Below are 105463 nucleotides of genomic sequence, written 5' to 3'. Positions count from 1 at the left end.
CCCATAGATTAGCTTTCAGCGTGTAGACAAACCCTCGCATTCGGTGTCAGTCCTGCGTGCTGGTACTCACGAATGTCAAATTCGCTCCACGCCAGTACTCGTCCTTCCTAGACTGCAAAGGTTTTCATGTCACGCTGAAAAGAAGACAAAGGGCTAAAATCAACAACATTTTAGCCCTTTGTCAACAATTTGAAAGCCCCATATAGGGGCTTTCCTTTAAAGAAATCTGCGTTTGACTTTTTCCCAGTAGGAGTTGTCTTTTAATTTGACCGTTTTAATTACTTTGCCTGAAAGTCCAATGTCAATTTGTTTGACGTGTTTTGTACCGAGCGCTTCGTTATCAAGTCCGATAATCGGATGGTCGTTTCCATCTTGGACCACCTTCAGCGTCAGCTTGCGGTCACTGCTTAAAATAAATGGGGCGCCAAGTGTCCGGTACGAGTTGTTATTCAGAGATGCAAGCTCTGTCACTTGCATACAAGGAAGCATCGGGTCAACCACGGCGCCGTTTACGGATTTGTTGTATGCCGTTGAGCCGGTCGGAGTGGAAATAATCATCCCGTCACCTCTAAAGGTTTCAAAATGAAAATCATCTATATACACATCGATGACAAATGTTTTAATGATGCTAGAGCGGATCGACAGTTCGTTTAAGCAATGGAATTGATTTGTACTGTCGATGCTTACATCAATGATTGGATATTTTCTTACTTCAATTTTTTCGGTGTTCATGGCATCAATCATTTTATCAAAATGCTCTAATGAAAAATCACAGTATAAATGTGAATTCTCTGTTTTTGATACCCCTACATACAAGCAGTCATCACGGAATTTCGTTTTACGAACTGCTTGAAGAAATGTACCATCTCCGCCAATTGAAGCAATAATATGGGCATCTTCTGCACGCTTGACGACTTGAAAGCCTTGATCGGTAGCGAGCTTCTCCAGAGAAGAAATATGTCCATCCAATTCATGATCTTTTTTGTAAAAGAAAAATACATTGCGGCGATTGTCTGTCATTGACGTTCTCCCCTTTGTTGTCAAAAATAGATTTCCATTATTAAAGGGCTTACATATAAAACCCTTGGTCACATTTTACACTTTTTTCATATGAAAGTAAAAATATTAGAAAGACGCAGATGATACTAGGTTCTTCTTTTAGAAATGAGTCGATGTAAGTGATTCGAACTCGCTGACTTTGAGCATAATTTAATAGCTGTTTTTTGATGCAGGAGAGGTTTGGGTGTTTCGTTGTGGTGAGTATCTATGCTATTAGGTGTGGGGAGAGGATAAAATAGCCAATTTCTCGTGGTGAGATTCTCATGATAAAAGATGTAAAGTTGATCGTCATTTAAGATCGGTGCTATCATATGTTGAAATGAAATGTAAAAAAACCACAGTTCTTGTGAAACATTTCATGTGTGTATTCGTATGAATGAAGTGAGACAAAAAAGGAGGAGAAAGAGATGAATGCGAAAAGATGGGTAGCGTTAATCATTGCACTTGGTGTTTTCGGATTTTCGATTCTGATTAGTATCACGATGGCCGTGTTCGAAAACTTCAATGACAATAAAATGAGCTATCAATTTGGGGATGAAATCGAAGAAAAGGTACTAGAGGAAGGGAGCGGAGCGAATAAAATTGCCGTTCTTGAGATTAATGGAACGATTCAAGATAACGGCGGTGCATCAAGCCTTTTAGGCGGAGAAGCGTATGACCATCGTGCGTTCTTAAAAGAAATAGATAAAGCAAAAGATGATATTTCTGTAAAAGGTATACTGCTTCGCGTTAACTCTCCTGGCGGCGGTGTCTATGAAAGTGCTGAAATACATAAAAAATTAGAAGAAGTGAAAAAAGCGAACAAGCCAATTTACGTATCTATGGGATCAATGGCGGCTTCTGGCGGCTATTACGTGTCGACACCAGCGAACAAAATCTTTGCTTCACCTGAAACATTAACCGGTTCTCTAGGTGTCATCATGCAAAGCTTGAATTATTCAAAGCTTGCGGATAATTTAGGCATTAAATATGAAACCATTAAGAGTGGAAAATATAAAGACATCATGTCTCCAAATCGTGATATGACAAAGGATGAACGCAGCATCATGCAAAGCATGGTCGACAACTCTTATGAAGGGTTTGTCAAAGTCATCTCGGAAGGACGCGGCATGTCTAAAAAAGACGTGAAGAAAATTGCCGATGGCCGAGTATATGACGGAACACAGGCGAAGGCCAACGGGTTAGTGGATGAGCTTGGATACTATGAAGATGCGCTAAAAGCGATGAAGAAAAATGAAAAAGGCTTAAAAGGAGCAAAGGTTATCAGCTATTCTCAAAGCTTTGGCTGGAACTCTCTCCTTAATATGAGTGCAACCAAGCTCTTTAAAAGTGAAATTGATTTTCTGAATTTAAAAGAAACACTGGCTGGCTCAAATGGGTCTAAACCGATGTATCTCTATTCAAAATAAAGGAGGGATCATAGATGGATTCTACATTCGATGAAGTAAAGGGAAGCCGCAGCCAAGAGGAAGACTCGAAGCCGGTCCTTGCGAAGCGCGCTTCAATTGAGACACAGGCCTTTGCCGGTTTTTGGATTAGATTTTGGGCATTTATCCTTGATTGGCTCGTCGTCTGGGGTGTTAACCATTTGACGGTTTCTCCAATCTTTAGTCTGTTTGGCTGGTCAAAAGGCGGCGGCTGGTTTTCGCCATTTTCCGTCACGACGACGATTGTCTTTCTGCTTTATTTTGCGATCATGACGAAAATGTTTCAACAAACCCTTGGGAAGATGGTATTTGGAATCAAAGTTGTCTCACTTCAGCCTGAGAAGCAGCTGTCATGGGATGTCATTGTCTTTAGAGAAATTGTTGGCCGATATATTAACACGCTTTTTGTTCTCTATGCTGTTGTTGGGTTCTCACCGAAAAAGCAAGGGGTTCATGACTACTTTGCGGATACAGTGGTCGTCCATGAGCATTTATATGAAAAAACAGAATCAAACGTGTAACCTACAGGGAGTTTGACCGGTGCCGGTCAAACTCTTTTTTGATGATTGGGTATAAAATCTGGAATCAAAGCCATAATCGTAGAGGAAGCAAGATTTGTTATGGAGGAAGTGAGCGCAGTGCTGTACGTTTGGATCGCAGCTTTTTTGTTTCTGGTGATCTTATTGATCTTCATGAAAGTGACCCTTTCACTGGACTATTCACATGCAAATGACAATGACCACATTGCGGTGAAGGTCATCACCTTATACGGAATCGTTAGACTGAAGAAAGACATTCCGATGGTGAAATTGAACACGGAAGATCAAACCATTGATATTCGTGAAAAGAAAATGGCCAGCTCCAAAACGCCTAATCACGAAAAAGAAACCATCCATAAAAAAGTCGGCAAGCGTGATGTGAAGGAAATCCTTCAGCAAATGGAGCGCATCACAAAAGAGATTGTCGATCTAAACAGGATCATGCGTAAGTTCTTCATTCATATAAAAATTGTCTCGTTTCACTGGTCAACATGGATTGGTTTTCATGACGCAGCTTTAACAGGTGTGGCAGCCGGCGGCGTTTGGTCAGTCAAAGGAGCGCTCCTTGCCTTTATGCAGGAGCATCTCACCTTTAAGCGTAAACCTGTCTATGAAGTGATTCCCGCTTTTCAGCACAATGTGTCACAGACACACTTTACATGTATAGCTTATTTTCGTATTGGACATGCTATGCTTGCAGCCATTCGATTACTTGTCCATTGGTTAAAAGGGAGAAAGGCGAGGAAAAATGCCTCTCTTCAAGCAACGAAGAATGAATCATCTGTTTAAGGAGGAACCCGAAAATGGCAGATCATCCAATCCAAGGTCTCATGAAGACAGCGATGGAAAACTTAAAAGAAATGATTGATGTGAATACGATCATCGGCGATCCAGTCGAAACCCCTGACGGCAGTGTCATTCTCACTGTGTCAAAGGTCGGTTTTGGATTTGCAGCCGGCGGCAGTGAATTCAACGGTAACCAAAAGAAAGAAAAACGTTCTGATGAACAAGAACGAAAAGAACCGAAACTCCCATTTGGCGGCGGAAGCGGCGGCGGGGTATCCATTACACCAATCGCCTTTTTAATTGTGGGAACAAATGGTGTTCGAATGCTTCATTTGGATGAACACACACATCTGCTCGATAAAATATTGGATTCTGCTCCTCAAGCAATTGAACGTCTTCAGCACATGTTTAAGAAGGATGAACGGGAGCACCGTCACAAAGAACGAAAACTAGATGACATAGACCTTTAAAAAGTTAGCTGCGATGCAGTTAACTTTTTTTTCAAAATGGACGATTAGGCTTTGCAGTTTTTGGCGTTCTCTACTATGATAGAACCATACATTTGATAAGGGAGGAATTGTTTTGGCATCGATCACATTTAAAGGGAGCCCAGTAACGCTTGTAGGGAATGAAGTGAAAGTAGGCGAGCAGGCTCCTGATTTTACGGTATTAACGAACTCACTAGGGGAAGTTTCACTTTCTGATTTAACAGGAAAAGTGACGATCATCTCAGTGATTCCTTCTATTGATACAGGTGTGTGTGACGCACAAACAAGACGTTTCAATGAAGAGGCAGCTGGTTTAGGTCCAGTCAATATTTATACGATTAGTGCAGACCTTCCATTTGCACAAGCACGCTGGTGCGGAGCAAACGGAATTGAAAATGTCGAAACATTATCTGATCATAGAGATATGTCTTTTGGTGAAGCATTTGGTGTTTATATGAAAGAATTGCGTTTATTGGCGCGTGCAGTCTTCGTATTAGACCCGAGCGGAAAAGTGGTTTACACTGAATACGTAAGCGAAGCAACGAATCATCCAAATTATGAAAAGGCCATTGAAGCTGCAAAAGCACTGTTATAAAAGCAGCATCGACAAGAGCTCCGGCTTCATACTGGGGCTCTTTTCAATGAGAATATATAGCTTTTAGCAAAGCGAGGAGAGAAAAGCATTGCAGAAAGATCAAGTGAGTACGATTTTTGAGCTGCTCGATACAGCGTCCATTCGTTTAAAAAAGGAACAGGACATTTCCTATATTGAAGCATTGGCAGAAGCAGGAGAAGCCTTTTTCCAGGCAAATGATCGAAACGGTTTACTAAAAGATTTAATAGAGAAAGCAGATTTCGCCTCTTATGATCATGAGCAGATTCGTAAAGCGTTTCAGCTCGCCGTATTAAAAGGACAAAAGGATATTTCACATCCAAACCGGCAGATGACACCTGATACAATTGGTCTGTTTGTCAGCTATTTGGTCAATAAATTTTTAGAAGAACAAAAAGAGCTGATTGTCTTTGATCCAGCAGCAGGAACAGGGAATTTACTGCTAGCAGTCTTAAACAATCTCACTGCAGAAACAAAACGTGGTTTTGCCTCTGAAATTGATGATGTGCTCATTAAAATTGCTTGGGCACAGGCGAATTTAGAAGAGAAAGAAGTAGAGCTTTTCCATCAGGACAGCCTTGAGCCGCTTCTCATCTCACCGGCAGATGTGACCGTGTGCAGTCTTCCAGTCGGCTATTATCCAAATGATGAGCGTGCGGCAGACTATGAATTAAAGGCAAAAGAAGGTCATTCCTTTGCCCATTATTTATTCATTGAACAAAGTCTTCGTTACACGAAAGAAGGCGGCTTCTTATTCTTCATCATTCCAAACGATTTGTTTGAAGGAAAAGAAAGCGTGCAATTGAAGGATTTCATCAAAGATCACGCGTATATGAATGCTTTAATTCAGCTGCCAGTCTCCATGTTCAAAGACAAAAAGCACGCCAAAAGCCTATTTGTGATGCAAAAGAAAAAAGAAGGACTAAAAGCGCCGAAACGGATGCTGTTTGCGAACCTTCCATCTTTCTCACAGAAGGAAGCGATGGTGAGTGTCATGAGAAAATTAGACCAGTGGTTTATTGAAGAAAAAGAAACGAAAGAATAGCCAGAGTGATGTCTGGCTATTTTATTATTCAGAAAATAACGACTTATCGATGTAAGCGGTAACAGTTCGAAGGTGTACTTGAAATGCAAAGTTTTCAATGTTTAAATGAAAAAGTCAGATATTTTTCGGACTTATCGTTAAACTATAAAAGACCCGTTCAACAGGTTGAATATAGCACCGGAAAAAACGTGAAACCTTATATAACAACAGAGTAAAAGGAGCGACAAGAATGTCCAAAATTATTGCAATCAACGCAGGAAGCTCATCTCTTAAATTTCAATTGTTCAATATGCCAGAAGAAACCGTTTTAACGAAAGGTCTTGTTGAAAGAATTGGAATGGACAACAGTATCTTTACGATTTCTGTAGATGGAGAAAAGAAAACAGAAGTCACTGATATCCCAGATCACGCAGTAGCGGTAAAAATGCTGCTTGAAAAGCTCATTGAATTCAACATCATCAAAGACTTTAACGAAATTGATGGTGTAGGACACCGCGTCGTTCACGGTGGAGAAAAGTTCAGCGATTCTGTTCTATTAACAGACGAAGTCATCAATGAAATTGATCAGCTTTCTGAGCTTGCACCACTTCACAACCCTGCAAACGTTGTAGGAATCAAAGCATTCAAACAAATTCTGCCTGACGTTCCAGCGGTGGCTGTGTTCGATACAGCCTTCCACCAAACGATGCCAGAGCAGTCTTACCTATACAGCCTTCCATACGACTACTACAAAAAATATGGTATTCGTAAATACGGATTCCACGGGACAAGCCACAAATTCGTCACAGAGCGTGCAGCAGAGCTATTAGGCCGTCCTCTTGAAGAGCTTCGTTTGATTTCTTGTCACTTAGGAAACGGTGCAAGTATTGCCGCAGTTGAAGGCGGAAAATCAATCGATACATCAATGGGCTTCACACCACTTGCGGGTGTTGCGATGGGTACACGTTCAGGTAACATTGACCCTGCCCTTATTCCATTTATTATGGAGAAAACAGGACATACTGCTGAAGAAGTTCTTTCTACTTTAAATAAGAAGAGTGGTCTTTTAGGGGTGTCTGGTCTTTCAAGTGATCTTCGTGATATCGAAGAAGCAACAGAAGAAGGAAACGACCGTGCAGAAGTAGCGCTTGATATTTTTGCAAGCCGTATTCATAAATACATCGGTTCTTATGCAGCGAGAATGAATGGCGTAGATGCAATCATTTTCACAGCTGGTATCGGTGAAAACAGTTCAGAAGTGAGAGCACGTGTACTTCGTGGTCTAGAATTCATGGGCGTATACTGGGATCCTTCTCTTAACAACATGAGAGGCGAAGAAGCATTCATCAGCTACCCGCACTCTCCTGTAAAAGTGATTGTCATTCCAACGAACGAAGAAGTCATGATTGCAAGAGACGTTATGCGTTTAGCGTAATAAGTTGTGCAGCTCTTTCCCTATAAGGGAAAGAGCTTTTTTCTATTCAAAGCAGCATGCTATAATGTGGTGCAATACGAAGTGAAAGGGACGGTGTGAGCAATGAGCGTTGAAGAACATAAACGAGAAGCGAAAAAGAGGCTGAACATAAAAGTCATTACAGTCAGTGATACAAGGACAAAAGAAACAGATAAAAGCGGCCGCCTGATGATTGATTTGCTTAAAGAACAGGGGCATCTCATTTTGGCATACGATATTGTAAAGGATGACATTGGAGCGATTCAAGACGCTGTATTAGAAGGAACGAGTGAAGCGAAGATTGATGCCGTCTTGTTAAACGGGGGAACTGGTATTGCAGCAAGGGATGTCACCATTGAATCCATTACACCTCTTTTCTCAAAAGAACTGCCTGGCTTTGGCGAAATCTTTCGCATGCTAAGCTATACAGAAGATATTGGATCAGCCGCTATCTTATCTAGAGCGACGGCAGGGGTGATGAACAAAAAAGCCGTCTTTGCCACACCGGGATCTACCGGAGCGGTACGTTTAGCCATGACAAAACTCATCATTCCAGAGCTCCCACACGTCATACGTGAGCTTGAAAAAGATCAAATATAACCCAAAATGACTCTGCCCAAAAAATTTGGCAGAGTTTTTTTCATAAAGGGGTTGAAAAAACAATTTTTCCTTGTTACAGTGTATACATACTAAATGCATGTTTATAAATTAAAACTTATTTTTATGCAAAAAAACATTCACAGAATCAAAACAAGCGAGAGGAGCTTTTCAAACATGTCACAAAATAAAAAAGTCGTATTAGCATATTCCGGAGGTCTTGATACCTCTGTTGCAGTTAAATGGTTACAAGAGCAAGGATACGAGGTTGTCGCTTGCTGCCTGGATGTAGGTGAAGGAAAAGACTTAGCATTCGTTCAGCAAAAAGCACTTCAAGTCGGAGCCGTTCAATCATACATGATCGACGCAAAAGAAGAATTTGCTGAAGAATTTGCACTTGCTGCACTGCAAGCACACACGATGTATGAAGGGAAATACCCGCTTGTGTCTGCACTATCTCGTCCGCTTATTGCAAAGAAATTAGTGGAAGTAGCAGAGAAAGAAAATGCAGTAGCCGTTGCACACGGATGTACTGGAAAAGGAAACGACCAAGTTCGTTTCGAAGTATCCATTAAAGCATTGAATCCAGACCTAGAAGTTCTTGCACCAGTGCGTGAATGGAAATGGTCTCGTGATGAAGAAATCGAATATGCACAAAAACACGGCATTCCAATTCCGATTAACTTAGACAGCCCGTATTCAATTGACCAAAACCTTTGGGGCAGAAGTAACGAATGCGGCATCTTAGAAGATCCTTGGGCTGCGCCGCCAGAAGGTGCATATGACCTGACAAACCCACTTGAAAAAACACCTGACACACCTGAGATCATTGAAATCACGTTTGAAAAAGGAAAACCAACAGCCATTGACGGTATCCAGTATTCATTATCTGATCTCATCCTTCATTTAAATGAAGTCGCTGGTCAGCATGGTGTTGGCAGAATCGATCACGTGGAAAACCGTCTTGTTGGAATCAAATCTCGTGAAGTGTACGAGTGCCCAGGCGCAGTTACACTATTAAAAGCACATAAAGAGCTTGAAGACTTAACACTTGTCAAAGAAGTGGCGCATTTTAAGCCAATCGTTGAACAAAAAATGGCTGAATTAATATACAACGGCCTATGGTTCTCACCACTAAAAGCAGCACTAGATGCATTCTTACAAGAAACACAAAAGAACGTAACAGGTGTTGTACGTGTGAAACTATTTAAAGGCCATGCCATTGTAGAAGGACGTAAATCACCATATTCACTTTATGATGAAAATCTAGCGACTTACACAAAAGCAGATGAATTCGATCATGATGCAGCTGTAGGATTTATTAACCTTTGGGGTTTACCAACAAAAGTAAACAGCATCGTGAATAAAAAGGAGCAGGTTAAAGCATGAAAAAGCTTTGGGGAGGCCGATTTCAAAAAACACCAGAAAAATGGGTCGATGAGTTTGGCGCGTCCATTCATTTCGACAAACAATTAGTCAAAGAAGATCTGACCGGCTCCCTTGCCCATGCAAGTATGCTGAATAAATGCGGTATCCTCGGCGATGAGGAGGCCGCTGTCATCAAAGACGGATTGAATACCCTGATGAAAAAGGCAGAGGCGGATGAACTCGATTTCTCAGTAGACTATGAGGATATTCATCTAAACCTTGAAAAAATGCTCATTGATGAGATTGGTCCGCTTGGAGGCAAATTGCACACAGCGAGAAGCCGGAATGATCAGGTCGCAACCGATATGCATTTATATTTGAATAACCAAGTAGAGCATATCATTGAGCTGATCTCTTCCTTTCAAACGGTGCTTGTAGAAAAGGCAGAACAGCACGTTGAAACGATCTTTCCAGGATATACGCACCTGCAGCGTGCACAGCCTATTTCCTTTGCCCATCATATGCTTGCGTATTTTTGGATGCTTGAGCGTGACAAAGCGCGCTTTCAAGATTCTTTGAAGCGGATTAACGTCTCCCCGCTTGGGTGCGGGGCGTTAGCAGGAACGACATTCCCAATTGATCGTGAATATACAGCAGAGCTGCTTGGCTTTGATCATATTTACGAGAACAGCCTTGATGGCGTAAGTGATCGGGACTTCATTTTAGAATTCTTGTCTAATAGTAGCCTTGTGATGATGCATCTCTCACGTCTTTGTGAAGAAATCATTTTATGGTGCTCTCAAGAATTCAAATTCATTGAACTTGATGACACGTACGCAACAGGCAGCAGCATGATGCCGCAAAAGAAAAACCCGGATATGGCAGAATTGATCCGCGGGAAAACAGGTCGTGTATATGGCAACCTGATGGGGCTTCTCACCATTATGAAAGGCTTGCCGCTTACGTATAACAAAGACCTGCAAGAGGACAAAGAAGGCATGTTTGATACAGTGAAAACCATCGCTGGCAGTCTGCAAATCTTCACAGGCATGATTCAAACGATGACAGTGAACGAGGATGTCATGAAAAAGGCAACAAAAGAAGATTTCTCAAATGCGACAGAAGTGGCAGACTATCTTGCGAAAAAAGGCATGCCATTCCGTGAAGCACACGAAATCGTTGGAAAACTTGTGTATACGTGCATTCAAAAAGGCATCTACTTAAGTGATCTTTCTTTCGAAACATTCACAGAAGCAAGCGGCCTCTTTGAACAAGACATTTACACCGTTCTTGATCCATATGTTGCGGTTGAAAAAAGAACAAGTGCAGGTGGAACTGGATTCAAACAAATTCAGCTTGCTTTAGAAAAAGCAAAAGCCTGCCTAGCGTAACTCACCAAAACCATTCGTTGATACGGATGGTTTTTTGTAATGAAAAAAGGAGATTGATCATCAGTGGAGAAAATGAAAGCGTACCAGAGTCAAGCTGAGGAAGGAGTGACAGCAGATCATGAAGAAAACGCTGGAGGCTTTGTTTCATCAACCGATCGTATCAGTTAAAACGTTAGGAGAACAATATGCCGGACGGGCTAATGATGTGTGGCTTGTCTCCTTACAAGATCAAACGGAATACGTGATTAAATCTCCTAAAATGGCAAGAGAAGAAAGTGAATTTGTCTTTGGGATCAACATGATCTATGGAGTAGATGCCCATACTGTACAAGAGCATATCGATCAAATCAATCAAAAGCTGTCTCATACGAATTCCTTTCATATTCCAGAAGTTGTTCGTAAAGTGAAGAAGGCAGGGAGATATTTTTATATCATGGAAAAAGTAGAAGGAACACCTTTAACATCTTTTGAGGGTCGTTCATCAAACTTCTATCAAGATTATGGGAGGAAACTAGCACGTCTTCATTCAGATCGAATCCACTCTTTCGGTGCAGTATACGGAGCTGAAAAGCGGCATTTGAGAGAATTTCATGCTCTGTTAAAAAAGGCCGTGTCCAAACTGATCAGCTGCTATTACGCTGATCAGACTGAACTTCAGTGTTATGCAGAAATTGTGCAGCAAAAGCTTGGCAAGCTGAGGCCTCCTGATTCAGCCAGTCTCATTTTAATTGATTTAGATCCGTCGCAATATATTGAAAAAAATGATCAAGTGACGAGTCTAGTTGATACGGAATATGTCGTATATGGACCAGCTGCGTTTGATTTTATTGCACTGGAATACCTTTTGACGAAAGAAGCTGCACAGGATGTTCAAGCGGGCTATGAAGAGATTTGTCCGCTTCCTCGCCAGCTTCATGAGGTGAGAGAATGCTATCGTTTTGTTTCGCTCCTTCTCGATATCCATGGCTCATGGGATATGAAAAAGTGGATGAATCACCCTGTACGGTTTACGAGCAAAAATGAAGGGTTCAAAAGTGCGAAGGGAGCCGGTTTATAGTAAAGTAAAGATAGTATGAGAAACACATGAACTTGCAACCTTTGCTTTAGGAGGAGATTGTGTGCGACACGCATTAATAACAGCGGGTTCTAAAGGGCTTGGCCGGAAAGTCACCGAGTCTTTACTGAATATGGGGTATTCTGTGACAGTGAATTATCGAAGTGATGATGAAGCTGTGCGGCAGATGAAAGAAGAATTGCAGGAATATGAAGATAAGCTTCAATTTGTCCAAGGTGATGTGACAAACAAAGAAGATTTAAAAAACATGGTCGAGCTGGCAATAGAGCGGTTTGGGCGGATTGACGCTCTAATCAATAATGCCGGGCCTTATATTTTTGAACGAAAGAAACTCGCAGATTACTCTGAAGATGAATGGTATCAAATGATGGAAGGCAACCTATCTGCGGTGTTCCATTTGTTCCGAATGGTCATCCCCATGATGAGAAAGCAAGGCTTTGGCCGCATCATTACGTATGGCTTCCAAGGGGCAGATCATGCACCAGGCTGGATGCACAGATCAGCCTTTGGAGCGGCAAAAGTGGGACTGGCGTCATTGACGAAAACCATTGCGATAGAGGAAGCTGAAAATGGCATCACGGCCAATATGGTTTGTCCAGGCAAAATCGTTGGAGATATGAAAGAATCGACAATAGAAGCAGCCCGTCAGATGAAAGACGATGAAACACCAATTGGCAGGTCTGGTACTGGAGAAGATATCGGACGAATTATCTCCTTTTTATGCGATGACCGCTCTGACCTGATTACAGGAACCGTTATTGAAGCGACAGGTGGTCTTAACGTGATTCACAGACACTAAGTTTTTCAGCTTTTTATAGAGGGAATAGATGAAATGAGATCAAATTCGAAAGGTGGATATACTCACATGAAAGCTACATATCACGGACATTCAGTCGTACACATTGAAACAAACGGATACCATATTTGGATTGATCCATTTTTAAATGGAAATAAGCACACAGATATCAAGCCGCAAGATGTCAAAGCGGATGTCATTTTACTCACGCACGGGCATGGAGATCACGTCGGTGACACCATTGAAATCGCTAAAAACAATGATGCGCTCGTTATTGCGCCATTCGAACTTGCCACTTATTTAAGCTGGCAAGGGGTGAAAACGCACCCGCTTTCTATTGGAGGCGGACGTGAGTTTGAATTTGGTAAAGTTAAGCTCACACAAGCGTTCCATGGTTCTGCTATCATTGATGAAGAGGCAAAAACGATTACGTATACCGGCATGCCATCAGGAATTTTATTTACAGCTGAAGGCAAAACGATTTATCACGCTGGGGACACGGCCCTCTTTTCAGATATGAAGCTGATTGGGGAGCTGAATCATATTGACCTAGCCTTCCTTCCAATTGGTGATAACTTCACCATGGGACCAGAGGATGCAAGAATTGCAGCAGAATGGCTTCGTGCTAAGCAGGTCGTTCCGATTCATTACAGTACATTCCCGCCGATTGAGCAAGATCCTCATGCATTTGCAGACAGCCTGCATGGCGGTGTGGGTCACGTGTTAAACAGCGGAGAATCCATCAATATTTGATCTTCATTAAGTAAAGCCGGTACACAAATGCCGGTTTTTTTGTTTGCCTGTCTCGTGCTGGCGTAAAAGACAAATTGCTATTAAAAGCCTCCTGCCCTTATAATGAAACATAGATGAAAACGCTGAAAACAAAAAGGGTGAACGGGATTGGCGACAAAGCATGAGCAAATTTTATCGTATATTGATTCATTAGACGTCGGGGAGAAAATTTCTGTCCGGCGTATAGCGAAAGAAATGAAAGTAAGTGAAGGCACCGCTTACCGGGCTATTAAGGATGCTGAAAATAAAGGGTTCGTGAGCACCATTGAACGAGTCGGCACCATTCGAATTGAACAGAAGAAAAAAGAAAATATTGAAAAGCTGACCTATGCGGAAGTGGTCAATGTCATTGATGGGCAGGTGCTTGGAGGACGAGCCGGCTTACATAAAACTTTAAACAAATTTGTCATCGGAGCGATGGAGCTGGATGCAATGATGCGCTATACGGCAGCTGGCAACCTGCTGATCGTCGGAAACCGAATCAATGCTCATAGGCAGGCATTAGAGGCAGGGGCGGCTGTGCTGGTCACAGGCGGATTCTCAACAGATGATGAAATCATTCAGCTTGCAGATGAGCTAGAGCTGCCGATTTTATCGACAAGCTACGATACATTTACCGTAGCGGCCCTCATAAACAGAGCCATTTATGACCAATTAATTAAAAAAGAGATTGTACTGGTGGAAGATATTTTAACACCGATAGAACGGACGGTGTATTTATCACCAGAGGATAAGCTTGAAAAATGGTATGAAAAGAATTATGAAACTGGTCACGGCCGTTTCCCGGTCGCAGATGATCAAATGAAGATTCATGGAATTCTCACCTCAAAGGATATTGCGGGGCATGACCGCTCCACACCGATTGAAAAGGTGATGACGAAAAATCCGCTGACGGTCATTGGCAAGACATCAGTCGCCTCAGCAGCCCAAATGATGGTATGGGAAGGCATTGAAGTGCTACCAGTTGTAGATGATCATGCGAAGCTGATTGGGATGATCAGCCGGCAAGATGTGCTGAAGGCGCTGCAAATGATTCAGAAGCAGCCGCAGGTTGGTGAAAAGCTGGATGATGTCGTTTCAAGAGGATTTAAAGAGACCGATACGGAAAAGCCAAAAACAGATGCGGTGTATCAATATGAGGTCACACCACAAATGACAAATCAGCTTGGCAATATTTCATATGGTGTGTTTACGCAAATTTTAATTGAATCAGCCAATCGCTTCTTAAAATCTCATAAAAAAGGCGAACTGATTGTGGAAAGTCTCTCTGTCTACTTCTTAAAACCGGTTCAAATGGAATCAACGATTCAAATCAAGCCAAATATTTTAGAAGTAGGACGCAAGTTTGGAAAGCTGGAAGTGGAGGTTTACCACCAATCAAATATCGTAGGGAAAGCGATGCTGATGGTGCAGCTGATGGAGAGAGGATAAATGACAAAAAAGGGCGACATACACTCGCCCTTTCCTCTATTATGCGTGATCTTTTTCGCCTTCCTTTAAAAAAAGCGGAAGGTAGTGCTTGTAGGCTTTATACCCAGCCCACGTACTGCCGATACCGACTGCAACAAAAATAAATCCAATGACAAATGCGAGTGACGAGCGGTTTAAAAATAATTGATTCACACCGAAGAGCAGGACAAAGCAGCCGAGTGCCATACTTGATTTTGCAGACCAGAATTTTTTCTCGACCGGCCGGTTCGTACGGACGTTTTTTGCTTTGTAGTATAAATAAAACATGGCAGAACAAATAATAAACACAATCAAAACAAGCATGTGCCAAGCCTCCATTGTAAGTGATTACAACCCTATTTTAAACGTAAATAGGCTTGCTTACTAGAATAAATTGTCTATTCCTCACTTTTCCGTCAGGATAGATTATGATTTAATAATAAAAAGAGTATCGCATGAGAAGGAGTTTTTATGAAAAAAGAACTGATTAAAACCATATCATTATATGACACCATCATCATTCATAGACATGTAAGACCTGATCCTGACGCGTATGGATCGCAGTGCGGCCTTACAGAAATCCTGCGTGCCACCTATCCAGAAAAAAATATTTATGCGACAGGAACCCCTGAGCCATCCCTTTCATTTTTATATGAATTAGATGAGGTGCCGGATGAAGTGTATAAAGGCGCCCTTGTCATTGTCTGTGACACGGCGAATCAAGCAAGAATTGATGATCAGCGCTATTCTATGGGTGATAAGCTGATGAAAATTGATCATCATCCAAATGAAGATCCGTATGGTGACTTGCTTTGGGTTGATACAGAGGCAAGCTCTGTGAGTGAAATGATTTATGAGCTGTATTTAGAGGGGAAAGAAGAAGGATATCAGCTGAATACAAAGGCGGCTGAACTCATTTATGCCGGCATTGTAGGAGATACAGGCCGTTTCCTTTTCCCAAATACGACGAAAAAGACACTCAAATATGCAGGGGAACTTATCGAATATCCGTTTTCATCATCAGACCTTTTCAATCAATTGTATGAAACGGATTTGAATGTCGTGAAATTAAATGGCTATATTTTTCAGCATATCTCTTTGTCAGAAAATGGGGTAGCCTCTGTTTTTATTAAGCGTGACATTTTGGAATCGTTCCAAACAACGGCGCAGCAAGCCTCACAGCTTGTTGGGACACTTGGAAATATTGCAGGGATTAAGGCTTGGGTCTTTTTTGTGGAAGAGAACGATCAGATTCGTGTCAGGTTCCGCTCAAAAGGCGTTGTGATTAACACCATTGCTAAAAAATATCATGGCGGCGGTCACCCGCTTGCAGCCGGTGCGTCCATATATGATTGGGCCGTGGCAGATGAGATTTTGCGTGATTTAGAAGAAGTATGTAAATCATCGTGAGAGAGGGGCTTCAAGTCCCCCTCTCTTTTTTTGAGCTTTGAGAAAAGGGTTACTTGGATACAGGAATAAACCAGCAGCCGATGTCAGTTGAATCTTCATAGGCTTGGAGATTTTGATGCTTTAATTCTTTTTTAATTAAATGGGCCATCATTTCTGTCTCAGCATAAGCGCACATGCCGTCTTTAATTCGGCTTGCTTTGTCTCGTGCCATTTGACGATAGCTGTAAACCTCCATTGTTCTCACCTCTTTCTTGTGAAGATCTCGTTCTTCTTTTAGTGTATAAAAATGAAGAGTGAAAAGCGACCATTGAGAGCAGAAATTCATAAAAATTCCACATCATCATTTATTCAGCAAATGAAATCCGTACTTCAAGTGAAAGCTTCGTATAAATCGTTAGCTCTGTGACTTTGGCGCGGTATGCCTTTTCCCTAATCGTATATTCTTTATTTTCCACTGTCCGCTTTAACAGCTCTTTTGTTTTATAGACACTTTCAATATCCTTTGTAATGACCTCTGAGATATCCTCTTTGACCTGTTCTTCAAACTTTAGCGTATCTGGCTCAGGGATTTTATACTGCTCACGATTGACGAGATGAACGTCTATGCTTTGGATCAGCAGCCGCTGCTTATTGTCTTCATTTAATTTATGCAGATCTTCCCGATAGAGTGTGATTTGTTCTTTCAGACTGTCCATATGGTGCTGCTGGCTTCTGAGGAGCGTCACCTGCTTTTCCTGAAAGATTCCATACGTAAAAAGGAAAATCAGCCAGCTGATAATCGCGCCGAACATCATTCCAGCAAAAAAACGCTGCCAGCCTGGACGTTTATACAGCTCCGGCACCCTCATGATGACACATGCTCCTGGGTGAGCCATGTAATAATGAGATAGCCCGTTTGTGCCCCGCCCATAGCAGAGACAATCAATAAAATCTGCTTGAAAATATCACGCGTGTTCCCTTCAAAAATACCTCTTTCAAAGCTATAGACGGCATCAAATGTTCCGCCGATTGCGGCGACAAGCGCCCAAATTTTTAAGCGATTGGCCAGACTTGAAATGATTGATAGTGGCGGCTGACCAGATAAATATGCACCTACACCGCCTATAATGGCACCGCCCAAAATGACCCCCAGTGCGATAAAGTAACAACTAATAAAATTCGGAATAAAGGCTTCCTTCACATCCATTTTTTCCACCTCACTCTATTCAATATATGGCGTTTGCTGGACAAGTATGAACGGGCGAAAAAGAAAGAACATTTGTTTCTCACCGCATCGCGTTTTATAATGAAAGAATGAATTTAGACGAAAGGAGTGGATTAAGCATGTCTTATGTTCATCTTCAGGTCCACAGTGGATACAGCTTGTTGAGCAGTGCTGCTAAGGTCAAGGAGCTCGTACTGAAAGCGAAAGAACTTGGCTATAAAGCGCTCGCTCTTACCGATGACCATGTGATGTATGGAACGGTTGAATTTTATAAGGAATGTAAAAAACATGGCATCAAGCCGGTAATCGGTTTAACAGCTTCTGTCTTCATAGATGAACAAGAGACAGAGGCTTATCCTTTGGTGCTCCTTGCAAAAAACAATGAAGGCTATCAAAATTTGATCAAAATTAGCAGTGTGCTGAAATCAAAGTCAAAAGCCGGCTTAAAAGAGAACTGGCTGAAAGCCTATCATCATGGACTTATTGCTATCACACCAGGTGCGAACGGCTATATTGAAACGCTGCTGCAAAATGATCAGCTAGAAGAGGCGCAGGATGCGGCCAGCCATTTAAAAAGTATTTTTGGTGAGGAGCATGTGTATTTAGCGGTTCAGCCATTTCAGCAAGACGAAGAGCTGTCTAATCAGCTGCGGGAGGTCTCAACAAGGGTGAATATTCCTCTTGTAGCGACGGGTGACGTCCACTACATCAATCGAGAGGACAAAACCGCATACACATGTTTGAAGGCCATTAAAGCCGGACAGCAGCTATCAGAAATAGAGGAAGACCGAGGGGAAAAGCATTTCAGATCAATAGAAGAAATGATGGAATGGTATGCGGATGATCCAGAACTGCTGACAAGAACGGTCGAGATCGCAGACCGCTGTGAAGTCGATTTAAATCTTGGACAGACAAAACTGCCAACCTATCCGACTCCTGATCAATCAACAGCCGATCAGTTTTTACGCAAAGTGTGTGCAGAAGGCATGGAGCGAAGAAAAATTGCTTCAAATGAAACGTATATCAAAAGGCTTGAGTATGAGCTGAGCATTATCCAAAAAATGAATTTCAGTGATTATTTTCTCATTGTGTGGGATTTTATGAAGTATGCTCATGACCAAGGCATTGTGACAGGTCCAGGACGGGGATCAGCAGCAGGCTCTCTTGTTGCTTATGTTCTGTCGATTACCGATGTTGATCCGATCCGTCACGGACTTTTATTTGAACGGTTTTTGAATCCGGAACGAATCAGCATGCCGGATATTGATATCGATTTCCCTGACACGAGAAGAGATGAAATCATTGCTTATGTCAAAAACAAATACGGGGACATGCATGTAGCGCAGATTATCACGTTTGGGACGCTTGCCGCAAAAGCAGCCTTAAGGGATGTCGGACGTGTGATGGGAATTGATTCAAAGGCAGCAGACCGCCTTGCAAAGCTTATCCCATCCAAGCCAGGGACGACGCTGAAAGAAGCGGTGGCCACCTCTCCTGAATTAAAAACGCTGCTCCAGCAATCCGAAGAGCTTCGAAAGGTCTTCCAAACCGCGTTAAAGGTAGAAGGTTTGCCTAGACATACGTCGACACATGCAGCCGGCGTTGTACTAAGCGAGGAGCCGCTCACACAAGTCGTGCCTATTCAAGAAGGCCATGATGGGGTGTATTTGACGCAATATGCAATGAATTACTTAGAAGATCTCGGACTTTTAAAAATGGATTTCTTAGGATTAAGGAACTTAACCTTAATTGAATCCATTAAAAACCAGATTGAAAGACAGGAAAACGTCCACATTCATTTTAGTGATATATCGTATCAGGACCAAAAAACGTTTGAATTGTTATCGGCGGGAGATACGACAGGGATTTTCCAGCTTGAATCACAAGGAATGCGTCAGGTGCTAAGACGGCTGAAACCATCCAGTCTAGAAGACATCGTGGCAGTCAATGCCCTATACCGCCCAGGTCCGATGGAGAATATCCCGCTTTTTATCGACCGAAAGCATGGCAGAGTCGAAGTCTCTTACCCTCATCCAGATTTGTATGACATTTTAAAGGACACATACGGAGTCATTGTCTATCAGGAGCAAATCATGCTGATTGCAGCCAAGATGGCAGGCTTTCAGCTGGGAGAAGCCGATCTTTTAAGAAGAGCCGTTTCAAAGAAGGATAAAAAGGTGCTTGATGAACAGCGAAGCCGTTTTGTTGAAGGATGCCTAAAAAAGGAGTATCCTGTTAACATTGCAAATGACGTTTATGACCTAATCGTCAAATTTGCAAACTATGGTTTTAATAGAAGCCATGCTGTCGCATATAGCATGATCGGCTTTCAGCTTGCTTATTTAAAAGCGCATTATCCGTTATATTTTATGTGCGGACTTTTAACGAGTGTGATTGGAAATGAAGACAAAGTGGCTCAATATTTCTATGAGGCAAAGGAAAAAGGGATCTCTGTGTTGAAGCCTTCTATTAATAAGAGCGAATTTCCATTCACGGTTGAAAAAGGGGAGATCCGCTACAGCTTAAGAGCGATCAAAAATGTCGGAGTGTCAGCTGTAAAGGATATATACAGAGCAAGACAGGAAAAGCCGTTTGCAGATTTATTTGATTTTTGCGCAAGGGTATCACCAAAGAGTGTTAACCGAAAAACGATCGAAGCGCTCATTTTTTCAGGGGCAATGGATGAGCTTCATCCAAATCGTGCTTCGTTATTAGCATCGATAGATATTGCGTTAGACCACGTGTCATTTTTAACACCTGAGGATCAGCTGGACTTTCTTGGGGATACCACCTTCTCCATTAAGCCAAAATATGCTGAGATAGACGAGTTGCCGCTTGTCGACCTCTTGCAATTTGAAAAAGAGGCACTCGGGTTATATTTATCAAATCACCCAGTACAAGCGTATCGAGATCGTTTGAGAGAGAATGGTGCAGTGGAAATCATCAGACTTTCTTCTTATATGAAGCGAAAAATCTCAATGGGTGGTCTTTTGACAAAGGTGAAATCGATTCGGACAAAAAATGGACAATCGATGGCATTTGTCACATTTGGGGATGAAACAGGAGAAATGGAAGGCGTCGTCTTTCCAGAGCAATTTAGAAAGCTGTCCCCCTTACTTGAGGAGGGCGCAATGCTGTATGTCGAAGGCAGAGTAGAGGCCAGAAACGACAGCAGTCAAATCATCGTGCAGGAGGCTGTTCTGCTTGAAGAGATGGGCACAAAAAGAAAAGAGTCTGTCTACATTCGAGTCAAAGAGGAGAACCATACGCAGGAGCTGCTTGAGCAAGTAAAACGAGTGATCTCCATGCACAGCGGAGAAGCAGATGTCTATTTGTATTATGAAAAGCAAAAAAAGACGATGAGACTTCCAGATGCATACAAAGTTCATGCAGATCATGCCGTGATCTTCCAGTTAAAAGAGCTGCTCGGTGAACAAAATGTTGTAATTAAATGATGACAAATCGTCTGAATACGTTTTACAATTTCGCCTATTGTGTTATCATTTTAAAGATTCTGTGTATTTAAAACTGCCAGTATGTGCTTATCAACTTAGCAATTCATTAAATCAATTTCCAGTTGAAGGAGTGTTCATTACATGTCATTAAGAGAAGAAGCATTACATATGCACAAAGAGAATCAAGGCAAACTCGAATCAAAATCAAAAGTACAAGTGAAAAACGCGAAAGACTTAAGCTTGGCTTACTCACCGGGTGTTGCTGAACCATGTAAAGATATTTATGACGACACAAGCAAAGTGTATGATTATACAATGAAAGGCAATATGGTCGCTGTTGTGACAGACGGAAGCGCTGTTTTAGGGCTTGGAAACATTGGTGCAGAAGCATCTCTTCCAGTGATGGAAGGGAAAGCTGTATTATTCAAAAGCTTTGCAGGCGTTGATGCATTCCCAATCGCGCTTTCCACAAACGATGTAGACAAAATCGTTGAAACAGTGAAGCTTCTTGAGCCAACGTTTGGCGGTGTGAACCTTGAAGATATTGCAGCTCCTAACTGCTTCATCATTGAAGAGCGTTTGAAAAAAGAGACAAACATTCCTGTTTTCCACGATGATCAGCACGGAACAGCGATTGTGACAGTGGCAGGACTTGTGAATGCCCTTAAACTGTCTGGAAAATCAATGTCTTCAATTAAAGTGGTTGCAAACGGCGCTGGAGCAGCAGGTATTGCGATTATCAAACTTCTTTATCATTTCGGTGTACGTGATATCATCATGTGTGATACAAAAGGCGCTATTTATGAAGGCCGCCCAAATGGTATGAATGCAGTGAAAAACGAAGTAGCTAAATTCACGAACCAAGACCGTAAAGAAGGTTCTTTAGAAGAAGTCATTGAAGGCGCAGATGTCTTCATCGGCGTTTCAGTAGCAGGTGCTTTAACAAAAGAAATGGTAGGAAAAATGGCAAAAGATCCTGTGATCTTCGCAATGGCTAATCCAAATCCAGAGATCATGCCAGAAGATGCACATGCAGCAGGTGCAAGTGTTGTAGGAACTGGTCGTTCTGACTTCCCAAACCAAGTGAACAACGTACTTGCATTCCCAGGTATTTTCCGCGGAGCGCTCGATGTACGGGCAACACATATTAACGAAGAAATGAAAATTGCAGCTGTTGAAGCGATTGCTTCTCTTGTATCAGATGAAGAATTGACAGCAGAATATGTCATTCCTGCACCATTTGATGCACGCGTAGCACCAGCGGTAGCAAAAGCAGTAGCAAAAGCAGCAATGGAAACGGGTGTTGCAAGAATCAAAGTAGACCCAGAAGCTGTTGCAGAAAAAACAAGAAAATTAACGATTATCGGCGAGTAATCGAACTGGAAAAGTGTGCACGTTCTTTCTGAATTTGGATGAAAAACGTGCACCATTTCCTCTCTTATGTGAAATTTTTTTCATCCGGAATGAGATTTTTTTGTAGACGTTCACAATTCAAATATATCAACTGCTCAGCGCCCCAAACCTATACTCATTTCTCATCAATTCCCCCCTGAAAAAATTGAATGAAGGATGACAGCGTTTGACAAAAAAAGTACAATAGTTTCGGTACAGTTATGACATGTCCTATAATAGTGGATGTGCGTGTAAAGAAAAAACCCTTCAAAAAGGGAGGTAGTCATTTGTCAATCAAGAACATTTTCAGTAAAAAGAAAAAGTATGCATCTGTACCCTCTGAACAGGCAAGTCAAGATGTGCCTGAAGGCATCATGACCAAATGTCCGCAATGTAAAAAAATAATGCTCACCAAAGAACTAGATAAAAATTTACGTGTTTGTATGAATTGCGGCAGACATTTGCAAATGAATGCAAAACAGCGTATTGAAAGCCTTGTAGACGAAGGCACATTTGAAGAATTTAACGGACACCTCATTTCTGAGAACCCGCTCGGTTTCCCAGGCTACGAAGAAAAGCTTGAGAAAGACAGAGAAAAAACTTCTTTGAATGAAGCCATTGTGACAGGTAAAGGTGAAATTGAAGGCCAAAGTGTTGTGATCGCTGTCATGGATGCCACATTCCGTATGGGCAGCATGGGCTCGGTTGTGGGTGAAAAGATCACACTGGCGATCGAGAAAGCAAAAGCGGACAAGGTGCCATTTATTATCTTTACTGCATCTGGAGGAGCAAGAATGCAAGAGGGTATTCTTAGTCTGATGCAGATGGCCAAAACAAGCTCAGCATTAAAGCTGTTCAGCGAGGATCAAGGTTTGATTATCTCAGTGATGACGAACCCTACAACTGGCGGTGTATCAGCTAGTTTTGCGTCTCTCGGTGATTACAACTTTGCAGAGCCGGGAGCATTGATTGGTTTTGCTGGCCGCAGAATCATTGAACAAACCATTCGTGAAGACCTGCCAGAGGACTTCCAAACGGCTGAATTTTTATTGAAGCATGGTCAGCTCGATGCTGTGATCCACCGTGCCGACATGAAAGAAACATTAGGCCGAATCTTAGCATTACACAGCACAGGAGGTGAACGAGAGTGGCTGGAGAACTAGAATTTGAAAAACCTGTCATTGAACTTCGAGCAAAAATTGATGAATTGAAAAAGCTCACACAAAATTCAGAGATGGATTTAAGTGCGGAAATTGAGCGCCTTGAAACACGTCTGAGTAAGCTTGAAGCGGACATTTATACAAATTTAAAGCCGTGGGACAGAGTACAAATTGCTCGTCATGCGATGCGCCCAACAACTCTCGATTACATTCAAGAGCTGTTTGACAACTTTTTCGAATGTCATGGTGACCGTTTCTATGGCGATGATGAAGCCATCGTTGGAGGAATTGCTACGTTTAAAGGGCTTCCTGTCACAGTTATTGGCCATCAGCGCGGAAAAGACACAAAAGAAAACTTGCGCCGTAATTTCGGGATGCCTCATCCAGAAGGTTACCGTAAAGCATTGCGCTTGATGAAACAGGCAGATAAATTTAATCGCCCTATCATTTGCTTTATTGATACAAAAGGAGCTTATCCTGGTAAAGCAGCTGAAGAACGCGGACAAAGTGAAGCAATTGCGAAAAACTTATTCGAAATGGCAGGACTTCGTGTACCGGTTGTCTGTATTGTCATTGGAGAAGGCGGAAGTGGCGGGGCACTGGGCTTAGGCGTAGGAAACCACCTATTCATGCTAGAGAACTCAACGTATTCAGTGATTTCACCTGAAGGTGCAGCAGCACTGCTCTGGAAGGACTCGTCACTTGCTAAAAAAGCTGCAGAAACAATGAAAATTACCGCTCCAGACCTAAAAGAATTAGATATTATAGATGATGTTATTAAAGAAGTGCAAGGTGGAGCACATCGAGACGTGAAACAACAAGCAGCCTACATGGAAAAAACATTGAAACAATCACTTTCATCTTTGCTCAAACTTTCGCCTGAAGAATTAGTCGAACAAAGATATCAAAAATACAAAGCAATCGGGAAAGTCTCGATTGAAAATCAATATATTGGGGTAAACTAAATAAACGTACAGCCTTTTGGCTGGCGTTTATTTTTTTCGTCTTTTTCATGAAACACCCCCTTATGTAAGCGCTATTTGAAAATAATTTTCTTTTGTTTTCATAAAATTTGAAACGTCTAAAAACCTTGATATAATAAGGTTTAGAGCACTTGAACTGACTAGTTGCTCAAAGATTTGCTTTCATATCTTTCTTAACTTTTGTTTAAAAACAGTTTATTTAATTGTATAATAAGGACGGTTTTAGAAATTCATATTGAAAACATCTGGTTTGGCTCATGATTGTTTTCAAGCAATGGAAATGGTATGTTTAATTCATATATGGTCTCTGAGGTGAAAAAGATGAAGCGTATAGGAGTTTTAACGAGCGGTGGGGATTCCCCAGGAATGAATGCAGCTGTGCGCGCAGTTGTAAGAAAAGCAATTTATCATAATGTTGAAGTTTATGGTATTTATAATGGATATTCAGGTCTAATTAACGGTAAAATTGAGAAACTCGAAATAGGTTCGGTAGGCGATATCATTCATCGTGGAGGAACAAAACTTTACACGGCAAGATGTCCTGAATTCAAGACAGTTGAAGGCCGTGAAAAAGGGATTGAAAACTTAAAAAAATTCGGTATCGAAGGACTTGTTGTCATCGGTGGAGATGGCTCATTCATGGGAGCGAAGAAATTAACAGAGCTCGGTTTTCCATGTGTAGGTGTCCCGGGCACGATTGATAACGATATTCCAGGTACTGATTTCACTATTGGCTTTGATACGGCACTTAATACAGTGATTGATGCCATTGATAAAATTCGTGATACAGCCACATCTCATGAACGTACATACGTAGTTGAAGTAATGGGAAGACATGCTGGAGATATTGCCCTTTGGTCAGGTCTTGCGGGCGGAGCCGAATCCATTTTGATTCCTGAGGCAGACTATGACATGGACGAAATTATTGCCAGGTTGAGAAGAGGACATGAGCGCGGCAAGAAGCACAGTATCATCATCGTAGCAGAAGGCGTAGGCAGCGGTGTTGAATTTGGTAAGCGAATTGAAGAGGAGACAAGCCTTGAAACGCGTGTATCTGTCTTAGGGCATATTCAGCGCGGAGGTTCTCCAAGTGCGTTTGACCGAGTGCTGGCAAGCCGTTTAGGAGCGTATGCAGTAGAACTTCTTCTTGAAGGAAAAGGCGGACGCTGTGTAGGCATTCAAAGCAATGAACTCGTTCACCACGATATTTTAGAAATCTTAGATAAAAAACATACAGTCGATCAAAATATGTACCGACTTTCACAAGAGCTCTCTATATAAAACGAGAAGACCTTAGGAGGAACAGTAATGAGAAAGACAAAAATCGTTTGTACAATTGGTCCAGCAAGTGAAAGCATTGAAAAGCTGACTGAATTGATTGAAGCAGGAATGAATGTAGCCAGACTAAACTTCTCACATGGAGATTTTGAAGAGCATGGTGCACGCATTGAAAACATTCGTAAAGCAGGTAAAGCATTAGGCAAGGACATTGCGATCCTTCTTGACACAAAAGGTCCAGAGATCCGTACACGTACAGTTGAAAACGGCTCAATTGAGCTAGTCGCTGGTGATGATCTTATCGTTAGTATGGAAGACATTGTTGGGAATAAGGAAAAAATCAGTGTGACATACGAAGATTTAATTCATGATGTAGAAGTGGGTTCAACGATTTTATTAGATGATGGTCTTATTGGTTTAGAGGTAAAAGAACTGAACATGGACCGCAAAGAAATCGTCACAAAGGTCATGAATACAGGCACCCTCAAAAACAAAAAAGGTGTGAACGTACCAGGAGTCAGTGTGAACCTGCCAGGTATTACAGAAAAAGATGCCAATGATATTCTGTTTGGAATTGAACAAGGCGTCGATTTCATCGCAGCTTCTTTTGTTAGACGAGCTTCTGATGTTCTTGAAATTCGTGAGCTGCTTGAAAAGAATAACGCAGCTGACATTCAAATCATTCCGAAGATTGAAAACCAAGAGGGCGTTGATAACATTGATGAAATCCTTGAGGTATCAGACGGCTTGATGGTGGCACGTGGAGATCTTGGTGTAGAGATCCCGGCAGAAGAAGTACCGCTTGTTCAAAAAATGCTGATCAAAAAATGCAATCGTTTAGGCAAGCCTGTCATCACAGCTACTCAAATGCTGGACAGCATGCAGCGTAACCCGCGCCCAACTCGAGCGGAAGCAAGTGACGTGGCAAATGCCATTTTTGACGGCACAGATGCCATTATGCTTTCTGGTGAAACAGCAGCTGGGACATATCCAGTGGAAGCTGTTCAAACGATGCATAACATTGCATCACGTTCAGAAGAAGCACTTAACTATAAAGCCATTCTTTCTCGCAGAAGCGAAGAAGTAGAAGTCAGTATTACAGATGCCATCGGTCAATCTGTAGCACATACAGCGATGAAGCTTGATGTGGCAGCGATTGTGACACCGACTGAGAGTGGTCATACAGCGAGAATGATTTCAAAATATAGACCAAAAGCACCAATCGTTGCAGTAACAGCAAACGAATCAGTGGCTAGAAAGCTATCTCTTGTCTTCGGTGTATTTGCGAAGAGCGGATCAAATACGTCTTCTACAGATGAAATGCTTGAGAATGCAGTAGAAAAGTCAATTGAATCTGGCTATGTAAGACATGGCGACCTGATTGTCATTACAGCTGGTGTGCCAGTTGGCGAAGCAGGTACAACGAACTTAATGAAAGTGTATGTTGTTGGCGATATCATTGCGAAGGGTCAAGGAATTGGCCGCAAATCTGCATTTGGACCGGTTGTCATTGCACAAAGCGGAAAAGAAGCAGACGAAAAAATGTACGATGGTGCGATTCTTGTAGCAAACTGCACAGATCGTGATATGATGGGTGCTTTAGAAAAAGCTTCTGCCCTTATCACTGAAGAAGGCGGTTTAACAAGTCATGCAGCAGTCGTTGGGCTCAGTCTTGGCATTCCGGTGATTGTTGGTCTTGACAGCGCAACAACACTTCTAAAAGAGGGCGAAGAAATTACAGTAGATCCATCACGCGGAGCGATCTACAAAGGCCGTGCAAGCGTCCTTTAAATCACACTCGAGGGGAGTTGTCTGACTCCTCTCTTTTTTTATGTTACACTAAAAAAAGCAACAGCTTTCGATGAAAGAGACCCCATGAGGTGATATGGTTGAAAAAATATTTTCTACTATTATTCATTCTGTTTCCCGCAGTGGAAATTAGTTTATTTTTAATCTCAAGTAAAATCATTGGCATTTTACCAACGATGCTAGTCATTGTGCTGACAAGTGCACTAGGTGCTTACTTTGCAAGAAAACAAGGAATGGAAGCATTCCAAAAAGTGCAACGAGATTTACAATATGGCAAGATGCCAGGGGCAACCATTGTTGATGGTTTCTGTATTCTTATCGGCGGATTACTGCTGCTCATTCCTGGATTTCTATCAGATTTGATTGGGGCTTTTCTGCTCATTCCGGTGACGAGAAAACGGATCAAGCCGCTCTTTGAGCGCTGGCTTAGAAACATGTCCAATCGCAATCGTTATACGATCATTCGTTAAAGAGACCTGCAGCTGAGGTCTCTTTTACTTTTGCATACCATACCGAATGTACTGATAAATTTCGCTGAAAACACCAGCATTACGAAACGCCTGCCACACGACAAGAGAAGCGGGACCTAGAGCAAGTCCTAGAAAACCAAACCATTTTAATCCAACAAATAGCGCCACAAGTGTTGCTAAAGGATTAAGCCCAATCGATTTACTTAAGACTTTCGGCTCTGATATTTGTCTTTGAATGAGCACCACGATATACAAAATGCCTAGCCCGATGGCAAGTGAAAGATTTCCTGTCATGGCGGAGTAAATGATCCACGGAAGAAAAACAGTACCGCTGCCGATGTAAGGAAGTAAATCGACAAGTCCAATACAAAGAGCGATCACAATCGCATGCTCGACCTTTAAGATGATCAGCCCAATCAGCACAATACCGATGGTCATGGCAACGAGCAGAAGCTGGGCTTTCATAAAGCCAGTAATGGCTTTTTTGATTTCAGATAAGATTGCGCGTGTATGCAGCATCCACTTTGCGGGAAAGATACGGGCACCATATTTTTTTAATGTAAACCAATCTTTTGTGATAAAAAAAGTCGCCAGTGCGGAAAATAAAAGAGTCGCTGCTGCATCAGGCAAAAGACCTAAAAAAGCCGGAATGAATTCAAGTGTTTTTGAAAGAAGAGCTCCGACTTTCGCCGCTGCTTCGTCGCCAAGCGCTTGAATTTGTCCCAAAATAGACTCCTTTTGACCAGCTTGAAGTGTATTAAATTGAGCAGTCAAATCATGATATAAAGGTAGAATTTTATCAGTGAAAAACCGTTCCACAATACTGACCATTTGATCAAGATGGCCAGGTAGAACCTTTGCTAAATAAGCACTTCCTGAAATGATTTCCGCCACTAAAAGCGTCATGAAACCTGCTGCCGCCACTAAAAAGAGCAATAGCACAATGATGACGACAAAACCTCTTGGCATCCCGGTCATTTCTTCTATTTTACATACGGCTGGATGAATCAAACATGACAGGGCAAGTGCAATCCAAAATGGATATAAAAACGGAAAAGACTGATATAAAAAGACAACAGCAAAAACGGCAATGCTGATGATCATCAAACTGCGCAGAAAAATGGCCACATAGGTGTGATTCACACAATCCCCTCCAAAAAACAAGCATGTCCGATACTTCATTTTATTCAAAAAGATTAGTAATATGAAAAGGTCGCAATAAAAAGAAAGGAAGTGGCGGCATATGTTGACACAAGCCAATTTATTTTTGGCTCTTTTACTCGTTATTGCACTCATTGCGAAGAACAATTCGTTAATTTTAGCGGTTTCTGTGCTGATTGTGATTAAGCTCATGGGCCTGGATCAAAAAATTTTCCCGGTTCTGCAATCTAAAGGCATCAATTGGGGTGTAACCATCATTACAATCGCTGTACTTGTACCGATTGCAACAGGTGACATTGGATTTAAACAGCTTGGAGAAGCGATGAAATCTTCCTATGCTTGGATTGCACTTGGAGCGGGTATATTAGTAGCACTGATTGCAAAAAACGGCATTGTGCTACTCGAAAATGATCCCCATATTACGGCGGCGCTTGTATTCGGTACCATTTTGGCCGTCAGTTTATTCAAAGGTGTGGCTGTCGGTCCGCTGATTGGTGCAGGAATTGCCTATTTGGCGATGCAGGCTGTGAAATTTTTCAGCGGATGAAAAGAGAGTGGCGTATGTCACTTTCTTTTTTATTTTTTCTTACGCGAGCTTTTGCAAAAAAACATAATTAAATATATTAAAAGTAGCAAAATCCCTTTATTCCATGCCCTAAACGGCAGGCTGGAAAAAAAATTATCAAAAAAAATTATAGTTAAACATTTAACAAATGTCTGATTATTGTTTATAATGGGAATAGGCTTAATTTTGAACTCATTGATCACATAGGAGAAATGAGGTTAAAAGCGCTCTAACCATATAGGTAAATGTAAGCATTTTCTTTTTTGAACCTGCCAGCATATTCAGGTTGGATAGCGCTTTCAAAAAGCGAGAATTCTGCAACAAAGGGGAATCTTTTTAAAAAGGGGAGATTGAACATGACAGCAACAAGAGGTCTTGAAGGTATTGTGGCAACAACTTCATCCGTAAGCTCAATTATTGATGATACTCTTACTTATGTAGGGTACAATATCGATGATTTAACTGAAAAAGCTACATTCGAAGAAATTGTCTACCTGTTATGGCACTTAAAGCTACCGAATGAGCAAGAGTTGAGTGAGTTAAAGCAGCAGCTCAATGAAAATGCTCATATTCCGCAAGAAATCATTGAGCACTTTAAATCTTACTCGATGGATGGGGTTCATCCAATGTCTGCGATTCGTACAGCCGTATCCTTACTAGGTTTACTAGATGACGAATCAGAGATTATGGACAAAGAAGCGAATTACAGAAAAGCCATTCGATTACAGGCGAAAATTTCTGGACTTGTCGCTGCATTTTCACGCATTCGAAAGGGACTTGAGCCTGTACAGCCAAAAGAAGAGTACAGCTATGCTGCGAACTTCTTGTATATGCTAAATGGTGAAGAGCCATCACCAGTAGAAATTGAGGCAATTGATAAGGCCCTCATTCTACATGCGGATCACGAATTAAACGCCTCGACATTTACAGCGCGTGTATGTGTTGCTACACTATCAGATATCTACTCTGGTGTAACAGCGGCTATCGGTGCGCTTAAAGGACCACTTCATGGCGGCGCCAATGAAGGCGTAATGAAGATGCTTTCAGAAATTGGCGAACTTGAAAACGTAGATTCATATATTCATGGTAAGCTAGAGAAGAAGGAAAAAATTATGGGCTTTGGCCACCGCGTATATCGTAAAGGTGACCCGCGTGCAAAGCATTTAAAAGAAATGAGCCAGCGTTTAACAAACCTCACAGGCGAGCCGAAATGGTATGAAATGTCTGTTCGCGCAGAGGAAATCGTGACATCAGAGAAAAATCTTCCACCGAATGTTGATTTTTATTCTGCTTCTGTCTATCACAGTCTTGGGATTGATCATGACCTGTTTACACCTATTTTCGTGATCAGCCGATTCTCTGGATGGATTGCTCACATTTTAGAGCAATATGACAACAACCGTCTGATCCGTCCAAGAGCTGAATACATTGGGCCTGATCTTCAAACGTTTGTTCCGATCAGTGAAAGAGACTAATGTTTATAGAATAAGCGGAGGCTGATCCAAACAAACCCATCAGCCTCCATATCAACAAAAAATGAATCATGTGAAAAACTTCTTCGCTTGCAGACATCAAGCCAAGAAGTTTCAAATATTCACTACATAATCTGGGAGGTAATATCATTGTCACAAGGCGAAAAAATTACAGTTACTGGCGGCGTATTGAATGTACCAAATAATCCAATTATCCCTTTTATCGAAGGGGACGGAATTGGTCCTGACATTTGGAAAGCAGCATCAAGAGTTCTTGAAGCCGCTGTTGAAAAAGCATATAAAGGTGAAAAGCAAATCACTTGGAAAGAAGTATATGCAGGTGAGAAAGCTTACAATAAAACTGGAGAGTGGCTTCCAGAGCAAACGCTTGAAGACATTCGTGAATACTTAATTGCCATCAAAGGACCACTGACAACACCAATTGGTGGTGGAATCCGTTCATTGAACGTGGCACTAAGACAAGAACTTGATTTATTCACATGCTTACGTCCAGTTCGCTGGTTCAAAGGCGTACCATCTCCTGTGAAACGTCCAGAAGACACAGATATGGTTATCTTCCGTGAGAACACAGAAGATATTTATGCAGGGATCGAGTATGCAAAAGGATCAGACGAAGTGAAGAAGTTAATCGACTTCTTGAAAAACGAATTAGGTGTGAATAAAATCCGTTTCCCAGAAACTTCAGGTATCGGAATCAAACCAGTTTCTGAAGAAGGAACATCTCGCCTTGTCAGAGCAGCTATTCAATATGCAATCGACCAAGGTCGTAAATCTGTGACACTTGTTCACAAAGGAAATATCATGAAATTTACAGAAGGTGCCTTCAAAAACTGGGGCTACGAAGTGGCTGAAAAAGAGTTTGGCGACAAAGTCTTTACATGGGCACAATATGATCGTATTGTAGAAAAAGATGGAAAAGACGCGGCAAACAAAGCGCAAAGTGAAGCAGAAGCTGCTGGGAAAATCATTGTCAAAGACAGCATTGCAGATATTTTCCTTCAACAAATTTTAACTCGTCCAGCTGAGTTCGATGTTGTGGCAACAATGAACTTAAACGGAGACTACATCTCTGATGCACTTGCAGCACAAGTGGGCGGAATTGGTATCGCACCGGGTGCGAACATCAACTACGAAACAGGACACGCTATCTTTGAAGCAACTCACGGAACAGCACCAAAATATGCTGGTCTTGATAAAGTGAATCCGTCTTCTGTTCTTCTATCAGGCGTGCTTTTACTAGAGCACCTTGGCTGGCAGGAAGCAGCTGATCTCGTGATTCAATCTGTTGAAAAAACAATTGCTTCAAAAGTCGTCACGTACGATTTTGCTAGATTAATGGATGGCGCAACAGAAGTGAAGTGTTCTGAGTTCGCTGACGAGCTCATCAAAAACTTGTCTTGATTCTTAAACTTTAAAGTTAAAGGGGAAAAGGGAAATGGCAAACAAGCGTAAAAAAGTATCTGTCATCGGAGCAGGCTTTACTGGAGCCACTACAGCATTTCTAACAGCTCAAAAAGAATTAGCGGATGTCGTATTAGTTGATATCCCGCAGCTTGAAAACCCGACAAAAGGGAAAGCACTTGATATGCTGGAAGCAAGCCCTGTTCAAGGCTTCGATGCGAATATTACAGGAACTTCTAACTACGAAGATACAGCCGGTTCTGATGTAGTGGTCATTACGGCAGGAATTGCAAGAAAGCCGGGAATGAGCCGTGACGACCTCGTGTCAACAAATGAAAAAATCATGCGCAGTGTGACACGCGAAATCGTCAAATATTCTCCAGAAGCGATCATCGTTGTGTTAACAAACCCAGTTGATGCAATGACATATGCAGTTTATAAAGAATCAGGATTACCAAAAGAAAAGGTCATCGGACAATCAGGCATTCTTGATACAGCCCGTTTCCGTACATTCGTTGCACAAGAACTAAACCTATCTGTTAAAGATGTGACAGGATTTGTTCTTGGCGGGCATGGCGACGACATGGTTCCGCTTGTTCGTTACTCTTATGCAGGCGGTATCCCGCTTGAAACATTGATTCCTAAAGATCGAATTGATGCGATTGTGGAAAGAACAAGAAAAGGCGGCGGTGAAATCGTCAACCTATTAGGTAACGGTAGTGCGTATTATGCACCTGCTGCTTCACTCGTTGAAATGGTTGAGGCCATCTTAAAAGATCAGCGCCGCGTCATCCCAACGATTGCATACCTTGAAGGTGAATATGGCTACGAAGGCATTTACCTTGGTGTTCCAACAATCGTAGGCGGAAACGGCCTTGAACAGATCATTGAGCTTGAACTGACAGAAGAAGAAAGAAGTCAGCTTGATCGCTCTGTTGAGTCTGTTAAGAACGTCATGAAAGTATTGTCTTAATATGAATAAAAAAGAAGACTTCTCTTAAGGGGAGTCTTCTTTTTGTTTACAAAATAAATCTTGTCGAAATTTTAAATTGTCCTCTTGTTAAGCTTTCGTTAAAATGAAAGAGAAAGCATGACTTCTCGCTTTTCACATAAGATACAAAAAAACGGATGCAGGGGAAATCACTAATTGGAGGCACAACATGAATAAAAAAATATTAGTTGTGGATGATGAAGAATCGATTGTAACACTTCTAAGCTATAACCTTGAAAGGGCGGGCTACGATGTCGTCACAGCAAGAGACGGAGAAGAAGCGCTTGAAAAAGCGGCAAGTGAACAGCCTGATCTCATTGTGTTAGATTTAATGCTTCCGAAGATGGACGGCATTGAAGTGTGCAAGCAGCTGAGAATTCAAAAAATGATGTTCCCTATTTTAATGCTGACAGCAAAGGACGATGAATTTGATAAGGTGCTCGGCCTTGAACTTGGAGCCGATGATTACATGACAAAACCGTTCAGTCCTAGAGAAGTGGGTGCTCGGGTAAAAGCGATTTTGAGAAGAGCGCAGCAATCTCAACCTGCCCCTTCGCAAGAGGAGAAGGAAGAGATCATTGCAGACCAAATGAAAATTGGTGAACTGCGCATTTTACCCGAACATTACGAAGTCTATTTCCAAGAAGAACGTCTGGAGCTCACGCCAAAGGAATTTGAACTGCTGCTTTATTTGGCTAAGCATAAAGGCCGTGTCCTCACGCGTGATCTATTGTTAAGTGCGGTTTGGAATTATGACTTTGCAGGTGATACTCGTATTGTGGATGTACATATCAGCCACTTGCGGGACAAAATTGAAAAAAACACAAAAAAACCAACATATATTAAAACCATTCGTGGCTTAGGCTATAAATTGGAGGAGCCAAAGGCAAATGAGTAAAATTAGAACCCGCCTGTTTTCTGGGCTCATTTTTCTCCTTTTTATTGTGTTTGTCGCACTTGGCCTTTTCTTGGATCATATGTTTCATGTTTTCTATGAAACAAAATTAACGCAGCGAATGGAAAAAGAAGCAAGCTTTCTCCTTTCTTCAATGAATGGGGATGACCTGAAGGCAAAGCAGAACCAGGAGATCCTCAATCAAGCCAAGCAGCATCTCGATATGAATGCGTCGATTGTGGACGTGAAGGGGAATATCATACATACAACGGGTCAAGCAGAGCAAAGAGCTATCATTCAAAACACGCTGAAAAATGAACGCCTCCAAACAAAAGGAACGGTTATTGATGATGAGAAGGATGCGCTTTTTCATTATGCAGTCCCTATTATGAAACAAAACGAGCCGGCGGGATATTTATTTCTCCATGCCTCATACCAGCCTTTAAATGAAATTGACGGCCAGCTCTGGCTTGCATTAGCCTTTTGTCTTGGCTCGGCTATCGTGATCATCGTCTTTTTTGGCTACCGCATGTCGATGAAGTATGTGAAACCGATTGATTATGCCACCAAGGTAGCCAAACAGCTTGAACGTGGGAACTATGATACGAATAACTATGAAGAGCTGATCATTGAAACAAGTGAACTCAATACATCCATGAAGCGTCTGGCAGAAAGCCTTCAAGACATGACAAGCGCTGGTGAAATGCAGCGAGATCGTCTGCAAACAGTCATTGAAAACATCGGAGCAGGGATTATTTTGATTGATAAGATGGGCTATATTCACTTGGTCAATCGAACCTTCCGTAAGCAATTTAAGGTGCAAAAGCATATTTACATGCACAAGCTGTATCATGAAGCCTTTACACATGAAGAGGTAATTGAACTAATTGACGAAATTTTCATGACAGAAACCAAAGTACGCAAGTTTCTGCGTCTTGCTGTTGACATCGAGCGCCGCTATTTCCAAGTCGATGGTGTTCCGATCTTAAGTACAGATGATGAATGGAAAGGAATTGTCCTTGTGTTTCATGATGTGACAGAAACAAAGCAACTAGAACAAATGCGAAAAGACTTTGTCGCTAACGTGTCACATGAATTAAAGACACCGATTACATCTATTAAAGGATTTTCCGAAACGCTTCTCGATGGAGCCATTGATGACAAAGAAGCGCTGACAGAATTCCTTTCAATCATCTTAAAAGAGAGCATCCGTTTAGAAACGCTTATTCAAGATTTACTAGATCTCTCTAAAATTGAACAGCAGCATTTTAAGCTGAATATTCAAGAAGCCAATGCTTCAGAAATCATTCAAGAGATTGAAGTGCTGCTAAAACAAAAGGCTGCAGAAAAAGGCATTCAATTACAAGTACGTGTCCCAAAAGAGCCGGTCTATGTCATGGCAGACCCGCTGAGATTAAAGCAAATTTTCCTCAATCTCGTCAACAATGCCCTCACTTATACACCGGAGGGAGGAAGTGTCACGATTACAGCGAGACCGATGAAAAACAGCTGTGAATTTGATATAGCAGATACAGGGATCGGAATGAAAAAAAGTGAGATTCCAAGAATATTTGAGAGATTTTATCGGATTGATAAAGATAGAAGTAGAAACTCTGGTGGTACAGGGCTTGGCCTTGCGATTGTGAAACACCTTGTCGAGGCGCATGAAGGGACGATTTCTGTCCATAGCAAACAAGGCAAAGGGACGACGTTTACAGTGAGTTTGAAGGCAAAATAGAGTAAAAAGGAAAGTGACGTCAAAATTTACATGATCTTTACAATGAATTCATGTTTTGTTAAACAATCATTGGTAGGATGAATAGGAACCCCTTCATCCAAGGAGCCAATTTTGGAAGGACGAAAACACTTGTTGTTTTCGTCCCTTTTTTTATGCAGGCTCGTCTATTTTCTTTTCAAAATAAACTTTGATAAAATGAACATACAATGTGTGAAAGAGACGACTGAGCCGGCTCAGTCGATGGAGGATTAAAACATGACAGATCAAAAGAAATTAGTACTTGTGGATGGAAACAGTCTCGCCTATCGAGCTTTTTTTGCTTTGCCGCTATTATCTAATGATAAAGGCGTACATACGAATGCCATTTACGGCTTTGCGATGATCTTAATGAAGATGCTGGAGGACGAGAAGCCGACTCATATGCTTGTTGCATTTGATGCGGGGAAAACCACCTTTCGTCACGAGACATTTAAGGAATATAAAGGCGGAAGACAAAAAACACCGCCAGAACTATCAGAACAAATGCCGTTCATCCGTGAGCTATTAGATGCATATCAGGTGAAAAGGTATGAGCTGCCGCAATACGAGGCAGATGATATCATCGGTACACTGGCTGTAGAAGCAGAAAAAGACGGCTTTGAGGTCAAAATCTTCTCAGGAGATAAAGACTTAACACAGCTTTCAACAGACCGCACGACGGTAGCCATTACGAAAAAAGGCATCACTGAAGTAGAATACTACACACCGGCCCATATTGAAGAGAAATATGGCCTGCGCCCAGATCAAATCATCGACATGAAAGGACTGATGGGAGATTCATCAGATAATATCCCAGGCGTTCCTGGTGTTGGTGAAAAAACAGCGATCAAATTGTTAAAGCAGTTTGGAACGGTTGAAAATCTACTTGAACATATTGACGAAGTCAGCGGGAAAAAGCTAAAAGAAAAGCTTGAAGAATATAAAGAAAAAGCGGTAATGAGTAAAAAGCTGGCGACGATTCTCGTAGAAGCACCAATTGATGTGTCAAGCAAAGATCTCGCTTATGAAGGCCCTCACATGGAGCAGGTCATCTCCCTTTATAAAGAACTGGGCTTTCAAACGCTGCTAGAGCGTTTAGGAGAAGCGCCAGAATCAGATGAACCAGTTGAAATAGACGAAATAGATGTGAAGAAAATAACAGATGTCACAGAGGACATGCTGACAGATCATGCGGCGCTTGTGGTAGAACAGCTGGGAGACAATTATCACGAAGCAGATTTGATCGGTTTTGCGATCCATAATGAAAACGGTGCGTTTTTTATCACAAAAGAAGATGCTCTTCAATCAGAAGCGTTTAAACAATGGGCGCAAGATGAAACGAAGAAAAAATGGGTCTTTGATTCCAAAAGAGCGGTTGTCGCCCTCAGGTGGCATGGTGTTGATCTAAAAGGTGTCGATAACGACGTCTTGCTCGCTTCCTATGTCGTCAATCCACAGAAATCCTATGAGGACGTGGCAAGTGTGGCGAAGGAATACGGCCTGAATATCGCCCTTTCCGATGAAAAGGTATACGGAAAAGGAGCGAAGCAGGCCATTCCGCCAGAAGATGAGCTCAAAGATCATCTTGGACGGAAAGCAGCGGCGATTTCTGCCCTGCATGATTTGACACTTGAAGCGTTAGAAAAAAATGATCAGCATGAGCTGTATGAAGATTTAGAGTTGCCACTTGCGCTTATCTTAGGTGAAATGGAATCTCTTGGGGTAAAAGTGGATATTGAACGCCTTCAGAAAATGGGTGAAGAACTAACGAAGAAGCTGAAGGAGTATGAAGAAACCATTCACCGTTTAGCGGGAGAAACCTTTAACATCAATTCACCGAAGCAGCTTGGTGTGATTTTATTTGAAAAATTAGGACTGCCGATTATCAAAAAGACCAAAACAGGCTACTCTACGTCTGCGGATGTTCTTGAAAAGCTTGAAGACAAGCACGAAATCATTCGGTCGATTCTGCATTACCGCCAAATTGGCAAGCTGCAATCTACCTATGTCGAAGGCTTAATGAAAGTGACGCGCAAAGATACCCATAAAGTCCATACAAGATTTAATCAGGCGCTTACACAAACAGGAAGACTAAGCTCTACAGACCCAAATCTTCAAAACATCCCGATTCGGTTAGAAGAAGGCCGAAAGATTCGACAAGCATTTATCCCGTCAAAAGAGGGCTGGCTTATGTTTGCAGCGGATTATTCGCAAATCGAGCTGCGTGTACTTGCGCACATTTCTCAAGACGAGAACTTGATTGAAGCCTTTACGCAGGATATGGATATTCACACGAAAACAGCCATGGATGTGTTCCATGTCTCGGAAGAAGAAGTGACTTCCTCTATGAGAAGACAAGCCAAAGCTGTCAACTTCGGAATTGTGTATGGAATTAGTGATTATGGCCTTTCTCAAAACCTTGGAATTACAAGAAAAGAAGCAGCCGCCTTTATTGAACGCTATTTAACAAGCTTTAAAGGCGTCAAAACATATATGGAAGAGATCGTGCAGGAAGCAAAACAAAAAGGCTATGTCACGACGCTTCTCAAACGCAGACGATATATCCCGGATATCACAAGCCGTAATTTTAATATCAAAAGCTTTGCGGAAAGAACGGCAATGAACACACCAATTCAAGGCAGTGCCGCAGATATCATTAAAAAAGCAATGATTGATATGGTGCGAAAGCTAAAAGAAGAAAACTTGCAGGCAAATCTTTTATTGCAGGTGCACGATGAACTGATTTTCGAAGCACCGAAAGAAGAAATCGCCATACTAGAAAAAATTGTCCCTGAAGTGATGGAAAACACACTTCACCTCGATGTGCCGCTAAAAGTCGATTTTGCTTCAGGCCCATCTTGGTACGACGCTAAATAAAGAGAGAACAAAGGAGCGAGGAGCATGCCGGAATTACCAGAAGTTGAAACCGTCCGGCGAACTCTCAAGCGGTTAGTCAAAGGAAAAACGATTGAAACGGTCGATATCAAATGGCCAAATATCATCAAACGTCCTGGGGAACCGGAAGAGTTCGCTAGAAGGATGGCAGGAGAAACCATTCAAACCATTGAAAGAAGAGGGAAGTTCCTACTCTTTCATTTAGACCACTATGTGATGGTCTCCCATTTAAGGATGGAAGGGAAATACCGTGTACATGAAGCAAATGATCCTTATGATAAACATGTACACGTCGTCTTTACGTTTACAGATGGGACCGAGCTTCGGTATCATGATGTACGCAAATTTGGCACAATGCATCTCTTTCATCCAGGGGAGGAAGAAAAAGAACTTCCGCTGTCTCAGCTCGGATATGAGCCTTTTTCAGACGCATTTACACCAGCATATCTATGGGAGCAATTGAAGAAAACCTCCCGCGTGGTCAAAACAGCTTTACTTGATCAAAAGATTGTTGTAGGACTTGGTAATATTTATGTGGATGAAGTCCTATTTAAGGCAGGCATTCACCCAGAAACAAAAGCAAATCAGCTAAGCCTTGAATCATGCAAGGTGCTCCACAAACATATCATCGACACGCTTCAAGTCGCAGTTGATGCGGGAGGAAGCACCATTCGCTCTTACATCAATTCACAGGGCGATATTGGCACATTTCAAATGCAGCTTCTTGTATATGACCGGCGGGGAGAGCCGTGCCAGACATGTGGAAGTATCATCGAGAAAACAGTTGTTGGAGGGCGAGGCACTCATTTTTGCGTGACCTGCCAAAAACGTCCTCAATAAAGGTAAGCCCATCAGCATGCTTCCTTTTTGCCATGCATACGATAAAAAACATTCTTTTTTCAGCGAGGTGTAGACTGACACACAGCCCACCTGCTCTTCATATAGTGAAGAAGAGTCTAAGGACGCCTAGAGACTCTTGATCATCGTTGCATGAACAGAAAGGAAGAGTTCAGGTATGATTTCGTTTTCGCTTCTGTTTTTAGCTATTGCAGTCAGCATTGACAGCTTTTCTGTAGGCTTTACGTATGGTCTTCGCAAAATGAGGATTCCATTTAAAGCCATTGTCATTATTGCCTGTTGTTCAGGAATTGTGCTGCTGATTTCCATGCTGATTGGGAACCTCTTGACGACATTCCTCCCTGTCTCAGTGACCGATAAGCTTGGCGGAGGAATCTTGATTGCGATTGGGCTTTGGGTGTTGTATCAATTTTACAAACCAGCGAAAGAACGTGACTTGCTTCTTCATGAAAGAACACTCGTCAATGTAGAAGTGCAGTCGCTCGGTCTTGTCATTCAAATTTTACGAAAGCCGACAAGTGCAGATATTGACCGCTCTGGTACGATCAATGGGATAGAAGCGGTGCTCCTTGGGATTGCTTTATCTATTGATGCATTCGGAGCAGGGATCGGCGCAGCGATTCTAGGGTTTTCTCCAATTGTGATGAGTATAACGGTTGCGGTCATGAGTTCACTTTTTGTATGTATCGGGATTCGTGCCGGACATTACTTGGCAAATTGGCGCTGGATCGATAAGCTTGCATGCTTACCAGGGTTTTTGCTTATTCTCATTGGTGTATGGAAGCTGTAAAGGAGGAAATCAATTGACGCTTGTCATTGGATTAACAGGCGGGATTGCTAGTGGAAAAAGCACAGTCTCGCAGATGATAAAAGAGAAGGGCATCCGCGTGGTGGATGCAGATGTCATTGCAAAAGAAGTCGTTTCTAAAGGAACGAAGGCCCTTCATCAAATCGTTCAAACCTTCGGTGAGGAAGTCCTCCTGCCAAATGGTGAATTGAACCGGCAGCAGCTTGGAGCAATCATTTTTTCTGACGAAGAGAAAAGAAAACAGCTCAATGCCATCGTTCATCCAGAGGTCAGAAAGGAAATGCTCAAGCAGCGAGATGAAGGGATCAATCAGCAAGAAACATTTGTTGTGCTCGATATCCCGCTGTTATTTGAGAGCAAGCTGGAGGGGCTGGTCGACCGCATCATCGTTGTGTACACGACGCCTGAATTGCAGCTATCAAGGCTCATGAATCGCAACGGCCTTAGCGAGGAAGAAGCGCTGAACCGCATTCACTCCCAGCTGCCTCTTGAGGAGAAATGCCAAAAAGCAGACCGCGTGATAGATAACACAAAAGATCTCGCTTTTATGAGAAAGCAATTACAGAACATATTAAACGAATGGGAACATACAGATAAGTAAGAGTACATACACGTACTCTTCTTTTTTTATGCTTTTTTGTCATTTCCTTTGAAAAGAACAGCCCTTTTTCGAAAATGTACGTTTATATACTGGTAATTACATTCTAATGTGATATACTAATTTCGTGAATGAATTTATTAAGTATAACACATAATAGAGGAGTGACCTGTTCATGAAGGTAAAAGCAGCGATCAATGGGTTTGGCAGAATTGGACGCATGGTCTTCAGAAAAGCAATGCTTGACGATCAAATTCAAATTGTAGCGGTGAACGCAAGCTATCCTGCCGAAACACTAGCACATTTAATCAAATATGACACAAATCATGGACGCTACGAATGTGATGTGACAGCAGAAGATGACGCTTTGATTGTCAATGGAAAAAGAGTGCTTTTGCTCAATAACAGAGATCCAAAGCAGCTTCCATGGGGAGAGCTTGGAATTGATATCGTCATAGAAGCAACTGGGAAATTTAATTCAAAAGATCAAGCGATGAGTCATATAGATGCCGGAGCGAAAAAGGTCGTGTTAACAGCTCCAGGTAAAAATGAAGACATTACAATTGTGATGGGTGTCAATGAGGATGATCTTGATCCTGAAAAGCACGTCATTATTTCAAATGCATCCTGTACAACAAACTGTTTAGCTCCAGTTGTCAAGCTGTTAGATGATGAATTTGGCATCGACAACGGCTTAATGACAACGGTTCATGCTTATACAAATGATCAAAAAAATATCGACAACCCGCACAAGGATTTGCGCCGAGCAAGAGCATGTGCTCAGTCCATCATTCCTACAACGACGGGTGCCGCTAAAGCGCTTTCTTTAGTGCTTCCTCATATGAAAGGGAAATTGCATGGACTTGCGCTACGCGTCCCAGTCTCAAATGTGTCGATGGTCGATCTTGTGGTCGACTTGAAAAAAGATGTGACAGCAGAAGAGGTAAATGCTGCCTTCGCAACTGCATCAAAAACATCTCTTGCTGGCATTTTAGACTACACGGAAGAACCGCTTGTCTCCACAGACTTTAACACAAACCCTTATTCAGCTGTCGTTGATGGACTTACAACGATGGTGATGGAAGGTAGAAAAGTGAAAGTTCTTGCATGGTACGACAATGAATGGGGCTATTCATGCAGGGTGGTCGATCTTGTGAAGTTTGTTGGGGCACAGATGAAAGAGCTGTCTGCTGTTTGAAATGAAGAAGACGAACGTCCCTTTTCAAGAAATGAGAGAAAATCCCACTAAAAACACAGCTTGCAAAATGGGTCTAAACAAAGTATACTATTTTTCGTGAACTTCTTGTTCGCAGACTCATTCGGGTATACTTAAAGGGTTAGGACCTCTTAGGACTAACTTTCCCCCGTGGTATATGTCCGGTCCGGCTGCTTAGAACTTCACTCTTTCATTCTTGTTTAAGGGGGGTCCATGATGGAAACAATCGGACGTCACGTTATCTCTGAATTATGGGGATGCGACTGTGATAAACTGAACGACATGGATTTTATTGAAAAAACATTTGTAAATGCAGCTTTGAAATCAGGAGCTGAAGTAAGAGAGGTTGCTTTTCACAAATTTGCACCTCAAGGAGTAAGTGGAGTTGTCATTATTTCTGAATCTCATCTGACAATTCACAGCTTTCCTGAACATGGTTATGCGAGCATAGATGTTTATACTTGCGGCGATCTAGATCCGAATATTGCAGCAGATCATATCGGAGATGAACTAGGTGCTGAAACAAGAGAAAACATCGAAATTCCTCGAGGCATGGGACCTGTACAAGTGAAACAGGCGCAAGCCAAAGCACTGTAAACATAAAAAAGATTGCAATGGGAGCTGGCCAAAAGCATTAAATGCCTTTGTGTTATGCTCCTTTTTATATTTGTTTCATACACAGCATCCAACATTCTCCAACCTGACTATACTTTTGTTCTAGGAAAACAAAGGTTTTTTTTATAAAATAAAGAAGAGGGTTAAAGACAAAGGGGATACGTGTATGACTTTAGGACAAAAGCTAAAACGATTCATTTCCAATCATACGGAAACATCTGACCATCATCCGGTGTCAGAGCTGAAAAGCCATTACTACAAATCGACAAATACACAAGTTTTTCAAGCGGTGGAAGCCATTCTTTCCCGCAACGAATCCTATCAAGTGACATCTGTTTCAGCAGAACGAGGTGAAATCAGCGCAAACATACGAACGCCGAAAAAAGCCTTTCTCGTGGCGACTGTCATTTCAATTCGTCCTTTTGAAACAGCTGTCGATTTTAATGTGACAACAGAAACGGCCCTGCCAACAGACTTTGGCTTTAGTCAAAAGGCAGTTTTGTCCCTTTATAAAGAACTAGACAAACAACTTCCAAGAATAGATCGGAGCTGATGAAATGAAATGTCCCACATGTCAGCACCTTGGTACAAGGGTGCTTGATTCAAGACCAGTAGATGAAGGGAAATCCATCCGTCGCAGAAGAGAGTGCGAAAGCTGCCAATATCGCTTTACGACGTTTGAAAAATTAGAAGAATTGCCGCTGATTGTGGTGAAAAAAGAAGGAATCCGAGAAGAATTCAGCCGGGAAAAGATGCTAAGAGGACTGATCAAAGCGTGTGAAAAGCGCCCTGTCGCTTTAAAACAGCTGGAAGATGTCTGCTTTAACATTGAAAAGGAATTGCGTAATCAAGGCATGTCAGAGGTGAAAAGCGAGCTTGTCGGTGAAATGGTGATGGACGAGCTGGCGAAAATTGATGAAGTGTCTTACGTCAGGTTTGCCTCGGTTTATCGTCAGTTTAAAGATATCAATGTCTTTATTGATGAATTAAAAGATTTATTAAAGAAAGAACGCTAAAAAAGAGCTGAAGATTCTTCATGCTCTTTTTCCTGCGTAAAGCGTAAAACGCAAAAAGAGTGTACAATGGAAACAACCGCATTAAGGGAGGATCAGCATATGACAGAGCATTGGAAGGAAGTGCTAGCCGTCGATCCGTATGTCGTCAAAAGCGCTTCATTGCTCGGTGACATCGATAGACAGCTCATCACTCTTTTATATCAGCCGCTTATTGGCATGTCCGCTTTCAGTTTATACATGACGCTGTGGGGAGAGCTGGAACAAAATCGGATATGGGGTAAACCCGCACCTCATCGGCAGCTCATGGTCATGCTGCAAACGAATTTAAATGATATTTTTGAAGAGCGCTTAAAGCTTGAAGCGATCGGCTTACTCCGCACATATGAACAGGAAACGAAAGAGGGCAGACTGTTTACATATGAGCTTGTGCCGCCGCTAAGACCGGATGAGTTTTTCCAAGACGGTATGCTGAATGTCCTTTTGTATCATCGGGTAGAGAAAGCAAAATATATGCAGCTTCGTGATTATTTTTCTTATCCAAGTGTTCCTGCTGATGCAAAGAACATTTCACGATCGTTTGAAGAAGTGTTTCACGTATTGCAGCCGGGAGAGCGCAAGATGACAGAGGAAATCAATCAGGCGTCATCGCTTGACGAGGGCTACGAATATGTGACCGTCGGATCTAGTCAGTCTGCGCCGCTTTCAGATGAATCCTTTGATTTTGATCTGTTATTAGCAGGTATGTCAGACATGATGATCCCAAGAAAGGCTTTGACAAAGCAAGTGAAAGAGACAATTAAGAAGTTAGCTGTCGTATATGGCATTACGCCGCTGCAAATGCAAAATATTGTCGCAGGCGCCTGTGGGCCGGATCAGATGATTTCAACTGAAGATCTACGAAAAGCAGCGAGAGACTGGTACCAAATCGAATACAGAGGCGAACAGCCGAAGCTGATTGATCAAAAACAGCCAAGGCATTTACGACACGATGCCGCGCAGCATAAAGAGGCAGATACGCCTGATGCGACATTGATTGAAAAGCTGGATCATATTTCGCCTAGAGAGCTTTTGAAAGATATGGCAGATGGCATTGAGCCGACGTATGCAGACTTAAGAATTGTTGAAGATATTATGCTTGAGCAGAAGCTAGAGCCTGGGGTCATGAATGTCTTGATCTACTATACACTGCTGAAAACGGATATGAAGCTGTCCAAAACCTATATGCAAAAAATCGCCGCTCATTGGGTGCGAAAGAAAATCAAAACCGTTGCAGCTGCTATGAAAATTGCCAAAGAAGAGAACAGACAAATGACAGAGTGGGCGCAGCAGAAAAAGCAGCGAAACTCGTATGGATCAGGGAAAGTCATCCGAGAGGAGAAACTGCCTGACTGGATGAAAGAAACTGAAACGAAAGAACAGCCTGCAAAAGAACAGACGGATCGTTTGTCTACAGAGGACCTTGAACGAGAAAAAGAAAAATTGTTAAATCAGTTTAATAATATGAAAAAGTACAATGCACATTAATGTGAGGTGAGATGGAGATGAAACCGATCGGTCGTTCATTTGAACAACTAAAAGGACGAGTAGATTTTCGCGTGAGATACAATCAGATTAAAGAAAGTGTATTGTCTGATGAAGATGTGAAGGCCTTTTTAAAAGAGCACAAGGAAGAGATACAAGAAGACATGATTAATCGCAGCTTAAACAGGCTCTTTGAATATGTTCAGCAATCAAAGGGCTGTTCTTACTGCTTAGAGGACGAGAATGTAAATGCCATTTTAGACGGATATCACCCGAAACTTGTGATCAAAGGTCAGAGCATTGATATTGAATATTCCCCTTGTCCTGTCAAACTGCGGCTCGATCGACAGAAAAAACAGCAAGAACTCATGAAAAGCATGTACATTCCGCAGAATGTTCTTCAAGCGACGTTTGCTGATTTGAATGTTGTGGGAAGACAAGAGGTCATTCAAAAAGTAGGTCAATTCCTGCAAAGCTATGATGAGACTGGTAAGGGCAAAGGCCTTTATTTACACGGAAAGTTTGGGGTAGGAAAAACATTTATTCTAGCAGCGATTGCACAGCAGCTAGCGGTAAAAGAATATCCATCTCTCCTTGTCTATGTGCCTGAATTTGTGAGAGAGTTAAAAAATTCATTAGCCGATCATACTCTCGAAGAGAAGCTGAATATGGTCAAATCAACACCGATTTTAATGCTTGATGATATTGGAGCAGAGTCGATGACGAGCTGGGTAAGAGATGAACTTTTAGGAACGATCTTGCAATACCGCATGGCAGAGCAGCTCCCGACTTTCTTCTCTTCTAATTTCTCACCGAGTGACTTGAAGCATCACTTTACGTACTCGCAGCGCGGGGAAAAAGAAGAGGTCAAAGCAGCTCGTTTAATGGAACGGATTCTTTATTTAGCCGAGCCAGTTTTGCTTGAAGGAGAAAATCGCCGTCATTTATAAAAGGATGCGTTACGTGAGGGGGGGAGCGGATGAGATGAACAAAAGAAAATGGCTGCTTATTCTCGTCATCGGCGTTCTGGCTGCTGCGCTATGGTGGCTGAACAAACAGCATCTTCAGCTGTCGCCGAAAGATGTGAAAAATTGGATTCTTCAATTTGGGCTGCTGGCCCCGTTTGTTTTTCTTTTCTTATCACTTTTTCGTCCGTTTGTGCTTGTCCCTCTCACCGTCTTTTCACTAGCAGCAGGTTTGGCGTTTGGCAGTGTCCTTGGGACCATTTATGCCCTCGTCGGTGCTACAGCTGGCGCAACGGGGTCTTTCCTGCTTGCTTCCACCTTCCGTTCAAACAAGCAAGAAACGAAATCAAGCAGCCGGAAGCTAAAGGCGGTGACGTCCCGTATTCAAGAGCATGGGTTTCTTTATATTTTGTTATTGCGCATTGCTCCAATTCATTTTGATTTTGTCAGCTATGCGGCAGCAGCTTCACATGCGAATTATCGTGCATTTACGGCCGCTACCTTTTTAGGACTAATACCGGGCACAGTTGCGTTGAATGTTCTCGGGTCAAGCTTTGTGAGTGGCAATTATGCCGCCTTAGCGATTGTTTGTTTGATTTATTTGATCTTTATCTCTGTTCCACTCATTTTAAAAAGAAAGATGCCTGATTTATTTTAGGCGTCTATTTTTGATGTTCTCCCCATATATATGTAACAGATGTCGTTAGGGGGGACAAACATGCTTGAAATAATCTTTGAAGATGAATATGATACCGCCGCTTTTTTACACCTTGCTGAACACTTGGACAGTCGGCATCACATCTCGATTCAACAGGGGAAAGACCGGCTTCTCATAGAGGCGAAGAAATCAGGAGAAGCACTTGAGCACGTTGTGCGGCCTTTACTGGTTCACTTTTTTTTAGAATGCAAAGAAAATGAGCGCATGCGCAGCATCCTTGAAAACACATACTTATTTAAAGATCCCGAAGAGCAGCACCAAATTCTTTCGATCGCCCATAGCATCATGAAAGGGGATATAGAGGATATTCCTGGGATTCATCAAGACCCGTCAAGGGAAGCCCTGTTAAAAAAGGAGCTAGAGACGATCTCTTTACAGCAAGGTATTTTTTCAATTGGTTCATTTATGACATTTAGGCTCGCAGAGTATGATCAAAGGCTAAAGAATTATGTAGAAGTGTCCATTGAGGAATACAAAATGGAACAAGAATACCAAAACTTTATTCAATCCCTTCGAGACTATGTGATGGCAAGAGAACCTAAGCTTGAGAAAGTACATGTTGTACATGAGGACCGTCTGGTGATTTGGGAATTTCGCTACGCTTCTGAACGTGATCAAAAACAATACATAGACAGACAGTTTGTAAGAGAGCATCCAATGTATATTGATTCGCAGCTGATTGCACCGCTTGTATCCATCGCTCCACAAAAAATTGACCTATTTACAAATGATACAGGTCATTCAATGGTACAAACCATTCAAAATATTTTTCAAGAAAGAGTCGAGGTCTTCCCGCCTCATTCGTTTCAGGAGCAGAATGTTCAATTTGTTCATGACCATTTGGAAAAGAAAAGTGAAAAGCTTTCTTGATTTTCACGAAAAAACGTTTTATAATACGGTGTAACTTCATACAGAGACCGTATTGATAAGGACATGAACAAATGAACACCCGCTTAAAGAGAGGGAAGCCGCGGCTGAAAGCTTCCTAGCTGAGGACCATTTGCTTTACCACCTTTGAACATCAGCTGTGAACTTTTTTAGTAATAGCTGACGGGAATTCCCGTTATCGAACCACAAGCCGTATTTGCTTTTGACAAAGCAAGCTGCAAATACGGGAAAAAGGGTGGAACCACGATTCCGTTTATTCAACCTCGTCCCTTTCCAGGGGGCGGGGTTTTTATATTGCCAAAAAAAGGAGTGACCAGAGATGTCAGAACAAATTCAACTTACATTTCCAGATGGAGCAGTCAAGGAGTTTGACAAAACAGCAACAACAGAAGACATCGCGGCATCAATTAGCCCGGGCCTAAAGAAAAAAGCGCTTGCCGGTAAATTGAACGGCAAAGAAATAGATCTGCGTACGCCGCTATTAGAAAGTGGAACAATTGAGATCATCACAGATAAAAGTGAAGAAGCCCTCGATATTATGCGTCACAGCACAGCCCATTTGCTGGCACAAGCGATCAAACGCATTTATGGAAAAGAGCATCACGTCCAGTTTGGCGTAGGCCCTGTGATTGAAAATGGCTTCTACTACGATGTCGATATCGATGTTGCCATTACACCTGAAGATTTACCAAAGATTGAAAAAGAAATGAAGAAAATCATTAACAGCAACCTGCCGATTGAGCGTGTTGAAGTATCTAGAGAAGAAGCGAAAGCACGTTTTGAAGCAATTGGCGATGAATTGAAGCTCGAGCTGTTAGAGGCGATTCCAGAAGGCGAAACTGTCACAATTTATGAGCAGGGTGAATTCTTTGACCTATGCCGCGGCATTCACTTGCCGTCTACAGGAAAAATCAAAGAGTTCAAGCTGTTAAGCCTTGCAGGTGCATACTGGAGAGGTGACAGTAACAATCAAATGCTGCAGCGTATTTACGGAACAGCTTTCTTTAATAAAGAAGATTTAAATGAACATTTACGTCTACTTGAAGAAGCAAAAGAACGCGATCACCGTAAACTTGGGAAAGAACTGAAGCTGTTTGCGAACTCTCAAAAGGTAGGTCAAGGCCTTCCGCTCTGGCTGCCAAAAGGGGCAACCATCCGCCGCGTGATTGAGCGCTACATTGTTGATAAGGAAGTACGCCTTGGTTATGAACATGTGTATACACCTGTTTTAGCGAGTGTAGAATTATATAAAACATCAGGCCACTGGGCGCATTATCAAGAAGATATGTTCCCAGTCATGGAAATGGACAACGAAGATCTTGTCCTTCGTCCAATGAACTGCCCGCACCATATGATGATTTATAAAAATGAACCGCACAGCTATCGCGAATTGCCAATTCGGATTGCAGAGCTTGGGACAATGCACCGCTATGAAATGTCAGGTGCTTTATCTGGCCTTCAGCGTGTTCGCGGCATGACATTAAACGATGCACATATCTTCGTTCGTCCAGATCAAATCAAAGACGAGTTCATCCGTACAGTTCGTTTAATTGAAGAAGTGTATCAAGACTTCGGCTTAAATGATTACACATTCCGCTTATCTTATCGTGATCCAGAGGATACAGAAAAGTATTTCGATGATGATGCCATGTGGAATAAAGCACAGTCCATGCTGAAAGATGCAATGGACGAGCTTGGACATGACTACTATGAAGCAGAAGGCGAAGCGGCATTTTATGGACCGAAGCTTGATGTACAAGTGAAGACAGCTCTTGGGAAAGAAGAGACGCTGTCCACTGTACAGCTTGATTTCTTACTTCCAGAGCGCTTCGATCTCACATATATCGGAGAAGATGGGAAGCACCATCGTCCAGTGGTGATTCATAGAGGGGTCGTGTCCACAATGGAGCGCTTTGTTGCCTTCTTAATTGAAGAATACAAAGGAGCTCTTCCAACATGGCTGGCACCTGTACAATTCCAAGTCATCCCGGTTTCACCGTCTGTTCATCTAGACTACGCGAAAAAAGTGCAAGAACGTTTGCAGCTTGAAGGTCTGCGTGTAGAGCTTGACAGCCGTGATGAAAAAATTGGATACAAAATTAGAGAAGCGCAAATGCAAAAGATTCCGTACATGCTGGTTGTCGGTGATCAAGAAGCAGAAAATGGCGCAGTCAATGTAAGAAAATACGGTGAACAAGATTCAGAAACAATGGACCTTGAAGCTTTTGTGAAACATGCAGTAGCAGAAGCGAAAAAATAATCTTTTCAAACAATGCAGCCGGTGATCTCTTTCCTTTGAGATCACTGGTTTTTTCTTATGGAAAAAAATTCTCCTCTGGTGATCCAGATGTTTGAATGATACGTTTAGATAGTACGAAAGTACGGGTAAGTATGTACTATTGGTGAGAGAAGAAAATGGGGGAATGAAAGAGATGGTTCAAACAACAAACGTATTATCATCACAAGTATTGGAACAGTCAGCCGTTCTTGGTGCATTAGAGCATTCACTAGCAATGATTGAATTTGATGTGACGGGTGAGGTGCTATGGGTCAATGATATTTTCGCAAAAGCCATGGGCTATTCTAAGGAAGAAATGATTGGTTTAAAACATAGACAATTTTGTCCTCCGCATATGGCAGAGCACACAAGTTATCAAATGTTTTGGAAGCGTTTAAAGGATGGTCGCGTTTTCCAGGAAAAGGTGCAGCGGATCACTAAGTACGGTGACACCTTATGGCTTGAAGCGACGTATACACCAGTCCTCAATGACGAGGGGAACGTCGTAGCTGTTGTGAAAGTGGCAACAGATATTACAGAGAGAGAAAACTCAATGAAGCAGGTCGTAAAAGATTTAAAGGACATGTCTGCGAAATTAATGGAGCGGGCAGAAATTGGTATTCAGCATAGTCAAAGTGTCAATGCTTCTTTTGAACATATCGCCAATGAAACAGATCAAAACATGAGCTTACTAGAAGGCTTAACAGAGCAGGTTGAGTCGATCAGCTCAATTGCGACGACCATTCACAGCATTGCTTCCCAAACGCAGCTGCTCGCACTGAATGCAGCTATAGAAGCTGCACATGCGGGCTCCTATGGAAATGGCTTTAGTGTGGTGGCGGCGGAAATTCGAAAGCTTGCGACAGATTCAAAGGAAGCAATCGTAAAAGTGGATCGATATGTGAAAGCAATTCATATAGAAGTAGAAAAGGTCAGCAGCGGAACGAGCCGGGCAAAAACGAGTGTGTTTACAAACCGGGATCTTGTGAAGCAGGCAAGCGAAGAATTCATCAATGTAGGAGAAGCAGCCCGCGGCTTAGATCGTCAAGCACAGAGTCTAGCGGACATTGTGTAACCGAGAGACCAAAAACACCCTATCTCGTCTGGAGAAGGGTGTTTTCTCTTTGAATCTACTTTAATATATCAAACAATTCATGTAAGTCTTTAATTTCATAATCTGGCGTCACATCTGTTTCATTCTTCTTGCCGTGGCGGTTGATCCAAACGGTTTGGATGCCAACGCGAGATGCTCCGAGAATATCTGTTTTTGGATTATCTCCTACCATAATGACGTCATCTTTTGTGAGATTTAACAGCTGGAGGCAGTGCTCAAAGATGCCAGGGTCAGGCTTGCCTTTCCCATAATCTCCTGAAATCACAATTTCATTAAAATAAGGCGCAAGCTCTGGTACACCTGCAAGCTTTTCCTTTTGAAGACTAGGGTCTCCATTTGTTAATAGGAGTAGTTCATATCTGCCTTTCAGGCGGTCTAAAACAGGATACGTTTCTTCATAGACATACGGGCGTTTTCTCCGTTCTGCTGCAAAGAAATCAGCCAAGTATTGTCCAAATGCCTCATCGTCAATTCCCGCCTTTTTTAAGCCGTTCGTCCAAGCGTTTTTACGATACTCTGGTGCAAGGGCGTTCAACTTTTGAAAGCCTTCGCTAATCGGTTCACTAAAATTTGACCACAGTCCTTCAAAAGGATTAATACCGATCATGACAGTATAATCATATGTTTCATAGGAAGAGTACAGCTTTCTTGCTTCTTCACGTACAATCTGCTCAAATGTTTCTGAATCAAGTCCATATTTCTTTTCCGCTTCCCGGCATGTTTCTTGAAAAGTCGTCTGAATGCTTTTTTCATCCCAAAGCAAAGTGTCATCTAAATCGAAAAATACGGCTTTCATGATCTTCTCCCTTGTTATGTATGTAGTTACCTTCAATTGCATGTGACAGGCTCATGTTCATTTTACAATAGAAGGAGAGGGCAATAAAGAAAAGATTTGAGAGAGATGTGAGCATTGACTGCTCATGACTATTGACATCAACTGAGGTGGCTGGTTTGCTTCATTTCATTTTGATGATGATCGAGCATGTGGGGATCATCGTTATTTTAGGTTTTGTGCTTGCGCATGTGAAGGGCTTTCGCAATCTACTGCTTCACAACCAAGGGTTTCGGAAAAAGGACATCCTTTTTTTATTTTTGCTTCTTTTAGTAACAACAGGCAGCACTGTTTGGTGTTGAGATGGAGTTATCATTATTCTGCTGTTTGCAAAGCCTTTTGCTGATGATTGGGGGCTTGTGAGCGTGATTGTCATCCCAATCTTTCTGCAATTGCTTCTTTGATGACATCATGGTTTAAAAAAATCTTGCTCAAATCGTTTCATCATGCTAAAATGAAAAAGTTGTTTCAAGAGTTCGGTTACTTGACGGACAAATGAAAATTGTGTAAAATAATTAACGAATTGAATAGATATCACAAGCAGAAGCACCCGCTTCTCACCTGATTGACACATGCTTGTAGTTGACAGGTTGACCGTACATTTATTTTTTCATGCAAATGTTCGCAGTGTGGGTGTTTTATATGCCCACACTTTTTGTTTGCCTGTAAAACATACAACGAAATGGTCAAAATGAGTTGTGAACTCAATTCAAAATCTCATGGAGGTGGCTCACTATTAGCAAAGATCAATTAGTTAATGAAGGTATTCGTGCGCGTGAAGTTCGTTTGATCGGACAAAATGGCGATCAGCTGGGGATTAAATCCCGCCAGGAAGCTCTGGAAATTGCTGCTAAAGCTAATCTTGACCTTGTGTTAGTTGCTGCAAATGCAAAACCACCTGTTTGCCGAATCATGGACTACGGTAAGTTCCGATTCGAACAGCAGAAGAAGGAAAAAGAGGCACGTAAGAATCAGAAAATCATTAGCTTAAAAGAAGTTCGGTTGAGCCCGACAATCGATGAACATGACTTTAACACGAAGCTCCGTAATGCCATCAAATTCCTTGAAAAGGGAGATAAAGTGAAAGCTTCTATCCGCTTTAAAGGGCGTGCGATTACGCATAAAGAAATCGGACAGCGCGTGTTAGACCGTTTCTCTGAAGCTTGCGCTGAAGTAGCAACAGTAGAAACAAAACCTAAGATGGACGGACGTAGCATGTTCCTCATGCTTGCACCAAAAGTCGAAAAGTAAAGTAACAGAGGGAGGAAACATCCAATGCCAAAAATGAAAACTCACCGCGGATCTGCTAAACGCTTCAAAAAAACAGGTTCTGGTAAACTTAAACGTTCTCATGCGTACACAAGTCACTTGTTCGCTAACAAATCTACAAAGCAAAAACGTAAATTGCGTAAGAGCGCAATCGTAAGTGCTGGAGATTTCAAACGTATCAAACAACAACTTGCAAACATCAAGTAATTTGGAATAGGAATCATAGGAGGGAAATACAATGCCAAGAGTAAAAGGCGGAACTGTGTCGCGTCAGCGTCGTAAAAAGGTTCTTAAATTAGCAAAAGGTTATTTCGGTTCAAAACATAGATTATACAAAGTAGCAAACCAACAGGTCATGAAATCTGGAAACTACGCTTTCCGTGACCGTCGTCAGAAAAAACGTGACTTCCGTAAACTATGGATCACTCGTATCAATGCTGCAGCTCGTATGAACGGTCTTTCTTACAGCCGTTTAATGCATGGCTTAAAGCTTTCTGGTATCGAAGTCAACCGCAAAATGCTTGCTGACCTTGCTGTGAATGACCTAAACGCATTCAATCAGCTTGCTGATGCTGCAAAAGCACAACTAGACAAGTAAGTCATATAAAAGATCATTCCGTCGAGGAGTGATCTTTTTTCTCATCATGTGAGGTGAAAGAAATGAACATCGCTCTGATCGTGCTGCTCATCTTGGTGAATGTCTATGGTTTTTTTCTCATGGGAGAAGATAAACGCCGGGCAAAAGCGCATAAATGGAGAATATCAGAAGCGCACTTATGGAGTACCGCAGTGCTTTTTGGTGCTGCTGGGTCGTTTCTTGGCATGCAGTATTTCCGTCATAAAACAAAGCATCCTGCCTTTCAAATCGGCATGCCTGTTCTAATTGTTGTTCAATTGGTCATATTAGGATATTTGAATTTCATCTGAAAAAGGAGCAGACGCCATCAAGACGGCGTGTCTGCTCCTTTTTTTTGTTTGATTTTTTTGATGGGCTGATCCCAATCAATTTTGGTCTGAGGATATCGTTCGATGATGTTCTCCTCAAGTTTTTCAAAGTCTTCTAATGTGAACTCATTTAGCTTCTCAGGTGACTCCGTCCAAACGTAAATGGAGTGGACAAACAGAGGATGATCCTTAGAAGGAATGTGCTTTTCCCCTTCAAACAAGACACCTTTATAGACGAAATTAAAATTTTTGCGGGCATTTTGCTGTTCGTCCATAAAATAAAAGCCTTCTTTTAATTGTGCTTGTTTCAGCTTTCTTCTCGGGTTTGAGAAGAATTTTACCGCCATGTAGAAAATATAGACAAGCAGTGCAACAAGAGCAAGTCTAATGAGGATAACAAACATGACAGGATGCACCTCCAATACCGTTATCTGATGTACTACGAATGAAAAGGCCAAAAGGTTTCAACTTTTTTAAAAAAATATTTCGTTAAACGAAAAAATATTCATAAAAAGATCGTATTGAACGAATGAGGTTTTGTATAATAAGAATGCACCATGAAGATAAAGGAGGATGAACGGAATGACAAAACTAGATCAAACATTAACTATGCTGAAAGACCTAACGGATGCAAAAGGGATTCCAGGAAATGAACGTGATGTCAAAAAAGTCATGCAGACATACATAGAAACATATGCAGATGAAATTTCTACAGACCGCCTTGGCAGCTTCATCGCTAAGAAGGAAGGAAATGCAAATGGGCCTAAAATCATGCTCGCTGGTCACTTAGATGAAGTAGGATTCATGGTGACAAAAATTGATGACAAAGGCTATATTCGTTTTCAAACGGTCGGTGGCTGGTGGTCACAGGTCATGCTGGCACAGCGTGTCACCATTGTGACGAAAAAAGGGGACATCACAGGTGTGATTGGTTCCAAACCGCCACATGTCTTATCACCAGAAGCCCGCAAAAAAACAATTGAAATTACTGATATGTTTATTGATATTGGGGCTTCAAGCAAAGAACAGGCGATGGAGTGGGGCGTGCTGCCTGGAGATCAAATTGTTCCTTACTTTGAGTTTACGGTCATGAATGATGAAAAAATGCTCCTTGCAAAAGCATGGGACAATCGTATCGGCTGTGCAGTGGCGATTGATGTCATGAAGAATTTACATGGTGCTCAGCATGAAAATATCGCTTACAGTGTGGCAACTGTTCAAGAGGAAGTAGGCCTGCGCGGAGCCAAAACGGCTGCTGCCGCGATCCAGCCTGATATTGGATTTGCCATTGATGTTGGTGTAGCAGGAGATACGCCAGGCATCACTGAAAAAGAAGCAACGAGCAAACTTGGCAAAGGACCAACGATTGTCGTATTTGATGCTTCTATGATTTCTCATAAAGGACTTCGCGATTTTGTTGTCCAGACAGCGGATGAATTGAACATCCCTTATCAATATGATTCAGTGCCTGGCGGGGGGACAGATGCTGGGGGTATCCATTTAACAGGTCATGGTGTTCCATCACTATCCATCGGGATTCCAAGCAGGTATATTCATACCCATGCAGCAATGATTCACCGAGATGATTATGAAAATGCAGTGAAGCTTTTAACAGAAGTTATCAAAAGACTTGATCAAAAAACTGTCGAACAAATTACGTATGGTTCTTAATAGAAAAGCCTTTCCTCAGTGTAGAGGAAAGGCTTTTTTGCACCATTGAATTTCCCAGGAAATGAATCGTTTTTAATTTGTATCAAAAGAACTATTTTTAGCGGATGAAGAGAGAATTTTCTAGTTAATAAGGCACATGTGATCCATCTTTTATTTTTGTAAGATGAAATCAATAAAAAGGACAGAGCTTAGAGATCGCTCTGTCAAAAGAGAGTTTATGGAAGTAGGTGAAGCTTATTTAAGATTAAATCAATTATTCCTATTTGTCAACTTGGTTTTAAAGGAAAGAAAAAATCAATCAATTTATGTTATATTTGTAACAAATTGTTTTCAAAAAGGGGATGGTTGAATGAATGCGGTTACAATTGTTATAGGGTCTATGTGTATTTTAGCGATTGCGTATCGTCTCTATGGCACATTTATGATGGTGAAGGTATTAAAGGTCACAGACGATCATCCTACACCGGCCCATACGCTAGAGGATGGTAAAGATTATGTGCCAACAAATAAATGGGTCACATTTGGACATCACTTTGCTGCAATTGCCGCTGCCGGTCCATTAGTTGGTCCGATTTTAGCCGCACAATTTGGGTATTTACCTGGTCTCCTTTGGCTTTTAATTGGGGCAGTTATTGGGGGAGCTGTACATGACCTTGTCGTGTTATTTGCTTCGATGCGAAAAAAGGGGAAATCACTATCAGAGGTTGCGAAAGAAGAGCTAGGACCTGTTGCAGGATTTTGTACAGGGCTTGCGATGCTATTTATTATTACGATTACGATGGCAGGACTGTCCATGGTTGTGCTTCATGCTTTAGAACGAAATCCTTGGGGAACATTTGCGGTCGGAATCACGATTCCAATTGCGATGGGGGTCGGTCTTTATTATAAAAAGACCGGCAATTTAAAGCTGGCTACATCTGCAGGATTTATTTTGCTGATGCTTGGTGTATTCCTTGGACCAAATATTCAAGGAACAGCACTTGGTGATCTTTTAACCCTTGATACAAAAACACTCGCTCTCGCCCTGCCGATCTATGCATTTTTTGCTGCGGCCTTGCCGGTGTGGCTGCTTTTGGCACCAAGAGACTATTTAAGCAGTTTTATGAAAATTGGTGTGTTCATCGCTCTCATTGCCGGGATCTTTGTGGTCAATCCAACGATTCAATTTCCGGCGTTTACAGAGTTTGTGAATGGAGGAGGGCCTGTTTTAGCTGGTCCTGTCTGGCCATTTATTTCCATCACGATTGCCTGCGGCGCGATTTCCGGTTTTCACGCATTTGTTGGCTCAGGGACAACGCCTAAAATGCTGGATCGCTGGAGTGATATGAAGCCTGTAGCGTTTGGCGCAATGCTGGTAGAATGCTTGGTTGGGATCATGGCATTAATTGCTGCGACTGCCCTGCATCCAGGAGATTATTTTGCGATTAACAGTACACCTGAAATGTTCCGAACGCTTGGTATGAGTGTCGAGAACCTTCCGCAGCTAAGTAAAGAGATTGGCCTTGATTTAGAAGGAAGAACAGGTGGAGCCGTTACATTAGCTGTAGGGATGGCATACATCTTTACGGGAATTCCGTTCTTTAGTCATTTGGCATCTTATTTCTTCCAATTCGTTATTATGTTTGAAGCTGTCTTTATTTTAACGGCGATTGACGCGGGAACCCGTGTCGCGCGATATTTAATCCAAGACTTCTTTGGAGAAGCCTATAAACCGCTGAAACGAAATGACTGGGTCCCAGGATCTGTCTTTGCAAGCGCACTTGCTTGTTTTATGTGGGGCTACTTGCTTTACTCTGGAGACATTGGGTCCATTTGGGCACTCTTTGGGGTTTCAAACCAATTAATGGCTTCGGTCGGCTTAATCATTGGGGCGACAGTTGTGCTGAAAATTGCGGATAAAAGGCGGTATATGCTCACTTGTCTTATTCCGCTTGCTTACTTATATGTGACGGTAAATTATGCGGGTTATTGGATGGTTGCGAATGTCTATCTCAATCCTGAAGCATCTGGCTACAGCGTGCTGAATGCGGTTCTGTCTATCATCATGCTGATCTTAGGTTTTGTCATTATTGTGTTCGCTATTAAAAAATGGGTCGAGATCTGGCGTGATCCAGCTCTTCGAATGGAAACGCCGATCACTGGCTAAATGAACAAAGCCGGTTTGCTTATCTATCAGCAAACCGGCTTCTTTTTATTGCTGCTGGTGAGGCTTTAAGCCTTGCTCTAATGTTTCAAGGATTTCATTTTTTTCGTCCTCTGATGCCTCTTGCCATAATACTTCGAACAAAACGCCAAGACCAGGGAGCATTTTTTCCTCGCCACTTTGAATCGCATCTAAAATCGTATGCTCAAGCTGCTCTTGATTATGGCCAGTAATGTTTTGAATGACTGCACCTCTTAAATTAAAATCCATTGCCCACACTCCTTTTTTGATGGTAATAGCCCTATTCTGTCTCAAAGACAGGTTTATTATGTAGTGTGCATGAGATATAATACATTCATGATATTTAAAGGAGTTAAAGTCGCTTGAAATATATAGAATCTGCTAAAAACACAAACATTAAACAATGGAAAAAGCTCCATACAAAAAAAGAACGAACGAAAACAGGGCTGTTTCTCGTTGAAGGAAAACACTTAGTAGAAGAAGCATTAAAGTGCGGGGTTGTGAAAGAGTTAATGGTCACAGCGCCTGACATGCTCCCTGCTGACACCCAGCCTGACATTGAGCTGTATGAATTAAGTGAAGAGGCTTTTGCTGCGATGACAGAAACGGAAACACCTCAGCATATCGCAGCGGTTTGCACACTTCCCGAGTTTAAAGAAAAGAAGTATGAGCGAATTCTTCTGTTAGATGCGGTGCAGGACCCTGGGAATTTAGGCACACTGATCCGGACAGCAGATGCCGCTGGTCTTGATGCTGTGATCTTAGGGGATGGAACCGTTGATGCGTTTAACGGAAAAACGCTCCGTTCAGCACAAGGCTCACATTTTCATCTGCCTATCTTAAAGCAAACACTTCAACAGGCGATTCCAGTATTTAAAGAGCAGGGCATACCAGTGTACGGAAGCGCCTTAAAGGATGCAAAAGAGTACAGACACATAGCGGCAGAAGGTCCGTTTGCGTTAATTGTTGGCAACGAGGGAGCAGGCATTGATCCAGAGATCCTTCAAATGACAGATCAGAATTTATATGTTCCGATGTATGGGCAAGCAGAATCCTTAAATGTTGCCGTCGCAGCCGCTGTTCTTGTCTACCATTTGCGTGGATAGTGTTGCATCATGCACTATTTTTCACTATAATAAAACTAATATTTTAAAAACCATGATAGAGGAAGATTGTTTCAAGGAGCGTCCTTATAGGGAGAATGCATCGTAGACTGAAAGTGCATTTAAGGAATGCTGAAACAGGAATTCACCTCTGGAGTTGTCACCGGGACCGCAAGTTTTGCGTAAAGGTGAACCGGATTCGTTTGATTCCGTTATGTCAATGAAGCTTATTCGCACATGTGTGCTTAACAAGGGTGGTACCGCGACCACAACTCGTCCCTTCTATATTGAAGTGACGAGTTTTTTTATTGTCTTTAAACGATCAAACAGCCGTTTATCCAGGCGGTTTTGTATATCAAAAGGAGGATTACACTCATGCAAGAAACGTTAAAACAGCTTGAAACAGAGGCGATAGCGAAGGTAGAAGCAGCTAGCTCGCTCAAAGAGGTCAATGACATTCGTGTTCAATATCTAGGAAAAAAAGGCCCGATTACAGAAGTGCTTCGCGGGATGGGCAAGCTTTCCGCTGAAGAAAGACCAAAAATGGGCGCACTCGCAAACGAAGTAAGAGAGCAGATTGCTAGTGCCATTGCGGAAAAAAATGAACAACTGGAAGCAGAAGAAGTGAAAAAGAAGCTGGCTTCTCAAACCATAGATGTGACATTGCCGGCAAGTCCTATCAAAATCGGGGCAAGACATCCTTTAACGATTGTTGTAGAAGACATTGAAGATTTATTTATCGGAATGGGCTATACCGTTGAAGAGGGCCCAGAGGTGGAAACCGATTACTATAACTTTGAAGCGCTCAATCTTCCAAAAGAACATCCGGCACGTGATATGCAGGACAGCTTCTATATTACTGAAGATACCCTGATGAGAACACAAACATCACCAGTTCAGGCCCGTACACTTGAGAAATATAAAGGCCAAGGCCCTGTGAAGATCATCTGCCCTGGTAAGGTATATAGACGTGACAGCGATGATGCCACTCATTCACATCAATTCATGCAGATTGAAGGACTTGTGGTAGATCACAATATTAGCATGAGTGATTTAAAAGGAACGCTAGAGACGGTCGCAAGAAAAATGTTTGGTGAAGATCGTGAAATTAGACTGCGTCCAAGCTTTTTCCCATTTACAGAACCATCTGTTGAAGTCGATGTGTCTTGCTTTAAATGCGGAGGGAAAGGCTGTTCTGTATGTAAAGGAACAGGCTGGATTGAAATTTTAGGTGCGGGGATGGTTCACCCGAATGTACTGAAAATGAGCGGATTTGATCCAGATACTTACCAAGGCTTTGCTTTTGGAATGGGTGTTGAACGTATTGCGATGCTGAAATACGGCATTGACGATATTCGCCATTTCTACACAAATGATATTAGATTCACAAAGCAATTCAAGCAGGACTAAGAGGAGGAAATCAACATGTTTGTTTCATATAAATGGTTAGAAGACTATGTCGATTTAGAAGGCATTCTTCCGGATGAATTAGCAGAGAAAATCACTAGAAGCGGTATTGAAGTGGAAGCCGTTGAGTATAAAGGTGAAGGCATCAAAGGTGTTGTCGTTGGACACGTCATTGAGCGTGAACAGCATCCGAATGCGGATAAATTAAATAAATGCCTTGTTGATATTGGGGAAGACGCGCCTGTACAAATTATTTGCGGGGCTCCGAATGTGGAGAAAGGACAATATGTCGCAGTCGCAACTGTGGGAGCAGTCCTTCCAGGGAACTTTAAAATTAAAAAAGCCAAACTGCGCGGCGAAGAGTCTCATGGCATGATTTGTTCTCTTCAAGAATTAGGAGTAGAAAGTAAGCTTGTACCAAAGGAATATGCAGAAGGCATTTTTGTTTTCCCAAATGATGTGAAACCAGGAGAAGATGCCCTTCAGGCGCTTCAATTAGATGATGCAGTACTGGAGCTTGGATTAACGCCAAACCGTGCCGATGCCCTCAATATGCTAGGTGTGGCTTATGAGGTAGCAGCGATTTTAGGGAGAGAAATCAAACTGCCTGATACAGCATATGAATCGTCTTCGGAAAAAGCATCGGATTATATTTCTGTCCACATTGAGGATCAAGAAGCAAACCCTCTTTATGCAGCGAAGATCATTAAAAATGTAAAAATAGGACCTGCACCGCTTTGGATGCAAACAAGACTGATGAATGCAGGCATTCGCCCGATTAACAACGTTGTGGATATTACGAATTTTGTCTTGCTTGAATACGGTCAGCCGCTTCATGCATTTGACTATGATCGTTTTGGTTCAAAACAGGTGGTCGTACGTCAAGCGGCTGAAAACGAAATGATTCACACATTGGATGAACAAGAGCGCACATTGTCATCAAAGCATCTTGTCATTACAAATGGGACGAAAGCACACGCTGTAGCAGGAGTCATGGGTGGCCTTGAATCAGAGGTGCGTGATGAAACGACAACGATTCTTTTAGAAGCGGCATTTTTTAATGGTCAAACCGTCCGTCAGGCTTCTAGAGACCTAGGGCTTCGCAGTGAATCAAGCACACGGTTTGAAAAGGGAATCGATCCGCAGCGTGTGAAATCAGCAGCCGAAAGAGCGGCACAACTGATGAGCATCTATGCTGGCGGTGAAGTGCTAAGCGGCACTGTTGAGGAAAATCACATGGAAGCAAGCATGAATGTCATCCATGTGTCAACGGAGCGTGTTAATAAAGTGCTTGGAATGAGCATTTCAAAAGAAGATATGATTCATATTTTCAATAAACTGGGCTTTACCGTGGGTGAATCAAATGACGTTTTGATCGTGACGGTTCCTTCTCGAAGAATGGATATTACGATTGAAGAAGATCTTATCGAAGAAGTGGCACGATTATACGGCTACGATAACATTCCGTCTACACTGCCTGCGACAGCTGGTACAGTTGGCGGTCTCACACCATACCAAGTGAAACGTAGAAAGGTGAGACGTTTCTTGGAAGGAGCAGGGCTTTCTCAAGCAATCACGTATTCTTTAACGAATCAGCATAAGTCTACGGCCTTTGCCTTGAACCCAGCTTATCAAACAAGACTTTCACTGCCAATGAGTGAGGAACGCAGTGTGCTGAGACAAAGTCTTCTGCCAAACTTACTTGATTCTGTCGCATATAATCTAGCAAGACAAGCTGATTCCTTTGCCTTTTATGAAACGGGTTCTGTTTTCTTAGCAGAAGCTGAAGGTGCAAAGCCAGTCGAGAAAGAGCATGTGGCTGGAGCAATCACAGGCCTATGGCATAAAAACCTTTGGCAGGGCGAGAAAAAAGCCGTTGATTTTTATGTAGCAAAAGGAATTGCTGAAGGGCTGTTTGAAAAGCTTGGTGTATCAGAGCAGATCACGTATGTTCAAGCAGAGCGTGAGGGTCTTCACCCAGGGCGTACAGCAGATGTTCACTTAAATGGAAAAGTGATTGGCTTTGTTGCTGCGCTTCATCCAGTCGTTGAAAAGGAATTAGATTTAAAAGAAACATATGTATTCGAATTCGATTTAACGGATGTCATGACATCTGAAACAGAGGATATGAAATATACGGCGATTCCAAGATTCCCGGCTGTGACAAGAGATATTGCGCTCGTCGTCGATCAGCATATTTCAAGCGGACAGCTGGAGCAAGTCATCTATGAAGCAGGCGGCCGTTTACTGACGGACCTTTCCGTCTTTGACGTGTATGAGGGTGAACACATGGAGGAAGGCAAGAAATCTGTGGCGTTCTCTCTGCAATATTTAAACCCAGAACAAACATTGACAGAAGAAGAAGTGACGGCTGTTCATACAAAAGTATTGAAAGCATTAGAAGATACGTATCAAGCCGTTTTGCGCGGATAAAGAAAAGAGCTATGGCCTTTTAAAAGGGCTATAGCTCTTTTTTAAATTATAACCATTTTTTCGCTTTCTGGGTGTTGGCAAAATGCAGCTTTGTAAATTGGCGTAAAGCATCTTCACCGTGCAGTTTGATGAGCTTTGCGGCCGCCTTGTCGACATGAGGACCGGCTCCTTTTGGAATGTCAAAGCCTGCTGCTTTAGATAATTTATCCATCTCAATTAAAAAGGCGTATCTTGCGATAATCGAAGCCGCAGCAACTGATAAATGGATGCCTTCTGCTTTTGTACTAAAATACGTACGCTCCCGGATGATCTTTTTCCCCGCTAGGTGCTTGAAATAAATGCCGGGTTCTGCAAATTGGTCAATGAGAATAGCCTCTGGCTTTTTCCCATCCAGTTTTTCTAGTACGGAGGTGATCACTTGGTTATGAAGCAGCGCCTTCATTTTTCCTTGGCTCATGCCATTTTCCTGCATCGCATTGTACTTTTCATTCCGAAGAACGAGAAGGCTGAACGGAATGGTCTTGATCAAGTCTTTGGCAATGTTGATAATCTGCGGGTCCTTTAGCCCTTTAGAGTCTTTCACCCCAAGCTCTTTCATCAGAGCAAGCTGACTGGAATCAACATAGGCCGCACAGACCGTAATCGGTCCAAAATAATCACCAGTACCGACCTCATCTGAACCGATAACCGACATGGAAGCAATGCCGGGCGGCGGACTGTATTGTGTGGCAGAAGGTGTTTTTTTACTTTTTGTTTCAGCTGCTTGTAAATGATTGAACTGACTTGCTTCGGCTTCTGCCTTTTGTCCTTGAAACAGCACTTTTCCAGATTTGTAGGCTGTAATCGTACAGCCAGGAACCTTTGCTTGAAAGAGGGCGCCTGGCGGCAGCGTGTCAGTTAACTGTTGAGCATACACGTTCTTCATTTTCTTCATGTCTTCTGATGTTGCTTTTAAGACGGATTGTGGCACAGTGGATAACTCCTTTTTTACCTTGATAGCATTGATTTCTAAAGTGTACCATAACAGGGAAGGGCTCGTCTTTCCATTCAATGTCTAAACATGTTATGATAGAGACTAGGATTCTCGTGGAATGGAGGAGAAACGTTGTCTGACGGCGGTAAAACGAAAACAACAGTTGAGATTTATGGACAGTCCTATACGATCATCGGTCAAGAAACGAAGATGCATATGCGACATGTTGCTTCAATTGTTGATGATAAAATGAGAGAAATGAATGAAAAAAATCCATATCTTGATATAAACAAATTAGCTGTACTGACAGCAGTCAATGTCGTCCACGACTACTTGAAATTAAAAGAGCAATACGAAAAACTAGAGCTTCAGCTTAAAGAAAAGGAATGAAATTACCGTGATCGATATCATCATTTTGTTTTTGCTTCTTATGGGAACGCTTGTCGGTCTAAAACGCGGGTTTATTCTTCAATTTATTAAATTGATTAGCTTTGTTGTTTCTATTTTAGTGGCTTCGATGTTTTATCAGTCACTTGCCCCACAGCTTACGTGGATTCCAGCGCCTAACTTTAGCGGTGGTCAAACGCAGCTCGCTTTCTTTAGTGGGAATATAGAAACAGCTTATTATAATACCATTGCGTTTATCATTCTGTTTATCTTGACAAAAATCCTGCTCGCCATCATTGGCGGATTGCTCACAACCATTGCAAGTATTCCTGTGATTAAACAGGTGAACAAACTGCTTGGCGGTGTTTTAGGATTTGTTGAAACATATTTATTTGTGTTTATTCTATTGTTTGTCGCTGCATTACTTCCAGTCGATGCGCTGCAAACAATGATGAGCAAATCAATGTTAGCAGATGTGATCGTAGGCCACACCCCTTATTTGTCCGGTCTTGTCAAAGACTTATGGACGACGTATGGCGTTTAAAAACTTCTCCTTTCTTGGAGAAGTTTTTTCTCATTCCATGACGGAAAGTTGTGGGATGAAGGAAAAGTTTGTATATTTATAAAGGAAGATGCCAAAGCGGCTGGAGGATGAGACATGAATAAAAAAGATATCATAAAACTTCTTGAAACCATTGCAATCTATATGGAACTAAAAGGAGATAATCCTTTTAAAATATCTGCCTTTCGTAAAGCGGCAGCGGCACTTGAACAAGATGACCGCAGTCTTTCTCAAATAGATGATCTATTAGCATTACCTGGCATTGGCAAAGGCACCTTTGCTGTGATCACAGAGTATATGGAAAAAGGACAATCAGAAACTCTCGAACAATTAAAAAAGGAAGTGCCTGAAGGGCTTGTTCCGCTTTTAAAATTGCCAGGACTAGGCGGGAAGAAGATCGCTAAGCTGTACCAAGAACTTGGTGTACACGATGCACAGTCTTTAAAAGAAGCATGTGAGGCTGAGAAAGTTCAATCACTCGCTGGCTTCGGTAAAAAAACAGAAGAAAAAATTCTTGCAGCCCTTGAGGAAGCGGGAAAGCAACCTGAACGACTGCCAATTGGCTTTGCATTAGATGTTGCAGAGCGGATTGATGATGCGCTGAAACGTATGGAGGGAATCATTCGTTTTTCAAGAGCGGGCAGTTTAAGACGTGCGCGTGAAACGGTCAAAGATTTAGATTATATCATTGCAACAAATGATCCTGAACAGGTCAGAGAGCAGCTCGTTGCACTTGATGATGTAAAAGATATCATTGCAAGCGGTAATACGAAAGTATCTGTCATTCTTGCGCTTGATTTTGAGATCAGTGTAGACTTCCGTCTTGTCACAACAGATCAGTTTGCGACAACGCTGCATCATTTCACTGGCTCAAAAGATCATAACATTCGCATGCGCCAGCTTGCCAAGGAGCGTGGAGAACGTATTAGCGAATATGGGGTTGAAACGATTGAAACGGGCGAAGTGAAAACATTTGAAGACGAAAGCGCTTTTTATGCACATTTCCAGCTTCCGCTCATTCCCCCAGAAATTCGTGAAACCGGAGCGGAGATTGATTCGTATAAAGAAAGTATGCAATTTGTAGAACTGAAAGATATGAAAGGCGACCTTCACATGCACTCAACATGGAGTGACGGCGCATTCTCTATTCGTGAAATGGCAGAGGCATGTATTGAAAAAGGTTATGAATACATGGCCATCACAGATCACTCTCAATATTTAAAAGTGGCAAACGGTTTAACGAAAGAACGTTTGCGTCTGCAAGCAAAAGAAATTGATCAACTCAATCAGGAATTGGAGCATTTTCACATTTTCAAAGGGGTCGAAATGGACATTCTGCCGGATGGCTCATTAGATTATGATGATGACTTTTTAGCAGACATGGATTTTGTGATCGCCTCGATCCATTCTAGCTTCTCTCAGCCAGAGGAAGTCATCATGGAGCGTCTTGAAAATGCCTTAAACAATCAGCATGTGGATTTAATTGCCCATCCAACAGGCCGTTTAATCGGCAGACGGGATGGTTATGCCTTAAATATTGATCAGCTCATAGAGCTTGCGAAAAAAACGGGCACTGCATTGGAGCTCAACAGCAACCCGTCGAGACTTGATTTGAAAGCAGAGCATTTAATGAAAGCAAACGAAGCGGGTGTGAACATCATGATCAACACAGATGCGCACAACATCGCTATGCTGGATCATATGGAAGTTGGTGTAACAGCTGCAAGAAAGGGCTGGACACCAAAAGCAAATGTCGTGAATACATTTTCTCTCCATGAGATGAAAAAGTTTTTAACGCGTGACAGGTAGTCGTTAGGAGGCTGGACCATGCTGCAACAAAAAGTGTTGGCATCATTAGAATTTCATAAAGTAAAAGAAAAAGTCATGTCCTATACTGCATCCACTTTAGGAAAAGAAAAAGCGCAGGATTTAACACCGCTCACGGATATCGAAACCATTCAGCATTTGCTGGAAGAGGTAGCAGAAGCGCAAGATGTGATCCGCCTAAAAGGATCAGCGCCGTTTGGCGGCTTAACGGATATTAGACGAGGCGTCAAACGAGCACAAATCGGCAGTACATTAAGTCCTCTTGAGCTGATGGAAATCGCAGGGCTATTATATACAACCAAAAATATGAAGCACTTTCTCACGTCTATGTATGAAGATGGTGTCGACATACCACGTCTTCATACATATGCAGAATCACTTATTTTACTGCCCGAAGTCAGAAAAGAAATCGAGAGCTGTATCGGTGATAATGGAGAAGTGCTTGATCACGCAACACCGGCACTTCGCACAATACGAACGCAATTACGATCACTAGAATCAAAAGTGCGAGATAAATTAGAATCAATGATTCGTTCACAATCTGCCTCGAAAATGCTGTCAGACACCATTGTGACCATTCGTAATGATCGGTTTGTCATTCCCGTAAAACAAGAGTACCGCTCGAATTATGGAGGGATTGTTCACGATCAATCTTCTTCAGGCGCCACTCTTTTTATTGAGCCGCAGGTGGTCGTGGACTTGAATAATACCTTGCAGCAAACTCGCTTAAAAGAAAAGCAAGAGGTCGAAAAGATTCTGCAAATGCTGACAGCAAGTGTATCAGAGCACATTGATGAACTGCTGCACAATGTGAATGAACTTCAGACATTAGATTTTATCTTTGCCAAAGCGAAATATGCAAAAGCAGAGAAAGCCACAAAGCCTTCCGTCAATGAGCAAGGGGAGATTTATTTAAAACGAGCAAGGCATCCCCTATTGCCCCGCGATCAGGTCGTGGCAAATGACATTGAGCTTGGTAAGGATTTTTCAACAATCGTCATTACTGGACCAAATACAGGTGGTAAAACAGTCACGTTAAAAACACTCGGGCTCCTGACTCTGATGACGCAGGCTGGTCTTCATATTCCAGTCGAGGAAGGATCAGAAGTGGCTGTATTCGACCAAGTATTTGCCGATATTGGAGACGAACAGTCCATTGAACAGAGCTTGAGTACGTTCTCATCTCATATGGTCAATATTGTGGATATCTTAAAGAATTTGACACCTCGTTCACTCGTGTTATTTGATGAATTAGGGGCAGGAACAGATCCTGCTGAAGGTGCGGCACTTGCAATGAGCATCTTAGATGAAGTTCATCAAACAAATGCGCGCGTCATTGCAACGACTCACTATCCTGAGCTGAAGGCATACGGGTATAACCGAGAAGGGGTCACAAATGCGAGTGTCGAATTTGACATTGAAACCTTATCCCCAACATATCGCTTGCTCATTGGTGTGCCTGGACGAAGTAATGCATTTGAAATTTCCAAACGTCTTGGTTTACCTCATCATCTGATTGACAGAGCAAAAGCGGATATGCATGCAGAGCATAATGAAGTAGACCAAATGATTGCTTCATTAGAAGCCAGCAAGAAGAAGGCAGAAGAAGAACTGCATGAGACGGAAGTCTATAGAAGAGAAGCTGAGAAGCTTCATAAGGAACTGCAAAGACAAATCCTTGAATGGAATGAACAAAAGGACAAGCTGCTTGAAGAAGCCGAACAAAAAGCGGCAGAGAAAATTGAACAAGCAGCAAAAGAAGCAGAAGACATTATTCAAGAGCTGCGATCCATTAAAAGTGAGCATCGTTCGTTTAAAGAACATGAACTCATTGATGCGAGGAAACGTCTTGAAGAAGCTGTCCCTGAGTTTGACCGGAAGAAAAAACCAGAGCCAGTGAAAAAAACATCGAGACAGCTAAAGCCAGGCGATGAAGTCAAAGTGCTGACGTTTGGACAAAAAGGAACGCTGATCGAACAAACGGGTAACAAAGAATGGAGTGTCCAAATGGGCATTCTGAAAATGAAAGTCAAAGAAAAAGACATGGAATTTATCAAATCAGCACCGGAATTTAAGCAAGAGAAGGCCATTACGGCAGTGAAAGGGAAAGACTATCATGTATCGCTTGAGCTTGATTTAAGAGGAGAGCGTTATGAGAATGCTTTAAGCAGAGTCGAGAAATATTTAGATGATGCTGTATTAGCTGGCTATCCGCGTGTATCGATTATTCACGGAAAAGGAACTGGCGCCCTAAGGAAAGGGGTCCAGGAATTATTAAAACAGCACCGCAGTGTGAAAAATGCTCGTTTTGGAGAACAAGGCGAGGGAGGATCAGGCGTCACCATCGTCGAATTAAAGTAAAAAGGAGAAAACGCATGAAAGCCTTTTGGGAAAATGAACTTGTGGAAATTGCCGCCTATTACAGTGTGGCCGTCCTATGTTTAGTCTTATTTCTAACCATTTTTGAACTCGTGACCTCCTATAAAAACTGGGAAGAGATTCAGCGGGGGAATTTAGCGGTTGCCATGGCAACAGGCGGGAAAATTTTTGGGATTGCAAATGTGTTTCAACATTCCATCGCACAGCATAACTCTCTTCTTCAAATGGTTGGATGGGGCGTGTACGGCTTTGTGATGCTGCTTGTCAGCTACTTCATTTTTGAATTTTTAACACCAAGATTTAAAGTAGATAAAGAGATTGAAAATGATAATAGAGCGGTCGGGTTTATTTCACTCATGATTTCAGTTGGGCTGTCTTACGTAGTAGCAGCCGGCATTTAAGGAGACGACATGGAAAAGTTAGCCAAAGTATTAATCATCGTTGCCTGCACTTTTGCGGTCATTGGTGCTGTTTACATGTTCCTGTGAAATGAAGCATACTTTCTAGAAAGCTGTCAGGGAAAGCCTTGACAGCTTTTCACTCATTCAAAGGCGGCGAATCAGAATGAATCACATCCTGCAAAAAGACGAATTAATCAAGCACATTAAAACATGTCTCAAAAAGACAGCCCTTCCCCAAGACATATATGAACCTTATATTGCACGCCCCTTTCAAACGACGGGGTTTTTTGATGATTTGAGTCCATACATCGAGATTGAATCACATGGCTATATCCTCATTCAATATGAACGAGGAGTCAAAGTGCTTAATAAAAGAACAAAAGAGGCGGATGAAGTCATTTACTGGATTTTAGAAGATACCATCTTTCTCACTGTCTACCTAGACATGATGAGACAGTACCAAGTTGATAACATCCAAACACATTTACCTAATGACCCCAGTATTCATCAACAGATCGTGGAAAGAGTCAATGAGGCATTCCGTGCGATCGTGGGATTATATGAGAAGTGGCATCATGAAGGGAAAAGAGCATCTATAGAAACACAGTCGAAAAAATAAAGGTGCGCAATGGAACCAAGCCCTATTTGAAAAAAGCAAACTGCCCTAAGGAAAAGTTTGCTATAATAAAATAGTACGAAAGTTCAGGAAGGAGGGTTTTTATGCAGTCAGATAAACGATGGCTTCTGCATTACCCGAATCAAATTCCCCACGAACTCACCATTCCAAATGAAACATTACAATCTTACTTATTCAGCTCCGCAGAGGCAGCACCAGAGCATATAGCCATTCATTTTTTAGGAAAAAACATCACCTACCAGCAGTTACAAGAAGACGCGCTCAAATTGGCCAATCACCTGATTGAAATCGGTGTGAAAAAAGGCGACAGAGTAGCGATTATGCTGCCAAACTGCCCGCAATCGGTCATTTCTTATTATGCGGTTTTAATAGCAGGCGGTATTGTGGTTCAAACAAACCCGCTTTATACAGAGAAAGAACTAGAATATCAAATGGAGGACAGCGGCTCAAAGGTGCTGATCACTCTCGATTTATTGTATCCAAAGGCCTATAAAATGAAAGCGCTGACAAGTGTGGAGCACTTGATCATCACTAAATTACAAGATTATTTGCCATTCCCAAAAAACATACTGTTCCCAATCGTGCAGCGAAGAAAAAACAACATGGTCATTCAAGTCGAGAAGAGTGATTCCATTCATCACTTCTCACAGATCATGAAAGAATCGTCAGGGGAACGAATTCCGCAGCTATCCTTTGAACCGAAAGAGGATATTGCCGTTTTGCAATATACAGGCGGAACGACCGGTTTACCGAAAGGGGTCATGCTCACACACGAAAATATTTTAGCCAATACAGAAATGTGTGCATCCTGGATGTATAAAACGAACCGAGGAAAAGAACGGATTCTTGGCATCATTCCTTTTTTTCATGTGTACGGAATGACCACTGTATTGAACCTTGCAGTCAAAGAAGGGCATCAAATGATTCTTCTTCCGCGTTTTGATGTGGCTGATGCCCTCAAAACCATTGAAAAACAAAAACCGACGCTGTTTCCAGGAGCACCAACGATGTATATCGCCCTGCTTCATCACCCAAACATTGAAAAATATGACCTATCCTCGATCACGGCTTGTCTAAGCGGATCGGCAGCTCTTCCTGTTGAAGTCAAACAGAGCTTTGAAAAATTAACAGGAGGAAGGCTGGTAGAGGGGTATGGCCTTTCAGAAACATCACCCGTCACTCATGCCAATTTCTTATGGGGGGAGAACAAAATAGGAAGTATTGGGTGCCCTTGGCCGAATACAGATGCCGGTATTTATTGCGAGGAAACGGGTGGACTCAAAGAGCCATATGAGCACGGAGAGATCATCGTCAAAGGTCCTCAAATCATGAAAGGGTACTGGAATCAGCCAGAGGAGACAGCGGCAGTGTTAAGAGACGGCTGGTTTTTCACTGGAGATATCGGATATATGGATGAGGATGGTTTTTTCTATATCGTAGACCGGAAAAAAGATGTCATCATCGCGAGCGGCTATAATATTTACCCAAGAGAGGTCGAAGAAGCCCTTTATGAGCATGAGCTTGTACAAGAAGTCGTCGTGGCAGGTATTCCAGACCCATACAGGGGAGAAACAGTGAAAGCCTTTGTTGTTCCGAAAAAGGATGCCTATTTAACAGAAGAAGAACTTGATCGTTTTGTCAGAACGAGAATTGCCTCATTTAAAGTGCCGCGTGTGTATGAATTTAAGGAATCCTTGCCTAAAACGGCTGTAGGAAAAATCTTGCGCAGAGTGTTAATTGAAGAAGAAAAAAGAAAGCAATCAGCTTCATCTGAAGCGCCAGTCGATCAATGAGAGAACGAACGAGCGTCATCCGGTCCATGGGCCGGATGATTTGAATTGTACGTGTTAGCTTTGGTATGCTAAAGGTTGAAAAGAAAGAAGAACATCTCTTGACAAATCAATCGTTTCTTTTTAACATAAAGTTATGAATGAATACTCATTCAATTTAGAAAGGGACGAAGCACATTGAAGCAGAAAAGACCGAAGTACATGCAAATTATTGATGCAGCAGTTGTGGTGATTGCAGAGAACGGCTATCATCAATCACAAGTTTCAAAGATTGCCAAACAAGCAGGGGTAGCAGACGGAACGATTTATCTTTATTTCAAAAACAAAGAGGATATTCTGATCTCATTATTTAAAGAAAAAATGGGGCAATTCATCGAACGGATGGAAACAGATATTCAAAAGAAACCGTCTGCCAAAGAAAAGCTTCATCTATTGATTCAGGAACACTTTCGCCTGCTTTCGCAAGATCATCATTTGGCCCTTGTGACACAGCTGGAACTCAGACAGTCAAACCTTGAGCTGCGGCAAAAAATCAATGAGGTGCTGAAAGGGTATTTAAATATGCTCGACTCGATTTTAACAGAAGGAAAGAAATCAGGAGAATTCAGACAAGATTTAGATGTCCGCTTAGCGAGACAAATGGTATTTGGGACGATTGATGAAACCGCTACAACATGGGTGATGAATGATCAAAAGTATGACCTTCCTGCACTCGCAGAAAACGTACATGATCTTCTCTTAAACGGAATACATCAATCTTAAAGACAATTGAAAAAGGATGATTGACATGGAAAAGATACTCAGCTTACATCAAGAAGGACAGACAGCGCTCATTACGATTCAACATCCGCCTGCAAACGCCTTATCTTCTCAGCTCCTCACTGAACTCAATGACATGTTTGACGAGCTCGAACAAAACAGTGAAGTGAGAGCCATTGTCATCCATGGAGAAGGAAGGTTTTTCTCAGCAGGTGCTGATATTAAAGAATTTACGACCTTACAGAAAGAGTCTGATTATGCAAGCCTTGCAGACCGAGGACAGCAAATGTTTGAACGAATTGAACAATGTTCAAAGCCTGTCATTGCCTCCATTCACGGGGCAGCGTTAGGCGGTGGCCTTGAACTGGCGATGTCGTGTGATATTCGAATTGCAACAAAAGATGCGAAACTTGGACTGCCGGAGCTAAACCTCGGTATCATTCCAGGATTCGGCGGAACGCAGCGCCTGCCTCGCTACGTTGGTTCTGCTAAAGCACTTGAAATGATGGGAACCGCTGAGCCGATTACAGGAGAAGAAGCATTTGCCTGCGGACTTGTTTCAAAACTTGCGGAAACAGAGGAAGAAGCGCTGGAAGCAGCCAAAACACTGGCGGCAAAATTTGCAGCAAAAAGCCCTAAAACGCTTGAGTATGTACTTGAGTTATTGAATGCAGCAAAAGTGTATTCATATGATGGCGGAATGAAGCTGGAAGCGAAAAAGTTTGGTGAGGTGTTCCAGTCGAATGATGCCAAAGAAGGCATCCAAGCCTTTATCGAAAAGCGCAAACCGAATTTTAAAGGGGAGTAAGGGATCAGTACGACACAAGGGGGAGAAATGAATGAATATATTTGTTTTGATGAAGCGTACGTTTGACACGGAAGAGAAAATTTCGATTCAGTCTGGTGCCATTCAAGAAGATGGAGCAGAGTTCATTATTAATCCTTATGACGAGTATGCAATTGAAGAAGCGATTCAGCTCCGGGATGAGCACGGGGGAGAAGTCACTGTTGTAACAGTTGGCAGTGAGGATGCGGAGAAGCAGCTAAGAACAGCCCTTGCAATGGGCTGCGATCAAGCCGTTCTAATCAATGTTGAAGACGATTTGGAGGAGTGGGATCAATATTCCGCTTCTACTATTCTCTATCACTATTTCAAGGATAAAGAACCTTCCTTGATTTTAGCAGGGAATGTAGCGATTGATGGCGGGTCTGGACAGGTGGCCCCGCGTCTTGCTGAATTACTCGGCTTTTCATATGTCACAACGATTACAAGTATTCAAATTGATGGCGGCTCCGCTTCCATTGAACGAGATGCAGAGGGTGATGTAGAAGTGATTTCTGCCGAGCTTCCGCTTGTGGTCACAGCGCAGCAAGGTCTCAATGAGCCTCGTTATCCATCGTTACCAGGAATCATGAAGGCGAAGAAAAAGCCTTTAGAGGAATTGGAACTAGATGATTTAGATCTCGATGAAGACGATGTGCCATATAAAATCAAAACAATCGAACGTTTCTTACCGGAGAAAAAAGAGGGGGGCAAGGTGCTGAGCGGCGAGCTTCAGGATCAAGTCAAGGAACTGACCGATCTGCTAAGAAATGAAGCAAAAGTCATCTAAACATCCACTTTATCAATCACGAGAACAAGGGGGAGCATGAAAGATGAGTAAAAAAGTTGTTGTACTTGGAGAAAGTCGTGACGGTAAATTAAGAAACGTGACATTTGAAGCGATTGCTGCCGCTCACAAGGTGGCGGATGGCGGTGAAGTAATTGGCGTTTTAATAGGGGATAACGTCAAAGAGCAAGCGGAGGAACTGCTGTATTATGGTGCGGATCATGTGATGATTGTGGAGCATCCGAACCTTTCATATTATACGTCTGATGGTTTCGCACAGGCGCTTCAGGCGATATTAGATCAAGTCAATCCAGATGCAGTGCTTTTTGGTCATACGTCTATCGGAAAAGACTTGTCACCCAAAATAGCCGCACGCCTGCAAACAGGTTTAATTTCAGATGCAATAGATGTAAGCGTTACCGGTGAGCATCTTGTTTTCACTAGACCGATTTATTCAGGGAAAGCCTTTGAAAAAGTCATTTCGACAGATCGTCTGCTGTTGGCGACCATTCGGCCAAACAACGTGCCGCCGCTGGAGCGGGATGCGTCACGAAGCGGAGAAGTCATGCCAGTTTCTGTCGATATTCAGAACCTGCGAACAATTGTGAAGGAAGTCATTAAAAAGACGTCAGAGGGCGTCGATTTATCTGAAGCAAAGATCATTGTCGCAGGAGGGCGGGGGGTCAAGAGCAAGGAAGGCTTTGAGCCGCTGAAAGAACTTGCCCAAACGTTAGGTGCAGCAGTTGGTGCTTCGCGTGGTGCATGTGACGCTGACTACTGCGATTATGCTCTGCAAATTGGTCAAACTGGAAAAGTTGTTACACCTGACCTTTACATTGCGTGCGGGATTTCAGGAGCGATTCAGCATTTAGCGGGCATGTCTAACAGCAAAGTCATTGTGGCGATTAACAAAGACCCTGAAGCCGAAATCTTCAAAATAGCTGATTACGGAATTGTTGGTGACTTGTTCGAAGTCGTTCCGCTTTTAAATGAAGAGTTAAAAAAGATGAATATCCACTCGTAACGCTCATCCACCCAGAATGCCTAGGTATTCTGGGTTTTTTGTATGTCATCCTGAAGCAAAGGCCCGCTGAAGGGATTTGCATAGAGAAAAAGCCATCAGTCAATTGAGCCTCAAGTTCGCCCAATCTGCTAATGGTCAGCGTCCTACGGCTCGAACTCCCATCTAACCCAGTCATCAAGATGACTGGCGACATAGCTTGTTCGCAAATTTTCTATGTTTGATGAGAAGAATGTTGGGGCAACATACATGGTAAATGAAGCGGAAAGGGAGTTATGTCATATGCTTAGAACCATTCTGATGATCATCGGTGCGATTGTTGTCATTGGTGCGATTATACGGTTTATTTTTTAATTCATTTCATAAAAAATGATTCGTAAGCATTTCATTCGCAAGTCACATGGGTAGATGCTATACTAAAAAGCATAATTTACATTGGAGGAATGAATAATGGCAATCGTAAAAGCGACTGACGCAACATTTTCACAAGAAACTGCAGAAGGTGTTGTTCTTGCAGACTTTTGGGCACCGTGGTGCGGACCTTGTAAAATGATCGCTCCAGTTCTTGAAGAACTTGATCAAGAAATGGGCGATAAAATGAAAATTGTTAAAATTGATGTGGATGATAACCAAGAAACTGCTGGTAAATACGGCGTCATGAGTATCCCAACACTTCTTGTTTTAAAAGACGGAGAAGTCGTCGAAACGTCTGTTGGTTTCAAACCAAAAGAAGCACTAGCTGAGCTTGTCAACAAACATCTATAAACCGATTTTGCCCATGCGGCATAATCTCTAAAGCGGTTCTCGTATAGTCGAGAGCCGCTTTTCTTTCAACATGGTATAAAACAAATGTTCGTGATACACTAGAAGGAGTGAAAGAGGAAAACAAGGACGGATGAAAATATGAACAAATTGATCAAAGAAAAGCTGTCAGTCTTACCTGATCAACCAGGCTGCTACTTAATGAAAGATAGACAAAATACGGTCATTTATGTAGGGAAGGCAAAGGTATTAAAAAATAGGGTGCGGTCTTATTTCACTGGATCTCATGATGCCAAGACGCAGCGGCTTGTCGGTGAAATTGCAGACTTTGAATATATTGTCACAACTTCCAATATTGAGGCGCTCATTTTAGAGCTGAATTTAATTAAAAAGTATGACCCGAAATATAACGTCATGCTCAAGGACGACAAAACGTATCCTTTTATTAAAATTACGAATGAACGGCATCCGAAGCTGATCGTCACCCGCAATGTGAAAAAGGATAAAGGAAAATACTTCGGTCCATATCCGAACGTGCAAGCAGCTCGAGAAACGAAAAAGCTGCTCGACCGCTTATATCCGCTTAGGAAATGTGCAACACTCCCTGACCGCGTCTGTCTTTATTATCATCTTGGCCAATGTCTCGCCCCGTGTGTGTATGACATTTCTGAGGAAACGAATAAGCAGCTTGTGGATGAAATCACAAGGTTTCTAAACGGAGGGCATCAGCAAATTAAGAAAGAATTAACTGAGAAGATGCAAGAAGCGGCTGAACAACTAGAGTTTGAGCGGGCAAAAGAACTGAGAGATCAAATCGCATACATTGACTCAACGATGGAAAAGCAGAAGATGACGATGAGTGACCTATCCGATCGTGATGTATTTGCCTATGCTTATGATAAAGGCTGGATGTGTGTCCAAGTTTTCTTTATCAGACAAGGGAAATTAATTGAGCGCGATGTCAGTTTGTTCCCTATGTATCAAGACCCTGAGGAAGAATTCCTAACGTTTGTGGGGCAGTTTTATGAAAAGAACAACCATTTTCTGCCGAAGGAAATTTTGGTGCCAGACAGCGTCGATCAAGAGATGATTGAGCAATTGCTTGAAACGAATGTTCATCAGCCCAAAAAAGGAAAGAAAAAGGATTTACTTTTACTTGCACATCAAAATGCCAAAATCGCTCTCAAAGAAAAATTTTCGCTTATCGAGCGTGATGAAGAACGGACAATTGGGGCGGTGAAGCAGCTCGGCGATGCACTTAATATTTATATGCCCTACCGGATCGAGGCATTTGATAACTCCAATATTCAAGGAGCAGACCCAGTTTCCGCTATGGTTGTCTTTCAGGACGGGAAGCCATATAAAAAGGAATATCGAAAATACAAAATTAAAACTGTTGCAGGGCCAGATGATTATGCCTCCATGCGTGAAGTCATTAGAAGGCGGTATACACGTGTGTTAAAGGATGAGCTGCCGCTGCCAGATTTGATTTTAATTGACGGAGGAAAAGGACAGATCAACGCAGCCATAGATGTGCTCGAAAATGAATTAAATCTGTCTGTTCCTGTGGCAGGTCTTGTGAAAGATGAAAAACACCGGACATCGAATCTTATGATGGGTGATACGCTTGAAATTGTGGCACTAGAGCGTAACAGCCAGGCCTTTTATTTATTGCAGCGTATTCAAGATGAAGTGCACCGGTTTGCCATCAGCTTTCACAGGCAACTACGCGGAAAAAATGCATTTCAATCTATTTTAGATGATGTGCCAGGTATCGGAGAAAAACGTAAAAAGCAGCTGCTTAAACAGTTTGGCTCTGTGAAAAAGATGAAAGAAGCCTCTATCCAAGATTTTCAGGACGCAGGAATTCCGAAACAAACGGCTGAACTTTTAATGGAGGCATTAAAAAAATAGATTGTACTTTCTCCAAAAGTCTGTTAAAATGTGACTAATTTAATAAATGAACGTGTTGTTTGTTGAAGATAGAGGTGCGAACTTCAAGAGTAGGCCTTCAGAGATCGATGGGATCTAAGAAGAGGGCTGAAAGGGGAGCGTCGCCGAAGTGAATAAAATCCACTCATTTTATTCGCTGGCTGTACATTGAAGAAATGTAGGGCTGTCAAGAATTCATTTCTTGGAGGGCTATCTCATTGTTTGCATCGTTTGATGATGATTTTAAAGCAATGGGAGATTTGTTCTCTCATTGCTTTTTTATTTGCAGTGAACAGAGCAGTCTCCGCAGCCTCTTCTCTCACACGTGATCTTTTGAAAAAGGGTGGTAGACATGGGACTAATTGTACAAAAATTTGGCGGAACATCCGTTGGATCAACAGAAAAAATTCGCAAAGCCGCAGAGAGAGTCATCGCTGAACGCGAGGCAGGAAATGATGTGGTCGTGGTTGTGTCTGCGATGGGCAAATCAACGGATGTTCTAGTAGACCTAGCGAAAGAACTCACAGATGATCCAAGCAAAAGAGAAATGGATATGCTGCTCACGACTGGAGAGCAAGTGACCATTTCGTTATTGGCGATGGCACTGCAGGCAAAAGGCTATGACGCCATTTCCTTTACAGGCTGGCAGGCTGGGATGAAAACAGAGAAGGTGCACGGAAATGCAAGAATCGTGGACATTGATGAATCAAGAATCAAAGAGGAGCTAAGTGCGGGAAAAATCGTCGTTGTAGCAGGCTTCCAAGGGATTGCGGATGATCTACATATTACAACACTCGGACGAGGTGGATCAGATACGACGGCTGTGGCACTAGCTGCGGCACTCAAAGCGGACAAATGTGATATTTATACGGACGTACCAGGCGTGTTTACGACAGATCCGCGTTATGTGCCGTCTGCGCGAAAACTCGCAGATATTTCATACGATGAAATGCTTGAGTTAGCCAATTTAGGAGCTGGCGTGCTGCACCCGAGAGCGGTCGAGTTTGCGAAAAATTACCAAGTCCCTTTAGAAGTCCGTTCTAGTATTGAAAATGAATCGGGGACGTTAATCGAGGAGGAATCATCCATGGAACAAAATTTAGTGGTAAGAGGAATTGCATTTGAAGATCAGATGACACGCGTGACGGTGTGCGGGCTTTCAAGCGGTTTAACAACATTGTCGACCATTTTTACGACGCTTGCTAAGCAAAATATCAATGTCGATATCATTATCCAGTCCGTCACAAGCACGAATCAGACGTCAATTTCTTTCTCTGTTAAAACGGATGATTTGTCCAAAACAGTGGAAGTACTAGAAGAATATAAAGGGGCACTTGGCTATGAGCAGATTGAGACAGAGAGCCAATTAGCCAAAGTATCTATCGTTGGTTCTGGTATGGTTTCAAACCCAGGCGTTGCGGCTGAAATGTTCGCCGTGTTAGCTCAAAAAGACATCCAAGTCAAAATGGTCAGTACGTCTGAGATCAAAGTCTCAACCGTCGTGGATCGTGAAGATATGGTGAAAGCGGTAGAAGCCCTTCATGATGCGTTTGAATTATCAAAGGTGAGCGCAGCAGCTCACTCTTAGCATGTAGACAAACCCATGCATTCGGTATCAGTCCTGCGTGCAGGTGTTCACGAATGTCAAATTCGCTCCGGTACGCGTCCTTCCTAGACTGCAAAGGTTTTCTATCACACTAAAAAGAAGACAAAGGGCTAAAATAAAGTTCATTTTAGCTCTTTGTCAACAATCTGAGAGGTGGCCCCGGTACAACGGGGACACCTTTTTTATTGTGCTTTTGGAATGGCAACCCAGTGATCTTTTGATATTTCTACTAGCTCTGCATTCTGTAAATCATAAATATCTTCGTCCATCTGTTCTGTCGAAACGAATCTTTCCTTCTTTGCTTCTACTTTAGGATCAGGTATAGGGATAGCTGAAAGTAGCGATTTTGTGTAGGGGTGCTGTGGATTGTTGTAAAGCTCCTCACTTTCGGCTAATTCCACAATTTTCCCAGCATACATCACTGCTACTCGGTCACTAATATGTTTCACCATCGACAAATCGTGTGCAATGAATAAATAAGTCAACCCAAGCTTTTTCTGAAGATCCTCTAACAAGCGTACAATTTGCGCTTGGATAGAAACATCAAGTGCAGACAGAGGTTCATCACATACTATCAATTGTGGTTTGACGGCAAGCGCCCTTGCGATCCCAATTCTCTGGCGCTGTCCTCCGGAGAATTCATGAGGATACCGATCGGCATGTGAAGGCTTTAGGCCAACCATCTCAAGCAGTTCTTCCACCCTTTTTCTCCTTTCAGTGTTGGTTGTGCTTAACTTGTGGAGATCAAGCGCCTGTCCGATAATATCCAGCACTTTAAAGCGAGGGTTTAGAGAAGAATAAGGGTCTTGAAAAATCATCTGCATATGCCGTCGCATCGTTTTCATTTCTTTTTTCGACAGACGGTGGATTGGAATGCCTTGAAATAAGATATCGCCATCTGTTGGTTCGTTTAAGCGAAGGATCGCTCGGCCAGTGGTTGATTTCCCAGAACCTGATTCGCCAACAAGTCCCAGTGTCTCTCCACGTTTAATCAAAAAATCAATCTGATCAACCGCTTTTAGTACATGCCCTTTACCGATTTGAAAGTGCTGAGATAATGATTTAACTTCCAGTAAAGCCGGGTGATGTCTGAAATGCATGGCATCAAAATCTTTCTTGTTTTTTTTCTTTTCATGTAAACGAGGCAAAGCATTGAGAAGCTGTTGTGTATATGCATGCTGAGGGTTCTCAAACAATTCTTCTGTTGTATTTGACTCGACAATTTTTCCTTCTTTCATCACAACCACCCGATCACACATTCCGGCAACAACACCCAAGTCGTGTGTGATGAAAATAATCGATGTCCCAAATCGTTCTTGAATATCCTTCATCACATGTAAAATTTGGGATTGCATTGTTACATCGAGTGCGGTCGTTGGTTCATCTGCGATAAGCAAGGCTGGCTGAGAGGCTAAAGCGATGGCAATGACGATTCGTTGACGCATACCGCCAGAGAATTCATGCGGATATTGCTGATAGCGCTCCTCACTATGCTGAATCCCTACAAGTTTCATAAGGTCAATGGCCTGTCGTTTAGCTTCTTCTTTTGAAAGCTTCTTGCGTTTGATCAAGCTTTCGGCGATTTGGGGGCCGATCCGCATCGTTGGGTTGAGAGAAGTCATAGGGTCTTGAAAAATCATGCCAATATCATGACCTCTTACAGCCTGCATTTCTTTTTCCGTTTTTGTTGTGAGTTCTTCCTCCTGAAAGGTGATACTTCCTGATTTTAAAAAAGAAGGAGGTGATGGGAGGAGTTGTAAAATGCTCCGGGCAGTTACACTTTTCCCGCTTCCTGATTCCCCAACAATACCAAGTGTTTCTCCTTTGTTTACTTCAAAGCTAATACCACGGACAGCTTCTAATTCGCCATCCCGTGTGTGAAAAGATATATGCAAATCCTTCACTTTTAAAAGAGGTACTAAATCCTTCAATTTTTCCCACCACCTGTATGATATGGATATTGACTTTCAAATAAAGCTAGCATAAACTTTACTATACCGGTCGGAATAATGCAATTAACTTTTTGGAACGAACATTCATGTGAAAGGGGGAACGATGGGGTGTCGAGAATGGTAACTGTAAAACTTGATGAGATTAGCGGCATTTCTCATTCATCTTGGGTAAGTCGAATATTTCAAGACATTCAATCACGCCGCTCATATCAATTATTGCTATGGATTGTTGGTTTACCCGTGCATTTGTGTGTATTTTTTTATTATTTACATAAGAGTAAACAAGATTCATATCTTCACGTATTAGAAGAAGTGAAGGCTCGTTTAGAGGCTTCCGGCGCTAAAGAGGAAATGAGAGCGGATATTCAGCAGCAAGTGTTGAGAAAAAAAGAATTCTTTCATGAAAAAATAGATCCACATGAGATCGACAGATTCACTCTTCAGTGGACAGAAGAAACCTTTCAAAAAATAGTCAAATTGAAAGTTGAGGAAGAGCTAAAAAAACAAGGCCGGGCGAAAGTCTCGTTTCATACGGTTTTTGCTTCACTATTATCTAACCGACTTTTTCTTATGGTGACATTGGTTCCAGGCTTACCAATGTACATTCTGCTTTTTTTATACCGACATGCATTCTTGAAATATGTCATTGAACGGCTGCTTATGAGTGTATTGGTGATTATCGGTGTAGTCATTCTTGTCTTTACCATTCTCTATTTCTCTCCATTTGATCCAGCAGTAAATATTCTTGGAGAATCCGCAACAAAGGAGCAAATCGCCGCTTTTAATCACCTATATGGTCTAGATCAGCCATATATTCAACAGCTTTGGAATGCTTTAAAAGGACTTTTCACATTTGATCTAGGAAAATCGTTTACCGGAAATGAAGAAGTGGCAACGAGCATAGCGAATAAATTTCCTATCACGCTCACATTAGCTGTTTGGTCACTCGTCATGGCGGTTGTGATTGCCATTCCAATAGGGGTTATTTCTGCGACAAGACCATATTCATTTTTTGATTATTCGTTCATGTTTATCGCATTACTTGGGTTGTCCATTCCAAACTTTTGGCAAGGACTCATTTTCATTTTGAACTTTTCGATTAAATGGAACTGGCTTCCCGCCACGTATTCCCCAGAAAATTGGTTATCTTTACTCATGCCAGTCATCGTCCTTGGTACGGGGTTAACTGCCTCGATTGCTCGGATGACTAGGTCATCAATGCTCGAAGTTATCCATGAAGATTACATGATTACAGCAAAAGCAAAGGGGCTAAGTCAGCAGCATATTCTATGGCGACATGGAATTGGCAATGCTATGATTCCGATTATTACCGTCATTGGACTGCTTTTCGGCGGCATGCTTGGAGGAGCGGCTGTTACAGAAAAGGTATTCAACATTAGTGGTATTGGAAGTTATATCGTTGATAAGCAGTTTATCCCTGATATTCCGAGTATTTTGGGAGGGGTTGTATATGTGGCGATTACAATCTCCGTCGTAAATGTCATCATTGATATTTTATATGCATTTTTTGATCCTCGTATTAGATCAAAGATGAAACAATATTGAAGTAGGTGTAGGCATGTCAGTAACGATGAAGTCAATTCACTCTCATGAGCAGCATCACGTGAAAAAGAGGTCTATCGAGTATATTGGCGCAAAATTCACATCTGTTGTATCAATTGTAATGGCCATTCTTTTCTTTATAAACAGTGTTGATATTGCGAATCAAACAGTGAAGCCAATGATGTTCAGTGTATCTTTAATTTACATTTTCTTTTCACTTATTCAAGTCGGTATTACATGGAAAATGAAGAATGATCTAGAAAAGACAGGTGTAATTCAAACCTTCACGAGGCGTCTAGGTTATGTGCAGCTGTTGAGTCTTTTCGCTGGTCATCTCATCATCACCGTTTTTGCCTTTAGTCTCATAAAAGAAAGAAGATCTCTGGCATATGTATTTGCTTATTACATGCTGATCAATCATATCGTGATCGTGGCTTTGTCGGCTCTCAACTTATTCAAACCCTATGTAACGGATTCCTTTCCGCTTGCTATGCTAACCCTGCTTGTTATCGGTCTCTTTTATACGGCAGTATTTGTGTTTGTCATCAAGCAGGAGGATAGAAAGGTATCACCGGCAGCGGGAACATATTTTGCTATTGCCCTTGTGCTTTCATCTGTGATGGGCAATGTATTTGCCCTTCTTCTTGCGATGCAGCTTATGGTGCAAACAGAACATATCAAAAAATATCGTTTTGAAAAATGGCATTCCATCTGGGAGAAAATAACGAGAAACCAAGCAGCGATGCTAGGACTGTTGTTCATTGGTTTTGTGTTCTCTCTGTCAATGTGGAGTGTATTTACCTTCGATTATGACTTGGCTGTCAAGAATCAATATGGCGCTATTTTGCAAACACCAAGTCTTGCTTATCCACTTGGAACTGATCAATTTGGCCGTGATGTATTTTCGCAAATTGTCTTTGGTGCAAGAATTTCTTTACTCGTTGGCTGCATTTCAACCCTTATTCCAGCCGTCATCGGAGGTTTTTTGGGGGCGATTGCTGGATACTACACGCCAAAAACAGATCATGTCATTATGCGGCTTCTGGATGTTCTTTATGCCATCCCGGGCATATTGCTGGCGATCGCTATCATTGCAGCATTCGGGGCTAATATTGTGAACTTGATCATTGCTCTTAGTGTAGGAGCGATTCCGACCTATGCCAGAACAATGCGTGCCAATGTCATGATGATTTCTAATTTAGAATATGTTCACTCAGCCCGTGCATTAGGTGCTAGTGACTGGTCTATTATTTTTAAAGAAATTGTCCCTAATTCACTGGCGCCAATGATTGTGAAAGCCACTTTGACAATTGGGTCGGCAGTCATTGCAACAAGTAGTTTGAGTTACTTGGGACTTGGCGTTGAACCTCATATTCCGGAATGGGGAAATATATTAAAAGCGGGGAGTACCTATCTAGAATCTCATGCCTATCTAGCAATTTTTCCAGGGCTCGCCATTATCATGCTTGTCTTATCATTTAACTTTTTAGGTGACGCATTACGGGATGCGTTAGATCCAAAATTAGATGAAATGTAAAAAACAAGGGGGAAATACGATGAAAAAAAGTGGATTATCATTGCTCATCATATTGCTTGTCGTATTAGCAGGCTGTGTCAATACAAAGTCAAGTGTAGGAAATGAGGAAGGGAGTCAAGCGTCGAAAGAAACGATTGAATTACTTGGAATGAGTAGCAGTGAAGATGACCTGAATATCGTACGAGATCAATTGGTTAAGAGTGGACTTAAAGTCAAATTGAATATTCAGCCTGATTACGGTAGCTATACAGCTCAAAAAGATGCGGGGAATTATGACATCGTTCTTTCGAGCTGGACGACTGTGACGGGCAACCCTGATTATGCAGTTCGAGGTATATTTAAAACGGGTGCTGATAACAGCATCTTGTCAGATAAACAAATCGATCAATTGATTGACACAGCAGCAACAGAAACGTCTGACGAATACATTCAAACGTATCAAGAATTAGAAAAGCGTCTAGTCTTTGATAAGGCCTATATTGCGCCGCTTTATAATTCATTGAAAGCTCAAGGTGTGAATAAAGAAGTGATCAATGAGAAGACCGTTCGTCTGGCTAAATCTCGGGCAGTTGCATGGGAATCAATTGATTTTAACGATTCATCCAAAAGAAATAAAGATCCGCTCATCACGCAGCAGGCGCTGGCTTCCCTTACATCGCTTGACCCGATTAAAGGCAATGATGGATCAATTAATACACTGAATACCAATATGTATGTAAGACTTGTGAATTTGACAGATGATGATACAGTCACATCAAAAGGTTCACTTTCTTGGAATCATGCCGCAGCAAAAGATAAGACACATTATTACTTCTTATTAAGAGACGATATCCATTTTGCAAGGGTGGAGAATAAAAAAGCAGTGGATTCGGGCGAACGTGTAGGTGCTGATGATGTGGTCTTTTCGCTCAATCGAGCCAAGGATAAAAATGCAGTACCAGATCATCGAACATACTCATTACATGAGCATATTAAAAGCGCAGAGGTCGTAACCGATCTATCTGAACTGAAAGCAATATCAGGTAATGGTGGTACGATCAAAGAAGATTTAGAAAAAGATGTGCAACAGAAGGTGAAAAAGCTCGTAAAAGATAAAAAAGATGCAGACAATCAAGCAGGTGCGTATCAAGTGGTAAAGATCACGACAACAGAGCCATTCCCGCAAGTATTAAATTATTTAGCCCATCAATCAGCAGGAATTGTTTCTAAGAAACAAATAGAGCGTGTAAACACGTATGATATAGATGCCTTTGATCCAGCAAAGGATATCCCATATGGTGATCAGCGTACAATCACAGAAGGGAAAATGTATAACAATCAATTGTTTGCGAGCGGACCATACATTTTATCGTATAAAAACGATTATGAAGCCGTTTTTTATAAAAACCCTGCATATATGAAAGGCACAGGGAACGAGCCAAACATTTCTCAAGTCACCGTTCGATTTATTGAAAATCCTGATAGTGCACTATCTGCACTTCGAAATGGTGAAATTCATATTTTTAATGGTATACCTGAAACAAAATATGATGTGGTTGAGAAAGATAGCAAGCTCGCCTTGCAAAAAAATCAGAGCAATGCGGTTGCTTATCTATTATTTAACACGTCTAAACGTGAAGTGGCAAAAAGCGAGGATTTACGAAAAGCCATCCTTTACTCAATCAATCAAGAGGAATTCGTTAACTTCTATCAAGGTCATAAAAACAAGGCCTCATCCACAGTCAGTCCGCTTGTTGAAACAAAGAACGAGTTAAAGCCGGATGCGGAAAAGGTGAAGGAATACTTAACGGCATATCAAAAAAGTAAAAAATGAGCAAGGAGCATCTACTTCGAATAGGGGTAGATGTTTTTCTGATGAAGGGAAATCCAGGTTCTGTGTGTGCTATGATAGAAGGACATATAAAAAAGGCGTGACACGAAGTCCTCGCCTTTCATAAAGAGTGTTAGCTAGGGTCTCTTAAATCCCATTTAACGGTTAAAATGACTTTATCAGCACGCTTTTTTACTTGTTCATAGGATTCAGCCACGTACTCATTGAGAAGCTGAATCTGTTCAGCAATAAAACCTGCTTCCATTTGAAAACATGGCTCCTTTTGATAGGTGAGTCGATTCGTTATAAGTGGACCTTCGAGCTCAAACTCAATTTCCTGTTTTTTAGAATGGACCATCGTGAGAGTTCCCCATCCAGCATCATGGAAAAATTCGGGGATCTTCTCCCATGACTCTTGAGGAAATTTACGAGCAAGCAGCTTACCCGCAAAATACATCATAGAGGAATGATCCTGACCAAGAATGTCAGGCAGCAGAACTTCGCGTATCAGCTCGTAGGCAAATCCATTGACTTCAATTTCTTTTAGCTGTTCTAAGTTAGATTCAAATTTATTCATTGTACGGCTCCCCTCTTTCAACAATTTATTATAGCTTATGTGGGCATATGATGACAGAGTTTTCCCTAGAAGTCTAAGAAATTCTTATTGTAATAAAACGAATTTTGATTTAAAACTTTTAAATTTCGGAAAATTTTAATTTATGTACGCGGTTTCTTGACGCTTTTTTGACATAGGAGTAAAATGAAATTGTCAATAAATTTGAATAAAGTGCTTACATTTGAAAGAAGCGGGGGTAAGACAATTTTCAAGCAATTGCACTTTTTTACTAGGGGGTAAAGTAATGTCGGGGAACAAAGAATTTTTTTATCGGAGATTGCATTCTTTGCTTGGCGTCATTCCGGTCGGTCTATTTTTAGTACAGCACTTAGTGATTAACCACTTTGCGACGAATGGACCAGAGGCGTTTAACAAAGCTGCACACTTTATGGAACAGCTTCCATTCAGATATGCACTTGAGCTGTTCGTGATTTTCTTACCACTGATCTATCATGCTGTTTATGGGGTGTACATAGCCTTTACGGCACAAAACAACACGTCTCGCTTCAATTACTTAAGAAACTGGTTATTCAGACTGCAGCGGATTACAGGTATCATTACATTGATTTTTGTCACCTGGCACGTATGGGAAACACGTATTCAAGCGCAGCTTGGAGCAGAAGTAAACTATGACATGATGGCGAATATTTTAAGCTCTCCATTTATGCTAGGTTTCTATATTGTCGGCGTTTTATCTACTATTTTCCACTTTGCTAATGGCTTGTGGTCATTTGCTGTCAGCTGGGGAATTACGGTTTCACCACGCTCACAAAGAATCTCCACATATGTGACATTAGGTATATTTATAGCGCTTTCATATGTAGGGCTAAGAGCAATTTTCGCTTTTGTTTAAGAGGAAATAGATTAGTAGAAGAGGGAGAGGGGCTACAATGAGTAATTCTAGCATCATCGTTGTCGGAGGCGGCTTAGCTGGTCTCATGGCAACTATCAAAGCAGCAGAAGCGGGAACAGCTGTTAAACTATTTTCAATCGTACCTGTGAAACGTTCACATTCTGTGTGTGCACAGGGCGGAATTAACGGAGCGGTGAATACAAAAGGTGAAGGGGATTCACCATATGAGCATTTTGATGATACGGTTTACGGCGGAGATTTCTTAGCTAACCAGCCGCCAGTAAAGGCAATGTGTGAAGCAGCACCGTCCATTATCCACTTACTCGATCGTATGGGTGTGATGTTTAACAGAACACCAGAGGGATTACTGGACTTCCGCCGCTTCGGGGGAACACAGCACCACCGTACAGCATATGCTGGTGCCACAACAGGTCAGCAGCTATTATACGCACTGGATGAGCAGGTTCGCCGCTATGAAGTAGCAGGGCTTGTCACGAAATATGAAGGCTGGGAATTCCTTGGCGCTGTCTTAGATGACGAGGAAGTCTGCCGAGGCATTGTCGCGCAGAACTTGACGACAATGGAAATCGAATCCTTCCGTTCAGATGCTGTTATCATGGCAACAGGCGGCCCTGGAATCGTCTTCGGTAAATCAACGAACTCTATGATTAATACCGGATCAGCTGCATCTATCGTTTATCAGCAAGGTGCACATTATGCAAATGGAGAATTCATTCAAATTCACCCAACAGCGATCCCAGGAGATGATAAACTTCGTCTCATGAGTGAATCAGCTCGTGGTGAAGGTGGACGTGTTTGGACATATAAGGACGGGAAGCCTTGGTACTTCCTTGAAGAAAAATACCCAGCGTACGGGAACCTTGTACCGCGTGACATTGCAACGCGTGAAATTTTCGACGTATGTGTTGAGCAAAAGCTAGGAATCAATGGAGAAAACATGGTATACCTTGACCTTTCTCACAAAGATCCAAAAGAGCTTGATATTAAGCTTGGCGGAATCATTGAAATCTATGAAAAATTCATGGGTGATGACCCGCGCAAGCTTCCGATGAAAATTTTCCCTGCTGTTCACTACTCAATGGGCGGATTATGGGTCGATTATGATCAAATGACGAATATCAAAGGCTTGTTCGCTGCCGGAGAATGTGATTATTCTATGCACGGCGGAAACAGACTTGGTGCAAACTCATTGCTTTCTGCGATTTACGGCGGAATGGTCGCTGGACCAAATGCTGTGAAATACATTAGCGGTCTTGAAAAGTCTGCAGAAGACCTATCTTCTACAACATTTGACAGCGCCGTGAAGAAAGAGCAGGAGAAATGGGACAACATCCTTAGCATGGATGGCACAGAAAATGCTTATGTGCTTCATAAAGAGCTTGGAGAATGGATGACGGATAACGTTACAGTGGTTCGTTACAATGACAAACTCTTAAAAACAGATCAGAAGATTGAAGAACTGATGGAGCGATATAAGCATATCAACATCAACGATACGGCATCATGGAGCAACCAAGGCGCTGCCTTCACACGTCAGCTTGACAACATGCTTCAGCTGGCACGAGTCATTACGATCGGGGCATACAACCGGAATGAAAGCCGAGGCGCACACTATAAACCGGAATTCCCAGAAAGAAACGATGAAGAATTCCTAAAAACAACGATGGCTACGTTCAAAGGGAAAAACCAAAAGCCTGCATTCCACTATGAGGACGTCGATGTATCGTTAATTGCACCTCGTAAACGAGATTACTCGAAGAAAAAGGTGGAGAAATAAGATGAGTGAACAAAACACGATTCAATTTATTATCACACGTCAAGATACAGCAGATGGCAAGCCTTATGAAGAGGAATTCGAAATCCCTTACCGTCCGAATATGAACGTCATTTCCGCACTCATGGAAATTAGACGGAACCCGGTCAATAAAAAAGGTGAAAAAACAACGGCTATTAACTGGGATATGAACTGTCTTGAAGAGGTATGCGGCGCTTGTTCCATGGTGATTAATGGAAAGCCTCGCCAGTCATGTACAGCACTGATCGACAAGTTAGAGCAGCCGATTCGTCTTCAGCCGATGAAAACTTTCCCGGTTGTCAGAGACTTGCAAGTTGATCGAAGCCGTATGTTCAATTCCTTGAAAAAAGTCAAAGCATGGGTGCCAATCGATGGCACATATGATCTTGGACCTGGACCAAGAATGCCCGAGAAAAAGCGTCAATGGGCGTATGAGCTTTCGAAGTGTATGACATGTGGTGTCTGCCTTGAAGCTTGTCCAAACGTAAATGATAAGTCTTCCTTTATGGGCCCTGCACCGCTTTCGCAAGTTCGTCTATTTAACGCACATCCGACAGGTGCGATGAATAAGTCTGAACGTCTAGAAGAGATTATGGGTGATGGCGGTCTTGCCAACTGCGGGAACTCCCAAAACTGTGTGCAGGCTTGTCCAAAAGGAATCCCGCTCACAACATCAATTGCAGCACTTAACCGAGATACAACATTACAAGCTTTCCGTAACTTCTTCGGAAGCGATCACGCAGAATAACATCACATTCAGTCCTCCTTGCCAATCATGATGAGTGTTTACAAGAGGCTGGATGCAAAAAACATAACAAACGCCTCTTCCAATACGGGAGAGGCGTTTGTTTGCAAATAAGGAGTGAATCAAATGAGGCTGCCGTCATATATTGAAGAACCGTTTAAAGAGTGGAGGGCATCGTTTCGATTTTATGTGGAAACAACCGTCCGTTTTTCAGAAACGGATATGTTTGGTCACATGAACAATGTCACCCCTTTCGTGTATTTCGAAGAGGCACGGATTGCCTTTTTTCAAAAAACGGGACTTGTGGACAAACGAATGAAGCGGGTCAAAGAGACCATCACAGTCGTGGCAAACCTACAATGCGATTACATCAAGCAGGTGGAGATCGGCGAGAGGCTGCGTGTGTATGTAAAGCCTGAAAAGGTTGGATCTAGCTCACTCATCCTGCATTACTTAGGAGAAAATGAACTGCAGGAACCGTGCTTTACGGGCTCTGTGACAATGGTGCAAATTAGCAAAGAAACAGGTGCATCTGTTCCATTTACGGAAGAAGAAAAAGAGACATTTCAGGCTCAACGAAATTAAAGAATCATGGGCGTATGCGTCGTTTTGTTATAATAAAAGGATTATATCAAGAAGAAACAAAAGGAGATCACATGAAGATTTTTCAATATGACACCATTGATAGTACAAATAATGAAGCGAAAAGGCTCATACAGCAAGGAGAAACGCCTTTATTTGCTGTTTATGCCCGTCAGCAGACAGCAGGAAGAGGCAGGCTGGGCAGACCGTGGGAAACACCTACAGGGAATGTGGCTGTTACCATGACGGTAAAGCCGCCAAAAGATCTCTCTACCCAATCAACGATTGCCCCAATGACGGCACTAGCGATTTATGATGTACTCAAACCACTCATGAGAGCAGAGGACCGGCTGGCAATCAAATGGCCAAATGATATTCTGATTAATGAAGCAAAAGTATCTGGCACATTAATTGAAGCAGACCGCAGCGCCATCTATATCGGTGTTGGCATCAATGTAGAAACAAAGCCGGAGCATGTCCCGTACAAAACCATTTGCTTATCAGAGCTTGCAGAGGTGAAAGCCGAAAAGCTTGTGACAGAACTGACAGCGGCTTTTGAAAAATACTATACACGCTGGCAGCATGAAGGATTTGGAACCCTCACTTCCCTCTACAACAAACGGTTATTCCGTTTGAATCAACCGCTTCGTATCTCATTAGATCGTGAAAAACAAACATGGCAAGAAGGCATTTGCTGCGGGGTCAACCAAGACGGTCATTTGCAGCTAAAAGATGATCAAGGGCATATGAAAGCCCATTCTGCTGGAGATATTGACGCACCACGCTAAAATGGACAAAAGCAGACGAAACATAGTCTGCTTCTTGCTTCATACAAGGCTGAACCATCTAGTCTTATATCGTCAAGACTATGAAGAAACCCAATTGAATGTGGATCAACTTCTTTCTGACGATTGCTGTCATGGTCACACTTGTGCTACATATCGTACTTAATGACCCGTTTGAAAAAGGACGATGTCTTCACATAAGACTCGTTCTTTTTTGTACTGCTTGAAGCGTAAGAAATTGGACGTTGATCTGCGGGATTTCTCGATTTTAACGTCACCTACCTCAGGCACCCGGCATATGATATCTCGACTATACAGAATCCCATTCTATAGAGACTAGAGCTCTCACCTTAGCAAGGAGGGTTACAATACTTGAAGGAGAAAGAGTTTCAATCCAAGCCGCTATTAACCAAAAGAGAAAGAGAAGTATTTGAATTGCTCGTCCAAGATAAAACAACAAAAGAAATTGCAAGCGAGCTTTTTATTAGCGAAAAGACTGTTCGGAATCATATTTCGAATGCCATGCAAAAGCTAGGAGTTAAAGGTCGTTCACAGGCCGTAGTCGAGCTTCTGCGTATGGGTGAGCTAGAGCTCTAACGTCAGCCGGTTTTCCTTCCGCACCAGGGAGGAGCCGGTTATTTCTATATGGTTTCCATGAGTCTCTTCTTGCATTTTCTTTGAAAAACGAGGAAAATAGGAATGTACGTTTTAAACAAAGTGAGATGCTATAGTGAGGTATCAATGAAAATGGAAACGAATGAGTCAGGCCATGTTGCAGAGATTGAAAAATCATTGCGCCATATTGCTGCAATTATTAAGCAAAAAGGCAGAGAAATTCTAAATCAATATACGATTACACCTCCTCAATTTGTAGGGCTCCAGTGGCTTTATGAATTCGGAGATATGACAATAGGTGAGCTATCACAAAAGATGTATTTGGCTTGCAGCACGACAACCGATTTAATTGATCGAATGGAAAAAAGTGAACTTGTCGAACGGGTCAAAGATCCGTCTGACCGCCGTGTGGTTCGCATTCATTTATTGCCTGAAGGCGAGCGGATCATTCAAGAAGTGATTGTCAAACGCCAAGAATACGTCAGTGAACTTCTAGGGGCTTTCTCAGAAGAAGAAGCCATCGTTTTCAATCAATCTTTAACGAAACTACAGCAGCAAATGAAAAGAAAATGAGGCGATTTTGTTGGATCAACCAATCGGCGTTATTGATTCCGGCGTAGGCGGTTTAACCGTTGCGAAGGAAATCATGAGACAACTGCCAAAAGAAAAAATCATCTATGTAGGCGATACAAAACGGTGTCCATACGGCCCGCGGGAAGAAGAAGAGGTTCTTCAATATACATGGGAAATGGCGCACTACCTATTAAGACATCACCATATTAAAATGCTTGTTATTGCATGCAATACAGCGACGGCGATTGCGCTTGATGAAATTAAAGAAACGCTTGATATCCCGGTCATTGGCGTGATCCAGCCTGGAGCCCGCACTGCGATCAAGGTGACAAACAACCAGCATATTGGCGTCATCGGCACAGCCAATACGATCAAAAGCGAGGCCTATAAAGAAGCGCTGTTATCTCTAAAAGCAGGACTAACCGTTCAAAGTCTGGCGTGTCCGATGCTTGTTCCATTTGTGGAGAGCGGTACGTTTTTAGATCATACAGCAGATGAAGTGGTGAAAGCTTCTCTTGAACCGATGAAAGAAACAGGAATTGATACGCTCATTCTTGGCTGTACGCACTACCCGATTTTAAAAGAGCCGATTCAGCGCTTCATGGGCAGTGGTGTGAACATCATTTCATCAGGGGATGAGACAGCTAGAGAAGCGAGTACAATTCTTTCATATAAAGGGCTTTTAAATGCTTCTCAGGAAGCGCCTGTTCATACATTTTACACAACCGGGCAGCAGCAAAATTTTCAAAATATCGCGCGCGACTGGTTTGGCTACCTGCCAGGGAAGGTCGAAACCGTGTCGCTCGAAAAAGTATATCAGCAATAACCCGCTTCTCATTGGAGTGGGTTATTTTTTTATGAAAAGGGTCTAATCCTCTAGAGGAGCTCGTATACATAGTAGTACAAACTACTAGAGGAGGGTGAAGTATGCTGAAAAAGGGATCTACAGCAGCTGTTACGTGTATTGCGTCAGCCATGCTTTTGTCAGGATGCGGATTGTTTCAAACAGACCAAGCGAAAACAGAGATTGATCCACCACAAAACGTCACTTTTGTGAAAGAGAATAAAGAAGAGAAACAAACAGCCAAAGAAGGAAAAGAAGAGAAGCAAGCAGATACAGTCATGAGAGAATTATATTTAATTGATAAAAACGGTTATGTCGTCTCTCAATCCATTCCGCTGCCGAAAAACGAAGGAAGTGCCAAACAAACACTTGAATATCTCGTAGACGGTGGGCCGATCTCCAACCTGATGCCAAATGGATTTAGAGCCGTGCTGCCGGCGGACACGAGCGTATCTGTCGATATTAAAGATGGCACAGCGGTGGTTGATTTTTCAAATGAGTTCAAAAACTATAAAAAAGAAGACGAACAGCGCATTTTGCAATCTGTCACTTGGACGTTAACACAGTTTGATTCAGTAGCCAAAGTCAAATTGAAGATGAATGGACATGAATTAAAAGAAATGCCTGTAAATGGGACACCGATCTCAGATGATTTAAGCAGGGAGGACGGTATTAATATTCAGAACGAGGCAGCCGCTGATATGACGGCGACAAAGCCAGTCACCGTCTACTATTTAGCTGAATCTGATGAACAGACGTACTACGTTCCTGTCACAACAAGAGCCCCAAAAGATGAAGATGATCCAATTACAGCAGCCATTGACGAGCTCGTCTCTGGGCCAAGCAAAACAAGTCATTTGCTCACAGACTTTGATCGAGATGTGAAGCTGAATGACGTACCAAAAGTAAAAGACGGCCATGTGACCCTTGATTTCAATGAATCTATTTTTGGCAGTGCAGATGAAAAGAAAAAGGTCATTTCACAAAAAGTTCTTGATAGCATTGTGCTGACATTAACAGAGCTGCCAGATGTGAAAAGCGTGTCTGTGAAGGTAAACGGAAAGGCAGAGCTTGTGAACGAAAAAGGAACAGAACTCACAAAGCCAGTTTCAAGACCAGAACAAGTGAATACAGGTAGTTTTTAACGTCACACATTGATATAATGGAGAAAAAGAGGCATGCACATTCGCTGCCTCTTTTTTATTCCAAGCGATTAGAACCGATCCAGGTTGTCAAAGTTAGTAGGAGAACCCCGCTGGTACGCGCGCGGAATGTATATTGTAACGGAGGTAAAACATGAGATTAGATGAAAGACAATATGACGAATTAAGAAAAATTGAAATAGAGGCAGGCTACATTACGCATCCAGAAGGCTCTGTCTTAATCTCAGCGGGAAATACGAAGGTGATTTGTAACGCATCTATCGAAGACCGCGTACCTCCTTTTTTAAGAGGAGAAGGAAAAGGCTGGATTACAGCAGAATATAGCATGCTTCCAAGAGCAACTGCACAAAGAACGATAAGAGAATCATCTAAAGGAAAAGTCACAGGACGTACAATGGAAATTCAGCGTTTAATTGGACGAGCACTCCGCGCAGTCGTTGATTTAGAAAAGCTTGGCGAACGCACGATTTGGATTGATTGTGATGTCATTCAAGCAGACGGCGGCACACGCACAGCGTCCATTACAGGGGCTTTTGTCGCCATGACACTTGCGATTCAAAAGCTTCGAGCAGAAGGCGTTATCAAAGAAAACCCGATCACTGATTATTTAGCGGCAATATCCGTCGGAATTGATTCTCAGCAGGGGCTTCTGTTAGATTTAAACTATGAAGAAGATTCTTCAGCTGAAGTAGATATGAATGTCATCATGACAGGCGCTGGACGCTTTGTTGAGCTTCAAGGCACAGGCGAAGAAGCGACATTTTCAAGAGAACAGCTAAACGGACTGCTTGATTTAGCCGAAAAGGGCATCAAAGAATTAATCGAAAAGCAAAAAGCAGTAACAGGAGAAGTCCTCGAATAAAGAGAAGGGTTTGATCAAGATGAAAACAGCCATCATCGCAACGCACAACCAGGGCAAAGCGAAAGAATTCAAAGCCATTCTTGAGCCAAAGGGGTTCACGGTCAAAACACTAGCAGACATTGGCTTTACAGAAGAGATTGAAGAAACAGGACATACCTTTGAAGAAAATGCGGTCATCAAAGCCGAGGCGATTCAGGCCAAAGCAGGTGAAATGGTGATTGCAGACGATTCCGGTCTATCAATTGATTATCTTGGCGGGAAACCGGGCGTCTATTCAGCGAGATATGCGGGCGAGCATAAAAACGATGCTGAGAATGTCAAAAAAGTACTGAGCGAGCTTACAGGCATTGACAAAGAAGACCGCACAGCCAGATTCAGATGTGCTCTGGCTGTCAGCATACCGGGCAAAGAAACAAAGACGGTAGAAGGATCAGTAGAAGGCTTCATCGCAGAAGAACCAAGTGGAGACAACGGCTTCGGATACGACCCAATTTTCATCGTCAAAGACAAAGACCAGACGATGGCCGAGCTATCACCAGAGGAGAAAAACAAGATCAGCCATCGAGCGGTCGCGCTTCAAAAGCTTTCATCACTGTTAGACGCAAATGAATAAGGGGGAATGAAGCCATGAAGATACTCATCATTAGTGACAGTCATGGACTCACAGACGAGCTTCAAACCATTGCCAAACGGCATAAAGCTGAAGTAGACATGATGATTCACTGCGGAGACTCAGAACTCGAAACGAACCATCCAGCACTCGAAGGATACAAAGTCGTCAAAGGAAATTGTGACTTTATGGGCGATTTTGAAGAAGAACTCCTGCTCCCACTGGATGGAGGCGGAAAACTATTTCTCACTCACGGACATCTGCATGGCATCAAACAATCCTTGCTTCAAGTCTACTACCGGGCAGAAGAGCTAGGCGCAGACATTATCTGCTTTGGCCATTCGCACATCCCAGGCAGTGAACTGCTCAGAGGAAAGCTGCTCATTAACCCTGGCAGCGTGCACCTACCAAGAGTGCGCAAAGAGCGCAGCTATGCTATACTGACACTAGATGGAAGCGAAGCAAACGTGCAATTTTACACGGACGAAGGTCACGTCATACCAGACCTCGAAAACACTGTCACATTGGAAGGTATTTCATAAGGGTGCAGCATTTGCCCCTTATGAAAAAACTTTCGAAAAACCGTTGACTTTAAAGAACAATAGTAATATAATAAATCTTGTCGTTGAGGTAATACAGCCCAGCACGCTACATAACAACATGTCCCAGTAGCTCAGCAGGATAGAGCAACGGCCTTCTAAGCCGTCGGTCGGGAGTTCGAATCTCTCCTGGGACGTAATTTTATTTAAAACCGTTAAAAAGTCAGAGACGTTGATAAAACAATGTTTCTGGCTTTTTTGTTTTCTGCTAGTTTCGGTTCAAGGATTTTTAAACAAGTTCGATTTATTTTATTTATAAAACTACAAAAACAGGAGTTCATACTCTAATGAGTAGGAGGTACAACGAATTTACCAAAGCATATCGAGTTATTACAGGCAATCAAAGGCTGTAAGAAAAATATAGAACAATTAGTACTCCTTTTGTTTTTTTATTTTATTAAGTGCGTTCTCAATATAGATTTCCATTTCGATAATGTTTTATCGCTTCTGATACTATCTGTTTTAAATTAAACCTAGTAATTTTTAAATCACTTTAAAAAAATGGCTCAAAAGTGTAAAATGAGTTAATCAAATAAAAAGGGGTATGTTAAATAATGAATCACTTTCCAGAGTCTTTAAGTCAAAAGATAGTTGAAGGGATTTTAAAAGGCTACAAAAGTTATTTAGATGAAAGACGCGAAAAAAAAGCTTTGATGAAAATAAGTAGTGCTTATGCTTGGGTGAGAGGGAATCATATTGATAATGCTGTAGCAGAGGTATGTGAAACTCAAGGTATAGAATATCAAACATCAAAAGCTGGTTACACATGGGGATATTTGAAGTTTGATAATCAAATAAATGGAGAAAAAACGTTATTTATTTTAAAAATAGGGACAATAATTAATAATGGTGCTGCTGGTATCCTTCAAAAGAAAAAGGAGGATCAAGAAAAAAATTATTTAGTACAACTTTCAAAAATAAATAAAAATCATTTTAAAGATACCGAAGCCAGTGTAGGGGGAACAGAACAATTAAAGTTTGCTTTTTCACCACTCGATCGAAAAAATTCAGAGGACAAAGAAGTCCTCGCTGAAATAGCGAATATGGAAGAAAATTATACTCATTTTTATATAATTGCTTACGAATTTGATGTAACAAGCAAAATGTTATCATCTGTAAATCTCTTTTTGCCTGCTCCTGGATTGTCTGAGTTTAGACGAGTTGATAATTGGAATCGTTTTATTGAAGCTTCAAATGTTCAAATTACTTCAGAAGATTTGGAAACTCTTCACGAAGATAAGGTAGCACCTGAAGAATTCTCTGAGAGTGATTACATTGTTGGGAAAGTTCATCAAGAAATTGATGTTAACATAGAGGGGAAAAAATAATTTTAAAGGAGGCACTTAATATGTTTGTTGGTGAAAAACTAACTGATATCAGAGTGCTTCATGGTTATTCAAGAAATGAATTAGCTATAGCTTTGGATGTAACTGAACAAGCAGTTTGGCAATTTGAAAACGGATATGCTACACCAGGAATTGAGACCATGAGCAAAATTAAACAACTTTTTAATGTTAAAAACTTCTTCTTTTATAATGACTCCAGTATTGGCGAAACTGTTAAAGAAGAAGGAATAGCATATAGATCATCCGAAAAGAACAACGCTAAAAGAACTAAAACAGAAGCTGTATACTTAAGATTTATAAATTACTTGATGGAGTATATTGAAGATTTTGTTGAGTATCCTGACAATCTGATCTTAAAGTTAAGAGATTATACAATAAATCAGATAATAGAGGAAGGTCAAGTAACCGAAAGATTAATTAAAGAAATTGCTATTGAGACAAGGAACATATTAGGTTTGAATAATCAAGATAATAAGAATTTACTGTTCCTTCTAGAGAAGAATGGGCTATTTATTGTGGAGCGAGATCTTAGTGTCAAAACCGATGCATACAGTTCCTGGTTAAATAATAATAGACCCATTATTGTTCTCAGCAATTTTGAAAAATCTTCCGTTAGAAGGAATTTCGATTTGGCGCATGAATTGGGCCATTTATTGTTACATTATAAGATTAACATCTTAGAGTTAACCACTACAGAATATGAAAAGATTGAGCGTGAAGCTAATTTATTTGCAGCTAATTTTCTTCTTCCAGAAGAGCTATTCCTTAACGATATGAAATCAGTAAAAAGAAAATCAAATCCAAATTCTTATATAGAATTAAAAGAAAAGTGGCATGTTTCTATTGCTGCATTAGCCTATCGTGCCTACCAACTTAATTTGTTATCTTATCAACAATATCGTTACTTTAATGGGTTATTAAACAAACACGGTTATAGAGTACAAGAGCCACTCGATGATACTATACCGATTATTAGGCCGGGTAAGTTAAGAAATTCTTTAAGATACATTTTTGAAAATAATTTATCTGACTTAAACGATTTTCAAAAACACACGTCTTTTGAGATTAAATTAATTTCTAAATTATTTGGTATTGAAGAGGAGTTCTTTTCTAAGTATAGCGTTCAACCTAAAATCTATAATTTTAAAAAAAGAGTTAAATAGGTCCAAGACGGAGAGCCAGCGGACACAGATCAACACCTTTTAAGGGTGCTGGTTGGTGTCCGTTCTTTAAATTGTAGTAAAAGAAGTTGCGCGATGAAAAAGAAAAAGCTTTAAGAGAGTCAATGGATCAAAATATGCAGCGCTTAAAAAAGCCCAAGGCGGGGCCATGCTTAGAAAATAAGGGGGAATCATCATGAATCAGATAAGTTTAGGGAACATCTGATCTTTTTCAATTACGTGTCAAAGACGTTAAGAAACAATATGTGTCTTTGAAGGGGAAGAAGACAGGAAAAGAATCAAGATAAACAAAACGCTTCGAAAGCACTAGATCAATATATTAAAGATCGCGATGATCAAGAGTATGTATTTAGAAGCAGGGAGGGGCTAAACAAACCTATCAGCCGCAGTAGTGCATACAATATATTGAGAGAGGCAGCGGAGTATGTTGGCCTCGATAGCATAGGGACACACACTAAGGAAAACATTTGGATACTGGCATTATAAGAAGTTCAAGGATGTGGCCTTGCTGCAAGAAATATTCAACCACTCAAGCCGAGATATTACATTGAGATCTATTGGGATCACACAAGACACAATGGATAGAACAATGGACGACTTTGGCTTATAGACTCATCTGTTCAATTGGCAGGTGGGTCTTTTTTTATGCTCTTTTTCATCAACTAACCATAATGAGAAAATGTCCAACTCATTTTAAGGAATTGGTTGAAAAGCAAGAGAGGCAAAGGATTCAGCGATTCCCTGAGTTAGGCACAATAACACAATAATAGATATGGTGAATTGGTGGATAACCAAAAGTGTATAATATATGGAAAAGGAGGATTTATATGAATAATATTGTTAAAGGCGGAGAAAACATTTTAGACAGAGCAATAAAGCATATGGAAAGTTATTTACAAGTGAAAAACAATATATTGGATAATGATTATGTTCAGTTGATAGGAGATTCTTCGAGAGTTGTAGGTTTTTTACACAACTCATCAAAATTAATCCATAAGAAAAAATTTCAATCATTTTTAAAAGGTTTCAGTATGGATGAAGATCCAACACAAGCTCAATTAGAAAAATTAATAGAGTATGTGGATGATGAGACTAAAGCTGAATTTGTAGCTGACGTTTTTTCTAAAATATTATTTTCAAATTCAAGCAAAGCATGTGTAATAATGGGAAGTATCTTGAATGATGTAGTTGAGAGAAAGACTGAATTGACACATGAACAGCTAAATTCAATACACGCTTTAATGCATTTTTATGACATAGATATAGAGAATTACAGAAAATTATTTTCAATTTTTAAGAATGCAAAAAGAAATGAAAATACGCAGTACCAGTTAAGTAGGAAGATAAAAATGGAAAATTTGAATAGGGTTAGTATCAACATGACACTTGAAAAAGCAATAACCAATCAATTGTTTTATAGATCTATATCAGTAGACGTGGACTTAGATGTTAGTTTTGAGTCTGCGGATGCTGATACAGATGAATATTTCAAACTGACAACAAGTGGTCACTTAATAGGAAAATACATAGATAGAATATACACACGTTTTAATAGGGCGTAAAAATGGCACACTTTTGGCACGATCTTGGCAAAGCATTTCGTCTGAAAGCGGTTATGATGGTATTAGGTGATAAATTGAGAGCGGCTTCCATTGCGGAGGTCGTTTTTTCGTTCGACAAAGTTTGCAAACACTTTGAATTAGTCAATCTATACCGATATTTAATTGTAAAGGGGGATTACGATGAAAAGAGATATGAATTTAATTCGAGAGATATTAATAAAATTAGAAGAGCATGAAAATCCTAATGTTTGGTTATCCATAGAAATTGAAAATGAAGATCCAGTAAAAGTTAGTTATCATATTAAATTACTATCAGAAGCTAGAATGCTTGAAGGTAAAGATTTAGGAATTGATCAATATTTCTGTTGGAAAGCTAGAAGTCTTACATATCAAGGCCATGAATTATTAGATAGTATGAGAGATGGTACTGTTTTCAAAAGAGTTAAGAATCACTTTGGTGAAAAATTCAATTCAGTACCGCTAGAAGTTATTAAACAAATGGCTCTAAAATTTACACTTGAAAGTTTAGGAATAAAATGAGTGTGAAAAATGATACTTATATAAAAATGGCAAACTTTTGGCACGATCTTGGCAAAGCATTTTGTCTCAGAGCGGTTAAGATTTAGGTGATAAATTGAGAGCGGCTTCCAATACGGGGGTCGCTTTTCGTTCGACAAAATTTGCAAATAATAAAATTTTACAAATGATAGGTCGATATATCATCTGAGGTGACTATATATGACTAGGAAACTTGGAGAATCTAAAGCTGTTACAACATATTTAAAAGGTCGTTATAAAAAAAATTATAAAAAAATAATTAAAACTACTTTCGACGAAGATGTAAAATTACAAAATGACATTATCTTAGATCATGATAAGGATGAATTAAATAGGATGTTAAAAAGAATTGAGGCTTCTATAGAATTAGAGAAAGATACTCAAACTTTATACAATCAACCTTTCTCAATAATACTTGTTATGATAACTGTTATGTCGTCAACAGGAATGGCAATAATATCAATTTTTATGAATATCTTTGGTAAATATTTAGATAGTGAAGATATTAATTCTGAAGATTTGTTGAACTCTCTACAAGGTTTTATACCTTAAATTCAATATTTGTTATCAAGTGTTGGTTTGACTTTCTTGATTGTGATTGGTTTTTGGATTTGGGCTTATAAAAGACGGATTAAATCCATTGGAAGGTTATATGCGACCTTGGTTTTATTGGAAGAGTGTATTGAGAATTATGATAAAGTAGTAAAGCAGCAAATTAATATTTGATTAATATAAGAAATGGAATATGGTATTAGGTAATAAATTGAGAGCGGCTTCCATTGTGGAGGTCGCTTTTTTATATGGAGGTGTTTAGCTGTGGTAGAACTAACCGTGAAATCTATGGAGCAACGTGTGCAAGAAATTCAAGAAACTTGGGAAGAGTCGCATTTTATTAAAACGATCAAACGTGTTCCTTATGTCGTTGTGAATGCTGAAACCAAACACAAGGACAACGTGATTAAATCAGAGTATACATTCTATGATGCCGAGGATATGTCTTTCAAAGAAGCACAAGATCGCATAAAGGACATGCTGGCGAATGGACTCACTGATTGATTTTGTGGAATAGATAAATGTGAAGCACCTGTCTGTGTGATAGGTGCTTTTTTATATGGAGGAAGAGCATTGGAACTCTTAATCTTAAAAGGCTGTTTAAAACAACGTACAAGTACTTTCATAGTAGGAACAAACACTCGTCAGGCAAGAACGCTATGGCAAGATTTGAAAAAGAAATTCCCACAATATAAATATCCGCAATTTGTTTCAAGGAACCCGGCAATGCTAGACGTGGTAAATCCTAGCGAAACAATTTTAATTTTACTGCCGGGCTATTATCGAAATCCAATAATCAATTGCTATGAATTTCAATGGTTGAAGGAAAATGCTATTGAAGTAATTCATATCAATGGGGAGGAAATCAAATGAAAATTTTAGTTATTAAAACAGATTGTCAACTAGATCAAATGACAAAGGAGAACCTGAGAGAAGAAGCTAAGAAAGTAGCACATACCGGCATCATGATTCTTGATGGGGGAATGGCATTGGAAATTATTGAAATAGACAAGTCAGCCCTATTAGATGAAAAAGGAATTGCGGCGAGTGTTGAACAAGCAATGAAAAAGGTTAGGGAAATGATGGTAGATGGGAAATATGTTCCTTACGAAGAACGTAAAATTGATAAAGATGATCTAGTCTGGGACAAAGCACGAGGGGTATACATCCTCCAAAAAGGTACAGTGTAATGAATGATGTTTTGTGCGAGAAATGCCAAAAACATTATGCTGTCGAAGTAAGAGAGAAAAAAGAAGCGAAAGGCATTGTAATTCAATTCTTCTCCTGTCCTAATTGCGGGAATGCAAATGTTGTATTTGCCACAAATAAAATCATTCGACAGAAGTTAAGAGAATTGAGGAAGGTACGAACCTTTTACGAACAAGCAACAACACATAGAAGTGCACAACGGCGTTTTGAAAAGTATACGAAGCTTAATGAAAGTGTCAAACGTCTTATGCTGCCTCTAATTGATGAAGCAAAACAGAGATTGAACAATTCATAGCATCTTTCTGGATGCTCAGGCTGTCGAGAAAATCTCGACAGCCTGAACCCATGAAATCATGGGTTCTTTGTGTTCTTTTATCATAAATTCAGTGTATTCATAGATATCATGAAACGTATAATGAGGTTTTATACGAAACGATTTTAAGAACCAATTAGCCCTGGTGAAATTTGTTCAACTCTTGCCCAATCAAATATGGTTTCGATTTGCATTTGATTCTTACAATTTATTTTTAGTAACCCTTCATCCCCTGTTGTGCTAATCTCAAAATGATCAATTATATTATTATTTCCTAAGTGATTAATTTTTAAATCCGTTACACCAATGAATGATAATTCAACGTAGACAACATCAAAATCTCTCCAACGTTTAGGTTTATTTTTCACGGAGTCTTTTGTCATTAGTCTTATAAATAGGGTAGGACCATCTCTGTTTAAATCAACATTCATGATCTCTGCATTTTTAAATTGTGGGATCTCCCCAAAAATTTGAGTCATCGCTTGTGGGTTCATAAATTTTTCTTCTCTAATCATTTGGATACTCCTCGTTTGGGTTATTTATTGTTTCTTCTTTCAAAATAATAATGGTCTTCTACACCTTCAACTTTACCATTGCGTGTGTTGTTTTCAGGTCTTACATTGTGGTGTGAAGGTTGGTTTCCAACGCCTCCTTCTCCAAAATCGTGACCATTTGAATGATCCTGAATAACAATTTTTTTACCATTAACATCATACGTAAGTTCTCTCGTAAGGATGGGTTGTTTTTTTTCATTTAATATTCGTTTTCCATTCTTATCTGTTAAGGGCACCATCTTTTGACTTTCAGGATTCTGTGTTCTTGGTATATTTAATTGGCGTTTAATTTCTTTTAAACTAGCTTTTCTAGATTCATGATGGTTTTTATTTAAGTTTTTCTGTACGTCTAGTGTTGCTTTAGTTTTTAATTTATTACTTACACCATTTAGCCCAAACGGCAAAAGCATCCCCAGCGCCGCA

104 protein-coding genes, 1 tRNA gene, 1 riboswitch and 2 other annotated features are annotated in these 105463 nt (G+C 41.6%); of the genes, 91 read left to right on the top strand and 14 right to left on the bottom strand.

Features of this window, described 5'->3' with window-relative positions; all coding sequences use genetic code 11:
* Positions 1 to 216: 216 nt before the first annotated feature.
* A complete protein-coding gene (locus tag BA1_RS04305) occupies positions 217 to 1020 on the bottom strand; it encodes an NAD kinase (RefSeq protein WP_008356109.1) in 804 nt (267 codons plus the stop codon).
* A gap of 446 nt (positions 1021 to 1466) precedes the next feature.
* Here BA1_RS04305 and sppA point away from each other — a divergent pair, with 446 nt between their 5' ends.
* From sppA to BA1_RS04235, 14 genes are all read left to right on the top strand, one after another.
* The gene (sppA, locus tag BA1_RS04300; RefSeq protein ID WP_008356108.1) at positions 1467 to 2468 is read left to right on the top strand and encodes a signal peptide peptidase SppA; all 1002 of its coding nucleotides are present in this window, start codon (positions 1467 to 1469) and stop codon (positions 2466 to 2468) included.
* Positions 2469 to 2482: 14 nt separating this feature from the next.
* Positions 2483 to 3007, top strand: a complete 525-nt coding sequence (locus tag BA1_RS04295) for an RDD family protein (protein WP_008356106.1) — start codon at positions 2483 to 2485, stop codon at positions 3005 to 3007.
* A 99-nt stretch (positions 3008 to 3106) separates the two neighbouring features.
* Positions 3107 to 3814 carry a DUF2953 domain-containing protein gene (locus BA1_RS04290; RefSeq protein ID WP_008356104.1) on the top strand — a complete coding sequence of 236 codons (708 nt, stop codon included), beginning with the start codon at positions 3107 to 3109 and terminating at the stop codon, positions 3812 to 3814.
* Between the two features lie 14 nt (positions 3815 to 3828).
* A complete protein-coding gene (gene ytfJ / locus BA1_RS04285; RefSeq protein WP_008356102.1) occupies positions 3829 to 4281 on the top strand; it encodes a GerW family sporulation protein in 453 nt (150 codons plus the stop codon).
* 112 nt (positions 4282 to 4393) lie between these two features.
* Entirely contained in the window at positions 4394 to 4894 is a 501-nt protein-coding gene (gene tpx / locus BA1_RS04280; protein ID WP_008356100.1) for a thiol peroxidase, read from the top strand.
* An 88-nt stretch (positions 4895 to 4982) separates the two neighbouring features.
* Positions 4983 to 5957 carry a class I SAM-dependent methyltransferase gene (locus BA1_RS04275; protein ID WP_008356098.1) on the top strand — a complete coding sequence of 325 codons (975 nt, stop codon included), beginning with the start codon at positions 4983 to 4985 and terminating at the stop codon, positions 5955 to 5957.
* 229 nt (positions 5958 to 6186) lie between these two features.
* Positions 6187 to 7371: an acetate kinase gene (locus BA1_RS04270; RefSeq protein WP_008356096.1), complete on the top strand. Its 1185-nt coding sequence runs from the start codon at positions 6187 to 6189 to the stop codon at positions 7369 to 7371.
* Between the two features lie 102 nt (positions 7372 to 7473).
* Entirely contained in the window at positions 7474 to 7989 is a 516-nt protein-coding gene (locus BA1_RS04265; protein ID WP_008356094.1) for a MogA/MoaB family molybdenum cofactor biosynthesis protein, read from the top strand.
* A 174-nt stretch (positions 7990 to 8163) separates the two neighbouring features.
* The gene (locus BA1_RS04260; protein WP_008356091.1) at positions 8164 to 9375 is read left to right on the top strand and encodes an argininosuccinate synthase; all 1212 of its coding nucleotides are present in this window, start codon (positions 8164 to 8166) and stop codon (positions 9373 to 9375) included.
* Complete coding sequence (argH, locus tag BA1_RS04255; RefSeq protein ID WP_008356089.1) at positions 9372 to 10745, top strand: argininosuccinate lyase; 1374 nt, start codon at positions 9372 to 9374, stop codon at positions 10743 to 10745. Before BA1_RS04260 ends, argH begins: the two co-directional genes overlap by 4 nt.
* 118 nt (positions 10746 to 10863) lie before the next feature.
* Positions 10864 to 11802 carry a phosphotransferase gene (locus BA1_RS04250; RefSeq protein ID WP_008356087.1) on the top strand — a complete coding sequence of 313 codons (939 nt, stop codon included), beginning with the start codon at positions 10864 to 10866 and terminating at the stop codon, positions 11800 to 11802.
* A 61-nt stretch (positions 11803 to 11863) separates the two neighbouring features.
* Positions 11864 to 12619, top strand: coding sequence for an SDR family oxidoreductase (locus tag BA1_RS04245; RefSeq protein ID WP_008356086.1), 756 nt, complete (start codon positions 11864 to 11866; stop codon positions 12617 to 12619).
* Positions 12620 to 12685: 66 nt separating this feature from the next.
* A complete protein-coding gene (locus tag BA1_RS04240) occupies positions 12686 to 13369 on the top strand; it encodes a metal-dependent hydrolase (RefSeq protein ID WP_008356083.1) in 684 nt (227 codons plus the stop codon).
* A gap of 147 nt (positions 13370 to 13516) precedes the next feature.
* On the top strand, positions 13517 to 14839 hold the full coding sequence (locus tag BA1_RS04235; protein WP_008356079.1) for a CBS domain-containing protein: 1323 nt from the start codon (positions 13517 to 13519) through the stop codon (positions 14837 to 14839).
* 39 nt (positions 14840 to 14878) lie between these two features.
* Here the strand turns inward: BA1_RS04235 and BA1_RS04230 are convergent, their stop codons facing one another.
* Complete coding sequence (locus BA1_RS04230; protein WP_003216665.1) at positions 14879 to 15181, bottom strand: YtpI family protein; 303 nt, start codon at positions 15179 to 15181, stop codon at positions 14879 to 14881.
* Positions 15182 to 15328: 147 nt separating this feature from the next.
* Between BA1_RS04230 and BA1_RS04225 the strand changes: the two genes are divergently transcribed.
* Positions 15329 to 16267: a DHH family phosphoesterase gene (locus tag BA1_RS04225; RefSeq protein WP_008356077.1), complete on the top strand. Its 939-nt coding sequence runs from the start codon at positions 15329 to 15331 to the stop codon at positions 16265 to 16267.
* A gap of 49 nt (positions 16268 to 16316) precedes the next feature.
* Here the strand turns inward: BA1_RS04225 and BA1_RS04220 are convergent, their stop codons facing one another.
* The 3 genes from BA1_RS04220 to ytrH all read right to left on the bottom strand — a co-directional run bounded on the left by BA1_RS04220 (position 16317) and on the right by ytrH (position 17453).
* Positions 16317 to 16502: a YtzJ family protein gene (locus BA1_RS04220; protein WP_008346082.1), complete on the bottom strand. Its 186-nt coding sequence runs from the start codon at positions 16500 to 16502 to the stop codon at positions 16317 to 16319.
* Positions 16503 to 16611: 109 nt separating this feature from the next.
* Positions 16612 to 17115: a sporulation membrane protein YtrI gene (ytrI, locus tag BA1_RS04215; protein ID WP_008356075.1), complete on the bottom strand. Its 504-nt coding sequence runs from the start codon at positions 17113 to 17115 to the stop codon at positions 16612 to 16614.
* Positions 17112 to 17453, bottom strand: coding sequence for a sporulation membrane protein YtrH (gene ytrH, locus BA1_RS04210; protein WP_008356072.1), 342 nt, complete (start codon positions 17451 to 17453; stop codon positions 17112 to 17114). Before ytrH ends, ytrI begins: the two co-directional genes overlap by 4 nt.
* Positions 17454 to 17590: 137 nt before the next feature.
* Here ytrH and dnaE point away from each other — a divergent pair, with 137 nt between their 5' ends.
* From dnaE to BA1_RS04175, 7 genes are all read left to right on the top strand, one after another.
* Positions 17591 to 20926 (top strand): DNA polymerase III subunit alpha, encoded by a 3336-nt coding sequence (gene dnaE / locus BA1_RS04205; RefSeq protein ID WP_008356070.1) that lies wholly within the window; start codon positions 17591 to 17593, stop codon positions 20924 to 20926.
* Between the two features lie 141 nt (positions 20927 to 21067).
* Positions 21068 to 22300, top strand: a complete 1233-nt coding sequence (gene ystJ / locus BA1_RS04200) for an NADP-dependent malic enzyme (RefSeq protein ID WP_008356068.1) — start codon at positions 21068 to 21070, stop codon at positions 22298 to 22300.
* A gap of 305 nt (positions 22301 to 22605) precedes the next feature.
* A complete protein-coding gene (gene accD / locus BA1_RS04195; RefSeq protein WP_008356066.1) occupies positions 22606 to 23481 on the top strand; it encodes an acetyl-CoA carboxylase, carboxyltransferase subunit beta in 876 nt (291 codons plus the stop codon).
* Entirely contained in the window at positions 23466 to 24443 is a 978-nt protein-coding gene (accA, locus tag BA1_RS04190; RefSeq protein WP_008356064.1) for an acetyl-CoA carboxylase carboxyl transferase subunit alpha, read from the top strand. The genes accD and accA overlap by 16 nt, the downstream gene beginning before the upstream one ends.
* 339 nt (positions 24444 to 24782) lie before the next feature.
* A complete protein-coding gene (pfkA, locus tag BA1_RS04185; RefSeq protein WP_008356062.1) occupies positions 24783 to 25742 on the top strand; it encodes a 6-phosphofructokinase in 960 nt (319 codons plus the stop codon).
* Positions 25743 to 25769: 27 nt separating this feature from the next.
* The gene (gene pyk, locus BA1_RS04180; protein ID WP_008356060.1) at positions 25770 to 27530 is read left to right on the top strand and encodes a pyruvate kinase; all 1761 of its coding nucleotides are present in this window, start codon (positions 25770 to 25772) and stop codon (positions 27528 to 27530) included.
* Positions 27531 to 27628: 98 nt separating this feature from the next.
* On the top strand, positions 27629 to 28018 hold the full coding sequence (locus tag BA1_RS04175) for an FxsA family protein (protein WP_008356057.1): 390 nt from the start codon (positions 27629 to 27631) through the stop codon (positions 28016 to 28018).
* A 24-nt stretch (positions 28019 to 28042) separates the two neighbouring features.
* On the opposite strand, the gene ytvI is transcribed toward BA1_RS04175, so the two are convergent.
* Entirely contained in the window at positions 28043 to 29161 is a 1119-nt protein-coding gene (gene ytvI, locus BA1_RS04170; RefSeq protein ID WP_008356055.1) for a sporulation integral membrane protein YtvI, read from the bottom strand.
* 100 nt (positions 29162 to 29261) lie between these two features.
* Between ytvI and BA1_RS04165 the strand changes: the two genes are divergently transcribed.
* From BA1_RS04165 to BA1_RS04070, 20 genes are all read left to right on the top strand, one after another.
* The gene (locus tag BA1_RS04165; protein ID WP_008356053.1) at positions 29262 to 29726 is read left to right on the top strand and encodes a DUF441 domain-containing protein; all 465 of its coding nucleotides are present in this window, start codon (positions 29262 to 29264) and stop codon (positions 29724 to 29726) included.
* 374 nt (positions 29727 to 30100) lie between these two features.
* Positions 30101 to 31219 (top strand): citrate synthase, encoded by a 1119-nt coding sequence (citZ, locus tag BA1_RS04160; protein WP_008356051.1) that lies wholly within the window; start codon positions 30101 to 30103, stop codon positions 31217 to 31219.
* A 147-nt stretch (positions 31220 to 31366) separates the two neighbouring features.
* On the top strand, positions 31367 to 32638 hold the full coding sequence (icd, locus tag BA1_RS04155; protein ID WP_008356049.1) for an NADP-dependent isocitrate dehydrogenase: 1272 nt from the start codon (positions 31367 to 31369) through the stop codon (positions 32636 to 32638).
* 34 nt (positions 32639 to 32672) lie between these two features.
* Positions 32673 to 33611, top strand: coding sequence for a malate dehydrogenase (mdh, locus tag BA1_RS04150; protein WP_008356047.1), 939 nt, complete (start codon positions 32673 to 32675; stop codon positions 33609 to 33611).
* Between the two features lie 187 nt (positions 33612 to 33798).
* Entirely contained in the window at positions 33799 to 34527 is a 729-nt protein-coding gene (locus BA1_RS04145) for a response regulator transcription factor (RefSeq protein ID WP_008356045.1), read from the top strand.
* Entirely contained in the window at positions 34520 to 36262 is a 1743-nt protein-coding gene (gene pnpS, locus BA1_RS04140) for a two-component system histidine kinase PnpS (RefSeq protein WP_008356042.1), read from the top strand. Before BA1_RS04145 ends, pnpS begins: the two co-directional genes overlap by 8 nt.
* Positions 36263 to 36517: 255 nt before the next feature.
* Positions 36518 to 39157, top strand: coding sequence for a DNA polymerase I (gene polA / locus BA1_RS04135; RefSeq protein ID WP_008356040.1), 2640 nt, complete (start codon positions 36518 to 36520; stop codon positions 39155 to 39157).
* Between the two features lie 24 nt (positions 39158 to 39181).
* Positions 39182 to 40015 carry a DNA-formamidopyrimidine glycosylase gene (mutM, locus tag BA1_RS04130; protein WP_008356038.1) on the top strand — a complete coding sequence of 278 codons (834 nt, stop codon included), beginning with the start codon at positions 39182 to 39184 and terminating at the stop codon, positions 40013 to 40015.
* 175 nt (positions 40016 to 40190) lie between these two features.
* Positions 40191 to 40823, top strand: coding sequence for a sporulation membrane protein YtaF (gene ytaF, locus BA1_RS04125; RefSeq protein WP_008356036.1), 633 nt, complete (start codon positions 40191 to 40193; stop codon positions 40821 to 40823).
* Positions 40824 to 40836: 13 nt separating this feature from the next.
* Positions 40837 to 41442, top strand: a complete 606-nt coding sequence (coaE, locus tag BA1_RS04120; protein WP_008356035.1) for a dephospho-CoA kinase — start codon at positions 40837 to 40839, stop codon at positions 41440 to 41442.
* A 172-nt stretch (positions 41443 to 41614) separates the two neighbouring features.
* Positions 41615 to 42637 (top strand): glyceraldehyde-3-phosphate dehydrogenase, encoded by a 1023-nt coding sequence (locus tag BA1_RS04115; protein ID WP_008356032.1) that lies wholly within the window; start codon positions 41615 to 41617, stop codon positions 42635 to 42637.
* A 234-nt stretch (positions 42638 to 42871) separates the two neighbouring features.
* Positions 42872 to 43252 carry an adenosylmethionine decarboxylase gene (gene speD / locus BA1_RS04110; protein ID WP_003216492.1) on the top strand — a complete coding sequence of 127 codons (381 nt, stop codon included), beginning with the start codon at positions 42872 to 42874 and terminating at the stop codon, positions 43250 to 43252.
* A 184-nt stretch (positions 43253 to 43436) separates the two neighbouring features.
* Positions 43437 to 43823, top strand: a complete 387-nt coding sequence (locus BA1_RS04105) for a hypothetical protein (RefSeq protein ID WP_008356030.1) — start codon at positions 43437 to 43439, stop codon at positions 43821 to 43823.
* A 4-nt stretch (positions 43824 to 43827) separates the two neighbouring features.
* A complete protein-coding gene (gene nrdR, locus BA1_RS04100) occupies positions 43828 to 44286 on the top strand; it encodes a transcriptional regulator NrdR (protein WP_003216720.1) in 459 nt (152 codons plus the stop codon).
* A gap of 99 nt (positions 44287 to 44385) precedes the next feature.
* The gene (gene dnaB / locus BA1_RS04095) at positions 44386 to 45810 is read left to right on the top strand and encodes a replicative helicase loading/DNA remodeling protein DnaB (protein WP_008356027.1); all 1425 of its coding nucleotides are present in this window, start codon (positions 44386 to 44388) and stop codon (positions 45808 to 45810) included.
* A 17-nt stretch (positions 45811 to 45827) separates the two neighbouring features.
* Positions 45828 to 46757 carry a primosomal protein DnaI gene (gene dnaI, locus BA1_RS04090; RefSeq protein ID WP_008356026.1) on the top strand — a complete coding sequence of 310 codons (930 nt, stop codon included), beginning with the start codon at positions 45828 to 45830 and terminating at the stop codon, positions 46755 to 46757.
* Positions 46758 to 46791: 34 nt separating this feature from the next.
* The gene (locus BA1_RS04085; RefSeq protein WP_008356024.1) at positions 46792 to 47430 is read left to right on the top strand and encodes a TVP38/TMEM64 family protein; all 639 of its coding nucleotides are present in this window, start codon (positions 46792 to 46794) and stop codon (positions 47428 to 47430) included.
* 60 nt (positions 47431 to 47490) lie between these two features.
* A complete protein-coding gene (ytxC, locus tag BA1_RS04080; RefSeq protein ID WP_008356021.1) occupies positions 47491 to 48360 on the top strand; it encodes a putative sporulation protein YtxC in 870 nt (289 codons plus the stop codon).
* Positions 48361 to 48403: 43 nt separating this feature from the next.
* Positions 48404 to 48652, top strand: a binding site (T-box leader).
* 45 nt (positions 48653 to 48697) lie between these two features.
* The gene (thrS, locus tag BA1_RS04075; protein ID WP_008356019.1) at positions 48698 to 50638 is read left to right on the top strand and encodes a threonine--tRNA ligase; all 1941 of its coding nucleotides are present in this window, start codon (positions 48698 to 48700) and stop codon (positions 50636 to 50638) included.
* A 172-nt stretch (positions 50639 to 50810) separates the two neighbouring features.
* On the top strand, positions 50811 to 51731 hold the full coding sequence (locus tag BA1_RS04070; protein ID WP_051009099.1) for a methyl-accepting chemotaxis protein: 921 nt from the start codon (positions 50811 to 50813) through the stop codon (positions 51729 to 51731).
* Between the two features lie 55 nt (positions 51732 to 51786).
* Here BA1_RS04070 and BA1_RS04065 read toward each other — a convergent pair whose 3' ends face one another.
* On the bottom strand, positions 51787 to 52566 hold the full coding sequence (locus BA1_RS04065) for an HAD family hydrolase (RefSeq protein WP_008356015.1): 780 nt from the start codon (positions 52564 to 52566) through the stop codon (positions 51787 to 51789).
* A 155-nt stretch (positions 52567 to 52721) separates the two neighbouring features.
* Here BA1_RS04065 and BA1_RS04060 point away from each other — a divergent pair, with 155 nt between their 5' ends.
* The 5 genes from BA1_RS04060 to BA1_RS04040 all read left to right on the top strand — a co-directional run bounded on the left by BA1_RS04060 (position 52722) and on the right by BA1_RS04040 (position 54798).
* Positions 52722 to 52904, top strand: coding sequence for a hypothetical protein (locus tag BA1_RS04060; RefSeq protein WP_008356012.1), 183 nt, complete (start codon positions 52722 to 52724; stop codon positions 52902 to 52904).
* A gap of 230 nt (positions 52905 to 53134) precedes the next feature.
* Positions 53135 to 53266, top strand: a sequence feature (ribosomal protein L20 leader region).
* A 71-nt stretch (positions 53267 to 53337) separates the two neighbouring features.
* Complete coding sequence (infC, locus tag BA1_RS04055) at positions 53338 to 53853, top strand: translation initiation factor IF-3 (protein ID WP_034738338.1); 516 nt, start codon at positions 53338 to 53340, stop codon at positions 53851 to 53853.
* 24 nt (positions 53854 to 53877) lie between these two features.
* A complete protein-coding gene (rpmI, locus tag BA1_RS04050) occupies positions 53878 to 54078 on the top strand; it encodes a 50S ribosomal protein L35 (RefSeq protein WP_003216324.1) in 201 nt (66 codons plus the stop codon).
* Between the two features lie 31 nt (positions 54079 to 54109).
* On the top strand, positions 54110 to 54469 hold the full coding sequence (rplT, locus tag BA1_RS04045; RefSeq protein WP_007501659.1) for a 50S ribosomal protein L20: 360 nt from the start codon (positions 54110 to 54112) through the stop codon (positions 54467 to 54469).
* A gap of 62 nt (positions 54470 to 54531) precedes the next feature.
* Positions 54532 to 54798, top strand: coding sequence for a DUF1294 domain-containing protein (locus tag BA1_RS04040; RefSeq protein WP_008356008.1), 267 nt, complete (start codon positions 54532 to 54534; stop codon positions 54796 to 54798).
* 17 nt (positions 54799 to 54815) lie between these two features.
* On the opposite strand, the gene BA1_RS04035 is transcribed toward BA1_RS04040, so the two are convergent.
* Complete coding sequence (locus tag BA1_RS04035) at positions 54816 to 55220, bottom strand: hypothetical protein (RefSeq protein ID WP_008356006.1); 405 nt, start codon at positions 55218 to 55220, stop codon at positions 54816 to 54818.
* Positions 55221 to 55398: 178 nt separating this feature from the next.
* Between BA1_RS04035 and BA1_RS04030 the strand changes: the two genes are divergently transcribed.
* Both BA1_RS04030 and cstA read left to right on the top strand, forming a co-directional pair.
* Entirely contained in the window at positions 55399 to 56487 is a 1089-nt protein-coding gene (locus BA1_RS04030) for a M42 family metallopeptidase (protein WP_008356002.1), read from the top strand.
* A gap of 349 nt (positions 56488 to 56836) precedes the next feature.
* Positions 56837 to 58633 carry a carbon starvation protein CstA gene (cstA, locus tag BA1_RS04025; RefSeq protein WP_008356000.1) on the top strand — a complete coding sequence of 599 codons (1797 nt, stop codon included), beginning with the start codon at positions 56837 to 56839 and terminating at the stop codon, positions 58631 to 58633.
* A 45-nt stretch (positions 58634 to 58678) separates the two neighbouring features.
* Here cstA and sspI read toward each other — a convergent pair whose 3' ends face one another.
* Positions 58679 to 58900, bottom strand: a complete 222-nt coding sequence (gene sspI / locus BA1_RS04020) for a small acid-soluble spore protein SspI (protein ID WP_008355998.1) — start codon at positions 58898 to 58900, stop codon at positions 58679 to 58681.
* A 113-nt stretch (positions 58901 to 59013) separates the two neighbouring features.
* On the opposite strand from sspI, the gene BA1_RS04015 reads away from it, so the two are divergent.
* The 3 genes from BA1_RS04015 (at position 59014) to pheT (ending at position 63594) form a co-directional block, all read left to right on the top strand.
* Positions 59014 to 59757, top strand: a complete 744-nt coding sequence (locus BA1_RS04015) for a TrmH family RNA methyltransferase (protein ID WP_008355996.1) — start codon at positions 59014 to 59016, stop codon at positions 59755 to 59757.
* 372 nt (positions 59758 to 60129) lie between these two features.
* Positions 60130 to 61164, top strand: a complete 1035-nt coding sequence (gene pheS, locus BA1_RS04010; protein ID WP_008355994.1) for a phenylalanine--tRNA ligase subunit alpha — start codon at positions 60130 to 60132, stop codon at positions 61162 to 61164.
* Positions 61165 to 61179: 15 nt separating this feature from the next.
* Positions 61180 to 63594 carry a phenylalanine--tRNA ligase subunit beta gene (gene pheT, locus BA1_RS04005; RefSeq protein WP_008355992.1) on the top strand — a complete coding sequence of 805 codons (2415 nt, stop codon included), beginning with the start codon at positions 61180 to 61182 and terminating at the stop codon, positions 63592 to 63594.
* A 46-nt stretch (positions 63595 to 63640) separates the two neighbouring features.
* Here the strand turns inward: pheT and rnhC are convergent, their stop codons facing one another.
* Positions 63641 to 64564, bottom strand: coding sequence for a ribonuclease HIII (gene rnhC, locus BA1_RS04000; RefSeq protein WP_008355990.1), 924 nt, complete (start codon positions 64562 to 64564; stop codon positions 63641 to 63643).
* A 135-nt stretch (positions 64565 to 64699) separates the two neighbouring features.
* Between rnhC and zapA the strand changes: the two genes are divergently transcribed.
* The 14 genes from zapA to BA1_RS03930 all read left to right on the top strand — a co-directional run bounded on the left by zapA (position 64700) and on the right by BA1_RS03930 (position 80222).
* Positions 64700 to 64957 carry a cell division protein ZapA gene (zapA, locus tag BA1_RS03995; protein WP_008355989.1) on the top strand — a complete coding sequence of 86 codons (258 nt, stop codon included), beginning with the start codon at positions 64700 to 64702 and terminating at the stop codon, positions 64955 to 64957.
* Between the two features lie 7 nt (positions 64958 to 64964).
* Positions 64965 to 65498, top strand: a complete 534-nt coding sequence (locus BA1_RS03990; protein WP_008355988.1) for a CvpA family protein — start codon at positions 64965 to 64967, stop codon at positions 65496 to 65498.
* Between the two features lie 114 nt (positions 65499 to 65612).
* Positions 65613 to 67325: a DNA polymerase/3'-5' exonuclease PolX gene (gene polX / locus BA1_RS03985; protein WP_008355985.1), complete on the top strand. Its 1713-nt coding sequence runs from the start codon at positions 65613 to 65615 to the stop codon at positions 67323 to 67325.
* 21 nt (positions 67326 to 67346) lie between these two features.
* Complete coding sequence (locus BA1_RS03980; RefSeq protein WP_034738349.1) at positions 67347 to 69704, top strand: endonuclease MutS2; 2358 nt, start codon at positions 67347 to 67349, stop codon at positions 69702 to 69704.
* A gap of 14 nt (positions 69705 to 69718) precedes the next feature.
* Positions 69719 to 70123 carry a DUF350 domain-containing protein gene (locus BA1_RS03975; protein ID WP_008355981.1) on the top strand — a complete coding sequence of 135 codons (405 nt, stop codon included), beginning with the start codon at positions 69719 to 69721 and terminating at the stop codon, positions 70121 to 70123.
* 163 nt (positions 70124 to 70286) lie between these two features.
* The gene (locus BA1_RS03970; protein WP_008355979.1) at positions 70287 to 70742 is read left to right on the top strand and encodes an Imm63 family immunity protein; all 456 of its coding nucleotides are present in this window, start codon (positions 70287 to 70289) and stop codon (positions 70740 to 70742) included.
* A gap of 101 nt (positions 70743 to 70843) precedes the next feature.
* Positions 70844 to 72553, top strand: a complete 1710-nt coding sequence (locus BA1_RS03965) for an AMP-binding protein (protein WP_008355977.1) — start codon at positions 70844 to 70846, stop codon at positions 72551 to 72553.
* 174 nt (positions 72554 to 72727) lie between these two features.
* The gene (locus BA1_RS03960) at positions 72728 to 73312 is read left to right on the top strand and encodes a TetR/AcrR family transcriptional regulator (protein WP_008355974.1); all 585 of its coding nucleotides are present in this window, start codon (positions 72728 to 72730) and stop codon (positions 73310 to 73312) included.
* A 25-nt stretch (positions 73313 to 73337) separates the two neighbouring features.
* Complete coding sequence (locus tag BA1_RS03955; protein WP_008355972.1) at positions 73338 to 74117, top strand: enoyl-CoA hydratase; 780 nt, start codon at positions 73338 to 73340, stop codon at positions 74115 to 74117.
* Positions 74118 to 74148: 31 nt separating this feature from the next.
* A complete protein-coding gene (locus BA1_RS03950) occupies positions 74149 to 74922 on the top strand; it encodes an electron transfer flavoprotein subunit beta/FixA family protein (RefSeq protein WP_008355971.1) in 774 nt (257 codons plus the stop codon).
* A 43-nt stretch (positions 74923 to 74965) separates the two neighbouring features.
* Positions 74966 to 75943 (top strand): electron transfer flavoprotein subunit alpha/FixB family protein, encoded by a 978-nt coding sequence (locus BA1_RS03945; protein WP_008355969.1) that lies wholly within the window; start codon positions 74966 to 74968, stop codon positions 75941 to 75943.
* 447 nt (positions 75944 to 76390) lie between these two features.
* Entirely contained in the window at positions 76391 to 76705 is a 315-nt protein-coding gene (gene trxA / locus BA1_RS03940; RefSeq protein ID WP_007501629.1) for a thioredoxin, read from the top strand.
* Between the two features lie 138 nt (positions 76706 to 76843).
* The gene (gene uvrC, locus BA1_RS03935; protein ID WP_008355967.1) at positions 76844 to 78616 is read left to right on the top strand and encodes an excinuclease ABC subunit UvrC; all 1773 of its coding nucleotides are present in this window, start codon (positions 76844 to 76846) and stop codon (positions 78614 to 78616) included.
* A gap of 61 nt (positions 78617 to 78677) precedes the next feature.
* Positions 78678 to 78855, top strand: a riboswitch (Lysine riboswitch).
* A 131-nt stretch (positions 78856 to 78986) separates the two neighbouring features.
* The gene (locus tag BA1_RS03930) at positions 78987 to 80222 is read left to right on the top strand and encodes an aspartate kinase (protein WP_008355965.1); all 1236 of its coding nucleotides are present in this window, start codon (positions 78987 to 78989) and stop codon (positions 80220 to 80222) included.
* Positions 80223 to 80422: 200 nt separating this feature from the next.
* On the opposite strand, the gene BA1_RS03925 is transcribed toward BA1_RS03930, so the two are convergent.
* On the bottom strand, positions 80423 to 82171 hold the full coding sequence (locus tag BA1_RS03925) for an ABC transporter ATP-binding protein (RefSeq protein ID WP_008355963.1): 1749 nt from the start codon (positions 82169 to 82171) through the stop codon (positions 80423 to 80425).
* Between the two features lie 129 nt (positions 82172 to 82300).
* Between BA1_RS03925 and BA1_RS03920 the strand changes: the two genes are divergently transcribed.
* Genes BA1_RS03920 through BA1_RS03910 form a run of 3 tightly spaced genes read left to right on the top strand, consistent with a single transcriptional unit; the run spans position 82301 to position 87105 of the window.
* Entirely contained in the window at positions 82301 to 83758 is a 1458-nt protein-coding gene (locus BA1_RS03920; protein WP_008355961.1) for an ABC transporter permease, read from the top strand.
* 13 nt (positions 83759 to 83771) lie between these two features.
* Entirely contained in the window at positions 83772 to 85292 is a 1521-nt protein-coding gene (locus BA1_RS03915; RefSeq protein ID WP_008355959.1) for an ABC transporter permease, read from the top strand.
* Between the two features lie 19 nt (positions 85293 to 85311).
* Positions 85312 to 87105, top strand: a complete 1794-nt coding sequence (locus BA1_RS03910; RefSeq protein ID WP_008355956.1) for an ABC transporter substrate-binding protein — start codon at positions 85312 to 85314, stop codon at positions 87103 to 87105.
* Between the two features lie 130 nt (positions 87106 to 87235).
* Here BA1_RS03910 and BA1_RS03905 read toward each other — a convergent pair whose 3' ends face one another.
* Positions 87236 to 87679: a YslB family protein gene (locus tag BA1_RS03905; RefSeq protein ID WP_008355955.1), complete on the bottom strand. Its 444-nt coding sequence runs from the start codon at positions 87677 to 87679 to the stop codon at positions 87236 to 87238.
* 283 nt (positions 87680 to 87962) lie between these two features.
* Here BA1_RS03905 and BA1_RS03900 point away from each other — a divergent pair, with 283 nt between their 5' ends.
* From BA1_RS03900 to BA1_RS03795, 22 genes are all read left to right on the top strand, one after another.
* On the top strand, positions 87963 to 88571 hold the full coding sequence (locus tag BA1_RS03900; protein WP_008355953.1) for a succinate dehydrogenase cytochrome b558 subunit: 609 nt from the start codon (positions 87963 to 87965) through the stop codon (positions 88569 to 88571).
* Between the two features lie 37 nt (positions 88572 to 88608).
* Positions 88609 to 90369: a succinate dehydrogenase flavoprotein subunit gene (sdhA, locus tag BA1_RS03895; protein WP_008355952.1), complete on the top strand. Its 1761-nt coding sequence runs from the start codon at positions 88609 to 88611 to the stop codon at positions 90367 to 90369.
* Between the two features lies 1 nt (position 90370).
* Positions 90371 to 91135 (top strand): succinate dehydrogenase iron-sulfur subunit, encoded by a 765-nt coding sequence (sdhB, locus tag BA1_RS03890; RefSeq protein WP_008355950.1) that lies wholly within the window; start codon positions 90371 to 90373, stop codon positions 91133 to 91135.
* Positions 91136 to 91258: 123 nt separating this feature from the next.
* Positions 91259 to 91717, top strand: coding sequence for an acyl-CoA thioesterase (locus BA1_RS03885; protein ID WP_008355948.1), 459 nt, complete (start codon positions 91259 to 91261; stop codon positions 91715 to 91717).
* Positions 91718 to 91788: 71 nt separating this feature from the next.
* Complete coding sequence (locus tag BA1_RS03880) at positions 91789 to 92502, top strand: biotin--[acetyl-CoA-carboxylase] ligase (RefSeq protein WP_034738344.1); 714 nt, start codon at positions 91789 to 91791, stop codon at positions 92500 to 92502.
* A gap of 369 nt (positions 92503 to 92871) precedes the next feature.
* Positions 92872 to 93096, top strand: coding sequence for a spore germination transcription factor GerE (gene gerE, locus BA1_RS03875; protein WP_003184172.1), 225 nt, complete (start codon positions 92872 to 92874; stop codon positions 93094 to 93096).
* 150 nt (positions 93097 to 93246) lie between these two features.
* On the top strand, positions 93247 to 93687 hold the full coding sequence (locus BA1_RS03870; RefSeq protein WP_007501606.1) for a MarR family winged helix-turn-helix transcriptional regulator: 441 nt from the start codon (positions 93247 to 93249) through the stop codon (positions 93685 to 93687).
* A 7-nt stretch (positions 93688 to 93694) separates the two neighbouring features.
* Complete coding sequence (gene racE, locus BA1_RS03865; protein ID WP_155887853.1) at positions 93695 to 94513, top strand: glutamate racemase; 819 nt, start codon at positions 93695 to 93697, stop codon at positions 94511 to 94513.
* Between the two features lie 101 nt (positions 94514 to 94614).
* Positions 94615 to 95676 carry a GerMN domain-containing protein gene (locus BA1_RS03860; protein WP_008355940.1) on the top strand — a complete coding sequence of 354 codons (1062 nt, stop codon included), beginning with the start codon at positions 94615 to 94617 and terminating at the stop codon, positions 95674 to 95676.
* A 151-nt stretch (positions 95677 to 95827) separates the two neighbouring features.
* Entirely contained in the window at positions 95828 to 96556 is a 729-nt protein-coding gene (gene rph / locus BA1_RS03855) for a ribonuclease PH (protein WP_008355938.1), read from the top strand.
* Positions 96557 to 96566: 10 nt separating this feature from the next.
* Positions 96567 to 97169: an XTP/dITP diphosphatase gene (locus BA1_RS03850; protein ID WP_174549235.1), complete on the top strand. Its 603-nt coding sequence runs from the start codon at positions 96567 to 96569 to the stop codon at positions 97167 to 97169.
* Positions 97170 to 97183: 14 nt separating this feature from the next.
* A complete protein-coding gene (locus tag BA1_RS03845; protein WP_008355935.1) occupies positions 97184 to 97708 on the top strand; it encodes a YfcE family phosphodiesterase in 525 nt (174 codons plus the stop codon).
* 120 nt (positions 97709 to 97828) lie between these two features.
* Positions 97829 to 97902 (top strand) — tRNA-Arg (locus tag BA1_RS03840).
* A 417-nt stretch (positions 97903 to 98319) separates the two neighbouring features.
* Positions 98320 to 99093 carry a spr1630 family ClpXP-sensitive toxin gene (locus BA1_RS03835; protein ID WP_008355932.1) on the top strand — a complete coding sequence of 258 codons (774 nt, stop codon included), beginning with the start codon at positions 98320 to 98322 and terminating at the stop codon, positions 99091 to 99093.
* Between the two features lie 20 nt (positions 99094 to 99113).
* Positions 99114 to 100274, top strand: a complete 1161-nt coding sequence (locus BA1_RS03830) for a spr1629 family repressor/antitoxin (RefSeq protein ID WP_008355930.1) — start codon at positions 99114 to 99116, stop codon at positions 100272 to 100274.
* An 845-nt stretch (positions 100275 to 101119) separates the two neighbouring features.
* Entirely contained in the window at positions 101120 to 101854 is a 735-nt protein-coding gene (locus tag BA1_RS03825; RefSeq protein ID WP_008355929.1) for a hypothetical protein, read from the top strand.
* Positions 101855 to 102034: 180 nt separating this feature from the next.
* Complete coding sequence (locus BA1_RS03820) at positions 102035 to 102394, top strand: DUF2513 domain-containing protein (protein ID WP_008355927.1); 360 nt, start codon at positions 102035 to 102037, stop codon at positions 102392 to 102394.
* Positions 102395 to 102592: 198 nt separating this feature from the next.
* Entirely contained in the window at positions 102593 to 102964 is a 372-nt protein-coding gene (locus tag BA1_RS03815; RefSeq protein WP_008355924.1) for a hypothetical protein, read from the top strand.
* Positions 102965 to 103228: 264 nt separating this feature from the next.
* Complete coding sequence (locus tag BA1_RS03810; RefSeq protein ID WP_008355921.1) at positions 103229 to 103468, top strand: hypothetical protein; 240 nt, start codon at positions 103229 to 103231, stop codon at positions 103466 to 103468.
* Between the two features lie 69 nt (positions 103469 to 103537).
* Positions 103538 to 103837: a hypothetical protein gene (locus tag BA1_RS03805; RefSeq protein WP_008355919.1), complete on the top strand. Its 300-nt coding sequence runs from the start codon at positions 103538 to 103540 to the stop codon at positions 103835 to 103837.
* Positions 103834 to 104154 carry a hypothetical protein gene (locus BA1_RS03800; RefSeq protein WP_008355917.1) on the top strand — a complete coding sequence of 107 codons (321 nt, stop codon included), beginning with the start codon at positions 103834 to 103836 and terminating at the stop codon, positions 104152 to 104154. The genes BA1_RS03805 and BA1_RS03800 overlap by 4 nt, the downstream gene beginning before the upstream one ends.
* Positions 104154 to 104468, top strand: a complete 315-nt coding sequence (locus tag BA1_RS03795) for a guided entry of tail-anchored proteins factor 1 (protein ID WP_008355915.1) — start codon at positions 104154 to 104156, stop codon at positions 104466 to 104468. The genes BA1_RS03800 and BA1_RS03795 overlap by 1 nt, the downstream gene beginning before the upstream one ends.
* Positions 104469 to 104611: 143 nt before the next feature.
* Here BA1_RS03795 and BA1_RS03790 read toward each other — a convergent pair whose 3' ends face one another.
* Together BA1_RS03790 and BA1_RS19370 are read right to left on the bottom strand one after the other, a co-directional pair.
* Complete coding sequence (locus tag BA1_RS03790; protein WP_008355913.1) at positions 104612 to 105001, bottom strand: immunity 50 family protein; 390 nt, start codon at positions 104999 to 105001, stop codon at positions 104612 to 104614.
* Positions 105002 to 105021: 20 nt separating this feature from the next.
* On the bottom strand, positions 105022 to 105463 hold a 442-nt coding region (locus BA1_RS19370; protein ID WP_008355910.1), incomplete at its 5' end, for an HNH/endonuclease VII fold putative polymorphic toxin.

This window comes from Bacillus xiamenensis (assembly GCF_000300535.1).
GTDB classification, from domain to species: domain Bacteria; phylum Bacillota; class Bacilli; order Bacillales; family Bacillaceae; genus Bacillus; species Bacillus xiamenensis.
The sequence above is the reverse complement of the archived record's forward strand: the minus strand, read 5'-3'. Positions and strand labels throughout refer to the sequence as shown.

Bases quoted from the DNA above. Each gene is read 5' to 3' on its own strand.
- BA1_RS03845 (WP_008355935.1), top strand. From the start codon at position 97,184: ATGAAGATACTCATCATTAGTGACAGTCATGGACTCACAGACGAGCTT.
- cstA (WP_008356000.1), top strand. From the start codon at position 56,837: ATGAATGCGGTTACAATTGTTATAGGGTCTATGTGTATTTTAGCGATT.
- BA1_RS04290 (WP_008356104.1), top strand. From the start codon at position 3,107: ATGGAGGAAGTGAGCGCAGTGCTGTACGTTTGGATCGCAGCTTTTTTG.
- speD (WP_003216492.1), top strand. From the start codon at position 42,872: ATGGAAACAATCGGACGTCACGTTATCTCTGAATTATGGGGATGCGAC.
- polX (WP_008355985.1), top strand. From the start codon at position 65,613: ATGAATAAAAAAGATATCATAAAACTTCTTGAAACCATTGCAATCTAT.
- BA1_RS04165 (WP_008356053.1), top strand. From the start codon at position 29,262: ATGTTGACACAAGCCAATTTATTTTTGGCTCTTTTACTCGTTATTGCA.
- BA1_RS03815 (WP_008355924.1), top strand. From the start codon at position 102,593: ATGACTAGGAAACTTGGAGAATCTAAAGCTGTTACAACATATTTAAAA.
- rplT (WP_007501659.1), top strand. From the start codon at position 54,110: ATGCCAAGAGTAAAAGGCGGAACTGTGTCGCGTCAGCGTCGTAAAAAG.
- polA (WP_008356040.1), top strand. From the start codon at position 36,518: ATGACAGATCAAAAGAAATTAGTACTTGTGGATGGAAACAGTCTCGCC.
- BA1_RS03800 (WP_008355917.1), top strand. From the start codon at position 103,834: ATGAAAATTTTAGTTATTAAAACAGATTGTCAACTAGATCAAATGACA.
- BA1_RS04270 (WP_008356096.1), top strand. From the start codon at position 6,187: ATGTCCAAAATTATTGCAATCAACGCAGGAAGCTCATCTCTTAAATTT.
- ystJ (WP_008356068.1), top strand. From the start codon at position 21,068: ATGTCATTAAGAGAAGAAGCATTACATATGCACAAAGAGAATCAAGGC.
- BA1_RS03860 (WP_008355940.1), top strand. From the start codon at position 94,615: ATGCTGAAAAAGGGATCTACAGCAGCTGTTACGTGTATTGCGTCAGCC.
- dnaB (WP_008356027.1), top strand. From the start codon at position 44,386: ATGACAGAGCATTGGAAGGAAGTGCTAGCCGTCGATCCGTATGTCGTC.
- rph (WP_008355938.1), top strand. From the start codon at position 95,828: ATGAGATTAGATGAAAGACAATATGACGAATTAAGAAAAATTGAAATA.
- BA1_RS04260 (WP_008356091.1), top strand. From the start codon at position 8,164: ATGTCACAAAATAAAAAAGTCGTATTAGCATATTCCGGAGGTCTTGAT.
- BA1_RS03790 (WP_008355913.1), bottom strand. From the start codon at position 105,001: ATGATTAGAGAAGAAAAATTTATGAACCCACAAGCGATGACTCAAATT.
- BA1_RS04305 (WP_008356109.1), bottom strand. From the start codon at position 1,020: ATGACAGACAATCGCCGCAATGTATTTTTCTTTTACAAAAAAGATCAT.
- BA1_RS03900 (WP_008355953.1), top strand. From the start codon at position 87,963: ATGTCGGGGAACAAAGAATTTTTTTATCGGAGATTGCATTCTTTGCTT.
- BA1_RS03905 (WP_008355955.1), bottom strand. From the start codon at position 87,679: ATGAATAAATTTGAATCTAACTTAGAACAGCTAAAAGAAATTGAAGTC.
- BA1_RS03965 (WP_008355977.1), top strand. From the start codon at position 70,844: ATGCAGTCAGATAAACGATGGCTTCTGCATTACCCGAATCAAATTCCC.
- ytrH (WP_008356072.1), bottom strand. From the start codon at position 17,453: ATGGATGTGAAGGAAGCCTTTATTCCGAATTTTATTAGTTGTTACTTT.
- ytrI (WP_008356075.1), bottom strand. From the start codon at position 17,115: ATGAGGGTGCCGGAGCTGTATAAACGTCCAGGCTGGCAGCGTTTTTTT.
- BA1_RS03915 (WP_008355959.1), top strand. From the start codon at position 83,772: ATGTCAGTAACGATGAAGTCAATTCACTCTCATGAGCAGCATCACGTG.
- ytfJ (WP_008356102.1), top strand. From the start codon at position 3,829: ATGGCAGATCATCCAATCCAAGGTCTCATGAAGACAGCGATGGAAAAC.
- BA1_RS04230 (WP_003216665.1), bottom strand. From the start codon at position 15,181: ATGCTTGTTTTGATTGTGTTTATTATTTGTTCTGCCATGTTTTATTTA.
- mutM (WP_008356038.1), top strand. From the start codon at position 39,182: ATGCCGGAATTACCAGAAGTTGAAACCGTCCGGCGAACTCTCAAGCGG.
- pnpS (WP_008356042.1), top strand. From the start codon at position 34,520: ATGAGTAAAATTAGAACCCGCCTGTTTTCTGGGCTCATTTTTCTCCTT.
- sppA (WP_008356108.1), top strand. From the start codon at position 1,467: ATGAATGCGAAAAGATGGGTAGCGTTAATCATTGCACTTGGTGTTTTC.
- BA1_RS03885 (WP_008355948.1), top strand. From the start codon at position 91,259: ATGAGGCTGCCGTCATATATTGAAGAACCGTTTAAAGAGTGGAGGGCA.
- citZ (WP_008356051.1), top strand. From the start codon at position 30,101: ATGACAGCAACAAGAGGTCTTGAAGGTATTGTGGCAACAACTTCATCC.
- dnaI (WP_008356026.1), top strand. From the start codon at position 45,828: ATGAAACCGATCGGTCGTTCATTTGAACAACTAAAAGGACGAGTAGAT.
- ytxC (WP_008356021.1), top strand. From the start codon at position 47,491: ATGCTTGAAATAATCTTTGAAGATGAATATGATACCGCCGCTTTTTTA.
- pheT (WP_008355992.1), top strand. From the start codon at position 61,180: ATGTTTGTTTCATATAAATGGTTAGAAGACTATGTCGATTTAGAAGGC.
- BA1_RS03975 (WP_008355981.1), top strand. From the start codon at position 69,719: ATGAAAGCCTTTTGGGAAAATGAACTTGTGGAAATTGCCGCCTATTAC.
- BA1_RS03970 (WP_008355979.1), top strand. From the start codon at position 70,287: ATGAATCACATCCTGCAAAAAGACGAATTAATCAAGCACATTAAAACA.
- BA1_RS04145 (WP_008356045.1), top strand. From the start codon at position 33,799: ATGAATAAAAAAATATTAGTTGTGGATGATGAAGAATCGATTGTAACA.
- BA1_RS04085 (WP_008356024.1), top strand. From the start codon at position 46,792: ATGAACAAAAGAAAATGGCTGCTTATTCTCGTCATCGGCGTTCTGGCT.
- pfkA (WP_008356062.1), top strand. From the start codon at position 24,783: ATGAAGCGTATAGGAGTTTTAACGAGCGGTGGGGATTCCCCAGGAATG.
- pheS (WP_008355994.1), top strand. From the start codon at position 60,130: ATGCAAGAAACGTTAAAACAGCTTGAAACAGAGGCGATAGCGAAGGTA.
- BA1_RS04220 (WP_008346082.1), bottom strand. From the start codon at position 16,502: ATGGAGGTTTACAGCTATCGTCAAATGGCACGAGACAAAGCAAGCCGA.
- BA1_RS04030 (WP_008356002.1), top strand. From the start codon at position 55,399: ATGACAAAACTAGATCAAACATTAACTATGCTGAAAGACCTAACGGAT.
- BA1_RS04240 (WP_008356083.1), top strand. From the start codon at position 12,686: ATGAAAGCTACATATCACGGACATTCAGTCGTACACATTGAAACAAAC.
- BA1_RS04105 (WP_008356030.1), top strand. From the start codon at position 43,437: ATGACTTTAGGACAAAAGCTAAAACGATTCATTTCCAATCATACGGAA.
- BA1_RS03955 (WP_008355972.1), top strand. From the start codon at position 73,338: ATGGAAAAGATACTCAGCTTACATCAAGAAGGACAGACAGCGCTCATT.
- BA1_RS04225 (WP_008356077.1), top strand. From the start codon at position 15,329: ATGAAAAAAGAACTGATTAAAACCATATCATTATATGACACCATCATC.
- sdhB (WP_008355950.1), top strand. From the start codon at position 90,371: ATGAGTGAACAAAACACGATTCAATTTATTATCACACGTCAAGATACA.
- BA1_RS03930 (WP_008355965.1), top strand. From the start codon at position 78,987: ATGGGACTAATTGTACAAAAATTTGGCGGAACATCCGTTGGATCAACA.
- argH (WP_008356089.1), top strand. From the start codon at position 9,372: ATGAAAAAGCTTTGGGGAGGCCGATTTCAAAAAACACCAGAAAAATGG.
- BA1_RS04065 (WP_008356015.1), bottom strand. From the start codon at position 52,566: ATGAAAGCCGTATTTTTCGATTTAGATGACACTTTGCTTTGGGATGAA.
- trxA (WP_007501629.1), top strand. From the start codon at position 76,391: ATGGCAATCGTAAAAGCGACTGACGCAACATTTTCACAAGAAACTGCA.
- rpmI (WP_003216324.1), top strand. From the start codon at position 53,878: ATGCCAAAAATGAAAACTCACCGCGGATCTGCTAAACGCTTCAAAAAA.
- BA1_RS04070 (WP_051009099.1), top strand. From the start codon at position 50,811: ATGGTTCAAACAACAAACGTATTATCATCACAAGTATTGGAACAGTCA.
- BA1_RS03830 (WP_008355930.1), top strand. From the start codon at position 99,114: ATGTTTGTTGGTGAAAAACTAACTGATATCAGAGTGCTTCATGGTTAT.
- BA1_RS04265 (WP_008356094.1), top strand. From the start codon at position 7,474: ATGAGCGTTGAAGAACATAAACGAGAAGCGAAAAAGAGGCTGAACATA.
- BA1_RS03880 (WP_034738344.1), top strand. From the start codon at position 91,789: ATGAAGATTTTTCAATATGACACCATTGATAGTACAAATAATGAAGCG.
- BA1_RS03835 (WP_008355932.1), top strand. From the start codon at position 98,320: ATGAATCACTTTCCAGAGTCTTTAAGTCAAAAGATAGTTGAAGGGATT.
- dnaE (WP_008356070.1), top strand. From the start codon at position 17,591: ATGTCTTATGTTCATCTTCAGGTCCACAGTGGATACAGCTTGTTGAGC.
- BA1_RS03870 (WP_007501606.1), top strand. From the start codon at position 93,247: ATGGAAACGAATGAGTCAGGCCATGTTGCAGAGATTGAAAAATCATTG.
- BA1_RS03795 (WP_008355915.1), top strand. From the start codon at position 104,154: ATGAATGATGTTTTGTGCGAGAAATGCCAAAAACATTATGCTGTCGAA.
- mdh (WP_008356047.1), top strand. From the start codon at position 32,673: ATGGCAAACAAGCGTAAAAAAGTATCTGTCATCGGAGCAGGCTTTACT.
- sspI (WP_008355998.1), bottom strand. From the start codon at position 58,900: ATGGATTTTAATTTAAGAGGTGCAGTCATTCAAAACATTACTGGCCAT.
- BA1_RS04115 (WP_008356032.1), top strand. From the start codon at position 41,615: ATGAAGGTAAAAGCAGCGATCAATGGGTTTGGCAGAATTGGACGCATG.
- BA1_RS03820 (WP_008355927.1), top strand. From the start codon at position 102,035: ATGAAAAGAGATATGAATTTAATTCGAGAGATATTAATAAAATTAGAA.
- BA1_RS03825 (WP_008355929.1), top strand. From the start codon at position 101,120: ATGAATAATATTGTTAAAGGCGGAGAAAACATTTTAGACAGAGCAATA.
- pyk (WP_008356060.1), top strand. From the start codon at position 25,770: ATGAGAAAGACAAAAATCGTTTGTACAATTGGTCCAGCAAGTGAAAGC.
- BA1_RS03945 (WP_008355969.1), top strand. From the start codon at position 74,966: ATGAGTAAAAAAGTTGTTGTACTTGGAGAAAGTCGTGACGGTAAATTA.
- BA1_RS04295 (WP_008356106.1), top strand. From the start codon at position 2,483: ATGGATTCTACATTCGATGAAGTAAAGGGAAGCCGCAGCCAAGAGGAA.
- BA1_RS04250 (WP_008356087.1), top strand. From the start codon at position 10,864: ATGAAGAAAACGCTGGAGGCTTTGTTTCATCAACCGATCGTATCAGTT.
- uvrC (WP_008355967.1), top strand. From the start codon at position 76,844: ATGAACAAATTGATCAAAGAAAAGCTGTCAGTCTTACCTGATCAACCA.
- nrdR (WP_003216720.1), top strand. From the start codon at position 43,828: ATGAAATGTCCCACATGTCAGCACCTTGGTACAAGGGTGCTTGATTCA.
- thrS (WP_008356019.1), top strand. From the start codon at position 48,698: ATGTCAGAACAAATTCAACTTACATTTCCAGATGGAGCAGTCAAGGAG.
- sdhA (WP_008355952.1), top strand. From the start codon at position 88,609: ATGAGTAATTCTAGCATCATCGTTGTCGGAGGCGGCTTAGCTGGTCTC.
- BA1_RS03910 (WP_008355956.1), top strand. From the start codon at position 85,312: ATGAAAAAAAGTGGATTATCATTGCTCATCATATTGCTTGTCGTATTA.
- BA1_RS04040 (WP_008356008.1), top strand. From the start codon at position 54,532: ATGAACATCGCTCTGATCGTGCTGCTCATCTTGGTGAATGTCTATGGT.
- BA1_RS03950 (WP_008355971.1), top strand. From the start codon at position 74,149: ATGAATATATTTGTTTTGATGAAGCGTACGTTTGACACGGAAGAGAAA.
- ytaF (WP_008356036.1), top strand. From the start codon at position 40,191: ATGATTTCGTTTTCGCTTCTGTTTTTAGCTATTGCAGTCAGCATTGAC.
- BA1_RS04035 (WP_008356006.1), bottom strand. From the start codon at position 55,220: ATGTTTGTTATCCTCATTAGACTTGCTCTTGTTGCACTGCTTGTCTAT.